This is a genomic window from Paenibacillus sp. alder61 (genome assembly GCF_020179875.1).
In the GTDB taxonomy this organism is placed as follows: Bacteria; Bacillota; Bacilli; order Paenibacillales; family Paenibacillaceae; genus Fontibacillus; species Fontibacillus faecis.
The window spans coordinates 1-100,793 of record NZ_JAIUDG010000023.1; the positions used below are offsets into that span (position 1 = coordinate 1).

Annotated in this window: 93 protein-coding genes and 2 pseudogenes; 28 read left to right on the forward strand and 67 right to left on the reverse strand. The window is 52.3% G+C overall.

Annotation, left to right across the window (positions count from 1 at the left end):
- Nucleotides 1-442: 442 nt before the first annotated feature.
- The 6 genes from LBW89_RS21550 to LBW89_RS21575 form a co-directional block, all read right to left on the reverse strand.
- Nucleotides 443-793: a type II toxin-antitoxin system PemK/MazF family toxin gene (locus LBW89_RS21550; RefSeq protein ID WP_148450793.1), complete on the reverse strand. Its 351-nt coding sequence runs from the start codon at nt 791-793 to the stop codon at nt 443-445.
- A 3-nt stretch (nt 794-796) separates the two neighbouring features.
- Nucleotides 797-1,078 (reverse strand): CopG family ribbon-helix-helix protein, encoded by a 282-nt coding sequence (locus LBW89_RS21555; protein WP_148450794.1) that lies wholly within the window; start codon nt 1,076-1,078, stop codon nt 797-799.
- A gap of 256 nt (nt 1,079-1,334) precedes the next feature.
- Complete coding sequence (gene alr / locus LBW89_RS21560; RefSeq protein WP_148450795.1) at nt 1,335-2,519, reverse strand: alanine racemase; 1,185 nt, start codon at nt 2,517-2,519, stop codon at nt 1,335-1,337.
- A gap of 177 nt (nt 2,520-2,696) precedes the next feature.
- Entirely contained in the window at nt 2,697-3,827 is a 1,131-nt protein-coding gene (locus LBW89_RS21565; RefSeq protein WP_148450796.1) for an outer membrane lipoprotein-sorting protein, read from the reverse strand.
- A gap of 186 nt (nt 3,828-4,013) precedes the next feature.
- A complete protein-coding gene (locus LBW89_RS21570) occupies nt 4,014-4,280 on the reverse strand; it encodes a hypothetical protein (RefSeq protein ID WP_225040327.1) in 267 nt (88 codons plus the stop codon).
- A 79-nt stretch (nt 4,281-4,359) separates the two neighbouring features.
- Nucleotides 4,360-4,953, reverse strand: coding sequence for a TetR/AcrR family transcriptional regulator (locus LBW89_RS21575; RefSeq protein ID WP_148450797.1), 594 nt, complete (start codon nt 4,951-4,953; stop codon nt 4,360-4,362).
- 93 nt (nt 4,954-5,046) lie between these two features.
- Between LBW89_RS21575 and LBW89_RS21580 the strand changes: the two genes are divergently transcribed.
- Nucleotides 5,047-5,589, forward strand: a complete 543-nt coding sequence (locus tag LBW89_RS21580; protein WP_148450798.1) for a hypothetical protein — start codon at nt 5,047-5,049, stop codon at nt 5,587-5,589.
- Between the two features lie 126 nt (nt 5,590-5,715).
- Here the strand turns inward: LBW89_RS21580 and LBW89_RS21585 are convergent, their stop codons facing one another.
- The 7 genes from LBW89_RS21585 to LBW89_RS21615 all read right to left on the reverse strand — a co-directional run bounded on the left by LBW89_RS21585 (nt 5,716) and on the right by LBW89_RS21615 (nt 14,776).
- Entirely contained in the window at nt 5,716-6,927 is a 1,212-nt protein-coding gene (locus LBW89_RS21585; protein WP_148450799.1) for an MDR family MFS transporter, read from the reverse strand.
- Between the two features lie 213 nt (nt 6,928-7,140).
- On the reverse strand, nt 7,141-7,338 hold the full coding sequence (locus tag LBW89_RS21590) for a hypothetical protein (protein ID WP_148450800.1): 198 nt from the start codon (nt 7,336-7,338) through the stop codon (nt 7,141-7,143).
- A gap of 194 nt (nt 7,339-7,532) precedes the next feature.
- Nucleotides 7,533-9,305, reverse strand: a complete 1,773-nt coding sequence (locus LBW89_RS21595; RefSeq protein ID WP_225040329.1) for a sensor histidine kinase — start codon at nt 9,303-9,305, stop codon at nt 7,533-7,535.
- A gap of 17 nt (nt 9,306-9,322) precedes the next feature.
- Nucleotides 9,323-10,900 carry a response regulator gene (locus LBW89_RS21600; RefSeq protein ID WP_225040331.1) on the reverse strand — a complete coding sequence of 526 codons (1,578 nt, stop codon included), beginning with the start codon at nt 10,898-10,900 and terminating at the stop codon, nt 9,323-9,325.
- A 240-nt stretch (nt 10,901-11,140) separates the two neighbouring features.
- Complete coding sequence (locus LBW89_RS21605; RefSeq protein WP_148450802.1) at nt 11,141-12,820, reverse strand: extracellular solute-binding protein; 1,680 nt, start codon at nt 12,818-12,820, stop codon at nt 11,141-11,143.
- A gap of 66 nt (nt 12,821-12,886) precedes the next feature.
- The gene (locus tag LBW89_RS21610) at nt 12,887-13,753 is read right to left on the reverse strand and encodes a carbohydrate ABC transporter permease (RefSeq protein WP_148451209.1); all 867 of its coding nucleotides are present in this window, start codon (nt 13,751-13,753) and stop codon (nt 12,887-12,889) included.
- 57 nt (nt 13,754-13,810) lie between these two features.
- Nucleotides 13,811-14,776, reverse strand: coding sequence for an ABC transporter permease (locus LBW89_RS21615; protein ID WP_148450803.1), 966 nt, complete (start codon nt 14,774-14,776; stop codon nt 13,811-13,813).
- Between the two features lie 148 nt (nt 14,777-14,924).
- Between LBW89_RS21615 and LBW89_RS21620 the strand changes: the two genes are divergently transcribed.
- Nucleotides 14,925-16,304, forward strand: a complete 1,380-nt coding sequence (locus LBW89_RS21620) for an amino acid permease (RefSeq protein ID WP_412067021.1) — start codon at nt 14,925-14,927, stop codon at nt 16,302-16,304.
- 107 nt (nt 16,305-16,411) lie between these two features.
- Nucleotides 16,412-18,685 (forward strand): alpha/beta hydrolase family protein, encoded by a 2,274-nt coding sequence (locus tag LBW89_RS21625; protein WP_225040335.1) that lies wholly within the window; start codon nt 16,412-16,414, stop codon nt 18,683-18,685.
- Nucleotides 18,686-18,811: 126 nt separating this feature from the next.
- Here LBW89_RS21625 and LBW89_RS21630 read toward each other — a convergent pair whose 3' ends face one another.
- The gene (locus tag LBW89_RS21630; protein WP_225040337.1) at nt 18,812-19,369 is read right to left on the reverse strand and encodes a GbsR/MarR family transcriptional regulator; all 558 of its coding nucleotides are present in this window, start codon (nt 19,367-19,369) and stop codon (nt 18,812-18,814) included.
- 372 nt (nt 19,370-19,741) lie between these two features.
- On the opposite strand from LBW89_RS21630, the gene LBW89_RS21635 reads away from it, so the two are divergent.
- The 3 genes and pseudogenes from LBW89_RS21635 (at nt 19,742) to LBW89_RS21645 (ending at nt 22,700) form a co-directional block, all read left to right on the forward strand.
- Nucleotides 19,742-20,956, forward strand: a complete 1,215-nt coding sequence (locus LBW89_RS21635) for a quaternary amine ABC transporter ATP-binding protein (protein WP_213505353.1) — start codon at nt 19,742-19,744, stop codon at nt 20,954-20,956.
- Nucleotides 20,943-21,771: pseudogene (locus LBW89_RS21640) on the forward strand (ABC transporter permease); the annotation flags it as partial. The gene LBW89_RS21635 and the pseudogene LBW89_RS21640, both read left to right, overlap by 14 nt.
- Before the next feature lie 14 nt (nt 21,772-21,785).
- Nucleotides 21,786-22,700, forward strand: a complete 915-nt coding sequence (locus LBW89_RS21645; protein WP_225040341.1) for a glycine betaine ABC transporter substrate-binding protein — start codon at nt 21,786-21,788, stop codon at nt 22,698-22,700.
- Between the two features lie 146 nt (nt 22,701-22,846).
- On the opposite strand, the gene LBW89_RS21650 is transcribed toward LBW89_RS21645, so the two are convergent.
- The gene (locus LBW89_RS21650) at nt 22,847-23,350 is read right to left on the reverse strand and encodes a hypothetical protein (protein WP_225040343.1); all 504 of its coding nucleotides are present in this window, start codon (nt 23,348-23,350) and stop codon (nt 22,847-22,849) included.
- A 224-nt stretch (nt 23,351-23,574) separates the two neighbouring features.
- Here LBW89_RS21650 and LBW89_RS21655 point away from each other — a divergent pair, with 224 nt between their 5' ends.
- Nucleotides 23,575-23,832, forward strand: coding sequence for a hypothetical protein (locus tag LBW89_RS21655; protein ID WP_148450811.1), 258 nt, complete (start codon nt 23,575-23,577; stop codon nt 23,830-23,832).
- A gap of 76 nt (nt 23,833-23,908) precedes the next feature.
- On the opposite strand, the gene LBW89_RS21660 is transcribed toward LBW89_RS21655, so the two are convergent.
- Nucleotides 23,909-24,619, reverse strand: a complete 711-nt coding sequence (locus LBW89_RS21660) for a YceI family protein (RefSeq protein ID WP_225040345.1) — start codon at nt 24,617-24,619, stop codon at nt 23,909-23,911.
- A 185-nt stretch (nt 24,620-24,804) separates the two neighbouring features.
- Between LBW89_RS21660 and LBW89_RS21665 the strand changes: the two genes are divergently transcribed.
- From LBW89_RS21665 to LBW89_RS21675, 3 genes are read left to right on the forward strand one after another with little or no spacing between them, the layout of a single operon-like run.
- Nucleotides 24,805-25,488, forward strand: coding sequence for a response regulator transcription factor (locus LBW89_RS21665; protein WP_213505357.1), 684 nt, complete (start codon nt 24,805-24,807; stop codon nt 25,486-25,488).
- Nucleotides 25,473-26,882: a sensor histidine kinase gene (locus LBW89_RS21670; protein ID WP_225040346.1), complete on the forward strand. Its 1,410-nt coding sequence runs from the start codon at nt 25,473-25,475 to the stop codon at nt 26,880-26,882. Before LBW89_RS21665 ends, LBW89_RS21670 begins: the two co-directional genes overlap by 16 nt.
- 40 nt (nt 26,883-26,922) lie before the next feature.
- Nucleotides 26,923-27,624: a hypothetical protein gene (locus tag LBW89_RS21675; protein ID WP_225040348.1), complete on the forward strand. Its 702-nt coding sequence runs from the start codon at nt 26,923-26,925 to the stop codon at nt 27,622-27,624.
- 66 nt (nt 27,625-27,690) lie between these two features.
- On the opposite strand, the gene LBW89_RS21680 is transcribed toward LBW89_RS21675, so the two are convergent.
- From LBW89_RS21680 to LBW89_RS21705, 6 genes are all read right to left on the reverse strand, one after another.
- A complete protein-coding gene (locus LBW89_RS21680) occupies nt 27,691-28,092 on the reverse strand; it encodes a cytidine deaminase (protein WP_225040350.1) in 402 nt (133 codons plus the stop codon).
- 90 nt (nt 28,093-28,182) lie between these two features.
- A complete protein-coding gene (locus tag LBW89_RS21685) occupies nt 28,183-28,851 on the reverse strand; it encodes a TetR/AcrR family transcriptional regulator (protein WP_318249433.1) in 669 nt (222 codons plus the stop codon).
- A complete protein-coding gene (locus LBW89_RS21690; RefSeq protein ID WP_148450817.1) occupies nt 28,796-30,025 on the reverse strand; it encodes an MFS transporter in 1,230 nt (409 codons plus the stop codon). Before LBW89_RS21690 ends, LBW89_RS21685 begins: the two co-directional genes overlap by 56 nt.
- A 305-nt stretch (nt 30,026-30,330) precedes the next feature.
- Nucleotides 30,331-31,194 carry a glucose-1-phosphate thymidylyltransferase RfbA gene (rfbA, locus tag LBW89_RS21695; RefSeq protein ID WP_213505363.1) on the reverse strand — a complete coding sequence of 288 codons (864 nt, stop codon included), beginning with the start codon at nt 31,192-31,194 and terminating at the stop codon, nt 30,331-30,333.
- A 5-nt stretch (nt 31,195-31,199) separates the two neighbouring features.
- Nucleotides 31,200-32,399, reverse strand: coding sequence for a macrolide family glycosyltransferase (locus LBW89_RS21700; RefSeq protein ID WP_225040354.1), 1,200 nt, complete (start codon nt 32,397-32,399; stop codon nt 31,200-31,202).
- Nucleotides 32,400-32,401: 2 nt separating this feature from the next.
- Nucleotides 32,402-33,868, reverse strand: coding sequence for an MDR family MFS transporter (locus LBW89_RS21705; protein ID WP_225040356.1), 1,467 nt, complete (start codon nt 33,866-33,868; stop codon nt 32,402-32,404).
- Nucleotides 33,869-34,056: 188 nt separating this feature from the next.
- Here LBW89_RS21705 and LBW89_RS21710 point away from each other — a divergent pair, with 188 nt between their 5' ends.
- The 3 genes from LBW89_RS21710 to LBW89_RS21720 all read left to right on the forward strand — a co-directional run bounded on the left by LBW89_RS21710 (nt 34,057) and on the right by LBW89_RS21720 (nt 36,123).
- On the forward strand, nt 34,057-34,542 hold the full coding sequence (locus LBW89_RS21710) for a MarR family winged helix-turn-helix transcriptional regulator (RefSeq protein WP_225040358.1): 486 nt from the start codon (nt 34,057-34,059) through the stop codon (nt 34,540-34,542).
- Nucleotides 34,543-34,663: 121 nt separating this feature from the next.
- Nucleotides 34,664-35,284, forward strand: coding sequence for a DUF4352 domain-containing protein (locus LBW89_RS21715; RefSeq protein ID WP_213505368.1), 621 nt, complete (start codon nt 34,664-34,666; stop codon nt 35,282-35,284).
- A 122-nt stretch (nt 35,285-35,406) separates the two neighbouring features.
- Nucleotides 35,407-36,123 carry a hypothetical protein gene (locus LBW89_RS21720; RefSeq protein WP_225040360.1) on the forward strand — a complete coding sequence of 239 codons (717 nt, stop codon included), beginning with the start codon at nt 35,407-35,409 and terminating at the stop codon, nt 36,121-36,123.
- Between the two features lie 854 nt (nt 36,124-36,977).
- On the opposite strand, the gene groL is transcribed toward LBW89_RS21720, so the two are convergent.
- The 7 genes from groL to LBW89_RS21755 all read right to left on the reverse strand — a co-directional run bounded on the left by groL (nt 36,978) and on the right by LBW89_RS21755 (nt 42,138).
- A complete protein-coding gene (gene groL / locus LBW89_RS21725) occupies nt 36,978-38,597 on the reverse strand; it encodes a chaperonin GroEL (protein ID WP_225040362.1) in 1,620 nt (539 codons plus the stop codon).
- Nucleotides 38,598-38,664: 67 nt separating this feature from the next.
- Nucleotides 38,665-38,946, reverse strand: a complete 282-nt coding sequence (groES, locus tag LBW89_RS21730) for a co-chaperone GroES (protein ID WP_148450824.1) — start codon at nt 38,944-38,946, stop codon at nt 38,665-38,667.
- Nucleotides 38,947-39,240: 294 nt separating this feature from the next.
- On the reverse strand, nt 39,241-39,999 hold the full coding sequence (tatC, locus tag LBW89_RS21735; protein WP_148450825.1) for a twin-arginine translocase subunit TatC: 759 nt from the start codon (nt 39,997-39,999) through the stop codon (nt 39,241-39,243).
- A 93-nt stretch (nt 40,000-40,092) separates the two neighbouring features.
- Entirely contained in the window at nt 40,093-40,314 is a 222-nt protein-coding gene (gene tatA / locus LBW89_RS21740) for a twin-arginine translocase TatA/TatE family subunit (RefSeq protein WP_148450826.1), read from the reverse strand.
- A gap of 109 nt (nt 40,315-40,423) precedes the next feature.
- A complete protein-coding gene (locus tag LBW89_RS21745; RefSeq protein WP_148450827.1) occupies nt 40,424-40,909 on the reverse strand; it encodes a molybdenum cofactor biosynthesis protein B in 486 nt (161 codons plus the stop codon).
- A gap of 81 nt (nt 40,910-40,990) precedes the next feature.
- A complete protein-coding gene (gene moaC / locus LBW89_RS21750; RefSeq protein WP_213505605.1) occupies nt 40,991-41,485 on the reverse strand; it encodes a cyclic pyranopterin monophosphate synthase MoaC in 495 nt (164 codons plus the stop codon).
- A gap of 11 nt (nt 41,486-41,496) precedes the next feature.
- A complete protein-coding gene (locus tag LBW89_RS21755; protein WP_225040364.1) occupies nt 41,497-42,138 on the reverse strand; it encodes a 5-formyltetrahydrofolate cyclo-ligase in 642 nt (213 codons plus the stop codon).
- 186 nt (nt 42,139-42,324) lie between these two features.
- Here LBW89_RS21755 and LBW89_RS21765 point away from each other — a divergent pair, with 186 nt between their 5' ends.
- Nucleotides 42,325-44,274 carry an ABC-F family ATP-binding cassette domain-containing protein gene (locus LBW89_RS21765; protein ID WP_318249434.1) on the forward strand — a complete coding sequence of 650 codons (1,950 nt, stop codon included), beginning with the start codon at nt 42,325-42,327 and terminating at the stop codon, nt 44,272-44,274.
- Nucleotides 44,275-44,569: 295 nt separating this feature from the next.
- On the opposite strand, the gene LBW89_RS21770 is transcribed toward LBW89_RS21765, so the two are convergent.
- On the reverse strand, nt 44,570-44,887 hold the full coding sequence (locus LBW89_RS21770; RefSeq protein WP_225040366.1) for a YciI family protein: 318 nt from the start codon (nt 44,885-44,887) through the stop codon (nt 44,570-44,572).
- A 175-nt stretch (nt 44,888-45,062) separates the two neighbouring features.
- On the opposite strand from LBW89_RS21770, the gene LBW89_RS21775 reads away from it, so the two are divergent.
- Nucleotides 45,063-45,938 carry a hypothetical protein gene (locus LBW89_RS21775; protein ID WP_225040367.1) on the forward strand — a complete coding sequence of 292 codons (876 nt, stop codon included), beginning with the start codon at nt 45,063-45,065 and terminating at the stop codon, nt 45,936-45,938.
- Nucleotides 45,939-45,945: 7 nt separating this feature from the next.
- On the opposite strand, the gene LBW89_RS21780 is transcribed toward LBW89_RS21775, so the two are convergent.
- Nucleotides 45,946-46,410, reverse strand: coding sequence for a hypothetical protein (locus LBW89_RS21780; RefSeq protein WP_225040369.1), 465 nt, complete (start codon nt 46,408-46,410; stop codon nt 45,946-45,948).
- A 236-nt stretch (nt 46,411-46,646) separates the two neighbouring features.
- Here LBW89_RS21780 and cysK point away from each other — a divergent pair, with 236 nt between their 5' ends.
- Nucleotides 46,647-47,570 (forward strand): cysteine synthase A, encoded by a 924-nt coding sequence (cysK, locus tag LBW89_RS21785; protein WP_225040372.1) that lies wholly within the window; start codon nt 46,647-46,649, stop codon nt 47,568-47,570.
- 429 nt (nt 47,571-47,999) lie between these two features.
- Here cysK and LBW89_RS21790 read toward each other — a convergent pair whose 3' ends face one another.
- The 6 genes from LBW89_RS21790 to tsaE all read right to left on the reverse strand — a co-directional run bounded on the left by LBW89_RS21790 (nt 48,000) and on the right by tsaE (nt 52,315).
- Nucleotides 48,000-48,803 (reverse strand): aminoglycoside N(3)-acetyltransferase, encoded by an 804-nt coding sequence (locus LBW89_RS21790; RefSeq protein WP_225040374.1) that lies wholly within the window; start codon nt 48,801-48,803, stop codon nt 48,000-48,002.
- 51 nt (nt 48,804-48,854) lie between these two features.
- Nucleotides 48,855-49,274, reverse strand: coding sequence for a DUF6157 family protein (locus LBW89_RS21795; RefSeq protein WP_225040376.1), 420 nt, complete (start codon nt 49,272-49,274; stop codon nt 48,855-48,857).
- A gap of 140 nt (nt 49,275-49,414) precedes the next feature.
- The gene (tsaD, locus tag LBW89_RS21800) at nt 49,415-50,443 is read right to left on the reverse strand and encodes a tRNA (adenosine(37)-N6)-threonylcarbamoyltransferase complex transferase subunit TsaD (RefSeq protein WP_263639261.1); all 1,029 of its coding nucleotides are present in this window, start codon (nt 50,441-50,443) and stop codon (nt 49,415-49,417) included.
- Between the two features lie 2 nt (nt 50,444-50,445).
- Nucleotides 50,446-50,958: a ribosomal protein S18-alanine N-acetyltransferase gene (gene rimI / locus LBW89_RS21805; protein ID WP_225040378.1), complete on the reverse strand. Its 513-nt coding sequence runs from the start codon at nt 50,956-50,958 to the stop codon at nt 50,446-50,448.
- Between the two features lie 15 nt (nt 50,959-50,973).
- Entirely contained in the window at nt 50,974-51,816 is an 843-nt protein-coding gene (tsaB, locus tag LBW89_RS21810) for a tRNA (adenosine(37)-N6)-threonylcarbamoyltransferase complex dimerization subunit type 1 TsaB (protein WP_225040380.1), read from the reverse strand.
- On the reverse strand, nt 51,800-52,315 hold the full coding sequence (gene tsaE / locus LBW89_RS21815) for a tRNA (adenosine(37)-N6)-threonylcarbamoyltransferase complex ATPase subunit type 1 TsaE (protein ID WP_225040382.1): 516 nt from the start codon (nt 52,313-52,315) through the stop codon (nt 51,800-51,802). Before tsaE ends, tsaB begins: the two co-directional genes overlap by 17 nt.
- Nucleotides 52,316-52,953: 638 nt before the next feature.
- On the opposite strand from tsaE, the gene LBW89_RS21820 reads away from it, so the two are divergent.
- A complete protein-coding gene (locus LBW89_RS21820) occupies nt 52,954-53,913 on the forward strand; it encodes a Ku protein (protein ID WP_148450837.1) in 960 nt (319 codons plus the stop codon).
- Nucleotides 53,914-54,154: 241 nt separating this feature from the next.
- On the opposite strand, the gene LBW89_RS21825 is transcribed toward LBW89_RS21820, so the two are convergent.
- Nucleotides 54,155-55,102 carry a DNA ligase gene (locus LBW89_RS21825; protein WP_225040384.1) on the reverse strand — a complete coding sequence of 316 codons (948 nt, stop codon included), beginning with the start codon at nt 55,100-55,102 and terminating at the stop codon, nt 54,155-54,157.
- 363 nt (nt 55,103-55,465) lie between these two features.
- Between LBW89_RS21825 and ligD the strand changes: the two genes are divergently transcribed.
- Together ligD and LBW89_RS21835 are read left to right on the forward strand one after the other, a co-directional pair.
- Nucleotides 55,466-56,365: a non-homologous end-joining DNA ligase gene (gene ligD / locus LBW89_RS21830; protein WP_225040386.1), complete on the forward strand. Its 900-nt coding sequence runs from the start codon at nt 55,466-55,468 to the stop codon at nt 56,363-56,365.
- A 429-nt stretch (nt 56,366-56,794) separates the two neighbouring features.
- Nucleotides 56,795-57,445 carry a transcriptional regulator gene (locus LBW89_RS21835; RefSeq protein ID WP_148450840.1) on the forward strand — a complete coding sequence of 217 codons (651 nt, stop codon included), beginning with the start codon at nt 56,795-56,797 and terminating at the stop codon, nt 57,443-57,445.
- Nucleotides 57,446-59,042: 1,597 nt separating this feature from the next.
- Here LBW89_RS21835 and cls read toward each other — a convergent pair.
- Entirely contained in the window at nt 59,043-60,473 is a 1,431-nt protein-coding gene (gene cls, locus LBW89_RS21840; RefSeq protein WP_225040416.1) for a cardiolipin synthase, read from the reverse strand.
- A gap of 170 nt (nt 60,474-60,643) precedes the next feature.
- Between cls and LBW89_RS21845 the strand changes: the two genes are divergently transcribed.
- Together LBW89_RS21845 and LBW89_RS21850 are read left to right on the forward strand one after the other, a co-directional pair.
- Nucleotides 60,644-61,630 (forward strand): M23 family metallopeptidase, encoded by a 987-nt coding sequence (locus LBW89_RS21845; protein WP_225040388.1) that lies wholly within the window; start codon nt 60,644-60,646, stop codon nt 61,628-61,630.
- Between the two features lie 53 nt (nt 61,631-61,683).
- Nucleotides 61,684-62,094 carry a bactofilin family protein gene (locus LBW89_RS21850; protein ID WP_225040389.1) on the forward strand — a complete coding sequence of 137 codons (411 nt, stop codon included), beginning with the start codon at nt 61,684-61,686 and terminating at the stop codon, nt 62,092-62,094.
- A gap of 107 nt (nt 62,095-62,201) precedes the next feature.
- Here LBW89_RS21850 and LBW89_RS21855 read toward each other — a convergent pair whose 3' ends face one another.
- Both LBW89_RS21855 and LBW89_RS21860 read right to left on the reverse strand, forming a co-directional pair.
- On the reverse strand, nt 62,202-62,978 hold the full coding sequence (locus tag LBW89_RS21855) for an ABC transporter permease (RefSeq protein WP_225040391.1): 777 nt from the start codon (nt 62,976-62,978) through the stop codon (nt 62,202-62,204).
- Nucleotides 62,971-63,882, reverse strand: coding sequence for an ABC transporter ATP-binding protein (locus LBW89_RS21860; RefSeq protein ID WP_225040393.1), 912 nt, complete (start codon nt 63,880-63,882; stop codon nt 62,971-62,973). Before LBW89_RS21860 ends, LBW89_RS21855 begins: the two co-directional genes overlap by 8 nt.
- A gap of 158 nt (nt 63,883-64,040) precedes the next feature.
- On the opposite strand from LBW89_RS21860, the gene LBW89_RS21865 reads away from it, so the two are divergent.
- Both LBW89_RS21865 and LBW89_RS21870 read left to right on the forward strand, forming a co-directional pair.
- Complete coding sequence (locus tag LBW89_RS21865) at nt 64,041-64,226, forward strand: hypothetical protein (protein ID WP_148450844.1); 186 nt, start codon at nt 64,041-64,043, stop codon at nt 64,224-64,226.
- Nucleotides 64,227-64,246: 20 nt separating this feature from the next.
- Nucleotides 64,247-64,492 (forward strand): spore coat protein, encoded by a 246-nt coding sequence (locus LBW89_RS21870; protein ID WP_225040418.1) that lies wholly within the window; start codon nt 64,247-64,249, stop codon nt 64,490-64,492.
- Nucleotides 64,493-64,558: 66 nt separating this feature from the next.
- On the opposite strand, the gene LBW89_RS21875 is transcribed toward LBW89_RS21870, so the two are convergent.
- The 8 genes and pseudogenes from LBW89_RS21875 to LBW89_RS21910 all read right to left on the reverse strand — a co-directional run bounded on the left by LBW89_RS21875 (nt 64,559) and on the right by LBW89_RS21910 (nt 78,682).
- Nucleotides 64,559-65,227, reverse strand: a complete 669-nt coding sequence (locus LBW89_RS21875) for a Fic family protein (RefSeq protein WP_225040395.1) — start codon at nt 65,225-65,227, stop codon at nt 64,559-64,561.
- Between the two features lie 79 nt (nt 65,228-65,306).
- On the reverse strand, nt 65,307-66,137 hold the full coding sequence (locus LBW89_RS21880; RefSeq protein ID WP_225040397.1) for a phosphoenolpyruvate hydrolase family protein: 831 nt from the start codon (nt 66,135-66,137) through the stop codon (nt 65,307-65,309).
- A gap of 29 nt (nt 66,138-66,166) precedes the next feature.
- Entirely contained in the window at nt 66,167-67,375 is a 1,209-nt protein-coding gene (locus tag LBW89_RS21885) for a Tm-1-like ATP-binding domain-containing protein (RefSeq protein WP_225040399.1), read from the reverse strand.
- Between the two features lie 159 nt (nt 67,376-67,534).
- Entirely contained in the window at nt 67,535-68,734 is a 1,200-nt protein-coding gene (locus tag LBW89_RS21890; RefSeq protein ID WP_148450849.1) for a phosphoenolpyruvate hydrolase family protein, read from the reverse strand.
- A 269-nt stretch (nt 68,735-69,003) separates the two neighbouring features.
- Nucleotides 69,004-70,107 carry a glycerol dehydrogenase gene (locus tag LBW89_RS21895; RefSeq protein ID WP_148450850.1) on the reverse strand — a complete coding sequence of 368 codons (1,104 nt, stop codon included), beginning with the start codon at nt 70,105-70,107 and terminating at the stop codon, nt 69,004-69,006.
- A gap of 386 nt (nt 70,108-70,493) precedes the next feature.
- On the reverse strand, nt 70,494-75,089 hold the full coding sequence (gene gltB, locus LBW89_RS21900) for a glutamate synthase large subunit (protein WP_225040401.1): 4,596 nt from the start codon (nt 75,087-75,089) through the stop codon (nt 70,494-70,496).
- Between the two features lie 768 nt (nt 75,090-75,857).
- Nucleotides 75,858-78,038, reverse strand: a complete 2,181-nt coding sequence (locus LBW89_RS21905; RefSeq protein ID WP_148450852.1) for a YhgE/Pip domain-containing protein — start codon at nt 78,036-78,038, stop codon at nt 75,858-75,860.
- 66 nt (nt 78,039-78,104) lie between these two features.
- Nucleotides 78,105-78,682, reverse strand: a pseudogene (locus tag LBW89_RS21910) (TetR/AcrR family transcriptional regulator).
- Nucleotides 78,683-78,973: 291 nt separating this feature from the next.
- On the opposite strand from LBW89_RS21910, the gene LBW89_RS21915 reads away from it, so the two are divergent.
- Nucleotides 78,974-80,131, forward strand: a complete 1,158-nt coding sequence (locus LBW89_RS21915; RefSeq protein ID WP_148450853.1) for an MGDG synthase family glycosyltransferase — start codon at nt 78,974-78,976, stop codon at nt 80,129-80,131.
- Between the two features lie 36 nt (nt 80,132-80,167).
- On the opposite strand, the gene LBW89_RS21920 is transcribed toward LBW89_RS21915, so the two are convergent.
- Nucleotides 80,168-81,001 (reverse strand): cell wall hydrolase, encoded by an 834-nt coding sequence (locus LBW89_RS21920; RefSeq protein ID WP_225040403.1) that lies wholly within the window; start codon nt 80,999-81,001, stop codon nt 80,168-80,170.
- 191 nt (nt 81,002-81,192) lie between these two features.
- On the reverse strand, nt 81,193-81,765 hold the full coding sequence (thpR, locus tag LBW89_RS21925) for an RNA 2',3'-cyclic phosphodiesterase (RefSeq protein WP_148450854.1): 573 nt from the start codon (nt 81,763-81,765) through the stop codon (nt 81,193-81,195).
- Between the two features lie 157 nt (nt 81,766-81,922).
- Between thpR and LBW89_RS21930 the strand changes: the two genes are divergently transcribed.
- Complete coding sequence (locus tag LBW89_RS21930; RefSeq protein WP_148450855.1) at nt 81,923-83,617, forward strand: methyl-accepting chemotaxis protein; 1,695 nt, start codon at nt 81,923-81,925, stop codon at nt 83,615-83,617.
- Nucleotides 83,618-83,730: 113 nt separating this feature from the next.
- Here the strand turns inward: LBW89_RS21930 and LBW89_RS21935 are convergent, their stop codons facing one another.
- The 15 genes from LBW89_RS21935 to LBW89_RS22005 all read right to left on the reverse strand — a co-directional run bounded on the left by LBW89_RS21935 (nt 83,731) and on the right by LBW89_RS22005 (nt 96,135).
- Nucleotides 83,731-84,066, reverse strand: a complete 336-nt coding sequence (locus tag LBW89_RS21935) for a KGG domain-containing protein (RefSeq protein ID WP_148450856.1) — start codon at nt 84,064-84,066, stop codon at nt 83,731-83,733.
- A 183-nt stretch (nt 84,067-84,249) separates the two neighbouring features.
- Nucleotides 84,250-85,029, reverse strand: coding sequence for a carbohydrate-binding protein (locus tag LBW89_RS21940; RefSeq protein ID WP_170287035.1), 780 nt, complete (start codon nt 85,027-85,029; stop codon nt 84,250-84,252).
- A 335-nt stretch (nt 85,030-85,364) separates the two neighbouring features.
- Complete coding sequence (locus LBW89_RS21945; RefSeq protein WP_148450858.1) at nt 85,365-86,171, reverse strand: SMI1/KNR4 family protein; 807 nt, start codon at nt 86,169-86,171, stop codon at nt 85,365-85,367.
- A 147-nt stretch (nt 86,172-86,318) separates the two neighbouring features.
- Nucleotides 86,319-86,708 carry an ankyrin repeat domain-containing protein gene (locus LBW89_RS21950; RefSeq protein ID WP_170287036.1) on the reverse strand — a complete coding sequence of 130 codons (390 nt, stop codon included), beginning with the start codon at nt 86,706-86,708 and terminating at the stop codon, nt 86,319-86,321.
- 44 nt (nt 86,709-86,752) lie between these two features.
- Nucleotides 86,753-87,343: a hypothetical protein gene (locus LBW89_RS21955; protein WP_148450860.1), complete on the reverse strand. Its 591-nt coding sequence runs from the start codon at nt 87,341-87,343 to the stop codon at nt 86,753-86,755.
- Complete coding sequence (locus LBW89_RS21960; RefSeq protein WP_170287037.1) at nt 87,333-87,557, reverse strand: hypothetical protein; 225 nt, start codon at nt 87,555-87,557, stop codon at nt 87,333-87,335. The genes LBW89_RS21955 and LBW89_RS21960 overlap by 11 nt, the downstream gene beginning before the upstream one ends.
- Nucleotides 87,558-87,814: 257 nt before the next feature.
- Nucleotides 87,815-88,363: a hypothetical protein gene (locus tag LBW89_RS21965; RefSeq protein WP_148450862.1), complete on the reverse strand. Its 549-nt coding sequence runs from the start codon at nt 88,361-88,363 to the stop codon at nt 87,815-87,817.
- Entirely contained in the window at nt 88,363-91,164 is a 2,802-nt protein-coding gene (locus tag LBW89_RS21970) for a contractile injection system protein, VgrG/Pvc8 family (RefSeq protein ID WP_148450863.1), read from the reverse strand. Before LBW89_RS21970 ends, LBW89_RS21965 begins: the two co-directional genes overlap by 1 nt.
- A gap of 69 nt (nt 91,165-91,233) precedes the next feature.
- Entirely contained in the window at nt 91,234-91,629 is a 396-nt protein-coding gene (locus LBW89_RS21975) for a DUF4280 domain-containing protein (RefSeq protein WP_225040404.1), read from the reverse strand.
- Nucleotides 91,630-91,660: 31 nt separating this feature from the next.
- A complete protein-coding gene (locus LBW89_RS21980; RefSeq protein WP_211373263.1) occupies nt 91,661-92,188 on the reverse strand; it encodes an imm11 family protein in 528 nt (175 codons plus the stop codon).
- Nucleotides 92,188-92,826: a hypothetical protein gene (locus tag LBW89_RS21985; RefSeq protein ID WP_170287038.1), complete on the reverse strand. Its 639-nt coding sequence runs from the start codon at nt 92,824-92,826 to the stop codon at nt 92,188-92,190. Before LBW89_RS21985 ends, LBW89_RS21980 begins: the two co-directional genes overlap by 1 nt.
- Nucleotides 92,823-94,232 (reverse strand): phage tail protein, encoded by a 1,410-nt coding sequence (locus LBW89_RS21990; RefSeq protein WP_148450866.1) that lies wholly within the window; start codon nt 94,230-94,232, stop codon nt 92,823-92,825. The genes LBW89_RS21985 and LBW89_RS21990 overlap by 4 nt, the downstream gene beginning before the upstream one ends.
- On the reverse strand, nt 94,229-94,825 hold the full coding sequence (locus LBW89_RS21995; protein WP_148450867.1) for a hypothetical protein: 597 nt from the start codon (nt 94,823-94,825) through the stop codon (nt 94,229-94,231). The genes LBW89_RS21990 and LBW89_RS21995 overlap by 4 nt, the downstream gene beginning before the upstream one ends.
- Nucleotides 94,826-95,048: 223 nt before the next feature.
- Nucleotides 95,049-95,513 carry a Dps family protein gene (locus tag LBW89_RS22000; protein WP_225040406.1) on the reverse strand — a complete coding sequence of 155 codons (465 nt, stop codon included), beginning with the start codon at nt 95,511-95,513 and terminating at the stop codon, nt 95,049-95,051.
- A gap of 238 nt (nt 95,514-95,751) precedes the next feature.
- Nucleotides 95,752-96,135: a DivIVA domain-containing protein gene (locus LBW89_RS22005; RefSeq protein ID WP_148450868.1), complete on the reverse strand. Its 384-nt coding sequence runs from the start codon at nt 96,133-96,135 to the stop codon at nt 95,752-95,754.
- Nucleotides 96,136-96,322: 187 nt separating this feature from the next.
- On the opposite strand from LBW89_RS22005, the gene LBW89_RS22010 reads away from it, so the two are divergent.
- Nucleotides 96,323-97,765: an MFS transporter gene (locus tag LBW89_RS22010; RefSeq protein ID WP_225040408.1), complete on the forward strand. Its 1,443-nt coding sequence runs from the start codon at nt 96,323-96,325 to the stop codon at nt 97,763-97,765.
- A gap of 63 nt (nt 97,766-97,828) precedes the next feature.
- Nucleotides 97,829-98,803, forward strand: a complete 975-nt coding sequence (locus LBW89_RS22015; protein ID WP_263639263.1) for an MraY family glycosyltransferase — start codon at nt 97,829-97,831, stop codon at nt 98,801-98,803.
- A gap of 344 nt (nt 98,804-99,147) precedes the next feature.
- Here the strand turns inward: LBW89_RS22015 and tatA (LBW89_RS22020) are convergent, their stop codons facing one another.
- Entirely contained in the window at nt 99,148-99,354 is a 207-nt protein-coding gene (tatA, locus tag LBW89_RS22020; protein ID WP_148450869.1) for a twin-arginine translocase TatA/TatE family subunit, read from the reverse strand.
- A gap of 181 nt (nt 99,355-99,535) precedes the next feature.
- Here tatA (LBW89_RS22020) and ytaF point away from each other — a divergent pair, with 181 nt between their 5' ends.
- Nucleotides 99,536-100,147, forward strand: coding sequence for a sporulation membrane protein YtaF (gene ytaF / locus LBW89_RS22025; protein ID WP_225040410.1), 612 nt, complete (start codon nt 99,536-99,538; stop codon nt 100,145-100,147).
- Nucleotides 100,148-100,793: the final 646 nt, after the last annotated feature.

Here is a 100,793-nt window from a genome sequence, read left to right on the forward strand (position 1 = left end):
ATCGCTTCTTTCACAACTTTTAAACGTTTTTCTTCATTCAACCTTTTTCCCATACCGATCATCTCCCTTTGTCCTAAGTTTAAATTATTGGGCAGGGAGACTCCAGTTTAATTAGGGGGCCTTAGAGGATTTGCATCTTTTTGGAGTTGGAAGCTTGGAAGCACGCTAGGCGCCTCTTTGTAGGTGACGTATCACTTCGATTAGCCGTTAAACCACCTTTTCCTTTCGTTATACAACATAGTAGCTTGAACACCCCTATGATAACGACCGTATCGGGTTGGTTTGTTGCTATAAGCATCACTACACCACCCGCATAGCAGATGGCTTGCTGTTTCGCACGCTTCGCGAGCTCCACTGGCTAAAGCCACGAACAAAAAACGCCCCGAACGAGTTGTTCGAAGCGTCCGACCCGAGCTTGACGCCGTCTTCTCGGGCGATATGTTTAAAAGTCAATTAAACCAAGACTAATGAGCAAAGCGTCGTTCACCTTTTTCATCGTCTCGTCGTCTAAATGCGTAATTTTGTCGGTTAATCTCTGTTTGTCAATCGTACGGATCTGTTCCAGCAAGATAACGGAATCCCGATCAAACCCATGCGTTGCCGCCTCAATTTCGACATGCGTCGGCAGCTTCGCCTTTTGGATTTGTGCGGTAATGGCAGCAACGATCGCCGTCGGGCTGAATCGGTTGCCGATATCGTTCTGGATAATAAGCACCGGTCTCACCCCGCCTTGCTCAGAACCTACTACAGGGGAGAGGTCTGCAAAAAAAACGTCGCCGCGCTTTACGATCAATAGTTACACCCCGCTTACTAGGCGGTCCAGAGTGCTGTCTGCATCTTCCTCCGCATGGAACGCTTCAGAGGCCATGGACAGATTGATCTTCGCCATCTCCATATAGCCGCGCTGCATCGATTCGCGGATAAACCGCTTCTTCCGCTCGTTCAGATACAGCTTCATAGCCTGCCTGATCAGCTCGCTGCGATTGGAATTCTCCATCGCCACGATTCCATCCACTTCCTGCAAAAGATGATCCGGTAAACTAATCATGATTCTTTTGGTGTTATGCATATTGGCCATCTTTAACTTCCACCCCCAAAACCTTGTCGACCCTGATCCCTTGACCCTGTGATACAGTATAGCATTATCCAAGGAAATATATACAAAGAAAATATATGCCGTGAGTATATCAAGTATGCTGCATATCATTATAAACAAAAATGACATTACCGTACATACCTGAGTCATTTCCATTGTTTACTCATTCGATAGACTAGGCATAAATTCCTTCACCCGGGAAAAAAGTTTTGTAGGTTTTTGTCAACCTGCGTAATGATTAGGTCGATAGAGGGTTGACAAGTATATCAGGCGCCCCCGAACGGGTGTATAAGCGCGGAACCCGATGGGCCAGCATGCATATCAGTTCGTAGTGGATAGTTCCCATGGCGGAGGCCAGTTCATCCGCGGATATTTGTCCCCCGGACTGCTGACCGATGAGTACAACCTCCTCGCCGGCTTGGATTTCTTTGGCTTCATCGGCCAAAGGTTCTAGCGATACCATACATTGGTCCATACAAATTTTTCCAATCACAGGAACGCGGTGTCCGCGTATCAATACTTCCGCCTTGCCGTCGAGCATACGGGAATATCCGTCCGCATAACCGATCGGGAGCGTTCCGATCCGTTCCGCCCGTCTCGTCACATACTTCGCACCGTAACTGACGGCGGAGGCCGGCGGCAGCGTTTTAACCCAAACCACGGCGCTCTTCAGCGACAGGATCGGCTTAAGCTTCACGCTTTGATGGCTGACTTGTTCGGACGGATACAGCCCGTATAGAGCGATGCCGATTCTTACCATTTGGCAGGAAAGGTCCGGCAAATCAATGGCGATGGCGCTGTTGCCCGTATGTATAATCGGGATTTGGACTCCAAGTTCCCCCAGGGCGGACACCACGTCCTGAAACCGCTGATACTGCTCCAATGTATAGCTTTTGTCTTCTTCATCCGCCGTAGCATAGTGAGTAAACAGCCCCTCAACTTCCAGCTGAGGCATTTCGAGCGCTTGACGAATGAAGGCAACCGCTCCTTCCCCGGGAAGCAAACCAAGGCGTCCCATACCGGAGTCGATTTTGATATGGACCTTTAGCTTATGCGGAAAATCGGAAGGGTCGAGCGCCGAGATCGCCTCAAGCACTTCTGCGCTGAAAACATTCAGCGTAATGTCGTGCTCCCACGCAGTTCTAACACCGTGCGGAGGCGTGTATCCAAGTACGAGTATGGGCAGGGTTATCCCCGAACGCCGGAGTAAGAGCGCCTCATCCAAAAACGCGACGCTGAGATAATCCGCCCCGTAACGTTCAAGTTCGCGCGCGATCATAACGGCGCCGTGCCCGTAGGCATTGGCTTTGACGCAGCCCATAAATTTCATGCCGGCCGGCAGATTTCGCCGCAGCTCCGTGTAGTTGGAATACAGTGCATCCAGGTCTATGACTGCTTGGGTTGGCCGATACTTCACTTGCACTTTAAGTCACCTTCTCTAATGATTGAAAGTCCATGCTGAAACAATACACTTATCGTAATGTTCCGGGGAGCGGCTGTCAAATCCGGTGGAAGGTGAGATGAAGAAAGAGGCGAATAGACGGGTCAGGGGAACTTTTCATCTTCTCCCCGACAACCGTTAATCCGCCTGCCGTAATCCTTATTTACCCGTTTGATCCTGCATAGAAGCGGCGATTTTCACCATCTCCGGCACGGGCAAATTGTCGCTCGTAATCCGGAATTCCAAACCGTCCACCGTCCATGTCAAGGTTTGAAGCTCTTCGCCGGTCAGCAGCCCGGCCGTAAACCCGAGATCGATCACTTCGCCCGGGACGAGAGATGTCGTACGATCGGGAGACCGGGATTCGGAAAGCGTAAATTGGTATGTACCGTCATAACGCAGCAGCACCATGCTCCGTTCGCTGTCCTCCACAATCTTATCGTCCTGAGGCACAACACCGTCAGGCAGGTAGGTGGGGATAATGACTCCAAACGGATCGGACAACGCCGGAAGCGCCTTCTCCACCGTTCCGTCTCCCGCTTCCCCCGCGGCCGCATCCGTTGAAGGCTGGTTGTCCTCGGCCTTCTCCTCGGGAGTCTTTTCCACCAACATCCCGTTCTGATCCACTTCCAGCAGCGTTCCTTGAGCGTCCTTAGCCGCCGTATCCAAGTTGTGCTGCATATCGAAAGAGTTGTTGTCGAATTTGGTGTTGAAATCGAACTTGTCAAACTTCACCTCAACGACAACCTTCGCTTGCGCATCGGAGACCTGTACTTGTTTCGGGGCGTAATTGTCCTTTGCCAGCCAGATTTTTTGCCGAACCAGCGAATGCGTGTTGTAGTTGGCGGCCACTTCGAAAACATAGTCGTCCTTATCGGCCACGAATTGACGGGAATTATCGCTCAGGATGCTGCGTACCAGAGTCTGGTACAAATACACCTGCCCCTGATTTTCCGGCCAATCGCTTTGAAAACGGAAGCTCTTGTTCAAACTCGGCGTCAGAACGTACACGCCCTGCTCGTTGCGGAGCACAATTTGAGTTATGTCCTTTTCCGCATTGGTGAGCGCAATCCGGTAAAAGGACGGATTTTGATACCACACCTCGACCTTGTACTCCTGGGGTTTGTCACCGGTAAACAGTGTCATGGTCCCCGAGCCCTGATAACTTTCCAATTTGGTAACCACTTTGTCCAAATCCTTGACGACGCCGGCGGCATCTTTTTTCCCGCATGCGGCCAGTACGATGCTTACTACGATGAATATCGTCAGCATCCTTGCGATCCGACGCATGAGATCATCCCCTCTGCAGTTTGATTTCTTAAACTGATACATGTCTATGTGGGAACTTGGCCGATTATGCAGACGAGTTCCTGCTTGGCCCGCCGCCGGGGACAGGCGTTAAGACAGGCTCTCCCATTTCATCATGGCGAGACGCGAAAACCCGGCCGGATTGTATCCCGGCCGGGTTTCCACTTGTTATAATCTTCTTAATCTCCTGCGTCTCGGTCTTCTGTCTAGCAGAATAATCGCCAGCAAGTCGAACAGCACCAGCGGCAAAATAGCCGGAGCGAATGCGGCATGCGCCTTGCTGCTCCGCGGATGAAGGGATTCTGTCTTTAAGTAGAGCTTGCCGCTCTTCACCTCTTCGACCGTGCCGTACAAAACGGCTCCGGTTTTGGTTTTAATCCGCACCCGTTTTCCGACATAGCGGAGGGCTCGTTTCATCTTGGCCTGCAGCGTCAAGGTTCTTCACCTCCTCCGGATCTTGACACAGTATACGCGCCGGACCGGGAGAACGCTTGGACCCTAGTTTAGCGGATCGCTAAGAAGAGAACAGACAGACGGATGACAGATGGCTTTTCAGGACGGCCTTAATTTGACTCCGGTCAAGTCTGCCGGGCTCCAGCATGGCGTGCAGCGCCAAACCGTCCACCAAGGCGTACAGTTTCTCGACTTCTAAATCCAGATGGATATCCGGCTTAAGTAAATCCAGCTCCTGCAGTTGGTGAATAATGATCCGGATCATATTCCGGATTCCGTCGAAACCGGCGTCAAACCGCTCCCTTTGGTGGCTGTAATGGGCGGTAAATACAAACCACACCTCCATTTCCGCCCGCGTCTGCTCATCGGTAGGCACGATTTCCATCAGCATCCCCAGCACCTTCTCCTTCGGAGGAAGTTCCTGATTGGCAATGGTCAAGATGCGCTCGCCCGCCCTCTCTTTTACCAGAGTCATAGCGTATTGCAGCAAGCTCTCCTGGGAGGGAAAATCGTTCCGGAGCGATCCCGGCGAAATATTGGCCTCCCGGGCGATATTTCTTACGGTCGCGCCACTCATCCCGTCCCTCAAAATCACCCGCCATGTCGCTTCGGCGATTTTTTGTTTTCTTTGGTCATGATCGATTTGTTTCGGCATAGCCTCATTTTATCAAAAAAGTTCCTTGTGGACATTTATTTAGTACAACTGTATTATAAAAATTAAATATTTATATTTTGGAAGGAGTATACAATGAATTTCGTAGCCTGGATGATTGTTGCCTGTGAGATTGCGTTTTGGGTTGTTATCGCAGCCGGGCTCCTTGCCCGCTATGTCTTGAAATTGCCCAAACTCGGACTTATTCTGCTCGCGTTAACCCCTGTCGTGGATCTGGTTCTCCTGATCATCACCGGCCTGGACCTGTATCGCGGCGCCACAGCGACTACGGCCCACGCCATCGCCGCCGTTTACATCGGCGTTTCCGTCGCTTACGGCAAAAGCATGATCCAATGGGCCGACACCCGATTTCGCTACCATATCGCCAAACAGCCGGAGGCCAAACCCGTCAAACGGTACGGCACGGATTTCGCCAAGCATTACCTGAAGGGATTTTTCCGGCATATCCTGGCGTTTCTCATCGGGGCAGGACTCCTTGCCGGTCTAGTCTATTGGATCGACGACCCGACTCGGACGGAAAAATTAATGGACGTTCTGCGAATTTGGGGGGCCGTTCTGGGCATAGACTTCCTGATTACCTGCAGCTACTTTATTTGGCCGAAACCGGCAAAGCCGTAACCAAAGACAAAAAGCCCGCTTCCGGAGAATACATACCGGACGGCGGGCTTTCCTGCGATCGCAGATCATTTCAACTCAAGTCCTCTAAATTTGGAAAAGGGGATTCACTTACATTTTTGGCCCCCCTCACTCCTTTCCTTCAGGCAAATGTTTGCGGGCCAGGAGGAGAAACGGAAGACCGAAGGCCGTAGTCAAGGCTATAACAGCGAATATCGGGATCGCATGGTTCGCTCCAAATCCGTTCAGCAGAAAACCGCCAAGCAACGGAGCCAGTACATTCCCAAGGTTGTTGAAGCCGAACATTCCGAAATAAGTGCCCCGCAGTTCCGGACTGGCGATCCGGTCCACCAGCACATCCGTCATCGTGAACATCAACACTTCCCCGATCGTAAATACGACGACGCCGAGCATCATGGTCCATAGGTAAGGAAAGAGGCCGAACATCAGCAAACTGCAGGCTACGCATAAATTTCCCGCGATTAACGGCACCATCGGCGAGAAACGGCCGGCGAAGCGGACAAGCGGATATTGAACAGTCAGTACGACCACCGCATTCAAGGACAGCATGTAGCCGAACCATTTCGCCCCGTCCGTGAAATGCGGGCTTAACTCCATATATTGGGCCAGCGTCGAGCTGAAATGCCCGTACCCCAGCACGCAAAAGATCATCCCGATCAGCACATAGACGAAAGTACGGTCCTTGCCGGTCACCCGCAGCGCTTCGGTTAAGGTTAAAGGATCCCTGCTTTCCCCGCTGACCCCGCCGATATGTTTGTGTCCCAGAAACTGAAAGACGAGCACCGCCCCATAGCAAAAATATACGAGGCCCGCGATGTAAAAGGCGCCCCCCGAGTGGGAGGAGCCCATCTGCAGCCCTAAAATCGGTCCGGCCACCACCCCCAAATTGATAGCGGCATACCGCAGGTTGAAAACGAGAAGTTTACTTTCCTGAGGAGTAATGTCGGCCAATAACGCCCGGGAGGTCGGTTCAAACATGGCCCGGCAGAGTCCGTTCAGCGCATTGATAATGAAGAACAACCAGATTCGATCGGCCAGCGCAAAACCGACAAAGACGAGCGCCCAGCCGAAGATGGAGATGAACAGCACTTTTTTTCGGCCGATGACATCCGAAATGTAGCCGCCGTAGAAACTGGCAAACACACCGATCAGCGAACTGACCGCAACGACGACGCCGGATTCTAACGGGGTTGCGCCGAGCCTGCCGATCAGATAAATAGAGAGGAAGGGAATGCTCATGGACGTGGCCATTCTGCCGAAAATCGTTCCAATAATAATGGTCCAGGATAGCGGGTGGATCTGTCTCAGGTTCGCGGTCATACACTTGTCGCCTTTCTTGATGCGGATTTACTCATTCTATGTAAAGAAACTATTGGACTATTAAACCCGAGAAGTCATTTTCTGTCAAGGTTGAGGCGAAGACGCTGCGATTCCCGTCCCTCGAACAAAAAAACCAAGACCGGCCGTTTGCTTGGAAACGGCTGTCTTGGGCAGGGGGAACCATGTTAGGAAGGGTAAAACTAAGTTATCCGGTTAGACCGATCTCGGCAGAGACAAGCGTTTTGACTCGGAAGTCTGGCGCTCCCGGTTGCTTTTCATTTTTTCCTGCAATATCTCCTGGAAGCTTAGCGGGGAGTCTTTGCCCTCGCTCTTCTTAGCCTGACTCATCACGGAAGTTCTGGGATATTGGGAATGATAGGGTACCGGGCTATGTACACTGCTGAGATTCATATCGTTAAAACTCCTTTATGAATAAGGTTCGGGTCATCCTCTTTCCGATTCGGATCACTATCGATCGTTTACCCGCTTCTCCGGAGTTATAAACAAGCTTTTCATAAAACAGGAAGATAGTTTCAGTTTTAGGACCCTTGGCCTTTCGGAAAAAGGAGTGCGGTCCTCAGCGTCAAGTCCCTTCCCCTTTGGTCCTAGTCCGTGCGCCTTTGGGCGGGGATCACGATTCGAACGGTTGTGCCGATCCCCGGCCGGCTTCCGATCGTAACGCCGTAGGCGGATCCAAAATGAAGCTGAATCCGGCTGTGTACATTTCGGATGCCAAACCCGGTGTTAAGCCCCTCCACCGGATCAAAAATTTGTGCAATCCGCTCGAGGGACATTCCGACGCCGTCATCGATCACCTTAAAAACGATGCGCTCCCCCTCCAGGCGTCCCGAGATGCGAATATGAATGGAGTTTCCGAACCAGGCATGCTCCAGAACATTTTCGATAAAAGGCTGCAAAATCAGTTTCACGGTAACGTAGTTCAAAATTTTCGGATCGATATCGTAAAAGACATGAACCGCCTCGCCGAACTTGGTTGTCTGAATGTTCATATACGCCTTAACCTGTTCCAATTCGCTGTGAATCGGGATCACGGTCCTCCCCTCATTGAGGGAAAGGCGGTAAAACTTCGCCAAATCCAACACCATCCGCTGGAGCTTGTCGATCTCGCCGAATTGGGCCAACCGGCTGATGGAAGACAATGTATTGTACAAAAAGTGCGGGTTGATTTGGGCCTGCAGCGACTCGAGCTCCGCCTCTTTCTTTTCGATCTGCGTCATGTACACCTGCTCGATCAGATGGTCGATATTTCGGCCCATCTCATTCAACGCGTTGGCGATTTGGGAAAATTCGTCCTTGCCCCGATATCCCATCCGCTTGTGCAATTCCCCTTCGCGAAACGCGTTCAGCACGAACACGATTTTGTTCATCCGGATGGAGAAATACCGCGAGATGAACATCCCCGCAAAGGTAAATACGATCAGGCACAGCAGGCAGATCAGAATGACGAACATGCGCACCTTCGCGGAATCCCGCTCCATGATCGTCAGCGGCACATAGGCCGTCAAGTCCCAGCCTTGTCTGCCGACCGACTCGCGGATCGTCAGAAACTCGCGCTCTCCCCCGTTGGCATCGGCTTCGCGGCCTTCACCGGGAATCGTTCCCGATCGGTGCAGCACCGCCCCGGTTTCGTCATGGATAATCAGGCCGCTCCCGTCCCCGATTTTTTTATAGTCCAGCCCCTGGAACAGCTCTTCCGTACTCACACTGATCCGCATAAAACCGACTTCCTTCAAATCCAGCGGACGTTGACTGTCCACCAGGCGGCGCAGCAGAGAGATCCGGCTGAAGTCCGCATCGCGCTCCACCTTTCTCCACAGCATCGTCTCCCCGTATTTTTCCGGCGGAAAGTCCCGGTGCCAAGCCTTGTTCTCTATACGCTTTAAATGGTAGAGATTATAATTCCGTTCGAGCAGATCCGGATTTTCGCGGTCAAAAGAACCGTAGTACACCTCCGGGAGCGTATCGTTGGCCAGAAACAGGTACATCGCGATATTCAATCCCGTTGCATTCACGGCGATGGCGAATTTCGGCATGATGATCTTCGTCGTCCGCTCGTAGCTGTCCCAGCCTTCTTCATAGCTCCGCAGCTGGATGACCAGGGAGTAATCGTTATACAGCATGGAGGAGATGCGCTCTACGTCGGCCATCTTGAATTCGATATTATCCTTCATCTGTACAAGCGTCCCTTGAATGGAATTTCTCGTCTGGTCCCGGATGGATTCCTGGTACATCGCATTCGAAAAATAGCCGATCGCAAGGACCGGCAAAATAATAAACACCATATATGTGATCATTAACTTGTAGCCGAAAGGAATGTATTTCGGTTGTTTCGGTGCTGCATCCGCGGCCGGTTTCATGTTTCGTTCCCTCCGTCCTACTCGCGCTTTCGGCACTCCATCGGGGTCATGCCGAACGTCTCCTTGAACTGCCGGCTAAAATACGGGATATATCGGTATCCGACCTGATCCGCGACCTCGTAAATTTTCAGGGACGGATTCTTGAGCAGTTCGCGCGCCCGCTCCATCCGCATGCCGATCAGCGTTTCGCTGAAACTTTTGCCGACCTCTTCCTTGAACAGATGCCCCAAATAGTTGGGCGAGAACGAAAACTGCTCGGCAATGTCCTTTAAGGTCAAGTTCTCCTGCATGCGCTCCCGCATCGTTTTCAAAATTTCACGAATCAGCCGGCTGTTTTTGGAGTTCGCTTTGATCCGCATGATTTCGGAAATTTCAAACACCTTGCGGACCAGCCACGAACGGATATCCCCGACCATTTCAAACTGGAGCACCACATCCAGGCTGTGAAGTTCCATGCCGAGCATTTCGAACAGATCCTCATCCAGGGCGTGCAAATAATGGTCCAGCTTAAAAACGATGTACATCGCCAGATTATAAATCGTAAATTTGGATCGAAGCGAAGAGACGGATTTGAACAGATTCTCGATCTCATCGTGGATGAGGACCAGATCGTAATTGGCCATCGCCTTAAACAGCGCATCCAGCCTTAGATCCAGCGTTCGCGCGTCGCTAAGCTCCGGAGCCTGCTGCACATCCTCGTATTTAATGACCTGCCCACGGCCGAAAAACATCTTTCCCTCAAGCGCCTCCAACGCTTGCCTGTAGGATTCATGGATGCGGGAAAGATCCGGTACCTGCTGGCCCAGCCCGATCGTCAAGGAAAGAGACGCCTTGGCGTCCACCGCGCCGCATAGCTCGTCAACGCAGGCTCTGAGCCTTTCGCCATGCAGGAGGATGCCGATCCGCTGCCGGGACAGCTTGCAGCTGTGGGTAAATCCATAGCCAAGCAGCACCTCGTTGATCTGCGTCAAGCTCATTTCCAAGTGATGCAGGGCCGCTTCCGCATTTCCCGGCTGCAGCCACTTCAAATCATCGATTTCCAGTACGGCCGCCTGCAGCGGCGCACTTAAACGATCCATGCCAAAGGAAGCCGCGAGCTCGCCAAACTCCTCAGCCTTGGCAAGGGCCAGCTCCCCTTCCAGCAGCCGGACGAGGAAGTCGTTCTTCGCCATCGGCTTGAGGTGATGGTACTGTTTCTCCGCTGCTTTGCGGCGTTCCTCTTCGGCAAGCTCCTCGGTAATCCGGCGCAGGGAGGAAATCAGCTCGTCATCCTCCATCGGTTTTAACACGTAGCTGCACGCTTTCAAGGAAAGCGCCTGTTTCACATAGTTGAAATCCTGGTAACCGCTTACAAAGATCACTCGGACTTCCGGTTTTTTCTCGATCGCGATCCGGGCCAGTTCCAGCCCTGACATATTCGGCATGTTTACGTCCGTGACCAGAATATCGACCGGCTCCCGCTCCATAACCTCGCAGGCTGCAAAGCCGTTGTTCACGGCACCGACGACCTGGAGCCCCAGGTCGGACCAGGGGATAAACCGCTTCATCCCCTCCAAATCCAACAGTTCGTCATCCGCCAGCAAAACTTTATACATGAGGTAAACTCCTTTTTTCAGAGGGAATCCATCCATAAACGTTATGCCCGAACTTGATCATTAGACACTTTGATTGCAGTGCGCTGCCCTTCCCCAACGCAATTCTTGAATTCAATCTAATATAATACTAAATTCTTCCCTCCCGACAAAAATCCCTCCCTCCCTGTGAGATGGAGGTACCCCGCACCCGCAAAACGGCGAAAAGAGGGTCCCCGGATAACCGGTTTCCCTCGATTCGCATCAGTTCCCGTTAATCTGCTTCAGGTTTTCCTGCCATTTGGCCGCGTAGAAATCCAACACCTTTTGGAAGCCGGCCGCCATCGTGTCTTCGTGAGCCTGGTCAAGAATCGCCAGCGCTTCCTCGTCCGTCTTCGCATACAAGGTTTGGGCCCGGACCTTCAGCCAAATGTCTTTGGCCCGTTGGAACGAGATCCCCTCTTCGCTGTCCGGCATCGGGAAGAGGTTAATAAATTCCGTGGCGTCGCCTTGCGTTTTCCACGTAATCTCATATTGCCAGTATGTCGACCAGTTCCGTTCATTTTCGGGGAGGGTCGCTTCATATTTCCCCTTGATATCGTCGACATATACGGTGTTGCCTACCCACATTAACGGGTCCATCTTCGTCTGATGCTCCGCGAGCGCCTCTTTTTCCGTCGTATACTTCTCGGTGAATTTCGGCGTTTCCCCGTCGGCTTCAAGTCCGTTCCAATATTCGCCTTCCACGCCCCACATTTGCAATCTCATTCCTTCCGGACCGGTATACCAGTCCAGGAAAGCGAAAATCGCTTCCGGGTTTTTGGCGCTCGTGGTGATGACCGCGGCGTTCCATCCCAGCTTGTTGTAAGTCCCCGGATAAATCTTGTTCTTATCCAGCCCTTCCTTATGAATCGGCCAAATCATAAAATAACCGCCGTTCGGATCTTTTTTGGTCAGTTCGGCATGGGCCTGCATCGCATATACGGTCGGGTTGGTCGAGACGTAGACGGCGACTTTGCCGTTCATCAGCTTCTCCTGCACCTGATCGCGCGTCTGTGTCATGGCGTCCTGGGTCATCAGTTTTTCCCGGAACAGCTTGGCGGCGTACACCACCGATTCGCGGAACGGCTCATCTTTATAAATAGAAGTCATTTTATCGCCATCCGGAACGGCGAAATAGCGGGTAAAGCTCAAATTGTTCTCTTTGAAGGCGGAATAGATTTGATCCAGGCCGTGGCCTTCGCTGGCAATGTCCGTTTCCAGCGGAATGACATCCGGATATTTTTCCTTGACCATCTTCAAGTAGGCGTACAGATCATCGGTCGTTTCCAGCTTCGGTTTCCCCAACTCGTCATATATTTTCTTGTTGACGACCCAGCCGGCATTCCCGTTCGGACGGTTCGTGTACCAGTTCGGGAATTGATAAATTTTGCCGTCCGGCGAGCGGAGCATGTTCAGCGCCTTGGGGTCGAGCCATTTTTTCAGATTCGGATATTTCTCGATGTAATCGTCCAGCGGAACGAGCATACCCGCCTCGCGCATTCTTTCCACGTCCGCGCCGCGTTCGCCCCAAATGACGTCCGGCAGTTCGCCCGAAGCGATCATCGTATTCAGCTTCTGGACGTTATTCCCTCCGTTCGGCACTTCCGTCACGGTCACCTTCTTGTTCTCCTGAATCCAGGCTGTCGTTTTGTCCGCTCCCCATTTCGGCATCGTGTACCAGTCGTAATTGCCAAACAGCGTAAATTCAAGCGGTTCCTTCCCCAACTCGTACAAGCCGGACTCTTCGGATTTCGGCGCATTTCCCTGCCCCGTATTGTTCTCACCGGTTTGAGGCGCCTTGTTAGCGGGGGCCTTGCCCGAGCCGCCCGAGCATCCCGCGATCATGGCCATCACCGTCAACAGAGCGATCATGCCGACAAACAGCTTTCTTCTTTTCTTCATTCGCTGTGATCCCCTTTCCCTTCCATAATATATATGTTTAAAGCGAGGGCGCTCTAAACTTCCAGGCTACTCTTTCAACGAGCCTACCAGTACGCCTTTGACGAAATACTTTTGCACAAAAGGATATACCAGAACGATCGGCAACGTCGCGACCATCATCGTCGCCATCGACAGCGACTTGCTTGTGATCGTCTTCGCTTTCTGCAAGTGGGCCAGCGCGGCGGCATCCATACTGGCCGTTTGCTCGGAGACGATGTTCGAGGCCAGGATCTGCTTCAGGATCGTCTGGATCGGCAGCAGCTTCTCATCCGAAATGTAAATGCTGGCCAGGAACCATTCATTCCAGTGTCCAACCGCGGTAAACAGCGCCAGCGTGGCGATGACCGGGCCTGACAACGGAAGCACCACCCGGAAAAGCGTGCCCCAATTGCCGCAGCCGTCGATTTTGGCGGATTCCTCCAAACCGGCCGGAAGCCCTTGAAAAAACGTACGAAAAATGATCATATTCCAGACGCTGATCAGCGAGGGAATAATATAAACCCAAAACGAGTTCATCAGGCCCAGCTCACGGATCAACAGGAAGGTCGGAATTAGCCCCCCGCCAAAGTACATGGTAATAATGCATATGATCATGTAATATTTTCGCCCCATCAGCTCTCTCCGGGACATCCCGTACGAGAAGATCGCGGTGGCCAAAATGGCCGTAACCGTTCCGATGACGGTCCTTAACACGGAGACGAAAAAACCGCTCATCAGCCTTTCATCCTGGAAAACCACGCTGTAGTTCTCCCAGGTAAATTCCCTGGGCCAGAGCGTGATCCCTCCCTTCGAGGTATCCAAGCCTTCGTTCAAGGAAATAACAATAGCGTTTAAAAACGGATACAAGGTTGAAACGGACAGGAGAATGAGAAACATATAAATGAATGTGACCATGATTCGGTCACCCAGACTATCCCGCACCGAGGTTCACCTCCCTGGATGATGTCTTGTTTACCACAAGCTGTTGCCGGATTTCCTGGCCACGTAGTTGGCGATCGTCAGCAGACCGACGCTGATTACCGCTTTAAACAAACCGACCGCGGTCGCATACGAGTAGCGGTAATTGTTAATGCCGACGCGGATGACATACGTATCGAGCACATCGGACACATCGCGCAGCGCCGGATTGACCGCAAGCACCAGAATGTCCTCGAACCCGGCGCTCAGCAGATTGCCGATAGCCAATATCATAAAGATCGAAACGACCGGCATAATCGATGGAAGCGTTATCAAATAAATTTGACGAAACCGGCTGGCGCCATCGATCGAAGCAGCTTCATACGTATTCGGATCTACGCCCGCAATGGCGGCCAGGTAGACGATCGAGCCGAAGCCGATCTCCTTCCATACGTTGGTCGTAATTAAAATGGACCAGAAATATTCCGGAAGCGACAGAAAGTTGATCGGTTCATCGATCAGATTCAGCCGTTCCAGCAGCATATTGACGCTGCCGTTATCCGTGGCCAGCATGGACCCGACGATCCCGCCCAAAATGACCCAGGACATGAAATGGGGCAGATACGTAATCGTCTGCACTACCCTCTTGAACACCATCTTGCGGACCTCGTTGAGCATCAGGGCCAGCAGGATCGGGGCCGGAAACCCGATGAAAAACTTCAGCAGGCTGATCATAATCGTATTCTTCATGACGATCCCGAACTCCGGCGATTGAAAAAAAGTAATGAAATGCTTCATTCCCACCCAGGGGCTGCCCGTAAAGCTGCGCCCGATTTTGTAATCCTGAAACGCGATCAGAATCCCGTACATCGGAATGTAGCTGAACACAAAAATCAGAACGAGCGCCGGGATGACCATCAACTGCAAGTCAAGCTGTCTCACGAATCGCAGGAACCCATTCTTCCTACGGTCCCGGAGTGATGGAGGGTCCACCGATTTATTGACGGAAAGCTGTGCCATATTTTGCTCCTTTCCTATCCGCATTTTTCCGGCTATCCTCATTTTAAAGAGGATCGGACGGGAAGACTATCTGACGGATCAACTAAAAATGATACTTATCAATGTAACGAATATTCATTTCCACACGTCGCAAATTGATGTAATATTAATGTCTATCATCCACGTCGGGAGGCTTTCATTTGTGAATTCGCAATCTTCTCCTTTACAGAAAAAATTACGCCCGCGGCATATCAGCTTTATGGCGATGGGCGGCGTGATCGGGACCGGCATATTCAAGGGGAGCGCCGAGACCGTCAGCCTGGCCGGGCCCGGAGTCGTCCTCTCCTATGCCTTGGCGGGACTGCTGCTCCTGGTCGTCATGGGGGCGATCGCCGAAATGGCCACGGTCTACCCCGGACTTAATATGAAAGACTTTATCCGGCTCGCTTTGGGCGAACGCATTTCGTTTATCATCGGCTGGCTCTATTGCTTCATGTGGCTTACCGTGTGCGTCATCGAGGTGATCGCGGCCGGAAGCTTCCTGCAGTTTTGGCTGCCGGAGGTTCCGCTTTGGCTGCTTAGCCTGGGCTGCGCGGCGCTGATTCTTGCCGTCAATCTGATGAGCGTCGGCGGTCTGGGGGAATTTGAATTTTGGCTGGCGGGCATAAAGATTGCCATGATTCTCGTGTTTATCGTGCTTGGGGGCTGTATTTTGTTCGGGGTGCTGCCCGGTGCGGAAACGCCGGGACTTTCCAACTTCACCGCCCATGGCGGATTCTTTCCGAACGGATGGACGGCGATTTTCTCGGCCCTGCTTGTCGTCATGTTCTCTTACGGGGGATCCGAGCTGATCGGTCTCACGTTGTCGGAAACCCAACAGGCCGAGAAGGTGCTGCCGAAGGTCGTGAAGAGTTTTATTTTGCGGGTGGTGCTGTTCTATACGCTGCCTATCCTGGTGATTTGCGGGTTAATCCCGTGGGACACGCTTAGCGAACAAACCAGCCCGTTCGTTCAGGTGTTGACTTCCGCCGGATTCAAGGGCGCGGCGCATCTGATGAATTTCATTCTGATTACCGCCGTGTTGTCCGCCGCCAATTCCGGGATTTACGGAGCGACGCGAATGCTGCATTCGATGGCGGCGAGCGGCGAAGCCCCCCGGGTCCTGGGGCGGCTCTCCTCCAAAGGGGTGCCCGTTAACAGCCTGAAGCTCAGCGGACTCGTTCTGGTCCTGGGCGCGATGATCGCCTATGTCGCCCAGGACAACCTGTTCCGGCTCTTGATGGCCGTTCCCGGCTTCGTGGTCTTGTTGGTGTGGATCACGATTCTGCTGGCGCAATGGAAATTGCGTAAAAATTATCCCGCGGAACCGTCCTTCAAAATCTGGGGATATCCGTTCATCACCTGGATCGCGGTGATCTGCTTGTCGATCATCGCCCTTCTCTTCCTGTTCGATGCCCAAAACCGGATCAGCATCGGAGTTTGCCTCGGGGTGATGGCCGCGCTGCTCCTCTGCTCTTTCGGGCTCTTCAAACGCGGTTCCCGTTCCTAAAAGCGCCGATATTCTCCTGTTTGTTCCCGCGATTTGGCGTGTTACAATAAATGAAAATATGAAACTACGCCGTTTCAACACCTTGATCTAAAAATCCGGGGGAAACTATGGAACTTCAAGCACAGACCGAACTTGTTGTCGTCCGGCCGCCCAAAAGGCGGCTTCGTCACATCCTGCGGCAGCGCATCCGGCAGACCTACCGGTATGACACCGCTTTTTGGCGCATGAGCCTGGCCGGCCCCTGGGGAGCCGGCATGTTCGCGTTCGCCCTGGCGGCGCTGGGCATGCCGACCGGACTGGGCGCCGCGGTCGACACCTTGAGCTTTGCCGCGGCTGGCACCGCAGCCTTGTTCCTTACGGCGCACCTTGCCGCCTTTTTGCTGGCCTTGACCGGGCTGCCGATCCCCCGCCTCTTCGCGGGCGCTCTGCTGTTCGATTTAGCCGCCATTTTTTTGATCTTTTATCAAGAGGATCAAGCTTTCGCCATCTCGGCTATCGTATCCGTCATCCTCACAGCGGCGGGTGCTCTCGGCGGTCTGCTCCTCGGCTGGTTTGCCGCAGGCAAGGCCTCGCTTCGCCTGAAGGCGGGCATCGCCGGCCTGATGGCCTTAGCTTGCCTGTCGGCCGCCGCCTGGCCGCCCGACGGGTCCGCCGTCCCGGCCGGATCGGCGGAGATCCGGGCCGACTCCGGCCTCCTGCCGCTGGCCGCGGCCGATCCCTCCGAGCCCGGCGGATATCCCGTGGACGCGTTTACCTACGGGAGCGGCCGGGATATCTGGCAGCCGGAATACGGCAGACACGTCGGCCTAAGGTCGGATCCCGTCGACGCCTCCGCTTATCTTGGGAAGTGGTCCCGTTTTCGCACGCTCTACTGGGGCTTTCACGCCGGCGCGCTTCCGCTCAACGGCCGGGTATGGATGCCGCAGGGCGAGGGCCCCTTCCCGCTGGTGCTGATCGTTCACGGAAACCACCTCATGGAGGACTACTCCGATGACGGCTATGCCTACCTCGGGAATCTGCTGGCCAGCCGGGGATACATCGCCGTCTCCATCGACGAAAATTTCCTGAATTACTCCGTTTGGTCCGGAATTCCCGACCATGACATGAAGGTGCGCTCCTGGCTGCTGTTGAAACATCTCCAGCAGATCGGCCGGTTTGCCGACCGCGCGGACACGCCGTTCTCCGGCAAGGTGGATTTCGGGCGGATCGCTTTGGTCGGCCACTCCCGAGGCGGGCAGGCCGTGGCGATGGCCGCCGATTACAAACGCTGGTTCAGCAAGGACGCCACGCTGGGCGGAATGGACCGCTACAACATCCGCGCCGTGGCCGCGATCGCCCCAACGGACAAAAAAGTGGACGATCAGTATGCGAGGCTCACCGATGTCAGCTATTTGACGCTGCAAGGGGCCCGCGACGGCGACGTCACGGACTTTGACGGCGAGCGGCAGTACGTCCGCACGAGCTTCCCGGAAAGAGCAGACGCGTTCAAGGCCTCGCTGTACATCGCTGACGCCAACCACAGCCAATTCAATACCGGCTGGGGCGGACGCGATGTCAGTTACCCGAAAGGCATTCTACTGAGCCGGCAGGGAATGCTGTCTCCGCAGGAACAGCGGACGATCGCAAAGGTATACATCTCCGCCTTTTTGGAAAGTACATTGCGACAAAACGAGGAGTACCTGCCTCTATTCGTCGACTACCGGACGGGACTGTCCTGGCTGCCGGAAACCGCCTATTTCAACCGCTTCGAAAGCGGGGAAATGGTAGCCTGGGCCCGGTTTGACGAAGACTCCAACCGGTTGACTCTTCCGGACGGCGGAACCGCCAAAGGAACGAATTTACTCTGGAAGGAAGAGGAAGCCAAAAACCGGGGCAACTCCGGCAAAGGCACGCGGGGCATTGTCCTGGAGCGGACGGGAGATGCGGACAGCCCATCGGAGGTGTCCGCTTACAGCCTGAACTGGGAAGCATCCGCCCCTTCTCCGGAAAATGGACCGATCGACATGTTGTCGTTCTCTTTGTCGGACCGGAGCTACGAGTTGGAACCGAAGGACGGGGAAGCCTCCCGGGAAGAGCTGGACATCGAAGTGGAGCTGGAGAGCGGCAGCGGGGAGACGGCCCGCGTCCCGCTGTCCAAGTTTATGCCGCTGCCGCGTTTGCCCGAAACGAGTTACACGCTTCACCCCTGGCTCGATCGGCACCTGTCCGGCGGAAAATATAAAGACCCGATCGAAGCCGTCTTTCAGACCTATCGGCTGCCGATCACCGCGTTTACCGCCGAGAACGCGAAGTTCGACGCAAGTACGGGCATCCGGCGGCTTTCCTTCCGCCTGACCGGCGGCCCGGGCCGGGTCATGCTGGATGACATCGGCGCGTATTGACGCTCGGCAGCGTCCGCAGCTTCTTCTAACGGATTTGGCCGCTGACAAATTGGCTCGAGTTTAATGCGACGCAAGCGGCAAAAAAGAGGACGTCCCCGTCAAAACGACTCGGGACGCCCTCTTTTTCTATATTTCCTTGGGAACCAGGTTGTAGATTTCGCCGCTCTCCATCACATCGATCAGCCTGTCCATCCATTCATAATATTTAACGGCTTCCCCCATCTTCAGCCGGTCCTGTTCCAGGATCGACCGAAAAGGTTCTTCCGGGCCGTTCTCCGCGGACAGAGATCTTTGGATTTCATCCATGGCCCGCTTCAATACGAGGAGGTTCGTCTCTACCGCTTTTCTCCATTTAATCGCAAAAAAGTCGGTAAAAGTCTGATACCAGTCGTATTCCACCTCATACAAGTCTTTGCGCGAACCCTTTTCCCAAACTTTATTCACCATTTTCAAGTCGAGCAGCGTACGGACGCCCGTACTCATACTCGTCTTGCTCATCCTCATCTCCATACCCATTTCATCCAACGTCATCGGTTTGTCGGCAAAAAAAAGCAGCCCGTACAAATGGCCCGTTGACAAAGATATTCCATATAAGTCCATATTACGTCCAATCGCTTCTATAACACGCTTACGCACTTTTTGTAACTCGGCTTGTTGTTCCGTTGTGAGCTGGTCCAAGCTCATGTTGTGCGACCTCCATTCATTATGCTGTGCGTTCAATCCGTAAATTGAAAAGAATTGAATTTCAACGAGTGAATTCCGATAAGTCCCGCGTTCAACCCGCGGTACATAAATCCAAGCGCACGGATGCTTATTCTATCTTAAGAAAAGGAGGTTCAAAAGTAAAGAAGCGAACTGGACAGCATTTGGGAGTAATCCGGAGAATACGGAAGTATCCTTCCGTTCAGTTTTTTCTGTACGTTCTTTATGTACGGTTTTGAGCTTTGATTAAAAGCTTGCCATTTTGCTAAACTAAGTTACATGATCGTCACGGCGGCGTCATTCCGTTGTGATGTTATAGAGAAATGAAGTATCGAATCCAAAAGGGGTGAACATATGACTAAAGAAATTTTAAAAGTCAACCAATTATCCAAGTTGTTCGGACCCGGGGCCGATCAAGGCGTCGAACTGCTCGAGAAAGGCTACACCAAAGAGCGGTTGGCCAAGGAGAAGGGCATTATGGTCGGGGTGAACCGCGTCAGCCTGAGCATTCAGGAAGGCGAGATTTTTGTCATTATGGGCCTGTCCGGCAGCGGTAAGTCTACGCTGGTTCGCATGTTAAACCGGCTGATCGAGCCGACATCGGGTCAAGTTCTAATTCATGACAAGGATTTAAGAAAAATGAACAAGGCGCAGCTCCGTGAAGTGCGCCGTAAAACGATCAGCATGGTGTTCCAAAAATTCGGGTTGTTCCCGCACCGGACCGTGCTGGAAAACGTCGAGTACGGGCTGAAGGTGCAGAAAGTGCCGAAGGCGGAACGCCGCGAGAAAGCGCTGCGTGCGCTGGAACTCGTTGGGCTGAAAAGTTGGGAGAATGTGATGCCCGATCAACTTAGCGGCGGGATGCAGCAGCGGGTCGGCCTGGCGCGCGCCTTGGCCAATGACCCGGAAATTCTGCTGATGGATGAGGCGTTCAGCGCCCTCGACCCGCTGATCCGGCGCGATATGCAGGATGAACTGCTCGAGCTGCAGGAAAAAATGAAGAAAACGATCGTCTTCATCACGCATGATTTGGATGAAGCGCTGCGCATCGGCGATCGCATCGCCCTGATGAAAGACGGCGAGCTCGTCCAGATCGGGACGCCGGAGGAAATGCTGACGCAACCGGCCGACCGTTATGTGGAACGTTTCATCGAGGATGTCGACCTGTCCAAGGTACTGACCGCTTCGCATGTCATGCGCCGTCCGGAAACCGTAACCCTGGACCGCGGTCCGCGGGTCGCGCTGCAAGTGATGCGGGAGCGGGGGATTTCCAACCTGTTCGTCATCGACCGGGCCAAACGTCTGCTCGGGGTAATTACGGCGGAGGACGCTTCACAAATTCACAAGGCCGGCGGGACATTGAGCGACATTCTGATCAAGGACGGACCTCGGGTCTCCCCGGATACTCTGCTTAACGAACTGTTTGAGGTCACCAGTTCCGCGAAGGTTCCCCTCGCGGTCGTGGATGACCAGGAACGGCTTCTCGGCGTCATCGTCCGCGGTGCCGTGCTCGGCGCGCTCGCCGGTGAAGTCGAAAATAAGGAGGTGAGCGGACATGAACTTACCTAAACTGCCGCTCGCGGATTGGATTGAACTGTTGGTCGACTGGATGGCCGCTCATCTCGGCGGCTTGTTCGACGGCATTTCAAGTGTTATCGAAGGAATCGTAGGCTTTTTCTCGGGGTTGTTCCTGCTCCCCCACCCGCTTCTATTTATCGCTATCCTCGGCGTACTGGCATTTTTGATCGGCAAGTGGAGACTGACGCTCTTTACGGTGATCGGCTTCCTGCTGATTGAAAATCTCGGGTACTGGCAGGAAACGATGAACACGTTGGGATTGGTGATTACGTCGGGACTGATCTCGATTGTCCTCGGGATTCCGATCGGGATCTGGAGCGCCTACAGCAAAACGGCGCACCGTATCATTTCCCCGTTGCTTGATTTCATGCAAACCATGCCGGCGTTCGTGTACTTGCTGCCGGCGGTCACTTTCTTCAGTCTGGGGGTCGTTCCGGGGGTGATCGCTTCCGTTATCTTTGCGATCCCGCCGACGATTCGCCTGACTTACCTTGGAATCAAGCAGGTTTCCGGCGAACTGGCCGAAGCGGCGGATGCCTTTGGCTCCACCTCCTGGCAAAAACTTGTCCAGGTGGAGCTGCCGTTAGCGATGCCGACCATGATGGCCGGTGTGAACCAGACGATCATGCTGTCCTTGTCGATGGTCGTCATCGCCTCCATGATCGGAGCGCAGGGCATCGGGGCAACCGTGTACCGCGCCGTCACCCAGTTGAAAATCGGGCAAGGCTTTGAAGCCGGGTTAGCTGTGGTCGTACTGGCGATTGTGCTGGACCGGTTCACGCAGAATCTTTTCAAATCAGGCAAAAGGAGAGGATAAAGGATGAAGAAAACGAAGAAGCTATGGATAATGGCAGGCTTAGCCGGGATGCTGGCTTTAACCGCTTGCGGTTCCAATGCCGCCACCGGCGGTGACGGCAAGTCCGGCGCGGGCGCGGAAACCGGCTCTATCGGTGCGCAGGTCAAACATGAAATTATCGGCATCGATCCCGGCGCCGGCATTATGAAGGCAACCGCCGACGCCCTGGAGCAGTATGAGCTGAAAGACTGGACATTAATCGAAGGTTCGGGCGCCGCGATGACGGCCATGCTTGACAAGGCGATCAAAAAAGAAGAGCCGATCATTATCACCGGCTGGACGCCGCATTGGATGTTTTCCAAGTATGATCTGAAATACCTGGAAGACCCCAAGAAAGTATACGGGGAAGCGGAAGAAATCCATACGATCGTTCGTAAAGGATTGAAGGAAGATCACCCGGTCGCCTACGAATTTTTGGACCGGTTTGAGTGGAGTTCCGATGAAATGGGCGAAATCATGACGGCCATTCAGGACGGTACGGATCCGGCGGAAGCCGCCAAGGCATGGGCGGACAGCCACGGCGATCGCGTCGATGCCTGGACGAAGGATTTGCAGCCGGTCAGCGGCGACAAAATCAAGCTGAGCTATGTCGCATGGGATTCGGAAATCGCCAGCACCTATCTGTTGAAATACATTATGGAGAGCAAGCTCGGATACGACGTCACGGCGCTTCAAGTCGAAGCGGGCCCGATGTGGACCGGTGTGGCGAGCGGGGATGTCGACGCTTCCGCGGCGGCCTGGCTTCCGCTCACGCATGCCGATTACTGGACGAAGTTCGGCGACAAGCTGGAGGACCTCGGCCCCAACATGACCGGCGTCAAAACCGGCCTGGTCGTGCCGTCCTATGTCGATGTGAAATCGATCGAGGATTTGAAATAAACATCCTTCAAACTACAAGAAGAAACCATCCCTCTGGCTGGGATGGTTTCTTTGTTTCATCTATATCAATTAAAAAGAGGGAGTACAATTAATATAACAAGCCTTCCTTAAACAAACCTTACGGAAACCTGAAAAACAGATTAATTTCATTTAGCCATGTTGTTTAAAGCCTCCGCCGGAAAAAGCACCAGCTCTTCCCGGGCCGCCAGAAGCCGCTCGATAAACTCGCTTTGGCCTTCTTCACATTCGATAAACAAGACGAAACCGCCGTTTAAAAGACCGCGTTCCATTTCCCGCGCATCCTCCAAAGGAATCCCCGCTCCCGTCAATCCGACGACAAAGTCGTCGCTTCCCTGGCCGATCTCCGCCCCGGCGAGCAAATAGGAAGCGGGCCCGATGACGGCCACGTTCGCCGGCTGTTCTTCCAATATGGCGGCGACTTCAAGCAGCGGATGAAACAGCGCGTGATTGCCGTCCCCCCGTCTCGGCTTGGGTAATCCGGTATCCCTGCTGATGATGCCTAATTCCTCTTCCGTTCTGGCCACCACGGAAATCCGCCCCTTTTTCACACCGGCCCGTTTCAGATCCTCGATCGCCATCGCCGCATCCTGCCTTGTGTGTGTAATCGCAGCCACTAATTTTGCCATCATATCTCCTCCCTGTTGTCGTCCTCTCTGCACTCCACATTATTTCCATACCCGTTTTTCCCGGCAAAACTTCTGTAAACTTCCAAAAACCGAAGACTTAGTCATTAAAATTTTAAAAAAACTATTAGTGAGAAACTTTTGACCTGAAACATTCCGCCTCCCGGCGAACGCCGTTTCCATGCCGCCAGGTCTCACATAGGTTATAAAAAAGGAGGAGGAATGCCCAAGTGGAAGCTTACTATAACTGTATGCGCTTGAAAAACCGCAAGGTGCGGATTTTGACGACGGACAGACGCCATGTCGTAGGAACGATCGTCGACGTGGACCCCCAATATGTCTATTTGCGTCCTGAACGTGGGGGGCCCGTCCAAACATCCGCGTTTTACCCGGGATTTTACGGTCCGGGATATGGCGGTGCCGGCTGGTACGGCAATGATATTCTCACGCTCAGCCTGTTTACGCTGCTCGCTATTGCGCTTATTTAATCTCGGCCTTTCGAAAAAAGGGATGGACCCGATTGGGTCCATCCCTGTCTTTTTTATCCACGTATGAGTAATTCCGTTAACGTTCCAGCACCAGCTCGAGACGAACCGAAATATCGTTCTCCGTTTCCAGGACGACGGAATGCGGATTCTGCATGCCGAAATCGGCGAAAGTCACGGTCGTGACGCCCGAGAGTCTGACTTGGTTGTCCTGATAAAGCGCCTGTGCCTCGAAGATCACGTCTTTATCGACCCCTTTTACGGTTAATGTCCCCGGCATGGTGAAGTCGTATACCGCCCCTTCCTTCCATTCCGCAGGAAGCCCTTCAAATGAAGAAGTGACGAATCTGGCCTGCGGATGCTCAGGCACATTAAAAAACTCTTCATTCTGAATATGCCCGTCCCGCTGTGCGTTTCCCGAGCTGACTTCACTCATTTCAACGGTTCCTTCGGCCTTCATATTTTCGGGTTGATCCAATTGAATCGTCCAACTCCCGCTGACCGCCGCATTCTCAAAATTGACGGTTTCCCTGGAGGTGGTGACGGAAAAATAGACTTTGGACGCAGCGGCAATTTTCCATTCGCCGTTTAACTGTTCAGCGGCTACAACCGCTTGTTCGTCGCTTCCCCCGTCCGCTTTGCCATTTGCCGCCGCCGCGCTTGCCGGAATCGCTTCGGTGATCTCCACGCGATTCCCCAGATAATTATCCATAAATGCATAGCCGCCGGCACCGACCAGTATGACCGCGGCCACTCCTGTTATAATCCAATTTCTGGTTTTCTTGTTCATTTTTTAGGTTACCTCCTATCTCATTTACAGCTAATCTAGCATCCGAATATGTCGGGATGATGTCAGAATCACACTTTTCTGAAAAATTTCCTATTTTTCACTTTGAGCGGCTTGAAAAGCTTGCGGCTATGCCCGGGATATGATAAAGATTTAGAAAAAGCGATCTGCCGAAAGAGGAGAAATTCGTGAAAACGATCTTAATTATCGAGGATGAAGAAGCCATTTCCCGCGTTCTCGCCGCTTATATCCGAAAAGCCGGTCACCGTCCGGTCCGGGCGGCTAACGGCCGGGCTGCGATCGAGCAATTTGAAAGCGAGTCCCCGGACCTCGTCCTGCTCGATCTGATGCTGCCGGACGGGGACGGGATGGATTTGCTCGCGGAGATCCGCAAAACGAGCGCCTGCCCGGTCATCATGTTGACGGCGCGCGACGGAATCTCCGACAGGCTGGCGGGGCTGAACGGCGGAGCTGACGACTACATGGTCAAGCCCTTCGTCCCCGATGAAGTCGTCGCCCGCATCAACGCCGTACTGCGCAGGCCTCCGCACTGGCATGACGGCAGCAGCAAACGGATTTACGGGAACCTGTCGATAGACCTCGCCGCCAAGCAGGTCCTGGTCAACGGCGCCGAAGTCGCTTTGAATCCCCGTGAACTGGCGCTGCTGTTGTTTTTGGCGGAATGGCCCAACCGGACTTTTACGCGTGAACAGCTCATTGAGCAGGTATGGGGAATCGATTATGACGGCAGCGACCGGGCGGTCGATCTGTCCATTAAACGGCTGCGGCAGGCGCTGTCGCATTGGTCGCTGGAAGAAGGAGAAATCCGTACGCTGCGGGGAATGGGGTATCAGTTATGGATCAAAGAGTGAAACGCAAACAAACCTCCATGCTGTCGTATTGGACCGTCCGTTATTTCATTATTCTGTGCCTTGGGCTGGCGATTATCGCCCTCGCTGCCGTGTACTGGATCCGGGAGACGGCGATGGACAGCCGCCTGAAGACGACCGGGCTGCTCGGTCAGGAAATTTCGGAACGGGTCGCTTCACCCACAGGTGAACTCGTGATCCCTCCGAACTTCGAACAGTTGCTGAAAAGCCGGTTCGTCTATTTCAATCTGGACAAGGATGAACTCTGCCTGATTATTACCGACAACAAAGGGGATCTCGTATTTTCCAAACCCCGAATCAGCGATCGGGAGCTTAAACATAAACTCACCGACGATCTGTCGCGTGCGCGGGATGAGCGTTTTTTGGCCGTGACGACGCCGATCCTAAACGGAAAACAACTGCAAGGGCAGGTCTCCCTGCTGCAGTCCAAACGTTCGCTCACCTATAGTCCCAACGAAATTATCCTGATCGCCGTACTGCTGGCGACCCTCATCTTATGCGGTTGGATTACGATTTACTCGCTGTCCCGCAAGCTGTCCCGCCCGATTCGCCGCGTGGCACAGAGCGCCAGACAGATTGCGGCGGGCTCCTACGAGGTCGATCTGGAGATCGCCACCCCGGAAAGGGAGCTTCAGGACCTGGTCGGCTCCTTCAAAGACATGGCGCACCGCCTTAAGCAACTGGAAGAATGGCGGGCCTTGTCGCTGGCCGGGGTGTCCCATGAATTGAAGACCCCCGTCACCTCGATCAAAGGCCTACTCATGGCGGTACGTGAAGGAGTGGTCCATCCGGAGGAGGCCGAGGAGTTTCTTGATATCGCGCTCAAGGAATCGGAGCGGATGGAGGTGATGGTGGCCGACCTGCTCAATTACAATGCCCTATCTTCGGGCAGTCTGGAGGTCCGGCATGATTCGCTGGACGTGAAAGTGCTCGTTGAGGAAATCGCCTATCAGTGGAATTTGCTCCATGAGAACGAGGACATCATCATTACCGTGGAGGCTCCGGAGGAGGAGCTCCTTACGGCAGGGGACGCCCTGCGGATTCAGCAAATCGTGGTGAATCTGCTGAATAATGCGCTGCAGGCCGCTTCCGAAGAACGCCCGCTTCTGATCCATATCTCGCTCCACTCCCACGAGGGGTGCATTGATATCGCGGTGAGCGACAATGGAAGCGGCATTGCGGAGGAGGAGCAGCCGCATATCTTTGAACGCTTCTATCGCGGGGAGGCCAAGAAGCGCAAGGTCCGCGGCCTGGGCCTCGGCTTGACCTACAGCCGGCTGCTGGCCCGCGCCCAAGGCGGCGATCTGAGGCTGGGCAGCAGCTCGCAGGCCGGCAGCACCTTTATTTTGGAGCTGCGCAGGCAGGTGCCCGCTTGATTTTCATATGACTATTCGCTGAAGATGAGGAGTTTGCCGGATGGATGAGGAGATTATCGTGTTTGAATGTACCGTATGTCACAAAAATTACGAAAAGGCGAAGAAGGATCATCCCGATTTTGAGATCACCGGGCTCGATAATGTGATGGATTGGTCGGATTTCCGGCCGGAGGATGATCTCCCTGGCTTAGACGAGAGAATCTGGGCCAGATCCGAGAAAGCGCCTACGGCTGGAGAACGTCGGATCGTACAGGTTCATTCCCATTTTCATATGACGGTCGGGGAGTCGTTTTGGACTTTATTTACCCCTGCCCTTTCGCATTTTAACGGCTGGGACAGCCATCCCGAGGAAATTGAAGCTTCTGCGTTTGTGCGCTGCAAGGTGGAGCGGGTCCTTGACCGGAACGGACAAAGAGCGTGGGTGGAGCTGTATATTGAGGAGGTCACGCTGCTATCCGAGCTTTGTGCCATAGTCCCGCCGCGGGACGGATCGGGGTATGCCGAACACCTGGGCTTATATAGGAACCCTCATATTTTTCAATGGCAGGATTGGTTTCTGGTCACTTCCAGCGCTGAGGGAGACTTGGGCGTATGGGGATTGGTTCGGAAAACGGCGGGCCATTATCACCTCGTTACAATGGGAGATTGGGACTTTCATTTGGACATGGCCTATGGCGGAAATCTGATCCTTCCCGAGCCGGAATGGGACGAGATGTTGAGCAAGTGTACATGGTACGGCTAAAACAAAAACCGGCCTTTCCGGCTAAGCGGAAGGTCGGTTTTATTTCATACTGCTTTAGAATTTTTCTTAATCGGCGTAGGCCTTGGTCCAATGATAGGGCTGCACTTCTTCCAAGGATTTAAACAGAAGTTGATTGTCCGGTGTGGTTACCGCTACCTTTACGTCGCTCCCCCAATAAAACAACCTTTCTTGACACACGCCGCATGGACTCAGAACCTTAAACTCTTCATTTTCGTTATCTCTCGCGATGCATAGGGAATGCGTGATTTTGGTATTCCGTTTATGAGCCTCCAAAATTGCCCCCGTCTCCATGCACAACTCGGTGGAAGCATTGATCACTTCCGGCGCCACGCTTGTCAAAATCTCCCCATCACTGGTATACATGGCCGCCGCCCCTCCCCAACCTGAGGGATATCTTTTCATTACCAATTCCTTTGCCGCTTCAAAAAGTCTCTGTTCAATACTCAATGTGAACCTCCAAAAGTTAGAAATAGATATATTGTCTTGTTTATTTTACAATTATTCATTTTAAAATGCGATAGCATTACCTCATTCGCCCTAATTGTGCGGGCCGTCAGCCAAATATTGAAGAATCATGTCCACGAAGCGCTGAGGAATGGGGTCGTCTTTCGATTCCCCGGCCATCTCCGCTGCCGGGACTAGACTAACTTTCTGAAGCAGTCCCATCATCGCAGTAAAAATAAACTGTCCCGTTTCCAAAGGATGGAGACCTGGTTGCAACGAGCCGTCCCTGAGCCCCGCTTCGAGTGTCTCGGTAAGGAAATGCCGTTCTTTTTTCGTAACGATAAATTGTTCATAGCGGTGTTTCAATTCATGATCCGAATCATAGGCCTCGTAGTAGAGGTCAAAGAGCAGGATGAATTTCAGATAATCGGGATGCTGCCGGGCATAGTCGATCCAAGCCTCAAGAATGAGCCGTAACTTGGCCTTCCCATCGCGAGCTTCGACGCCTATTCCTTCCAAATAACCGGTCATCCCCTCCAACACATCCATTTGAACCTCAAAAATCAATTCGTCCATGGACCGGAAATGCTTGTAAAAGGTGACGCGGCTAACCCCCGCCAACTCGCATACCTCTTTGATGTTCACGTTAAGGAAGCTTTTTTTCATAAATAGGCTCTTACCTGCCGCGATTAAGGCTTCGCGATGTTTATTCTTCAGGTTTTTGTGCCATGACTCCGCCATCGTTGTAGATTCGTCCTTCATTACGCATTTTCCTTTCTATAGTTAAACCGAAGGCCCCCAGCAGAATAAACGCACCCATTATATAAGGCAAATTAAGTTGAATATCAAACAGAACCCCCGCAAAAATCGGCCCGATCATGTTCCCCAAACTGGTATAGGTCGTATTTAGTCCGGAAGCATATCCCTGCCGCCCTTCGGCCATGTTGGCAATTATCGTGCTGGCCGTCGGCCGGAGAAAAGCGTTGAAGGCAAAGAACAGAGCTGATATCACCAAAAGGTAAGCCTGATTGACCCGGACCAACATCAACAAGAGGGTACAAGCCGATAGGATCAAAGAAAGGCGGATGACCCGGATCTCGCCAAATCGCCGGACAATCCGATCAAGCAGCCATACCTGTACGACCACACCAACAATCGCTCCTATTGTTATAATAACGGAAATCTCCCGAGCGTCGAAAGCGTATTTTTGCTCTACGAACAAAGCATACACCGTTTCATAATTGGCTAGCCCGAATGTCATGACCAAAATGAGCAGGAGGTATCGAAAATAGGGAGTTCGAAACGAGTTAACGATTTGCTGCTTTAGCGGTTCACGTTCAGAACGTAATCTTGCGGGTTGCTGAAGTTGCCGCGTTTGGGTTTCGGGGAGCAGCCCTGTAAGCAGAGTGGCCGCAAGTCCCAACCCCGCGGCAAAAAAGTAAGGCATCCGAATGCCAAACTCGGCGATAATACCTCCCAGCCCCGGCCCTAGGACCATGCCTAGATTCATCGCTGCGCTCAGATACCCCATCCCTTTAGCCCTTGTCTTCGTAGTTGTGCAATCGGCTACATAAGCCATAACGGACGGTACCATAAGCCCGAGTCCGATGCCCCCGATAAAACGGGCTGCATATAAAAAAGACAGGCTGTGCGATACGGCGAACATGTAATCGGAGAGAACGGTTAAAAACAGACCGGACATGATCATTTTTTTACGGCCAAATCTATCGGAAAGCTGCCCCCCGATAGGGGAAAACAAAAACTGGGCCGCCCCGAAGGCGGCGACAAGATAGCCGGCTGCCGTGCCTGCGGCGTCAAACAGCTTCAGATAATCCGGAAGAATCGGAATGACCATTCCTTGCCCCAACAGGGCGATGAATAAATTAAACATCAAGATAAAAAGCGGGTATCTGCTTGTAACCGGAATGCGTGACATAAAGACCTCCAAAATAGTTTACATTATGTAAAGGATTACTCTATGTAAACCATTTTAAGAACTTCCGATTTCTTTGTCAAAGACGCACTGATAAAATTAATATCCTATTACTGCTGCAGCCCGATCAAGCAGAAAATGCGGGCCTACCCGGTTTCAAGTTCGGTCGGAAACGTAAGGAACAATTCGCCAGAACTGTTTAAGGAGGTTAAATCATAGAGAGTAAAAGGGGGTCGTCCCGCCGTCATCTAGGATGACTTGGGACACCCTCTTTTACTTTTGATTCTAATTGGCGCCCTTCCGCAAGGTCATTCCGCAATCTGAAGCAGATATTTGCCGTAGTCGATTTTGGTCAGAGGGCCAGCCATTTCCACCAATTGTTCTTTGGAGATATACCCGTTGCGGAAGGCAATCTCTTCAATACAGGCTACGTACAATCCCTGCCTTTTTTGAATGGCTTCAATAAAATTGCCGGCTTCTCTTAATGATTCGATCGTCCCCGTATCCAGCCAGGCCATCCCTCTGCCAAGCAGTTCGACCTTCAGTTTTCCGCTCTTCATATATTCCTCGTTGACCGCGGTAATTTCAATTTCCCCTCTGGCGGAAGGCTTTAGCTTTTTCGCAATTTCGACGACATTATGATCATAAAAATACAATCCCGGTACCGCGTAATTCGATTTCGGTATCTTGGGCTTCTCTTCAATGGAAACGGCATTGCCTTCGCGGTCGAATTCAACCACTCCATAGGCCCTCGGGTCTTTTGTATAATAACCGAAAATCGTGGCCCCTTCCTGTCTTTGAACAACCTTTTTAAGGGTGGCGCCAAAACTCTGTCCAAAGAAAATGTTGTCTCCCAGAATCAAACCAACTGAATCGCGTCCTATAAACGCTTCGCCGACAATAAAGGCATCCGCAAGCCCGCGCGGCTGTGCTTGAACCGCATATTGCAGAGAAAGACCGAGTTTAGAACCATCTCCCAGAAGGTCTTGGAACAGACGGGTATCCCTTGGCGTGGAAATGATTAATATCTCCCTGATCCCCGCCATCATAAGGGTGGATAAAGGGTAATAAATCATAGGTTTGTCATAAACCGGAAGCATTTGTTTTGACACCGATTTGGTTAATGGATAGAGACGAGTTCCCGAACCACCCGCAAGTATAATCCCCTTCATCTAAATCATTCCAATCCATTTTTCTTTTTTAATTTAAAAATTTCATCAACCGCTTTTTTGTACCCGCCGGCTTCTTTAAAGGAATGACTGATTTTTCTCATATTTTCAAGGTAGCCGGGATCCTCCAGAACCTTTTCGAGGGAATGTGTTAGAACCTCGGGAGTAAGGGTTCGGCTATCCAGAGAAATCGCAGCGCCCAGTTCCTCCGCCCGTTTTGCCATTCCGTGCTGATCCGCGCCCATAGGAATCGCGACAAACGGTACCTGGTGATACATCAAATCGCTGATGGTGTTCATGCCGGCATGGGTAATGGCTGCATCCGCATACTTTAAGATTTCAGTCTGCGGGACATAATTTCTGACAATAAAGTTATCAGGGATGGAAAATGGCGATAAATCCACCTTGTACGCGGCCATGACAACAACTGCATCCCAATCGGCAAAACTTTTGAAAAATAGGTCATAGAGCGCGGGGTTATAGTTCCCGAATACGGTACCTAGCGATATATAGATCACTTTTTTCCCTTCCAGTCGATCAAAGGGGAAGTCTAAATTTTCTTTTCGATCATATACGGGAGGGCCGATAAATTGAAAACTATCGTCGAAAATTTCAAGGTCGGATTTCGATATGAAATATTTTGAGGTGTAGACCAGATTTAAATCCCCTCGATTAAACATGAGATGCATCATACGATCCGGCATCTTGACGGAGTACGTTTCCTCTATGGTTCGAGAGACCGCTTTATAGGTATCCAGCACTTCTTGAAACGGGGCGATTTGATCCTCATCCGACTCATGACTGTCATCAAGCATTTCCTTCAAACCGGCAAATACCGGAAAGGTCGAAACGGACGGGATCCGTAAAATCCCGGCGATCACCTCACCAAACGGAAAAGCTGTCGAATAGATCATGTAATCCAATTTCAAATCCGCTGTTTGTTGAAAGATGTCTTCTATAATCGAACCGCTTGCTTTGATGACTCTGTGCAAAGAATCGAGCAGCCCCCCCATGTCATCCGAGCCGAACAGGTTTAAGTCTTCGTTAAAACGTTTAAATACCGCACCGGTTCGTTCGATTTTCTCCTTAAACTCATCGGAAGAAAAATAAATAACCTTCTCCCCTTGTCTTACCAGCTCGCTTACTAACCCTAATGAAGGATTAACATGTCCATGTGACGGAATACTTAAAAAAAGTACATTTGCCATAATTACACTTCCTTACTTTTAAAATGATTGGTTGTTGAATATTTTTCCGATTTCCGTAAAAACAGGCTCAGGATCACACCGCAAACAGCTAAAATCATGGAAATCAGGAAGGTGTCGCAAAATCCTGCCGTCATTGCCCCTGCTTGTGATCCCGGTAAACCCGCCGTGACACTAGCCAAGTGACTTTTAATATTCGAGGTTAGAAAACCGGACATGAGCGCAACGGCAAACGACCCGAAAACTTGCTGGGCGGATGCAGTTAATGGAGTAACCCGACTTATGAGGTGTTCTGGGGCGGATTTCAAAACATAAGTGCTGAGCGGCATCGTCGCTAATCCTTGCCCCAAGCCCATAAAGGCGATAAAGCCGATCAATAGTTCCAATCTGCTGGTTTCCCGAATTCCCGATAATCCCCCCAAAGCACTTGCCAGAAAGACAAGTCCTACAAACACCACGGGCCGTGCACCGTATTTATCAAACAGCCTGCCGCCAAGCTGCATCCCGATAAAAGACATGATCGCTTGCGGGATGACAAGCAAGCCCGACTCAAAGGATGAAAAACCTCTTACCTGCTGCAAAAATAAAGGTATTAATAAAGCCGACCCTGCTAATGCGGTCCAATTCAGACAGGTAAGTATCATACCTTTGCTGAACTCCTTAGAAAGAAAGGAACGTAGTTCAAGCAGCGGTTCTTTCTTTCGAATTTCTACCAAAATAAAGGTGGTCAGAAGAATTACTCCTATGGTGATGGACATCATCGTGGTAATATCTGCCCATCCCTCGCTGCTGCCGCTATGCACACCATAAACCAATGCGGAGAAGGATACGGGAGCTAAAATGGCCCCCCAAATATCCAACTTCACGTCTTTTCCCAAATTGGATTCTGGAAGATGTTTAATCCCCCATATAAAGGAGAACAGACCGATAGGGATATTGATGAGAAAAATCCACCGCCAATGCATATAGTCCAGTAACCAGCCTGACAATACGGGTCCCGCAATGGGAGCAATCAACATGGGTAAACCTAAAATCCCCATCACTGAGCCTCGTTTGTCCGGGGGAGCCAGCTTGAAAGAAAGCGCCATGCTAATCGGGGCAATCATTCCCCCTCCGAGACCCTGCAAAATGCGGAATATAATTAACTGAGCTGGCGTTGTGGCAATAGCGCATAATGCGGAACAGCCTGTAAATAAGAAGACGGAGGTTAAAATCACTTTTTTCGAGGTGAAGCGGTCCGAAAACCAGCCTGCCAAAGGGATTACTGCAGATAGAGCAAGGGTATATCCGGTAATCGCCCACTGGATCGTTTTTAGATCCGTATGAAAGTTTTTTTCAAGTTGTGGAATCGCTACATTCATGACCGTACTATCCAGCATGACTAGGAGCATTCCGGTTAAAACAGGTAATAGTGCGGGTAATATTCTACGAAGCGAAAACGGTTCAGAGCTTGCGATGGATGGGTTTGTCATGATCGACCAAGATCCTCCTTGTGTTAATGAATAAGCTTAAAGTCGCTGCAGGATATATCACCTCCCTGTACATAAACCGCGGAATGAAGTAAAATGATAAATAGAGAGTAAACATATAATGAGTATACTCACCATTTACTTGATAAAGGGAGTATACTCACTAATTTTTGGGATGTCAAGGAGGATTTATGATGAGTTCAGATTCATCTTCCGGCTACGGAGAGCTGTCGGCCCAAGATTTATTGCATCTGTTGTTTAAAATCAATCATCTTCTGCAACGGCAATTTGAAATGGGATTAATATCTTACGGTTTGCCGGAACAATTAACGGGGCCAAGATTACGCGTTCTATTGGAGATTTCCGCAGCCGGTCAAATCAGAATGAATGAGCTGGCGAAAAATTTGGGCATTAAAGCCCGTACGGTCACCCAGTTCGTCGACGCGCTTCAGAAGGATCAATTTATCGTCCGTACCCCTGATACATCCGATCGGCGCGCCACCATTCTGCAGCTTACGGACAGTGCGAAATCCTTAATGGAAAGAGCGGAAGAAGTGATGGGGGAAATATCGAATAAATTGCTTGAGCGTTTAACTTTAGAGCAGCGGAGCCAATTGCTTGAAATTTTATGGCAGCTTGATTCGAATCGAACTGAATTTAGTACAAAAGATGGATAAGTCCACATTCGCTTATTGTGTCGATAGACCTGGTAGAATTTTATTTTTTTATTCTCATCCCCTCCAAATGATGGTAATATTGAATTAGTTCTATTTAACTACATTTAGGGGGATTTTTATTTTGGAAAAGGCTAAAAAGAAATGGTATCAAAAATGGTGGGTGTGGGTTTTAATCATTCTGGCCATCGGCATCATTGGTTCTAACATGAATTCTACGGATACGACCAAAACCGCGAATACCGCCGAACCGGCAAAAGCTGGCGAGGATAAGGCAGCGACAACCGAGCCAAAACAAGAACCATCAAAGGAACCGGAGAAAAAAGAAGAAACCGCCATTACCGCTGTTGGCGAGGGAATTCAAACCAAGAACTTCAAGGTTAGCGTGGAAAGTTTGACCAAACCAAAGAGCGATAATCAATTTATAGCACCGGAAGAAGGCAAAGAGTTCGTTTCTGTCGGTTTGTTAATTGAAAATATTTCCGAGAAGGATTATACCGTTAGTTCTATGTTGATGTTTAATGCCTATCAGGATGGGTTTTCTATAAACGAAGACATCACCGCTCATGCCATTAAGGGCCAGGAGAAAACAATGGATGGGGCTTTAGCCGCCGGTAAAAAGATTAAGGGGAACTTGATTTATCAAGTACCTAAGGATTGGAAAGAGCTTGAAATCGATGTCGATTTAACCGTACTCAGTTTGAGCAACGACGGCGAAGTTAAGATTGTTCTGCAAAACAAATAAAGCAAGATTAGGGCCTCACAAATCGTGGGGCTTTACCTTTAAGATACGGTAATCAAGAATATGGATTGTCAGAATGATTAAGCAAGTACCTCAGCCGATGGGGAAATAAAGGTTGGAAGAATATGAAGAAATTATTGAGCTTATTTCTGGTTATTACTTTAGCGGTTGCCCTTAGCGCTTGTGGCGGGAACAATAAGAGCAACTCGGCGCCTAAGTCAAACGTGGATAGCGGCACAGTTAGTGAAAATCAAGAGGAAATTGAAAAATTAAAAGCCGAAGCTGAAAAGCTTAAACAGGAATTGGCTGAAAAAGAAGAAGCTGAGAAGAAGGAGCAAGAAACAATAGTAGCACAGGAGGCTGCAGCTAAAGAACAAGAAAAGGTAGCAGCAGCAGAAGTAATGAACCAGATCGCCTTATATTACTCAGGAGCTGAATTGGACGAAAAGTCATACAATTACATAGTCGATCACAGTAATTTATTTCCTGCAGGCACCGTTGAATTAAAAAAAGAAGCAGAATCACTAGTCGACTCAAATGTAACATCGCGCCACATTTTCAAAAATATATCTCCATATCTTGAAAAAATGATCAAAGTTAGTGGAGATATCGTTGAGATTGAAGAAGAAGAAACTGATTTTGGAACTGTTTCAGAAATTCATATAATAGATGATAACGATAATTCAGTGATTGGAATTTATTTAGGGTCTACAGGCGATATCCTTGATGGCGATTTTGTAACCATGAGAGGTGTTCCTACTGTGGTCTATTCGTTTGATAATATTGGTGGCGGTACAACAAATGCCGTTCTATTAGCAGCTTCAACAATTCAAAAACAATAAGGAGTCCGCTTACAATTGTAGCTTCTTCCTCTCAAATTGGATATGATTTAGCAAAGTGCTTCCATTGCGAGGTGTCATAATGGAGTTTGGAAGAAGAAAATCGGAAAAAGCCGCTAACTTCATCACTTGGTTATCAGAGGCATTGTTTTATCTCCCCAGACTGATCATTAAGCTATTCACATAAAGATTTTTACCTGATCCGCATCATAACCACCCGTCAAACGGGTGGTTTGCTCTTAGGCTATAAGCCTTTATTACCGGCTCGCGTCTAAATGTGCTAGCTTTGAACTTCGTTCAAACTACTATGCCGTTGCCGCTTATGCCTACCCTGAAGGGGTGCGATTATTACTAGTGCCCCTTCAGACACCTTGATAATATAGAATTCCTGCAGATTTGCATGTTTTTTTGTTGTTCGGGGCCCAAAATTTCAAAATTCCTGCAAATCTGCAGGAATTTTCGGCGAGATAGGCTCGTTTCTCTAAAATCGCTAGAAATTCCTGCAGATTTGCATCTTTTTTCGCATCCCCTCGAGGATCGGCCTAAAATACCTGCAGATTTGCATCTTTTTGGAGTTGGAAGCTTGGAAGCACTCTAGGCGCCTCTTTGTAGGTGACATTTCACTTCGATTAGCCATTAAGCCACCTTTTCCTTTCGCTATACATAGCAGCTTGAACACCTCTATGATAACGAACCCATCAGGTTGTTTTTGCTATAAGCAGCACTACACCACCCGCATAGCAGGTGGTTTTTGTTTCGCACGCTTCGCGTGCTCAACTGGCTAAAGCCACTAAGTAAAAAAGGCTCCCTCTCGGGAGCCTTTTCGTTATGGTATTCCAGGGTTTTCGTACCCTTTATTACATCATTCCGCCCATGCCGCCCATGTCAGGCATAGCCGACTTTTCCGGTTCCGGTTTGTCGGCGATGACAGCTTCGGTAGTCAGGAACAGACCTGCAACGGAAGCGGCATGCTGCAATGCGGAACGGGTAACTTTGGCCGGATCGACGATACCAGCGTCAAACATGTTGACCCATTCGCCGGTAGCCGCGTTGTAGCCGATACCCACTTGTTCTTTCTTCAGGCGGTCAACGATAACCGAACCTTCTTCGCCGGCGTTGGCAGCGATCGTACGAACCGGCTCTTCCAGAGCGCGCAGTACGATTTCCGCACCGGTTTTTTCGTCGCCGACCAGGCTGAGGTTGGCTACCGCGTTGTATACGTTCACGAGCGCTACGCCACCGCCAGATACGATCCCTTCTTCAACCGCAGCGCGAGTTGCGTTCAGGGCGTCTTCGATGCGCAGTTTGCGCTCTTTCAGCTCGGTTTCTGTAGCCGCTCCGACTTTGATAACCGCTACACCGCCGGCCAGTTTAGCCAGACGCTCTTGCAGTTTTTCTTTGTCGAACTCGGAAGTGGTTTCTTCCAGTTGCGCACGGATTTGGTTAACGCGAGCGGTGATGTCGTTCTTGTCGCCGCTGCCGTCAACGATGGTCGTGTTTTCTTTAGTAACGATAACTTGACGAGCGTTACCGAGTTGATCCACGGTCGTGCTCTTCAGATCCAAGCCGAGTTTCTCGGTAATCACTTGACCGCCCGTCAGTGCGGCGATATCTTGCAGCATCGCTTCGCGACGATCGCCGAAGCCAGGAGCCTTAACGGCCACAGCGCTGAATGTACCGCGCAGTTTGTTCACGATCAGCATCGCTTGAGCTTCGCCTTCAATATCTTCGGCGATGATCAGAAGCGGTCTGGATTGTTGTACGATTTTTTCAAGGATCGGCAAAATTTCTTGCGTGCTGCTGATCTTCTTGTCGGTGATCAGGATATACGGGTTGTCAAGCACGGCTTCCATTTTGTCCGTATCCGTAATCATGTACGGGGAGACGTAGCCGCGGTCGAATTGCATACCTTCTACGACTTCCAGTTCGGTTGCGAAGCCGCGGGATTCTTCTACAGTGATAACGCCGTCTTTGCCTACCTTTTCCATAGCTTCGGCAATCAGTTGGCCCACTTCTTCGTCCGCAGCGGAAATCGCCGCAACTTGAGCGATGGACTGCTTGCCTTCGATCGTTTTGGAAATCTTCTTCAGTTCTTCAACCGCTGTGCGAACGGCTTTGTCGATCCCTTTACGCAGTCCGATTGGGCTGGCACCTGCCGTAACATTCTTCAAGCCTTCGCGGATCAGCGCTTGAGCCAATACCGTAGCTGTTGTCGTACCGTCACCGGCCACGTCGTTTGTTTTAGTCGCTACTTCTTTAACGAGCTGAGCGCCCATGTTTTCAAAAGCGTCTTCCAGCTCGATTTCTTTCGCGATCGTCACACCGTCGTTTGTGATCAACGGGCTGCCGAATTTTTTCTCCAGAACGACGTTCCGTCCTTTAGGTCCAAGCGTAACTTTTACTGCGTTAGCCAAAGTGTCAACACCGCGGAGCATTGCACGGCGGGCGTCTTCACTGAATTTGATTTCTTTTGCCATTAGTAAATTACCTCCCTGGTTAATTATAAATGGTTACTGCTGTAATACGGATGTATAACGCACCGTCTTAGCCGACGATGGCGTGAATGTCGCTCTCTTTCATAATCAAATACTCTTTACCTTCGTACTTCACTTCTGTTCCGGCATACTTGGAGAACAAGACGCGATCGCCTTCCTTCACTTCCAGAGGCACACGAACGCCGTCTTTCAGCGCGCCGCTGCCTACAGCGACTACCCGGCCTTCCTGCGGTTTTTCCTTCGCCGTGTCCGGAAGAACGATTCCGAAAGCGGTTGTCTCTTCTTGTTCGATCGGTTCTACCAATACGCGTTCACCTAAAGGTTTGATCATGAAAAAATAGCCTCCTTTAAATATGTTGTGTTGATGGATAGATGTAAACTATGCATTAGCACTCGACATACCCAAGTGCTAATAACCACTTTTATGATACTCAACTTGTTTGCAGATTTCAAGTCCCTGATACAATTTTTGTCTTTAATTTATGAAAATCTTGGACAGCCTCGCCTCACCATTCTATCCTCCGGCGAATAAATATATTCCCCTGCACAGCGTGTGACGACATGTACGCAAAAAGCCCGGCACGGGCATATCTGCCCCGGAGCCGGGTTGCTTTTAACTCTAAAACTATTTATATTTCCGTTCCCGCTCCGCATCCGTCGCGAGCTGTTTCTGATGTACCCGCTTGGACAACACGACGCTCAGTTCGTAGAGAAGAATGAGCGGTACAAGCACCAGAAACGCCGAGAAGAAGTCGGCCGGGGTAATCATGACCGAAATGACCACCAGTATGAAATAGGCCACACGGCGCATTTTTTTCAATCGCACGGGATTGAGCAGCCGCAATTGGGTCAGAAACAGGATCACCAACGGCAGTTCGAACAACAGGGAAATCGGCAGGACGATATTCATCAAAAATTTGAAATAATCCGCCATGCCGTAGGTTTCGATCAGCCCAAGCTGCTTGTTCAGCGAGCCCGTAAACGACATCGCCAGCGGAAAGACGACATAATATCCGAAAGCCACACCCGCCAGAAAACAGACGAACACGTACGGGATGTATTTTAAGGTAGCTTTACGTTCCGCCGGTTTTAACCCCGGGCTGACGAACGCCCAGAGCTGATACAGCGTAAAAGGCAGGGTAACGCCCAGCGCCACCACCATGGCGATTTTCATGTAGACGCCGACACCGTCCCAAAACGAAAAGGCGTTCAGTTCGATCCGGACGCCGGATAACGCATTGATCGTTATATAATGATAGATCGGGTCCACGACGAAAAAGGCGGCCACGAGAACCAGCACAAATACCGATAAGACATAAAACAACCGCCGACGCAGTTCCGCCAAATGAGCGACAATACTTTGCTTATCCTGCTCTTCAGCCAAAATTTTGCCTCCTTACTATCACATGCGACATGAGCAAACAAAATCCCTCCCGTTCAGGGAAGGATTGCTGGAAGCTGTTCTCTCAAGTTAGGCTCACTCCGGCAGGCGACGAGGGTCGCCCTTCTCGGGCTGAACCGCCGCAGCGGCCACCGGTGCCTCGGCTTTCTTCGCCTCGGGCTCGTCCTCGACGATATCCCGGGTCGCCTCCTTGAATTCACGGAATGTCCGTCCAACGGCGCGTCCGAGCTCCGGCAATTTGTTGGGTCCAAACAGCAGCAAAGCCGCAATAATGATTAACAAAATCCCGCCTGTCATCCTGACTCTCCTTCCGCAAACCCTTTCATTATAGATATACCATAACTTATATCACAAAATTAGTCCATATTTTCGACGGATTTCCCCCATGCCCCTTGGGGTTCATCGCTTACAGCCGAAATTGACCGGTAACCATCAGCAGCGCTTCCGGAAGCTGATCCATAATAGCCGCGAGGTTTTCGTGTACCCCTTTCGGCGTGCCGGGCAAATTTACAATCAAGGTGCGGCCGCGAATGCCGACAATTCCCCGGAACAGCATGGCTCCCCGGTTTTTTTTCATCGCCGCATAGCGCATCGCTTCCGCCATACCCGGAACCTCCCGCTCGATGACTCTCCGCGTCGCTTCCGGAGTTACATCCCGAATCGCAAGTTCCGTTCCGCCCGTCGTCAGCACCAAATCCGCGTGAAAATAATCGGTCATTTCGATCAAGGCCGCGATAATTTCGTCCGGTTCATCGGGTACGATCCGATACTCCACAATCTCTCCGCCAAGCTCTTCCTCCACCAGCTCGCGAATTACCTGGGCGCTCGTGTCTTCACGTTCGCCTCTGGCTCCTTTGTCGCTTGCCGTAAGGATCGCTGTTTTCCAAACCATGAGTCACCCTCCTCATCCATCTCGGAACGTCAAATGATATAAGCTTTATATTTCATGCTCCTAACCAGAGCTTAGCTTCGTTTAGTTCTCTCGCACGTAGTCTCCGCTTTTTCCGCCGCTCTTCGAGCGCAACTGCGTCGGGCCGATCACGATATCCTTCTGCAGTGCTTTGCACATGTCGTAAACGGTAAGCGCCGCGGCGGAAACGGCCGTGAGAGCCTCCATTTCCACACCGGTTTTTCCCTCGGTCTTCACCGTGGCTTCCACATAAAGTTCGTCTTTGCCATTATCGGTAAAAACGAGGTTCACCCCGGTCAATGGCAACGGGTGGCACATCGGAATCCAATCGGACGTACGCTTCGCTCCCTGAATTCCGGCGATTTGCGCTACGGCAAGGACGTCTCCCTTTCCGACCCGGCCTTCCTTGATCGCTTGCAGCGTGGACGGATGCATGGTGACCGTCGTTTCCGCAACCGCTACGCGGACCGTAGCTTCCTTACCGGAGACATCCACCATACGTGCCCTGCCCTGCTCGTTAAAATGCGTCAATTTCCCCTGGTCATCTGCCGAAACCATTCTTTTCCTCACTACTTTCCTTCTATATATATTATACCGGACGCCGTAAACAGCATGTCCAGCCTGAAATCATGTTCCTCCATCGGAAGCGGCTCTTCTACGATAAGCTCCCGGTATGTAAGGGCCGCCTTCACAACCCGTGGGCTTTCACCCGGGACCGCACGGTGCGCCCCTTCCAAAACGCTCATGAAACGGTCATAATATCCGCCGCCATAGCCGATGCGGCCGCCGAAACCGTCAAAAGCGAGGCCGGGTACAAGAACAAGGTCCAACTCTCCGTAACGGCTGACAGGCCATACGGGCACCCGTTTACTCGGTTCGGGAATTCCCCATGTTCCTTCGGTCAGGTCCTGTGTCCCGTTCACCAGATGCAGCGTCATCCGTCCATCACGCGCTACACGGGGAACAACGATCCGATCTCCCCGATCTCCGCAGCTCTGCAAAAGAGGGGAGGTGTCCGGTTCATCGCGAAACGACAAATAACTAAAAACCGTAAGAGGAGCGCCCTTTCGGGCCCGCAGCGGACCGAGCACTTCCCGTTCCGCACGCAGGCAGGCAGCCAACGCCTCGGCCTGGCGCACAGCCTCCGGAATACTCGACCGCACCCCGGCCATGTGAGCTCTAAGTTTTTTTTTGCGTTCCTTGATGTCCATCCGTAAACTCCCTCCCGTGAAAATACGGGAACTGCCATCTCCTCCCTTAGTGTATCATTGTTAACGAAAAATGAAAACTGAACCGGCAGGTTTCATCCCTGTTCCGCCGGGAATGAGCGGTGCATTTGCCCCGTATTTCATGTACACTGAATACAGATAGGTGCGATATAGGAGGATCAATACGATATGCTGCTTCAAGCTACGGACATTAAGAAATTGTACGGAGTAACCACCATTCTTGGCGGGATCAACCTCCAGGTTCTGGAACGGGACCGAATCGGTCTCGTCGGTGTAAACGGCGCCGGGAAGTCCACCCTGCTGCAAATTTTAGCGGGTGAATTGACTCCGGACGGCGGACAAATTTTCAAAGCGAAGGAAACGCGGGTCGGATACCTCGCCCAAAATAGCGGTTTGCAATCGGACCGCACCATCTGGGAGGAAATGCTCGCCGTTTTTTCCGATTTGACGGAAACCGAGCGGGAACTCCGGCAGATGGAAATCCAGATCGCCGATCCCGCCGCGGACCATGAGGATAAAGCCTATAAAGAACTGCTTAGCCGATACGCCGCCAAGTCCGATTGGTTCAAGGACCATGGCGGTTATGAAATCGAAACCCGCATCCGCAGCGTGCTGCACGGGATGGGATTCGGCGATTTTTCACCCGACACGGTGATCTCCACGCTAAGCGGAGGGCAAAAAACCAGGCTGGCGCTCGCCCGGATTCTGCTCCAAGCCCCGGATCTGCTGATGCTGGACGAACCTACCAACCATTTGGATATCCAGACGCTGACATGGCTGGAGGACTATTTGAGGAACTATTCGGGCGCCTTGCTCGTCGTTTCCCATGACCGTTATTTTCTGGACCGGCTCGCCAATGTGATCGTCGAGATCGAACGGCACCAGTCGCGCAGGTATACCGGGAATTACAGCCGTTATATCGAATTGAAGGCGGCGGAATACGAAAGCCAAATGAAGCTCTATGAGAAGCAGCAGGATGAAATCGCCCGGATGGAGGCTTTTATCCAGCGTAACATCGTGCGGGCTTCAACGACCAAACGGGCGCAGAGCCGGCGCAAGGCGCTCGAAAAAATGGAGGTCATGGATCGGCCGCTCGGCGATTTGAAGAAAGCGCATTTCTCCTTTGAAGCGGAAATCATGAGCGGCAAGGATGTGCTGCAGGTTGACGGCCTGTCCTATGCCTTCGAGCCCGGCGCCGAACCCTTATTCCGCAACGTTTCCTTCAGTTTAAAACGCGGCGAGACCGTGGCTTTGATCGGGCCCAACGGGATCGGCAAGTCGACCCTGTTAAAAATACTCACCGGAGACCTTTCCCCCGCAAAGGGTGCGATTACCTGGGGAACGAAGGTGAAGATCGGTTATTATGACCAGGAACAGAGTCATTTAAACCCGGACAATACCGTGCTGGAGGAAGTTTGGAGCGCGTTCCCCCATTTGGAGGAAGTTCGAATCCGCAGCGTGCTCGGCAATTTCTTGTTCAGCGGTGAGGATGTGCTTAAGAAAATCGCGGCATTAAGCGGCGGGGAAAAAGCGCGGGTCTCTCTGGCCAAGCTGATGCTGCAAAAAGCCAATGTGCTGATTCTCGACGAACCGACCAACCACTTGGATTTGTTCAGCAAAGAGGTACTGGAGTCGGCGCTCCTGGATTATGACGGAACATTGCTGTTCATCTCGCATGACCGTTACTTTTTGAATAAGATGGCCGAGCGGATCGAGGAGCTGAATCCCGAAGGAATAGAACATTTCCTGGGTAATTATGACGATTATTTGGAGAAAAAACAGGAACTGCGTGAGATGGTTGCCGAGCAGAACATGATCCTTTCCGGGAAAGAGAACCGCAATGCAAATAGTTCTACCGGGGAGAAAGCCGGCGCGACTTCGTACGAGGCGGAAAAGCAGGCGAAACGGCAGGAAAGAGCCCGCGCCCGCAGGTTGGAACAGCTGGAAGAAAGCATCGCCAAATTCGAATCGGACATCGCCGATTTGGAAGCCGAGCTGATGCTGCCCGAAGTCTATCAGGACTATGCTGTGCTGCAGGAGCGGCAGGCCGCGATTGATAAGCTCAAGTCGGAACTGGGGGCCGCTTATGAAGAATGGGAGAAACTGGCGGCCGAATAGTTTGCAAAATAGTCAAAATAGCCCGGATTCCTTTATTCACAACTTTATCCACAAAATCAACAAGGATACCCACAAGAAAAAGCGGCCATCATGGTCGTTTTTTCTTGGATTTTAGGCTGCGACAGGCGAATTCCCTATATTATCCACGGAGTTATACCCATTATCCACAGTTTTTTGAAAATGAATATGGTCTTTTCACAAATAAGCCGGGACCTTTGGCAGGCAAGCTTTCAACGAATTTTCATAATGCAAGCAGGCAAACTGTGGATAATATTGTCCACAGCTTGACTTTTTATCAACCCATTCCCAAATGATTGTTCTCCTCGCAAGATATTTCCCAGGTCCGGATTTCATAGTTCTCCGCTCCCGATTTCACAAACGGGTCCTGTTCGGCCCATTGCATCGCTTCTTCCATGCCTTCGGCCTCAATAATCACCATCCCGCCTTTGTAATTCCCGAAAGGCCCGCACATGACCAATTTCCCCAAACGGTCCAATTTCCGCAAATGACGCACATGCTCCCGGATTAGGGGATCGTCCAACGTTTTCCCGGGATTTAAAGTAAGTAAAATAACGTACCTCGTATAGTTCTTGTCTATCAAATCATTTCCCATTTTCGTTCCCTTCCTTTCTCTATTTATGAGACGAATCTCCCATTTCCTGATATTCCGAATTACGCCTGGAACTCGATCCCAAGTAAACCAAACGAAATACCTATTGCCATTTACATGAAAAAATACAATCATTTTATATATAATTATTACAAAATTGTCATAAAGGAGTTTGATGATGAAGTTAGTTAAAGTCGTCTCTATTGCCGCCTTGGGGGCAAGCCTGATGATAGTCGGCGGTTGCCAATGGTCCGGTGCTTCCGGAAGCTCATCTTCTTCCCTATCCGTCAAGGAGTCTTCTTTGCCCGGCGGCGGTGTCGCTTTTCCCGAAAACGAGCGCATCCATCTGTCGACCAATCAAAAATGGGTCGCCGACGAAGGTCATTTGTCCGACTTGATCCGGCTGCAGTGGACCGCCGATCGAGCGAAACCGGCCATATCTTGGGCCGACCAAAACGGGGATGACAAAACAGCCATCGTGTCCCACGATAAAGCCAACAATCCGGAACAGCACGACCATAAACATCTGTCCATCGAAACGACCATGTCACCCACGGGCCAAAACAAAGGCGAGTTATTTACCCGGTTCGAAATTCCATACGATACCGACGTAGCCGAGATTCGCACGCATTCCTCGAATTTCAACGTGATGGACGGTATTTTGAGAGTGGCCGGAGAAGGCGCCCGGGACGTGCAATTTGCCAAAACCGGCAAAGACAACGCGACCACACCGCTATGGGCGCTGCGGACGAACAGCGGTGAAACCGCGGGGAATAAAGGCGCCGATTTTAACCTGATCCGGTATGACGACCAAGGCCAGCCTATCGACAGCGCCATCGCCGCCAGCCGGGAGAAGGGAAACGTCGGGATCGGGACGTCCTCCCCGGAGAGCAAGCTCGATGTCAACGGAGATGCGATTCGGATCCGTGAATCACGCACGCCCGTTTCGGCGAACTCCCCCGGAAACCAGGGAGATATCGCCTGGGATGAAAATTACATTTACGTCTGCGTAGCCAAGGATACCTGGAAAAGAACGAAACTTGAGTCGTGGTAAGCTGTGTTCACGTCTTCCGGCAGTAATCCTGCGTGCCGGGGAGCAGGGTTACCGTCTGAATGAGCAGGCCCCAAAATAGGTAACCGGCATGGACGACGGATGCTGCTTGAAGCACATACATCTGTACGGTAATCCAAATGATTAAGGCAAAACCGATATACAGCGAGAACGTCCACGACCAGTGAAGCGTTTTGAACACATTTAACGCTTCTCCGAGTTTCCAGCTTTTTTGGCCTGCCAAAGAAAACAGCACTCCCAGCGGGCCGACACCGAGTACAAAAAAGAGAATCAAGCCCGGAATCAGGAAATTCGGAAAAACAGGGGCCCGCATTAGATCCGGAGGCATCCCCAGCAACCGCCCGCTGGGATCCAGCACTAATGTCCCTCCGCCAAAAAGGGCCCCGGCACCCAGCACAAAATGAAGGCTCATTAATAACTTTACGCTGGTTGGCATACTAGCCATTCTATTCATGATCCACCCCTTATTGTGATATAAATCACAAATATTGAATTACTCCTGACCTCTTAACGCACGAAGACGAAACCTCCCGGCTTCGTCTTCGTTGTTAGTTAAACGATATCATACCGGCGGTTTTCGGGGAATCCCCCTTCTTAAGTTTTGCGTTGAAACCGTCACACCGTCATGAGTACAATAGACATAATCGTCATCTTTCCAATGGCGAACCGAAGATACGGAGGCGAAGGGTCATGAAACGGAGAGTAGTGGATTCTATCGTGGATCTGGTAGGCGAAACGCCCGCCGTAAAAATAAATCGTTTGACCGGGGCGCATGACGCGGAGGTTTATGTGAAGCTTGAGTTTTTCAATCCCAGCGGCAGCGTTAAAGACCGGGCCGCTTCCCATATGATGGCGGAGGCGGAGAAGGCCGGACACCTCCGGCCGGGCGGCACGATCATCGAACCGACCAGCGGAAACACCGGCATCGGGCTGGCCATGAATGCGGCCGCCAAGGGATATAAGGCCATTCTCGTTATGCCGGACAATATGACCTCCGAGCGAATTAACCTGTTGAAAGCGTACGGAGCCGACGTCGTGCTCACCCCCGCATCGCGGCGGATGCCGGGCGCTATCGAGAAAGCTTTGGAACTGCAGGCAAGCATACCGGGTAGTTTTATTCCCGGGCAGTTTCAGAATCCGGCTAATCCTTCAATCCACTGCTTGACGACAGGTCCGGAAATTCTGGCTCAATTGGAAGGGCGGCTCGACGCTTTTGTGGCCACCTCCGGCACGGGAGGGACGATTACCGGGACGGGAGAATATTTGCGCGAGCATTTGCCGCATCTTCACATTGCGGTCGTGGAACCCAAAGGCTCCCCCGTTCTATCGGGCGGCGAACCCGGTCCGCATAAACTGGTGGGCACGAGCCCTGGCTTCGTCCCGGCTATCCTCAATACCCATGTTTATGACGAGATCGTTCAGGTCGAGGATGACGACGCGCTGGATACGGTACGGCGGCTTGCCGCCGAGGAAGGCATCCTGGTCGGTCCCTCGTCCGGCGCATCGGTATGGACCGCTCTCCGCCTGGCCCGAATGCTCGGAAAAGGCAAGCGGGTACTCTGCATTGCCCCGGATACCGGAGAACGGTATATGAGCATGGGGATTTTTCAGTAAATTATAACCACCCGTCAAACTACCTTTATTACCGGCTCGCGTCTAAAGGCGCTAGCTTTCACTTCGTTCAAGCCTCTATGCCGTTGCCGCTTTTGCCTCCCCCTGAAGGGGGGGCGATTATTACTAGTCCCCCTTCAGACCACCTTGATAATATAGAATTCCTGCAAATGTGCATCTTTTTTTCTTGTTTGGGGCCCAAAATTTCAAAATTCCTGCAAATCTGCAGGAATTTTTGACGAAACCGGCTCGTTTCTCTAAAATCGCTAGAAATTCCTGCAGATTTGCATCTTTTTTCGCATCCCCTCGGGGATCGGCCTAAAATACCTGCAGATTTGCATCTTTTTGGAGTTGGACGTTTTTTGTTTCGCACGCTTCGCGAGCTCAACTGGCTAAAGCCACTAACAAACCGACCCGCTTTGGCTGGGCCGGTTACTTCCGGTTGCGGGTCATCCAATCTACGGCATAGTCCACCAGCGGCTTTTGCGGCATAAGCAGGCAAGCCGCTCCCGCCAAATTCCCGCGCCGGACCAGCCCCGTGTCCCGTTCGAAATCGTCCCCGATCCGGTCGAAGTCTTCGGCATCGATTTCGACCTCCCGATAGGCTACCCACTTCTTCTGTCCGTCGACCATCATGGGCGCTTTTTGAACGGTCTCCTTCTTGCCGGGGTAATCCGCCCGATATTCCGCCAAATGGATGGAAGTATTGTTGCCGTGCCCGACACCCAGCAGCAGAACCCAGCCCTCCGCCTCGTAAAACCTCGCCAGTGGCGAGGTTTCGCCCAACCCGTAATCAAGACCGTGCCCGCCGGTGATTTCCCGGGCTTTGGCCCCCCTGGCGGCAAAGGAAACATTCGGATGTGCGCTCCGAACCGTCCCCTTTTGTTTCCGGAACAACTCGGGGATAACTCCCATGTACCAAAGCGGAGTTAAATCGGGGTCGTAAGCCGGCATTTGTTCCCTGATCGTTTCCCACCAAGCTTCGGGAACCGGGGGATTCTGCCAGCCGGACGGATCGCTAAGATCCCCGGAATGCGTCGGAACAACCAGCGTTCCCGTCTCGCCCAAGGCTTCTTCCAAGGCCAGAATGACCGCAACCGGTCCGCCGGCAACAAAGCCGCCCAGGGACTTATAAGAGGAATGCACGAGCAGCGTCATTCCCTCTTCAACGCCGAGCGCCCGCAAATCGGCGCATAGCGAATCTTTTGTGATCAGGGGTCCTTGAATCTCGTTCATCTTTGTATCCTTCTCTCCATTAAAATGAATGGCCTCGCCGCATGGAGCGCTCTAAGCTTTCCGGCTGCGCATGGCGTACAGAAGCTGAATGTCCTTGCCCCCGCTTTCCGCAAACGAGCGATATTGCGGCGTGTCCGCCCCGTAAATCGCCATCTTCCCCGCCGCATCATAATGCACGCCCCAGCCGTATCTTTTGGGGAGGGCCGAGGCCCGCATACAGGCATGCTTCTTGGCAAACAAGCTGTCCCAAATTTCTTGCCTGCTGTCCTGCAGCATGGACTCGGAAATGCCTTTATGCCGGATATGCGTTTCAAAAAGCAGTTCATCGTAATCATATTTATACGGATGCGCCGTAAGCAGCTCGTACTGAATGACATGTACGGGCTTGCTCTCCTTCCGGCTGGTCGGTTCAATCCCTTCCCTAACCGGGCAATCGGGTGAGATCAGGATAAATGTGTTTTTGTAGCTCATCGCGAGGATCCTCCTTTCAAAACGACTCTCTTTCTCCCAGTATACTAAGTAAACCGCCCTTTTCGGAAGTAAAAAGAGTCCTCTATCCGCGGACTGATCGGTCGGAATGAGGACTCCTTCGATTGTTTGTTTGCTTGGGTTCAGCGTGCCGACCAGGCTTCCAAGGACAAGGAGGGTTCGGGCTTCAACTCCATCTCCGAAAACTCCCCGCGCTGCCATTTCAGGTAGGCGGCGGCGCCGATCATGGCCGCGTTGTCGGTGCAGTATTTCATCGGCGGGATCGACAGCGGGATCCCTTCCCGTTCGCAGCGCGCGTCCAAAGCCTGTCGGAGCCCGCGATTCGCGGCCACCCCGCCGCAAAGCAGCAGCTGCACGGCGCCGGTCGATTTGACGGCGCGAATCGCTTTTTCCACTACGACCTCGATCACCGATTCCTGGAAGCCGCGGGCGATCGCGGCCTGATAGCCGTCCTCCCCGCGCATGCGATGCTGATTGACCGCGTTCAGGACGGCCGACTTCAGACCGCTGAAGCTGAAATCATAAGAATCGGGCTCCAGCCAGGCCCGGGGAAGTTCTTCCGCCACCGCCGACTTCATCGCCAGCTTGTCGACATGCGGGCCGCCCGGATACGGAAAGCCCAGCGCGCGGGCCACCTTGTCATAGGCTTCGCCGACCGCATCGTCCCTCGTCCGTCCGATTAGTTCAAAATGGCCTTCTTGCCTCATGAACACGAGCTCCGTATGCCCGCCGGATACGACCAAGGCCAGGCACGGGTAGCGGATCTCTCCGATTAGCCGATTGGCATAAATATGGCCCGCAATGTGATGGGTGCCGATCAAAGGCTTGTCCAGCGCAAAAGCGAGGCTCTTCGCCGCCATAATGCCAACCAGCAGCGCCCCGACCAACCCCGGCCCCTCGGTCACCGCTACGGCGGACAGATCTTCCGGAGCGATTCCCGCCTGGTCGATCGCTTTCTCCAGCATGAGCGTGATGCTCTCCACATGCTTACGGGAAGCGACTTCGGGAACAACGCCTCCGAACGCTTTATGCGTCTCGATTTGGCTGGCGATCAAGTTCGACAGAACCTCGGTCCCGTTCTTGACGACCGCCGCCGACGTTTCGTCGCAGCTCGTCTCCACCGCAAGTATATAACAATCCTGATTCCGCAAGTTTATTCGCTTCCTTCCTTCTCGCCGCTTCCGCGCAGCTCCTCGGGCAGCTCGCACCACATGATCACGGCGTCCTCTTGATTATCCGAATAATATCCCTTCCGCACCCCCGCCGGAACAAAGCCGAATTTGGTGTAGAGCGATTGGGCGACCCGGTTGGTGGCCCGCACCTCCAGGGTCATCCGTTCCATGCCGAGCTCCCCGGCCCACTCCATCAAGCGGCGCAGCAGCCGCTCGCCCAAATGCCGTCCGCGAAAAGCGGTCCGGACGGCGATATTCGTAATATGCGCCTCATCGACGATCGTCCACATCCCGGCATACCCTACCGGTTGCCCGTCCATCTCCATGATCAGGTAACGGGCGAAATGGTTCAACGTCAACTCGTTGCGAAAAGCCTCTTCGCTCCAAGGCAGCGAAAAGGACTCATGCTCGATGACCATCACATCGGGGATGTCCCCCAGCTCCATCGTGCGGAACCGGACATGCCCGCCGGTCTCCTCCTGTAATTGTCCCATGTTCGCGCCGGCCCCCTAACGCCGTTCCCGCAGCCGTTTGGCTTCGGCTTCGGCCAGTTGGGTGTAGTTCGGCTCCAGGGCGTGCACCTCGTCGCCGCCGGCCGTCCGCGCCCGGCGGACGGCGGCCAAGCCGACGGCGATTCCCTCCAGTTCGTAGGGAATCACGTGCAGCGCTTCGCCCAACAGGGGCCGAAGCACCTCAGCCACGGGCGCATGCTGCCCCGTTTCGCCCACGAACCATACGCCGGCCGGGCGTTCCGCCGGCGTCAGTTCCCGCAGCCGGGCGCCCAGCTGCTCCGTCCAATCGGCCATGAGCCGGACGGCGTCCGGCTCCATGCGCTCCGGCGACGGCCGGCCGGCTCCGGCGGCAAACAGCGCGGTATAGGCTTGACCGCGCCGCGCGTCCACCAGCGGGATGACCCAGTGGTCCCCGCTGGTTCCGGCTGCCCCGGCGGACGCTGCCGCCGGGGAGGTCGGGACGCCGAGGTTCGCGGCGTCCAGGCCCGCGCCCTGCGCGAACCCGCCCCAGGCGAGCGCCTCCAGGCTCGATAGGCCGTACACCGGCAGGTGCAGGGCCCACGCCAGCGTCTTCGCCGTCGTTACGGCGATCCGGGCTCCCGTATAAGAGCCCGGGCCCACGCCGACGGCGACCCCGTCCAGCGCCGCCTTGGCGATGCCGGCGGCCGCCAGCGCGTCGCCGATGGCGCCGACCAGATACGCCGAATGGTTGCGTTCGGCGCGGATATTCCGCTCCGCCAGCAGTTTGCCGTCTTCCATCACGGCCACCGCCAGGGAGGATGTCGATGTATCGAAAGCCAATAACCGCCGGATTGGCCGTACTTCATGCTCGTTGCTCATTATTCCCGACTCCATTCTCCCGCAAGTGATCGATCCAAGCTTCATAAGGCTGCCCGCAGCCTTTCAAGTAAAATGTCCGCTCTCCGCCCATTCCCGTTTCGATATATATGTACAAAGCCTCCGGCGGCAGGAGTTCTTGGATCAGGCTCGCCCATTCCACCAAAGTTACCCCGGTGCCGAAAAAATACTCATCCAGCCCCAGCTCCTCCGCCTCTTCCAGCGACAACCGGTACACATCCATATGGTAAAAGGGCAATCTGCCCGCATATTCCTTGATCAAAGTAAACGTCGGACTGTTTACAGTGTCCGTGACCTGCAAATGCTTGGCGAACCGCTGGGAGAAGGCGGTCTTTCCCGCCCCCAGGTCCCCGTCCAGCGCGATGACGGTCCCGGGCACGGCCAAATTGGCCAGCCGGCCGGCGAGGCTGTCCGTCCCCTCCAGATTCTCCGCCCGAAACACGAGTCCCGCGGCGGCTTTATCAAACATCCATTCATCCATTCTCCGGTACCTTCTTTCTGTCAGAACCTCCGGCTTGGCCGGTGGCTTCCATCAGCTCTATAAGCATGCTGCGAGCAAGCGCCGCGCTCGCAAACTTATCGTATGTCCTTGGTGAACTCGCCGTGGATAGGGGCCTTTTGCGCCGCTATTTTGTCGAAATCGTCCCTTTGGTGAGAAATAGAGGTCTTTTGAGGCCTTATTTTGGTGAAAAGCAGGTAAAATCCTGATTTTAGGACCCCCACCAGAGTAATAAGGCCTTTTTTGACCGCTATTTTTCCCGCAAATGCGAATCGGGCCGAAATAACGGCCCAAAACGCCGCTAATGCGACGGACGCTAATGATCAGTAGGACGCAGATCCAACTCGCCGCATGGAGGCGAGGAATTCCAAAATATAGTATAACCCTGTCGGGTAGATACAACTTAAACGGCTTAAGCTTAAGCGACATTATCGCATCTTCTTGCGCAAATCCCCACCGCGCATCTAAAGACCCTCAAAAAACGTATGTCCCCATTATATCGGTCTGTCCCAAGCCCCGCAACACGGAATCCACCCCCGTTCGGTTGGAACGGACCCTTATAGAAAACCGGATTTTATCCAATACTAAGAAAAATGCGAATTTCAAGGAGTGATTGATAGATGCATACCGTCTGGAAGGGGGCTATCAGCTTCGGCCTCGTTCATGTACCGGTCAAAATGTTCTCCGCCACCGAGGATAAAGATATTTCGATGAAGTATATCCATAAGGAATGCGGGAGTCCCATCTCGTACGTCAGGCGCTGCCCGACATGTGACGCAGACGTAAATTGGGAAGAAATTGCGCGCGGATACGAGTACGAGAAGGGCAAGTATGTTCTGTTTGAAAAAGAAGAATTGGAACAGCTATCCGCCCGCACCGAAAGAACCATCACAATCCTCGATTTCGTCGATCTGCATGAAATCGATCCGATTTATTTTCAGAAAACCTACTATCTTTCTCCGGATCAAGCCGGATCGAACGCTTATCAATTGCTGCTTGAAGCGATGCGTCAATCGGGTAAAATCGGGATCGCCAAAATCGCCATCCGCTCCAAGAGCAGCCTGGCCGCGATCCGGGTGATGGAGGGCTGTTTGGCGGTCGAGACCATCTTTTTCCCGGATGAAATCCGCCCGATCTCCCAGGTGCCGAATCTTCCCGAGCAAATCAGCACCAACGAAAAGGAGCTTACGATGGCCCGACTGCTGATCGAACAGTTGTCCACCCCGTTTGAGCCGGAAAAATACACGGACGATTACCGGATAAACCTCCTGCAGTTGATCGAAAGCAAAGTGGCCGGAGAAGAAATCAGCCTTGCACCGGCCAGGCCGGAAAGCAATGTGATCGATCTGATGGCCGCGCTCCAGGCGAGCATCGAGGCTGTCAAGCCGATCGCCACCGATCCCGGGCCGGCCAAGTCCAAGCGGGGCCGGACGAAGGCGCCCGCGGCGGAAGGAGCGGCCGCGGGCGGCGGCAAAAGGACCAAAGCGGCAGCGGAGGGTGCAGGTTCCGGCGAGCCGGAAGTCGTGACCAAGCCGAAGCGTAAGAGCGCGGGAAAAACCGCCAAGAAGACGATATCCTGATATAAGCCTGCCTGCCCGCCAGTCTATTGAGTTGCTGGTCCGCCTTGTTGCCTTTCCGCCGTTCGTCTGGTCGTCTGTTCGTCCGTTCGTCCGTTCGTCTGTTCGTCTGTCTGCCTGTCTGCCATGCCTGCCCGACCTGTCCGCCTCTCCGCGATGCCTGCCCGACCCTGTCCGCCATGCCTGGACTGCCGCCTATGCAATGCCATCTATCGGCTGCTCCACGACCTTATGGCTTTAGGCTCTAAACCTGCTGGGAGAGGACGCAGGCTTCGGCAGGCACGCCGGCCCAGCCCTGGATGACCGGGTGACGCATCGTTCCCCCGGGCGTCCACTCCAGAAACTGTACTTTCACGGCCAGTTGGGGCTTCAGCCAGTCCGCCCCCTTGATTCGTTCGGGCGTATTGGCGAACGGCCTTGTTCCCGTTCTGAGCCGAGGCGCCAGCTCCGTGATTTTTTTCCAATCCTCGGCTTTCCATTTGCCCGTACCGGCATGGCCGATATACAGAAACCTTCCTTCATCGTCATACACACCGAGCAGTAGAGCGTTCACCCTGCCGTCGCGGTAGGTGACCCCGCCGATGGCCGCGTAAAGATCATGAGCCAGCTTCAGCTTGGTCCAGCGGGCATCTTTTCCGCCGATCGCATAAGTGCTGTTCAGCCGTTTGGAGACGATCCCCTCCCAGCCCTGCTGCTTCATCACCGTAAAAAGACGGTCCGCGTCCGCCACATTGGGAACCGGCTGCAGCCGTTCATGCGGGATGAGGATATCCCGAAGCAGTTCCTGCCGTTCCGCCAGCGGCCTGTCCGTCACCCAGTCGCCGTTGCAGTACAATATGTCAAAAATCATATAGATCGCCGGAACCCGCGATACGGCCGAGCGGATCTCCTGGTCCCGCCGCAGGCTGTCGCGTTTCATGACCTCGTGGAAGGAGGGCTTCCCGCCGGAAATCGCGATCATCTCCCCGTCCAGAATCACCGAATCCGCGCGGCAGAACCCCGGCACATCGGTGAATTCCGGGTATTGACGGGTACGGTCGTTCCCTTTTCGGTTAATCAGCTTTACTTCTTTACCGTCAAAATAAGTCAGCATCCGCACGCCGTCCCACTTCACCTGGGCGATCCAATCTTCCCCTTGGGGCGCTTCATGCACTCTGACCGGCTCAAACGGGACAACCGGCTTTAACTCCATGTCTTCGTCCTCCTCTTTCCGTTCCATCGCATTTTTTGCTTCCGTTGTCGCGAGCTTTTTTCCAAGTGTGCCCACCTGCCCCTCTCCGCATTCCCGGGTATGGGCTGAACTACTGATTAGCAGAACCAGACGGAATTAGCTGAACTACCGATATCCGCAGAACAAAATAGCATTGCGAACCGCCTACATTGGCGGACCCATCGGTATTCGCTGAACTAGCGGCATTCTCTGCATTCCCTGCATTCGCTGAACTACCGGCATTCTTGCCCGGCGTTAAATGATCCTGCCTCAGTAAGGCGGCTTATAGTTTGCATGAAACAGGCAACGCTATAGAGAGAAGCTGGAAGGGAGAGTGTGAGTGTTATGGCGCGTACGATAAAAGGCAGTATTACGATAGAAGGGGTCGAGGTGCCCGTAAGCAACCCCGATAAGCTGTTATGGCCGGAAGCCGGAATCACGAAGCTGATCTACTTGCAAAAGCTGGCCGAGCTTTCGCCCTACCTGCTCCGTTATTGTCAAAATCGCCTGCTGACAACGATAAGGTACCCCGGAGGAATACACGGCAAGTTTTTCTACCAAAAAAACGCCCCCGATCCGCTCCCTCCCTTTGTCCAAACCGCGGAGCACGAGGAAATCCGGTATGTCGTCATGAACAGCCTTCCCGTTCTTTTGTGGCTCGGCAATCTGGCGGCCATCGAGTTTCATCCCTCCCTGCATTATGTCGGCGAGCAATTGCCCTGCGAATGGATGATCGACCTTGACCCGACCCTGGAGGAAGAACCGCGGATTATGGAAGCCGCTTTTTATGTCGGCGAGATCCTCACCTCGCTTGGCCTGTCCTCGGTGCCCAAAACTTCGGGAGCGACCGGCTTGCAGATTATCGTGCCGATCGAGTACGGCGTCACCTTCGATGAACTGCGGCTCATCGGGCATTTCGTCGCCCGTTATGTGACTGAGAAACATCCGCGCCTGTTTACGATCGAACGCTTAAAAAAAGACCGCGGCGATAAAATCTACTTCGACTATCTCCAGCACTACGGAGGCAAAACGCTGGCCGCCCCCTACACCCCTCGTGCCCGGCAGGCGGCCAGTGTCTCGACGCCTCTAGCGTGGGAGGAAGTGGCTCGGAACCCGTCCCCCGCCGACTTTAACTTGCTCAATATCGGGCAGCGGCTTCGGGAACGGGGGGATCTGCTGGAGCATGTGCCGCCTCAATCGGTGGAGCTGATCCTGCAGCACCTGCGGAAGCCGGGAATCCGTTAGGGAGAGAAAGGAGTGGCGCTTGATTTAACGCGTACGGTGCGGTACATTGGGTGTGTAATTAACAATGTGACCGTTTGCAATGGGTAGACAGGGAATGTATAGACAGCGAATGTGTAGACAGCGAATGTATAGACAGCGAATGTGTAGACAGCGAATGTGTAGACAGCGAATGTGTAGACAGCGAATGTGTAGACAGCGAATGTATAGACAGCGAATGTGTAGACAGCGAATGTGTAGACAGCGAATGTGTAGACAGCGAATGTGTCAATGTGTAAATAGCAACTTGGAAACAGTAACGTGGAAACAGTAATGTGGAAACAATAACCAATCTGCCGGTATGAAGCACATGCCGCCTTGATGCGCAGCCCCCTCTAGGAGCCGCGTATTGGGGCGGTTTTTTTATACTAATGAAAAAGGTGGAGGATGAAAATGAACCTATTCGAAGAGGTGTATGCGAATTGGCTGCAGCGGCAGTTAAAGGAAGAGACGAATGCGAGGAGGCGAGAGCTTTTGGCAAACGGGTTGGGTCATGGCACCGTGGAGTTTCTGCGCGCAATCTGGTTTCCGACCATTGGAAACCTGGATCATTTATATGCAGAGTACGAGGTACGGGATTTAAACAACGGATGCCGCTATCTTGATCTTGCCTACATGCCGGGTGGCGCAAAAGGCTGCATCGAGCTGCATGGTTTTCGCTCCCACGCTCGAGATATCGAGGCCAGCCGGTTTAAGGATTTATGCATGAAGCAAGCCCTGCTGGTTATGGACGACTGGCACTTTCTCCCGATTGCCTACCTCTCCGTCAAAGAGGACCCGGCCGTCTGCAAGCAGTTGGTCCTCGCTTTTGTCGGAAAGTTCCTGTCCGGTGCGGTTCCGTCCGATTTAAACTGGGCCGAGGCTGAAACCGTGCGCTATGCCCGCCGTTTGCTGCGGCCGTTTACACCCTTGGAGCTTTCTCTCCATTTGCGGCTTTCCGAACGACGGACTAGAGACGTGCTGCGCAGTCTTTTGGAGAGGAACCTGCTGAATGTTGCGAGCGGAGACCTGCGCTATCGCACATACAAGCTTGCTCAAAGCTGAGTCCCTAAGGGGGCAGCCGGACTCCCAGGATTTTGTAGCGCACGGTCGCCTCCGGACGCCGGGGCAGGCTCGATCCCATACGGTGCCCACCGGAGCAGGGGCGGCTCCGATCCCATGCGGCGCACACCGGAGCAGTGGCAGCTCCGGGGCCGCTCCATGGCCGTGTCGCCCAGCGCCACTTGCTCCTTGTGCGCACTACACAGCGGGATCTACCTTCGGTGCGCGCGAAGGGGGCCCACCGGGACCGGGACTCTAACGGAAATCATAGCCGCTATTTCGGCCAAAACGGCTCATTCGGAATTCTAACGGACGTAGTAGCGGCTATTTCGGTGTTTTCGGGTTGGAAACCTCCGATTTCTCAGGAATAGCAGCTATTATTTCCGTTAGATTTCCTGTAGACCCGTTTTTCACGATTTAGCGGCTATTACGTCCGTTAGAATTTTGGACCGGTCCTTTTCCGATCGGGCCGTCGCCCCAGGGGCGCCGGATCCGGCTGCTCCGACCGCGTGGTCGCCCATTGGCGGCGAATCACCCCCGTTCCCACCCGGCTCCCACCGGTCCCGGGGCTTCCGAGCGTCCGCGCAGCACCGCCACTTGCCCCAGGTCCGGTTCGCACCCGCCTAGTCCTCTAGCTCTGTGCGCGGAGCGGGGCCCGACGGGACCGGGATTCTAACGGAAATCATAGCCGCTATTTCGGCCAAAACAGCTCATTCAGAATTCTAACGGACGTAGTAGCGGCTATTTCGGTGTTTTCGGGTTGGAAACCTCCGATTTCTCAGGAATAGCTGCTATTATTTCCGTTAGATTTCCGATAGACCCGTTTTTCACGATTTAGCGGCTATTACGTCCGTTAGAATTTTGGACCGGTCCTTTTCCGATCGGGCGGTCGCCCCAGGGGCGCCGGATCCGGCTGCTCCGACCGCGTGAAGCCCTGGTCGCCGGATGGCCCCCGTTCCCACCCGGCTCTCACCGGTCCCGGGGCTTCCGAGCGTCCGCGCAGCACCGCCACTTGCCCCAGGTCCGGTTCGCACCCGCCTAGTCCTCTAGCTCTGTGCGCGGAGCGGGGCCCGACGGGACCGGGATTCTAACGGAAATCATAGCCGCTATTTCGGCCAAAACAGCTCATTCAGAATTCTAACGGACGTAGTAGCGGCTATTTCGGTGATTTCGGGTTGGAAACCTCCGATTTCTCAGGAATAGCAGCTATTATTTCCGTTAGATTTCCGATAGACCCGTTTTTCACGATTTAGCGGCTATTATGTCCGTTAAAATTTTTGGACCGGTTCCTTTTTCGCCGCACGGAGCACCTGAGCGCCGGATCGGCCCCCGCTCCCACCGGTCCCGGGTCGCCCCACGCCCGTGCCGCACAAGCGCTGCTTGCTCGCGACCGCGCGATCGCCCTTGGGCGCCGGGTCACCCCCCGCGTCCGCGCCGCACAGGCGCTACTTGCTCCGACCGCGCGGTCGCCGGATCGGCCCCCGCTCCCGCCCGGGTCGCCCCACGCCCGCGCCGCACAGGCGCCACTTGCCCCACGTCCGCTTCGCGCACAGGCGCCGCTCGCTCCGTTGCGCGAAGCGGCTCTTCCCGCGATCCCGCCCTACAGCAGCGGCGAGAGGAGCCGCGCGACCAGTTCGGCCGCGCGCTGCCTGCGGGAGCGACGGGCGAATTCCCGCGGGTTGATGCGGCGGGAGTCGGCCATGTCCTGCTGGAAGTCCAGGGACAGGCGGGCGATCGCTTTTTCGTCGAACAGCAGGGCCGTCATTTCGAAATTGTAAAAGAAACTGCGCATATCCATGTTCGCGGTTCCCACGGAGGCCAGCAAGTCGTCGACGATCAGCACTTTGGCGTGCATGAAGCCTTTGGTGTATTCGTAAAACTCGACTCCCGCTTGAAGCAGTTCCTCCACATAAGACAGTGAGGCCAGCTTTACAAGGCGGCTGTCGGAATTGTAAGGGATGATGATCTTGACATCGATGCCGCTGACCGCCGCAGTTTTGAGGCCCTCGTAGACGCTCGCGTCCGGGATGAAATACGGGGTCGCGATCCAAATCCGCCGCTTGGCCACGGCGATGGCACCGAAACACATCTCCTGGATGGCGTTCCAGTGCTGGTCCGGGCCGCTGGCCAGAATTTGCACCTGTTCCCTGCCTAGACAATGATGTTCGGGGAACAGATCCGGGTCGTGAACGGGCTGACCTGCGGCCAGTTTCCAATCGCCGAGAAACGTATTTTGCAAAAAATAAACGGCGTCTCCCTTGATCTGCAAATGGGTATCCCGCCAATACCCTACTTTATCGTAGAGCCCGAGATAATCGTCGCCGACATTCAGGCCGCCCACAAATCCGACCGTTCCGTCCACGACGATGATTTTACGATGATTGCGGTAGTTGATGCGGCGGTCCAGCGTGGCGATCAGCGGAGGCAGAAAAAAATAAACCTCCACCCCGGCCTCCCGCAGTTCCCGTACAAAAGAACGCGACAAATGGTAGCTGCCCAACCCGTCGCAAATCAGACGCACCTTTAAGCCCTCCCGGGCTTTTTGGCTCATAACCTCTTTAAATCGCCCGCCCAGACCGTCATCCCGAAAAATATAAAATTCGATATGTATATGATGCCTGGCTTTTCTCATTTCTTCGAGCATGGCCTCAAAAGCTTCTTCCCCGCTGCTGAGCACCCTGGTCTCGTTGCATCCGGTAATCGGGCTCTCCGAGAGATGGGTCAACAGGCCGAAAAGGCGCTCCTGCCCTTCGAAGCCTTTGTTGTTCATCTGGCCGGAACTCTCCACAATGACCGACTGCTGCCACAGCTTGGCCTTCATCTCCTGGAACAGCCGGGTCCCTTGACTGCGCAGCTTTCTGCGCTTTTTATAATCCTGGGCCACGAAATAATAGAGAATAAAGCCGATCAGCGGGACGACGAACAGAATGAACATCCAGGCGATCGCCTTGCTGGGCTTCCGAAACTCCAATACAAGAATCGTAGCGATTTGAAAAATGAATGCGAGTAAAACGGCCACCAGCCACACCATGGTCTTCACCCTTCCCTTCAATCAGCATTAACCATTCTGCGTTCGCTTTATTCAGGTTCCGGTTCGCCTCGTCCCCCGATATATCAGACAAAGCCGGATTTTTGACATGTTTTAAGAGTCATAGGAATAGATAAGTTATAGAAGCTCATTTTGAGAGGAAGGGAGATGCCATGAAAACCGCCAGTTTAGGCCTCGCCCACCCCCAGCGGATGACCTTGCTCGTCCTAAGGGATGCCAACCAGCCTGTAAAACAGCTTCAGGTTTCCAAGCCGCTGGTCATCGCCGTGCCGCTCCTTGCCATACTGTCCATTTCCGGGCTGATCATCAGCCTCCAAGTTCAATCCAGCCAGACGATTTCCCGATTGGAGCACCAGATCCGGAACCAGGAACTGCGATTCGAAGCGGTCGTGACCGACAAGAACGCGGCCATCGAAAGGCTCCAGAATGAAGTAATCGCGTTATCCGGGCAGTCCCGCGAAGTGATGGACCGGATGGAGCGCGTGTCCGAGCTTGAAACCGAGCTGCAGCAATTCATCAAGAAATACGGCGGACAGGAAGGCTTGCGGAACCTCTCTTCCCTGTCCTACGAAGAACCCGAAACCCTCGGGGTGGGAGGCGAGTTCATAGCGGTCCACGAGAACGAAATCGAACGGTTGGCTGCCGTAACCCGTGAACAATTTGCGGAGATGAGCTCGCTCCTGGACGAGATGGAACGCAACATCCCCAATACGCTAAAAAAAGCCCGCCAGACGCAGCACTCGATTTCGGGGACTCCCAGCGAATGGCCCACGTTGTCCAAGCGCCTCACTTCCAATTTCGGTTACAGGAGGGATCCTTTCTCGGGACGGGCCTCTTTTCACGCGGGGATCGACATTGCCGGACGAACCGGCGACCCGGTCTACGCGGCGGGTGCGGGAAAAGTCATTACGACCGCCAAGGACGGATCTCACGGCAAATACATCGTGGTCGAGCATCCGGGAGGACTGCAAACCTGGTACCTGCATCTCAGCCAGATCGGCGTTTCCACAGGCGACAGCGTCAAAAAAGGGCAGGAAATCGGCAGCCTCGGCAGTACCGGCCGCAGTACCGGCCCCCACCTTCATTTCGAGATCGTCAAGCAAGGAGAACCTGTCGACCCGCTGCCTTATCTGAAGTAAGTTACCGTCGTCCAGTCTGATTTTTATATTCCTAAAGGAGGCTAAAAAAAACGATGCTCAAAAAGAACAATACGATTACAGGCGGTACGGACACGCTGATCGGAAAAGGAAGTTCGGCGGAAGGAAAGCTGGAATGTCAAACCAACTTGCGCATCGAGGGGAAGTTTTACGGTGACATCGAGTGCGGCGGGCAGGTCGTGATCGGGGAAACCGGGGAAGCCTTGTCCAATATTAAAGGGAGCGACATTGTCGTGGCCGGTAAAGTGATCGGCGACATCACCAGCCAGGGGCGGCTCACCATTACCGGCAGCGGGCAGGTTGAGGGAAGCGTCAATGTCGCGAAGCTGGTCATCGTCGAAGGAGGGCTCCTGAACGGATCGGCGCAAATGGAGAAGACCTCCCCTTCCGTGCTTTCCGTCAAAGAGAAGTCCTCGAAAAAAGCGGCTCAGCCTGAAGCGGGGTAATCGCGGTGGATCGAAAAAAATAAGTTCCCGGGTGCATAGACGCAAACGGGAACTTTTTTGTTGGGTTTCCTTTTAAGGATTACGCGCTTATGATTACACGCTTATGATTACGCGGCGACATCCCGCTTTTTGAACACGAGCCAGGCGATGACCAGGAAAGCAATCACATAGACGCCCAGAACGGCGGCCGAGAAGCCCAGCGTCATTCCCGCAGGCCCGATTTGACCTCCCCGGTATTTGCTTAAATCCATATTGACGAACAGCATGTACTTTGCCCAAGGGTAGCGTAACGGATGGAACAGCATCGTAAAAAGGCCGCCGGCAAACAAAATGAACATCGACAGACCGATGGCGATTCCCCCCGACCGGAATACGGTGGAAATCATAAACGAAAAGATGGTGATCACCAGAAGATCGATATACCGGTAAAGCAAGTCCTCCATAATCATTCCGAACGCTCCAGGCCCTTCCGGGAAGATCCCGGACGAAATATTCGGGAACAGAAGAAACGAAACCGCGATACAGGCCAGCAGAAACACGGCCGTCATCAAGACGGTAAACAACAATACCGCCAACAGCTTGGACACCAGGATTTTTGTGCGCGTCCAAGGCCGAATGAGCAGCAGCTTGACCGTCCCCCACGTAAACTCTCCCGCGACGATGTCCGAGGCGACGACCACCGAGTAAATCGTGACCAAATAGTAGAGAAAAGATAATTGATCTACCGCTTCCCAGGCTCCGACCATATTTAGCGGGCTCCCGAAATAGAACAAAGCGCTGAATAGCATCGTTAGAAAAACCAGAATGGCCGCCATGACCCAGGTCCGTATCCGACGGTATATTTTCATATTTTCATTTTGAACGAGTCTGAAAAAATCAATCAATTTGCCCGCCCCCCGTCATTTCCAAAAATTGATCCTCCAGCGAACGGGTCAGAACCCGGATGCCGTATACGGAAATCCCGGCCAAAACGAGCTTCGTATTGATTTCGGCGGTTGCGGACCGGTCGGCGGTGACGATCAAATGATTGCCTTCAAGCCGTCCTTCCTTAACGAGCCGGAGCGCCCGCTCCGGAGCGTCCACTTCAAATGCGGTTTCTTGAGGCCGGTCCGCGGCGTCGTTTTCCTTTCCAAGGGTTTTGACATCGATCAGCCGTCCATGCTGAATAACCGCGACCGTATCACACATCAGTTCCATCTCGGACAAAAGATGGCTGGAGACGAACACCGTCGTCCCTTCCTCCTTCGCCAAAACCCGCAAGTAATCCCGCAATTCGCGTATCCCTTGGGGATCGAGGCCGTTCGTCGGCTCGTCCAGAATCAACAGCTTCGGGCGGTGCAGAATCGCTTGAGCCACTCCAAGCCGCTGCCTCATCCCGAGCGAGTAGGTTTTCACTTTATCATGAATCCGGTGCTGCATCCCCACGCGCTCCACCGCTTCCATAATTCGCTCCTTGGTAATCCCCGGAGACATCCGCGCATAATGCAGCAGGTTCTGGTACCCGGTCAGAAATTTGTACATTTCCGGATTTTCCACAATCGCCCCGACCGCCGAAATCGCCCGCTCAAAGTCGCTTTTCACGCTCGCTCCCTGGATGAGTATATCCCCTTTGGTGATCGACATTAGTCCGACCATCATCCGGATGGTCGTCGTCTTGCCGGCTCCGTTCGGCCCCAAAAAACCGAACACCTGGCCCGGCGGTATATCCAGCGTCAAACGGTCGATCAACACCTTGGATCCGATTCTTTTGGTGACGTTCTGAATTCGCACGACTGGTTCTTGCGCCATACGTTCACTCCCTCTCCTGACCAACCCATCGGATTCTTGATTCATGCGCCGGTATTTTACCCTATTTTACCATAAATACCGATAGAATGGGTTCCTGCATATTTACATGCAAAGAAGAGGACAATAACCTGCGAGTCCCCTGAAAGGAGCAGGAAGAAATGGCCCAGATCAATCAGCAGGAGTTACAAAGCCTGCGTCATCTGATCGGCGCGCATGAAACGGCAAACCAAAAGATGCTGACCTACGCGCAGCAGTGTACCGATCCGCAGGTGAAGGCTTATTTCGAAAAATCGGCCCAGGACGCGTTAAACACCAAAGAACAGCTTATGTCATTCTTGAACTAGGGAGGAGGCACGGCGACGTGATGCAGGATAAAGACATGGTCAATGATGCGCTTTCCATGGTCAAAAGCAGCCTGACTACCTATGCCAGCGTGATCTCGGAATGCGCCAACCCCCAACTCAGATCGACCATTCAGCAGATCAGAAACAACTGCGAAACCTCGCAGTACGAACTGTTCAGGCTGGCCCAGTCGAAAGGTTATTACCAGCCGGCGATGATGGCCGATAACCAGGAAATTCAGCAGGTAAAATCGCAGCTTGGCGGCTAATGGAAAAATAGGATGCAAAGAAGACGGCCGGGTACCAGGGCCGTCTTCTTTTATCGTCGTCTTCATTTACTTTATCGTACCGATATATCTCCGCAAGCTCTTCTCTACGCATCCGGCGATCAATTCTACAAACGGCTCCAGCTCACTTTGCACGCTTGCAGCTTCCAGCGTCTCGTAATACCTTAACCGATCCATGGTCTCAGCCTTGACGATGGCCGGAGGATATCCGTATTTCATAAGGATCAAGTTCATCAGGAGCCTTGCCGTTCGCCCGTTCCCATCGTTGAAAGAATGAATATAGACGAAGCGGAAGTGGAATTCCGCAGCTAATCGGACGGGATGAAGCTTATCTTTTTGCTCGTCATACCACTGGAGTAATTGCTCCATTTTCTCGGAAAGTTCGTCGTCGATATTTTTCAGAACAAGATGATGAAGCGACTTGATCACGAATTCGGTTAATTCAATCTTGCGGTCTACGATATCTTGAACATAATCAATAGCTTCGGAATGGTTGACGACTTCAAAATGCTCACTCAGCTTTTTGCCCCCGATGGTCAAACCATCTTCGAGAACAAGTTTCGTTTCCAGAAGGGTCAGCGTGTTTCCTTCCATCGCATTCGAGTGGTAGGTCCATTCGACACGATCGATTTCTTCCAGATTTTTGACTGCTGCTGCCGGCAAGGGCCGGAGGGCATCCAATTCGCTTTTAAGCTGATCTATTGTACCGAAGTCCATATGACCGCTCCTTATCCCGCTATTATCCATCACTTTATCATGAGTGGGTATAATAAAATCCGGATTTCTTCGCCTTTTCTTATTTCGAAATAGCCTTGAACGCGGCCGATTGCTCCCGGATGCCCTTCTCCGCCGCAAAACGCTCGATACTGGAGGCTCCGAAGAAGCCGTCGATGTCGGGGATATGCTGCATGATATAAGCGGCATCCGCCGGTTCGGCGATCGGGCCGCCGTGGCAAATGACCATGATGTCCGGACGGACGGAACGACCCGCGGCAATGATGTCCTTGATTTTCACGACACAATCATCCAGGGTGAGCGCTGTCTTCGCGCCGATCGTACCTTTCGTGGTAAGCCCCATATGAGCCACCAAAATATCCGCACCGGCTTCCGCCATCGCTTTGGCTTGTTCCGGATCAAAGACATATGGGCAGGTCAGCAGGTCCAACCGATGCGCTTTGCGGATCATTTCCACCTCCAGGTCGTAACCCATACCGGTTTCCTCCAGATTTTGCCGGAACACACCGTCGATGAGCCCCACCGTCGGGAAGTTTTGCACGCCGTTGAACCCCATATCCTTTAATTGTTTTAAGTAAATGTCCATGACGCGGAACGGGTCGGTACCGCAAACGCCGGCCAGCACCGGAATGTCGTTTACGACGGGCAGCACCTCGGAAGCCATTTCGACCACGATCGCATTGGCATCGCCATAGGCGAGAAGCCCGGCCAAAGAACCTCTGCCGGCCATACGGTAACGGCCGGAGTTGTATATAATCAGCATATCGGCGCCGCCCGCTTCGCTGCTCTTGGCGGTAATGCCGGTGCCGGCGCCTACGCCCAGAAGGATTTTTCCGCCTTCAACTTCCGCTTTGAATTTGGCCAGAATTTCGTTTCGGGTCATCGTATTCATATTTGATTTCTCCTTTTTCCTGTGAATGATTATTTGCTCTCCATCATAGCGATGAGCTTTTTGGCGGCGGCAAGCGCAAAGGAATCGTCGTTAATGTGCTCATCCAATTCGCAAAGCTCCACCTTGCTGCGATTTAAGTTGGTTCTTAAAGCATCGAACAAAGCTTCGTTCTCCTCAGGGCCATAGAAAGGTTGACCCTCGGCGTCAATCATGGAGACGCCCTTCAACGGCAACATTAAAACGCTTTCACCCTTGGCCAGGTTCAGCTTCTCCGCCAACTTCTCGCCAACGGCTTTGTTCTCCTCCACCGTGGTGCGCATCAGGGTAACCGTCGGGTTATGGCGATAAAGGTTGCGGTGCTTGTAGCGCTCAGGCACGGTATCGATCGGGCCGAAGTTAACCATATCGCAAGCCCCCACGGAAACCACCTGCGGGACGCCGTAAAGTCCGGCGGCTTCGCAGCGATTCGGCCCGGCATTCAGCACGCCGCCGAACAGCTCATCGCACCATTCGGTCGTGGTCAAATCCAGCACACCTTGGAAATATCCGCTGCGTACCAGATCCTCCATCGTGCGGCCACCGGTTCCGGTTGCATGGAAAACCAGCACTTCATAGCCCTGCTCCTCCAAATAGGCCTTCGCCGTTTCTATGCAAGGGGTCGTTACCCCAAACATGGTGGCGGCAACCAATGGTTTTTTCTCCACCTTCGTAACTTCATGCTCCAGCATGCCCGCCATGGCAAAGACCGCATTGCTGAAAATCCTGGTGGAAATGGAATTGAGTCCGGCCACATCGACAATCGAAGGCATCAAAATCACGTCGCTGGTGCCCACATACTGTTCGGTGTTCCCGGAAGCCATGGTGGATACCACAATTTTCGGCACGCCGATGGGAAGAGCCCGCATGGCCGGCGTAATAATCGAGGTGCCTCCCGAGCCGCCCAAAGAGATGATGCCTTGGAACTTGCCTTCCTGATAAAGGCGGAGAACGATTTTTTCGGTTCCCTTGGCCATAGCCGCTGTGGCACACGCCCGGTCTTTGCGGGCTACCAGTTCCCGAAGATTTTCGCCCGCCTCGGCGGCAATTTCTTCGTTGGACACATCGGGAACAAAGGCGGGTTCAAATGTTCCCGTATGCAGGGTCAAGGTGTTAAGGCCGATTTCAGTAAACAGCTCCTTCAAGTAAAGGAACTCCTTCCCCTTGCTGTCGAACGTCCCCACGATCGCTACAGTTTTCATGGATGAACAACACCTCCTGAAATGATCCGTTTCTCACCGCCGTTGAGATTGTAACGGCTTTCAAAACTGATAATTTAATTGTACGGCTCGGCGGAAATATTGATATTGCTTGAAATAAGCCGTTTTTGTGCTTATATTGGATTTTGCTTCGCCGTCCGTTTATTTCGGGGTGTTGCTTTTTCGATAACCTGTAGGCGTCATGCCTTTATATTTCTTGAATATTTTGGTGAATTGAAAATAATCGCCATAGCCCACCAGCTCCGCCACCTTTCCCACGGGCATGTCGGTCTCCCTCAGGAAGTCCCCCGCCTTGTTCATCCGGAAACGGATCAAATATTCCGTAAAGCTGCAACCGACAATCCGTTTGAACTTGGCGCTCAAATAGGAAGGCGTGACATGGGCCGCCAAGGCCAGCTCGCTGAGGAGGATAGGCTCATTATAGTGGTGGGTGATATGCTCTTTGATAAACTCCACATAATCATAGTCCTGGGCCTGTCCGTTCAACACCTTGATCAGGCTGTTCTCTTCCTCGTCGCTTTGCGAAATTTTAAAGGATTTGGTGGTGTTCAAAATCGCTTTTTCCGCCGGAATCCGTTCGAAGGACGATCCGCCTACAAAGCCTTGGCAGGCGGAATTGTCGTAAAAGTAGCGGGCATCGATGGAGGATTTGATCGGGCCGCCGTAGACCATCTTTATCGCCTCGGGACGAATCCGTTCGCATGTATCGAAAATCCGCTGGGCGTCCCCTCGCCCTCTTTCCAACGACTGCACTTTCTTCGCGCCCAAGACGCCGCCGGTCGTCAGCCCCAAATGGGCGCAGATAATATCCGCCCCGGCCTTCAGCATCTGCTCCGCCTGCCAGGCATCAAAGACGAAGGCCAAGGTAAACAGCCCTTGCTCATGGGCAAGGCGGATCGCCTCGATTTCCTGACGATAGGAGATCCCTTCCTCCTCCAGCGCCTCGCGAAACTTCCCGTCGATCAGTCCGATCGTGGGCCAGTTGTTGATTCCGTCAAAGCCGGATTTTTTAATATGCCTTATGTATTCCGGGAGGGAAATACCGGGGTCCGTAGCGTTCAGCCCGAATAAAATCGGAGTATCCTGCAGGAGCGGCATCAACTCGCGCGAGGCAAAATCCATTACGGCTTCATTGCTGTTGGAATAACAAAGATAACATCCCAGAGACGCCCGGCCCATCTGTCGAAAGCGTCCGGCACTGAGGGCCAGAATAAGATCCGCCCCGCCCAAAACACTGTATTTGGTCGTCATCCCGCTGCCCGCAGCGACACCTATAATATGCCCGTTGACTTTGATTTGGGCATTTAGCCGTTTAAGTATCTCTTGTCTGGATATTTGCATGGGCGACACCTCCTTTTATGCCAACGATACCAAAAGAACAAGTTGTTCAACAAATTTCGTTCTTTTCCAACACAATTATACATCCAAATATTGTAAAAATCTATGTTATCCTATCATGATTTTATGTGTTTAAATCTTTTATCGGCTAGAGTATTGGGGATGATTTCTAAAAAGTTACGTCCGATAATGAAAAAAAAGCGAGAGCGCACATCCGGCATGCACTCTCGCTTCTTGTCTTCTTCCGGTATATTTTCAGATAAGCGGTTGATTTAAGCCTCCGCAATCTGTCCGCTTAACACATCCACGGCTAGGATGGCGGACGCTACCTGCTCGGCTGTGACTTCATCCGACAGATTCACCATGGTTTCATTAGGCTGTGTTGCGGCTTGGCCTACCTTAAGCAACTCATCAAAAGTAACCTGCTCCAGGTGCAGCTCTTTCAAGGTTGTCGGAAGACCCAGCTTTCGGTAGAAGCTAATATACTTGAGGATCTCTTCTTCCGGATGGAGTTCAAGCACCAACTGCACCAGCGTCCCATAGGCTACTTTTTCTCCATGGGTTAAGTGGTGGATGTCGCCCGACAACACCGTAAATCCGTTATGAATGGCGTGCGCCGCCGCCAGGCCGCCGCTTTCGAAGCCAAGACCCGACAGAAGGGTGTTGGCTTCGACCACCGCCTCCACATGTCGGGTGACCAGCCCTTTTTGCACGGCTTGATAGGCGGGGATCCCGTACTTGAACAGCGTTTCTTCACAAGCCTTCGCAATGGCTTGGGCGGCAATGCTCGGTTTGCCGCCGGACATCGCGGCACCGTTGCTTTTGACTGTCGCACGCACTTCGATCCAAGTCGCCATCGCATCGGCGATTCCCGAAGCGAACAGGCGGGCCGGCGCTTTGGCCACAATAGCGGTATCCACCAGTACCAGGTCGGGATTTTTATGGTAGAAACGATAGGCCTCAAAGACCCCTTCATCACTGTAAATCACGGACAAAGCGCTTGTGGGCGCGTCGGTCGACGCGGTAGTCGGGACGATTACCACTTTGGACTTCAACTCATCCGAAACCGCCTTGGCCGTATCCAACGTTTTGCCTCCACCGACCCCAATGACGAAGTCCACCGATTGCGCCTTGCCTTCCCGGGCAATGCGGTTGACTTCATTTGAAGAGGCCTCCCCGTTGAACAAAACAAAATGAAAGTCCAGCCGCTCCGAGGACAAACTTTGTTTGATCCGATCCTCCGTAATGTTCCAAACTACTTCATCGGCCATTATGAGCGGTTTGCGTCCCAGTTCTTTGATGTGTTTACCCAGTTCCTGCAAGGCGCCTTGGCCTTGAATGTATTTGCCCGGTGAAATAAAAACAATGTTTGCCACAAGGATCTCCCCCTATGAAGTTTTTGCCTACACTTGATTTTAACATGTACGAATCGCGCCGGTTTATGCTAAAATTCAGTTTCCCTCGCCGCTTCGCCAATAGCTCCTGTGGCGCCTTACACAACTAACGGGAATTTCTCCCGCTAATTGTGTTAGATTTTGCCTAAAGAGTCCATTTACCTGGAATTTTTCCCGCTAATTCGGGCGATTCGGCGCCTTACGGCTAATATCCTCGTTATTAGCGGGACTTCTTCCCGTTATTATTTCTCTGCGGCAGTTTCAGGAGGAATTAAGGGGAGGTTTTCCTGTTAATTCCATGCGAATGTATATGAAAAAACGCCGCCCCGTCATTTTCCTGACGAAGGCGGCGCCTTTTCGTTTGCGGTTTAGTTGCCGGAGCGGGCAAGCTCCCGCGTGTTGGCTTCGAAGGCGGCGAGCAGGGCGGCCTCGCCCTTCAAGCCTTCGTTCTCCACCTTACGGATTTGCTCCAGCATCCGTTTGTAATCTTTCGGAATGACGCGGACGAATTTCGGCAGCAGGTCGTTCCAATTGTCCAGCACGCGGCGGCCGACGATGCTGTCCGTATACAGGACATGGCGGCTGATCAGCGTGCGGAGCTGGTCGGCTTCTTCCGGTTCGGCCACCTGCTCCAGCAGAACCATCTCCAGGTTGCAACGCTTGATGAAATCGCCCGTCACATCGAGGACGTAAGCGATCCCGCCCGACATGCCCGCCGCGAAATTGCGGCCGGTTTCGCCGAGGACGACAACGCGTCCGCCGGTCATATATTCGCAGCCATGGTCGCCTACGCCTTCGACCACGATGTTCGCGCCGGAGTTGCGGACCGCGAAGCGCTCGCCCGCGATGCCGCGCACGTAGGCTTCCCCGCCGGTCGCCCCGTAGAACGACGTGTTTCCGACGATGATGTTCTCCTCGGCGGCAAACGTAGCCTGCGGCGACGGCTTCACGACGACCTTGCCGCCCGACAACCCCTTGCCGGTGTAGTCGTTCGCGTCGCCTTCCACCGTCAGCGTCATGCCCTTCGGCACGAAGGCGCCGAAGCTTTGGCCCGCCGATCCTTCAAACCGGAACGTAATCGTATCCTCCGGCAGTCCAGCCGCGCCGTAAATGCGCGTCACTTCGCTCCCGAGGATCGTCCCCGTCGCCCGGTTCACGTTGCAGATCGGCAGCACCGCGCTGACGGCTTCGCCGCGCTCCAGCGCCGGCGCCGCCAGCTCCAGGAGACGCGTCATATCCAGCGTCTCCTCCAGGCCGTGGTTTTGCCGGCGGGTGCAGTAACGGCTGCCGCCCTCAGGCACCTCCGGCATGTGGAGCAGGGAGGACAGATCGACGCCCTTCTTCTTCCAATGATCGATCGCTTTGAGCGTATCCAGGCAGTCGGTCCGTCCGATCATTTCATCCAGGTTGCGGAAGCCGAGCTCGGACATCCACTCGCGGAGATCTTCGGCCACGAAGGTCATGAAATTGACCACATGCTGCGGATCGCCCGTAAAGTTTTTGCGCAGCTCCGGATTTTGGGTGGCGACGCCGACCGGGCAAGTATCCAGCTGGCAGACGCGCATCATGATGCAGCCGACCGCCACGAGCGGAGCCGTCGAGAAACCGTACTCCTCGGCGCCGAGCAGCGCGGCGACGGCGAGGTCGCGTCCGGTGAGCATTTTGCCGTCCGTCTCCAGAACGACGCGGTCGCGCAAATTGTTCAGCATCAGCGTCTGCTGCGTTTCGGCGAGCCCGAGCTCCCAAGGGAGGCCCGCATGGCGGATCGAGCTTTGCGGCGAAGCTCCGGTCCCGCCGTCATAGCCGCTGACGAGAATGACGTCGGCACGGCCTTTGGCCACGCCCGCGGCGATCGTGCCGACGCCGGCTTCGGATACCAGCTTGACGTTGATCCGCGCCTGCGGATTCGCGTTCTTCAAGTCGTAGATCAGCTCCGCCAAATCCTCAATCGAATAAATATCGTGGTGCGGCGGCGGCGAAATCAGACCCACGCCCGGCGTGGAACCCCGGACTTCGGCGACCCAAGGATACACCTTGCGGCCCGGAAGCTGTCCGCCTTCGCCCGGCTTGGCGCCCTGCGCCATCTTGATCTGAATTTCATCGGCGTTGACCAGGTAATGCGAGGTGACCCCAAAGCGGCCCGAGGCGACCTGCTTGATCGCGCTGCGGCGCAGATCGCCGTTGGCGTCCGGCACATAACGGGCCGGGTCCTCGCCGCCCTCGCCGGTATTGCTCTTGCCGCCGATACGGTTCATGGCGATCGCGATCGACTCGTGCGCCTCTTTGCTGATCGAACCGAACGACATCGCTCCTGTTTTGAAGCGGCGCATAATCGACGCGGCCGACTCAACTTCGTCCAGCGGAACCTTAGGTCCGACCGGTTTCAGATCCAGCAATGAACGAAGCGTAAGATGCTTCTCGTTTTCCCCTTGAACGAGGGACGCGAATTTTTTATAAAGTCCGTAATCGCCGGTACGAACGGATTGCTGAAGCAGATGCACGGTCTGCGGGTTGAAAAGATGCTCCTCTCCGTCATTCCGCCATTGGTATTCCCCTACGGAATCCAGCACCGGATCTTTGCCGTCCTGGCTGGCGAAAGCGCGGAAGTGATGGGACAGCGTCTCCTGCGCCACCTCTTCCAGCCCGATGCCGCCGATCCGGGACGGCGTCCAGGTGAAGTAACGGTCCACGAAGTCTTCTTTCAAGCCCACCGCTTCAAAAATCTGCGCCCCCCGGTAGGACTGAATGGTGGAGATCCCCATTTTGGACAGTGTCTTTATGACGCCTTTGGTCGCGGCCTTGATGAAGTTGCCCACCGCTTTGTAATGGGAAATGCCTTGCAGCAGTCCCTGGGAGATCATATCATCCAACGTTTCGAACGCGAGATAAGGATTCACCGCGTTGACACCATATCCGAGCAGCAGGGCAAAATGATGGACTTCGCGCGGCTCCCCGGATTCCAGCAGGATGCTGACCTTGGTCCGCGTTTCCTGACGGATGAGATGATGATGCAGCGAAGAAACGGCGAGCAGCGCCGGGATGGCGGCGTTCTCGGCGTCCACGCCGCGGTCGGACAGAATCAGGATGTTATGACCCTTCGCGATCACGCGGTCCGCCGCTTCGCAGAGTGTGTCGAGCGCCTGGCGCAGCCCTTCCGCGCCTTGATCCGCCGGGAACAGGATCGGAATCGTCATCGCTTTGAAGCCCGGACGGCGAATGTGGCGCAACTTGGCAAACTCCTCGTTGGACAATATCGGCGTCTCCAGTCGGATTTGGCGGCAGCTCTCCGGTTCCGGCTTGAGCAGATTCCGCTCCGGACCGATCATCGTCGCCGTCGAAGTCACGAGCTCCTCGCGGATGGCGTCGATCGGCGGATTCGTCACCTGGGCGAACATCTGCTTGAAGTAGTTGTACAGACGCTGCGGACGATCCGAAAGCACGGCAAGCGGAGCGTCGTACCCCATCGAAACGATGCCCTCGGCCCCGGTAAGCGCCATCGGTTCAAACACCTTGCGCAAATCCTCAAAGCTGTAGCCGAACGCCATCTGGCGCAGCGTAATGTTCTCGTGGCGGTCCGCCGGCGTTTCCGGCGCTTCGGGCAGATCCTCCAGCAGCACCATGTGCTCATCCAGCCAGACGCGGTAAGGATTTTCCTTGGCGATGGACGCCTTCACTTCCTCGTCGGAAATAATGCGTCCTTCTTTCGTATCCACGAGCAGCATCCGGCCCGGACGCAAACGGTCTTTATAGAGCACTTCTTCCACCGGGATGTCGAGTACTCCCACCTCGGACGAAAGCACGATCAGATCGTTTTTTGTCACGTAATAACGGGAAGGACGGAGGCCGTTGCGGTCCAGGATCGCGCCGATTTGCACGCCGTCCGTAAAGCCCATGGCGGCCGGGCCGTCCCAAGGCTCCATTAATGCGCTGTGGTATTCGTAGAACGCCTTCTTGTCCTCGTCCATATCGGCATGGTTGCTCCAAGGCTCAGGAACCATCATCATGGCGACATGCGGGAGGGAGCGGCCGCTCAGGTACAGAAATTCAAACGTATTGTCAAACATCGCCGTATCGGATCCGTCCGGATTGATCACGGGCTTGACCTTTTCCAGATCGGCGCCGAAGGCTTCCGTTTCGAACAACGATTGACGGGCCCGCATCCAGTTCACGTTTCCGCGCAGGGTGTTGATCTCCCCGTTGTGGATCATGAAGCGGTACGGATGCGCTCTTTCCCAGCTCGGGAAGGTGTTCGTACTGAAGCGGGAGTGCACGAGCGCGATCGCCGACTCAAGACGCTCATCCTGCAGATCGAGGTAGAACTGTCCCACCTGCTCCGTGGTGAGCATCCCTTTGTAGACCACCTTCCGGCAGGACATGCTCGATACGTAAAAAGCGTCTCCCTCCGCCTCGCCGCTATAGCGAATGGCCAGCTCGGCCCGGCGGCGGATCACGTACAACTTGCGTTCAAAATCCAGGTCGGTCGTCAATCCCGCGCCGCGGGAAATGAAAATTTGACGCACGAACGGCTTCGCCTCTTTTGCCGATTTGCCCAGCATGTCGTCACGGGTAGGCACGGTCCGGAACCCGATCACCTGTTGGCCTTCTTCCTCGATGATCCGGGTCAACTCCGCCTCCTGACGGCCGCGGACCTTCTCGTCATGCGGCAGGAACAGCATGCCTACCCCGTATTGACCGGCCTCGGGAAGGCGGTAGCCCAGCTTCTCGGCCTCCGCCGCAAAAAAGCGGTGCGGGATTTGCAGTAAAATACCTGCGCCGTCCCCCGAATTCGGCTCGCTCCCCTGGCCTCCGCGGTGCTCCATATTCGTCAGCATCGTCAAAGCCTGACTAACGATGTCATGGGAGGCCTTGCCTTTGATATGGGCCACAAACCCCATGCCGCAGGCGTCTTTTTCAAACGTCGGATCGTACAGTCCCTGCTTTGGTGGTATAACCGTATGTTTCATGTTCAGCGTCAACCTTTCTATAAATAAACTAAACCTTACTGTTAACGACATGTTTTATTTAGTATTTTTATTCTAACGGAAAACGCCGCTACTGTTTTTGCACTATCTTCTCTTTCTTTTGCACTAAAGCTAAGAAATTTTAGAAGGAAAATCATCCATCCGCCAAGTTTTTGGTCGCTTCCGCTTCATTTACTAAAAAAAGGCATGGTCGGGCCTGTCCGTTCGCCACATTAGCTGCCCTTGCCGTGTACCAAAATCAAACCACCCGTCAGACAACCTTAATAACATAGAATTCCTGCAGATTTGCATGTTTTTTCTTGTTTGGGGCCAAGAATTTCAAAATTCCTGCGAATCTGCAGGAATTTTCGGCGAAATCGGCTCGTTTCTCTAAAATCGCTGGAAATGCCTGCAGATTTGCATCTTTTCTCGCATTCCCTCGGGAATCGGCTTAAATACCTGCAGATTTGCATCCTTTTTGGAGTTGGAAGTTTAGAAGCACATTAGGCGCGCCTCTTTGTAGGTGAAGTATATATCCCTTCGATTAGCCATTAAGCCACCTTTTCCTTTCGTTATACATCGTAGCTTGAACACTCCTAGCTAACGCCCCCATCAGATGGTTTTTTCCTATAAGCATCACTACACTACCCGCATAGCAGGTGGTTTTTGTTTCGCACGCTTCGCTAATTCAACCGGCTAAAGCCCAAAAAGAGAACCCGAACAAAAAGTTCGGGTTCTCTCTTTTCGGGCTTGCCGATATGATGAAGATAATTAAGCCTTCAGGCTCGCTTCCACGCTCACATCTTCACTGTGTTTATGCGTGACGAAGTAGAGCAGCGTCAACGCCAGGAAAACGACGCCGAAGCCGGCCAGCACGGCCAGTTGATTCCAAGCGTGGCTGAAATCGCCCGTGGAGACGACCGCTTTGTAGCCGCTGACGCTGTAAGTCATCGGAAGAAGCGGGTTGAATGCCTTCATCCAGTTCGGAATCAATTCCAGCGGGAAGGTACCGGCACTCGTGGTCAATTGGAAAATGAGCATCAGGATCGCCAGGAAGCGGCCCGGATTTTCCAGCCAGGTCACGAGCGCCTGAATGATAAACATGAAACATAAGCTTGTGACGAAGCTAAAGAGGAAGAACAGCGGAACGCTCTTCACTTCCAGCCCCAGTCCGTACAGGACCAGCAGCGACGCCATGAGGGATTGGGCAAGACCCATACCGGTAAAGGCGAGCGCACGGCTCACAAACCGGTTCCACGCGCTGGCGTCCGCCACGGACGATCCGCGGAGCGGCACGACCAGTGTGGAGATCAGAGCCCCCACGAACAGGCCGAGCGACAGGAAGTAAGGAGAGAAGCCGGTTCCGTAGTTCGGCACTTCGCTAATCTTTTGTTCCTTGACTTGTACGGGTTCGGCGTACATGCTGACCAGCTTGTCGTTTTTCTTCACGCCGGACGTTTTTTCGGCCGCTTCATTCAGTTTCGAAGCCAGCTCGCCGGAGCCTTCGGTCAGCTTATCCATGCCGTTCTTCAGCTCGCCCGCACCGGCGCCAAGCTGCTTGGAACCGCTGGCCAGCGTTTCGACCCCGCCGGACAGTTGGCCCATGCCGTCGCCGAGCTTCCGGGCTCCGGCACTCAGCTTGCCCGCCCCTTGGGCAAGTTCATGGCCGCCCGCCGCGGCCTCGGACAATTTGCCGCCGAACAGTTTCAGCCCGTCGGTCAACTGCTTCTGACCGGACGTAAGTTGGCCGGCACCTTGTGCGAGCTGCTGCTGGCCTTGTGCCAACTGTTCACCGCCTTGCAGGAGCTGCCCGTGGGCGCTATGCAGTTCCCGGCTACCCTGCAGCAGTTGGGCTTGGGCCTGCTGTACTTGCTCGCTGCCTTGGGCCACCGCCTTGCTGGCGCCCAGCAGCTGTTGAACGGCCGGGCTTTGGGCCAGTTCCGGATTGCTCTTGGCCAGTTGCTCCAAGCCTTGGGCTACGCTCTTCGCTCCCTCGGCCACTTTGGCGCTGCCTTCAGAGGAAGATTCCAGCCCGGCCACGAGCTTGCCGCTGCCTTCTTGCGCCGAAGCCAGACCGGCTTTCAGCTTGTTCGAGCCTTCGACGGAGGACTCCAGCCCGCTTAGCAGCTTCACGCCGCCATCATAAGCCTGGGTCGCCCCGCTCTCCAACTTCTGTTCGGCCGCTTTCAACTGATTAAGCCCGCCGGACAGCTTCGCCGCGCCGGTTTGCAAATCCGCGGCCCCTTTGCTCAGGTCGCCGACGCCTTTCTTAAGCGGAGTAATGCCGTCGTTCAGCTTATTCGTCCCGGCGACCAGCTTCGACAGGTTTTCTTTCAATTTTTCCGCGCCCTCATCCAGCTTCACGGCCCCCTCATTCAGGGTGCTTGCGCCGGACCCCGCGTCGTTTAATCCGCCGGACACTTTCTCCACCTGTTCCAGCAGCGTTTCGGTATAAGCTTCCGTTACTTTGGCGGAGACTTTGGATTTAATCTCCTTCACGGCCGTACCGCCGATTTGCGCCGCCAGGAAGTTATAGCCCTCGTTCGGCTCGAACACGAGCTCGGCCGGCTGCGGGTTTTCGTCCATAACCGTCGTGGCCTGGGACGAGAAGTTTTCCGGGATAACGATCGTCATATAATACTCGTTCGCCTTCATCCCTTTGTCCGCCTCTTCACGCGAGACGAATTTCCATGAGAAATCATTGCCCTTCTTCAGTTCTTCGATCAGGTCCTTGCCGACCTGGAGCGAGTTCCCTTCATATTCCGCCCCGGTGTCTTCATTGACGACCGCAACCGGAATCTCGTTCATTTTCCCGTAGGGATCCCAAAACGCCGCCAAAAACATCCCGCTGTACAACACCGGTATGAACAAGACGACGATAATCGGGATAATGACTTTCGGCTTCTTAAAAGAAGTAACCAGGTCTTGGAAAAACACCGATATTGATTTCATGATAGTCCCCTCTCCTTGCATCCAATCTTATTTTCTCTTTATAGTCGGTCCCGGGTTAACCCGGACCTATACCGGTGATAGTCCGCCCGATAAAAAACGGCGGATAAATTCCTTGATCTGTTCTTTGCTCAAAGGATCGTACATTTTGTTCCAATCCGAAGTCAGCGCGATGTAAAGCTTCAAGAGAACGAAAGAAACCACCTTGGCATCCAGTCCCCCGATTTCACCCCGTTGCGCCGCCCGGTCCACCTGTTTTTCCAGGTAATCCAGAATCGCCCGTTCGATCTTCTCCAAGCCTTCCCGGACCTGGGGCGTGCCGAAGTCGCGAACCTCCTGAAACAGCTTGATCAAAAGCTCATGCTCCCCCGGTACTCCAAAAGCGCGTCCATGCTTTGATACAGGTTTTCGAAGAACGGCCGGTCTTCACGGACTTCGCGCTCCGCAATCCGTTTCATGTCGGAAATGACGGAACGGAGGATTTCGTCAAACAGCTCCTCTTTATTGGTAAAAAACGTGTAGATCGTCCCTTTCGCCACATTCGCGATCTTCGCCACATGATCCATCGTCGTCGCTTTATACCCAAACAGCGCAAAGGACTTCTCCGCCGCTTCGACCACCTGTTTCCTTCGATCCACCACAGCCATTTGTGTCCACCTCCTTTGGGATTGAGATAGTTTAAACATTAAAAATGACCAAAAATCAATTTAGGTCATTTAGTCATTGACTACTTTATCACTTCCCCTGGGGCAATGCAACATTTTTTCAGTAATTTTCACAGAGCATTTCCACAATATTCCGCGGTCCTGTTCGCTCCCCGACCTAAGTCCAGCCGGAGACCAGTCCCCGGCCTCTTTTTAAAATGGCCGAAAAAAAATAAACTGAAATTGCGAGCGCCGTTCTGCCGCGCAAACCAGTTTATTGAAGAGGTGAAACTTATGCCGTTTAAAAGAGTGCTGATCCTATCCGAAGGCTTCGGCAGCGGTCATACTCAAGCGGCCTACGCCGTCGCCGCGGGGTTAAAGAAAATAGATCCCACCATCCGCGCCAAAGTGCTGGAATTGGGCTCGATCCTTCATCCTGTCCTGGCTCCCTGGATTCAAGGGGCCTATCGTCTGACCATCAACACGAGCCCCGCGCTTGTCGGGATGGTTTACCGCAAACAATACGAGAAGCCCGTAGGGCGCTTAGCCCGACTCGCGCTCCATAAATTATTTTATAATCATGCCTCGCGTTTTATTGAACAGATGAAGCCCGAGCTGATCATCTGCACGCATCCGATTCCGAGCGCGGTTATCTCCAGGCTCAAAGCGTCCGGCCTGAAGGTTCCGCTCTATACGCTGATCACCGACTATGACGCCCACGGCTCCTGGATCAGTCCGGAGGTCGACCGGTATTTCGTCTCCACCCCCGAGGTCAGAAATCTGTTGATCCGCCGGGGAGTCAGTTCGTCCGCCATTCAGGTATCCGGCATCCCGGTCCATCCCGAATTCTGGATTCGGCAGGATAAAATCTCGGCACGGCGGGAACTGGGCCTCCGCCACCTTCCTACCGTCCTCGTCATGGGCGGCGGCTGGGGCATGATGAAGGACGAATTGGTCGCCAAAATGGCCGATTGGAAAGATCGCGTTCAGATCGTCTGCTGCATGGGCAGTAACGAGAAGCAAGCGGCCAAACTGCGAAACCATCCGGACCTGCAGCATCCGAATATCAAAATTCTGGGCTATACCCGGAATATCAGCCAATGGATGGACGCTTCGGACCTGCTGATCACGAAACCGGGCGGTATGACCTGTACCGAAGGGCTGGCAAAAGGCATCCCGATGCTGTTTTACGAGTCCTTGCCGGGTCAGGAGGAGAAGAACCGCGAATATTTCATGAAAATCGGATGCGGAACGGAACTGACCTCCGAAGACATGCTCGATTTTTGGCTGCATAAGATTACCCTGGAATTTACCGAAAAAACACGCACGCTTACCCCGCTGAAACAAAAGGATTCCCGGAGTGCGTATCAACCGGATCGCTGCGCAAGAACGATCGCCGAGCTGCTGTGCTCCCCTTATGGCGCCGTGAACCTTCAGGGCCGCCGGGCATAGTGAACCAAGCCGGATGCTCAGACGTACCACCGGAGTTTATTTATAAAAGGTATGGTTCCCGATCACCTTCGCTTTATCCTTGGTCCGGGCGATGGTCAGATCGGTGGCCAGCTTTAACGACAAAAAGTAATAGGTGTCGTCCGACACTTCCTTGCGGCCATTCAGGGCTTCATTCACGGCTCTAATGGTCTCCTTATTGGGTTTGACCCGGTTTAGCCGGCCGTTTTGCACCGGGCTGAACTGTGACTTTTGATAAATAACTTCCTTGATCGTATCGGGATAATTGGCGGACCGCAGCCGGTTTAAGACAACGTTGGTGACAGCCACCTTGCCTTCGTACGGTTCGCCCTCTGCTTCTGCCATGACGATTTTTTGAAGAAGAAGCAGTTCTTCCCCGCTCAAAGCGTAGCTCCAGGTCGCCTGCTCTTTGTCCTCCTGGCTTAACAGCTTTGTTCGAGTGAAGAATAATTGGTCGGGGGGATGTAATGGGTCCGGAGCCTGCTTCTTGCTTTGGACTGCCGCCGCCTGGGCGCGCAGCCAAGCCCGTTCCGCCGCCAATTCCTTGAGCAGCGGCGCATGGCTTACTCCGTTTTCTTTTATGGAACGCTTGATCTCTAGTGTTGTTAGAGGCGGGAGTATCGGCTGAAATGGCCTCTTTCCCGAAATCGCGTTAGCCGTAAGTTTTTTTCCGACAGGTACCATAACCGCGCGGCCTGTCCGCGAAGGTTCCGCTGCGCCGGTCAGCTCCCTCAGCTCCCGGTGACTTACCCTCTCGCCCATATGGGGCGCTAGCAAAAAAATAACTCCCAAACTTACAAGAATCGCTCCGATCAGAAGCGCGACGTAACGGCTTTGCCGAAAAATATACATAGAAAGACCTCCTGCCCGACAGTTCTCCCGAATGAAGGAATGCGCTTCTTCCGGAAGATAACATCCGCCTGTAATGACACATTCTTTCATCTATGTAACCGAAAAAAGGAGGTTTGAATACATAATCGATTTTTTTCCAACAAAAAAAGCCCTCCGTCCGACCGGAAGGCCAATCTGCTGCTTTGCCTCGCTTAACCTTGAAAAGAAATCCTTGCCACTTCCTCATACATCGGAGTCATACGCATGCGTGTCCGGTAAATCACCATAGCCTCAACGGTCCAGGCTCCAAATTCCGGAGCTTGGTCCTTGAGGATCGCCGGGTCGAACCGACTACCTTCCTTGTACTTTCTCGCTAACGTAATATGCGGATGGTAGGGTCGGTCCTCGGGAATATAACCAAGCTTCTCGTTGGCGGCGACGACGCGCTGCTGCAGCTCCCGCAGCGGTGCCATAGCCCCCTCGACTCCCGCCCACAGTACCCTGGGGGCCGCGGGACGGCCGAAATGCCCGCAGGTCCGGGCCTCGAGAGAGAACGGACGGATTCCCGCCGCCGCTTCCGAGAGCCCTGCGCCGATCTCCCCGACTCGATCCGGGCGCGTGTCGCCAAGAAACTGCACGGTAATATGATAGTCCTCGGGATCAACCCATTTTGCAAAGGCCAGCCGGTTCTTGTGCTCCCCACACCAAGCGGACAAGGCTTCCTTAATCGGGACCGGAAGCGGAATCGCCACGAATATTCTCCACATCTCGTCTTTTTCTGCCACGGCTTGTCACCTCTTGTGAATTATAGTACATAATTCGTTTTTTTGACACATAACGACAACTTTAATTAATATACGCCAATTTATTTCTCATTATAATTTGATGTAGACCTTGCACCCAGAATAACTGCAAACCAATGTAAGTGGGGTAGGAAAATTTATGGGATTTGCTAAAAAAATAACCGCCGGGATCATCGCCCTTCTGCTGTTGGTCGGGGCGCTTATCGGGATGACCAGCTATCAAACGGCGTACCGTCAGGTCGAAGAGGCCGTGGGCGTCGAGACCGTGGGCTGCGCCAATATCACGACGGGGCTGGTTGATCCGGGGGTTATCGAGCGGTTGAATCAGGGGGATTCCACGGGGCTCGACGCGCTGGAACAGCGCCTAAACTGGACGGTGGACCACAAGCCGCTTTTTAAGGAGGTTTTCATCCTTTCCTTGGACGGTAAAATCCTGGCCGCCGACCAAAATATCAAGAAGCGCGGTTATGAGGCCGGTGATCCGTTTTATTTTGACGCCTCCAGTAAAGACATGCTGATGAAGCACAAGCACTCCGTCTATACCAAAATATATACCTATGACGGTGTCGACCTTCTTACCGGATATGGCCCGATCTTCAAAGATCATGATCCCACCAAGGAAATCGTGGGGCTCATGGCCATCAATTTCGACGCTTCCATTATAAATGAACGAGTCTGGGACATCCTCGGACTCCCTTTTGCGATCGGCGGCGGGGTATTCCTGTTCGCCATCCTGCTCGTTTATTGGTTTATCCATCGCATGGTGCGTCCGCTGGAACAGCTCTCCCGCCAGGTTAACCGCGTCGCCCAGGGGGATCTATCCGTCGCTCCGGTCGCCTTGTCAAGTAAAGACGAGGTCGGAACGCTGTCCCGCGATATCGGAAATATGACCTCCAACCTGCGGCAGCTGATTGCCGAAGTGAACCAGACTTCCATGCAAGTCGCCTCAGCAGCGCAAGAGCTTTCCGCCAGCAGCGAGGAAACCGGCAAAGCCAGCGAACAGACCGTCGAGATTACGCAAGCTCTCGCGGACGGAGCGGAAAGACAATTGCGGAGCCTGGAGCAGAGCTCGGCCGCGCTGCTGAACATGTCCGAGTCCCTCATCCTGGTTGCGGATAACGCCGACGGGGTTTCCCGGGAAACCCGGCTTTCGGCCTCCGCCGCCAAAGAAGGAACTGCTTCCATTCAACAAGGCGTACGGCAGATGAATACGATCGAGGAGAATATCGATACCCTTTCCGCCCGTATCGACCTGCTCAGCGGGCAATCCAAGGAAATTCGGAACATTCTGGATATCATTACGGGGATCGCCGCCGAAACCAACCTGCTGGCGATCAACGCGGCCATCGAGGCCGCCCGGGCGGGAGATCAAGGCAGCGGCTTCGCCGTAGTCGCCTCTTCCGTGCGCAAGCTGGCCGAACGCAGCGCCGATTCCGCTCAGCAAATCGCCGAGTTGATCGCTTTTATCATCAAGCAAATGGAAGACACGGCAAGCACGATGGAAGCAGCCTCCCGCGAAGTGAAGCTCGGCGCGGAGCTTGTCGGTCACGCGGGCGAATCCTTCCGCGATATCCAAAGGTCGACCGCTTCCGCGGCGGAGGCGGTCGACCACGTCCGCGATACCGTTCGCCAGCTGTCGGACAAGTCCGGTGAACTTGTCAAGGCGATGGAGCAGCTTGTGGCGATCGCCGACGAGACGGTGGAGGGAAGTCAGACGATGTCGGCCGCTTCCGAACAACAGCTGGCCGCCATGGAAGAGGTCGATGCTTCGGCCACGTTCCTCTCCAACCTGTCGGAGAAGCTGCATTCGCTGATCGACCGGTTTAAACTATAGCCGCCGACGCGCGACAAGGCAAAGCGCCCTCATCCGGATAAGATGAGGGCGCTCTTTTTATAAAATCATAACGCTATTGGTTCGGTGAATCTTTAAAAACGAGAGGTTTTAAATTAGTCCCGTTGACGAGCGCGGGCTTCGCCGCCTTTACGGCCGGCTTCCTCACGGCTCATCTTGCCGTCATTGCCATCGGAATCATTGCGAGCTTCGCCGCCCTTTTGTCCGATTTCCTGATAGAACTCTTTGCCATGCGAGCGAGATGTGGCTTCCCCGCCTTTTTGTCCGATTTCTTGATAGAACTCTTTATCATGATTGCGGGAAGTCGCTTCTCCGCCCTTTTTACCAATTTCTTGGTAAAACTCTTTATCATGATTTTTAGCTGTTGCTTCTCCTCCCATACGACCGGCTTCCTCACGGCTCATTTTACCATCACGATTGTTATTTGCCATTTGAAATCACTCCTTATCGTTGTTTGGAAGGTACCGCTGTCCGGTACGTTATTGTATTACCCCCTCTCGGCAAAATAAAACAGGAACCGTGATTCCAACCCGAATCAATATCACGGTGTTAATAGAAAAAAGGACCACAGAGCGGAATGGTGACCCGCCTGTGATCCTGCTTTGATTTTTTTATTAAAGTGAATTAGAAACTACCTCGTAATTATGACCATAGTTATTATCCCAGTACGTTTGGCCGGCGGTTGTGTACGAAATCGCATATTTAACATTAGTAGCTCCCGGAACATTGATGCTATAGTTCCAGTTTTCAACACTGTTGAAATTATTCAAGGGACCAGTATAAATGGCGTAAGCCTCACGCGTCGTCGCCCAATCATCCGTGGTGTACAGAATTTTCACTTTTTTCTCTGGATTCAGGTTTTTCACGTAGATATTTCCGCTAAATTCACCGTTGCTAAGTGTACTGTTAGCGTTAAGCACATTAGGCGCTCCCAAAATCACAGATCTAAGCGGATAATTTCTATTCACTTCATTGTAATAATTCGCCGACCCGTTGTTATCCCAATAAGTTTGGTTATTGACTTCGTATTTGATCGCAAACTTTATGGATCTCAGATCCTTCAACTCGGCATGATCTGTTGTAGAACCATTCGTGGAAATACTAAAATGCCATTTCTCATGGCTTCCGTCCGTCGGGCCTACATAATTCGCACTCGTATCATACCAAGTCGTGTCATCCGTGGTGTAATGGACCGTCACATTCTTCTCGGGTCCCAGATTGGCAACTTCAATATCGCCGCTGAATCCGACATATCCAGGTTTATAAATAACGCTGACTTCCGAGTCAATCAGCTTGACCTCATCTCCGCTCGCAAACGCCGATCCAGCAAAAGACACACCCAAAACCAGAGTAAACACCATCAATCCAGCAAATAATTTTTTTATTGCTTTCACAGTTGTTCCTCCTCTAATTTTAATTTTCATCCCTGAGCCTGAACCGACAGAAAGACGCACACTTGTAGGGTTTATTGTTTCTCTCACCCCTCCCTTATAACACTTCGAAATCGTTTTGTATGTTTCGGAATGTAAATCATTTCCTGTACAAAGGATAACTCTGGTAGATTCATATGTAAATGGTAATAAAGTAACATATTTTGTAAATTTATATTGCCGTCTTTTGGCATACAACGTCTAAAATTAGAGGAATCATGATAAAAAGTAACTAAAAACAGGTCAATTACGGTGGTATTTCCCCATAATCAACCTGTCATATACGCAGGGTGAACGCTTTAATTGTTTTTACTAACGTGTAATTCAGCCAGTAAGGTTTCACTAATATTGTCGATTTGATTATCTAAATCACCTGCTATAAACCCACACAAAGCATTGTTCCTAACTTTAATGTAAAAGCTACTGCCGTCTTTAAAACCTATGTAATGGGTCCGGTCACTAAACCATGCTTTTTGAAAATCATATGTATTTGAAAATTTATCAATAATGCCGAAAACATCCTCTGCATTATGCTTCTTTATTGCTTCTTTTAGCATGTTAGGTAATCCAGTCAACATGATACACTTATCATAATTTAAACGTTCATATTTACTAAATGCACATTGAAATAACAATTTTTCAAAGTTATCTGCAAAATAACTTACAAACTGGCTGTCCTCATTAGTCACAACAATCTGAGGATGATCGGTTTGGGTAAAATCAAATGATAGTTGACCGTCAAATAATTCTTTTTGAAAAAAATGTACATATTTATCACTTAAAGTATCCGGTTGTTCCTCATGAATCCCTTCATAAGAGTCAATTATCTCAGAAATTGAAGCATATCCGGGGAGTTGAGTTTTTAGTAATCCCTTATCATCCTGCCCCATATAATTCAAATAAATCTCATATTCAATAGGAAAATGATAGTTATATTGATTAATTTGAGTTAGATTTTTCAGCTTTTCTATGTCCTCTTTTTTTGCTGGTTCTATTACATTTACCCATTTTTCATCAAACCTTGAGATATACTTTGATAATCGATCAAAAAGGTTTGTACAATCCCCTTCGGGTGGGATGTGGTTACTTTTTATGGGCATTTGCATAATTCATGCACTCCTTCAGTCTGGTATACCTCATAGGGGGATTCCCACGCGCGGACACAACCCTACTTCTTGAATCCCTTAATATCTTGGAAGCTCACCGATAAGGCTTTTATCATCGTCATACGAAATATGTTGCTGCTTTTGGATTTATATATATCCGGCAATCAATCGAGCAATACTTTCTTGGTTATAGTGTTTCGCCAGAGTAATTGCATCCATATTCTTCATAAATTCATTTGTATATTTCACATTTACGTCTATTCCATTTTCCAACAATAGATAAGAAGCTTCATAATTCCCTTTACGAATAGCAGTAAAAAGGGGATTTCGTTTTGGACTGCTCACATCAATCATAATATTTTTTGATAACAACAATTTAACGAATTGATTTCCCGATTCAAATACTGCATTGTTCAATTTTTCGTTTGTTACATTCCCCTTATCATAATTCTTTGTTCCATAAATCCATCCTATATTTTGGGCATTTTCAAAATGGTGAAGAGAATAAAAGGTGCCGTCTCTGTAATATTCCGCCAAGTAGATCTCTCCGTTCATTCGAAGAAATTAATAAAATACGTCCATTAAAAAGTCATAAGCAGTCCCTTTTTGTAATCATTGGCCTCTTTGTAAAGTTGAGTCAGTTCATCATATGCTTCAATTAACTCTGGAAAAGTATACTCATATAAAGAATTATCCATTTCTGAAAATTCACTTTCTATAAATTGACTCCTCAACTCAATAAGGTTTCTAAAAATAATTGGAACATCTTCTACCCGGACGATTCCGGTACCCATTCCCCCTGGATCAAGTCTGAATTTTTCCGATTCTACTGGATGACCAAGAACCCAATACTCTGGATTAATTGTTGTTGGTAATTGTTTCAGTGCTTCCAACAAAGAATCCCATGAATAAGAAAGTCCAAATTCTTCTTCTGGAGAGTAAAACTTAGTCAAAGCAAAATCTGCGAGTTCTTGGACACTTCCCAGTTCCAATTCATCTTCCCAATCCTCATCTAGAAATTCCCCAGTGTACGGGGATCGGATTTTTCCGATATTATTCACAATGTATTGTATTAATAACCTAGGTTCATCTTTATCACCAGAAGCGATTACGATTTCGCAAAGTTCTAGTTCAAAACCTTTTGTATCGAAGAGAAAGGATTTATGCTCCATGATTTTTCTCCATTTCATGTTCTTTTTGGCGAAGCACTTCAATTGTTTGTTCTAGCTCTTTACGAATGTCCCCTCTCACATGCCCGGTGTAGAGGGAAATATTATCGACCGCGTTGAGCGTTAGCTTCCGATGGCTGGTCAGGATTATGCCTTTTCCATCATCGATGCTGATCTTTAGCGGCTCGACACGAGTGGCATCAGGCAAGTTGCTCATAAGCCTCTTGTGTCTGGCATTTAATCTGCCTACCTAACCATCTATTCAAGTTTTCTCATGCATTCAGCTCTTTCTTTTATTTTCTACATAAAAAAGCTCAATCCTACTCATAAAAACAAGTTGGAAAGAGCATTGAAAGTTTATCAAGTGTTTAACTTATTTAGTGTTTGGTTTGTTGGATGTATTGTACGAACTTGTTGTTGATGTTGTAAGTGAGCGTACACAAAAATATTGACAGACCCATGTAGACTGCTCAATTAATAACTTATAGTGATATTTTCAAAAATTTTAATCTTTCGGTCCGAATTTCTGTTTTTTACATTTATTTTATATATATGCGGTTTATAGTACTTATATTGCATATTCTCTTCATCATAAGTAGCTTCTTCCTCAATTATTTCAACTTTTTCTGCACCAATAAAGCATGAAATAAAATCTGCAAATAAAGACAGTATCTCGGCATGTGAGAGTTTGCGTAGATCCCCCTCATATACAACATTTCCAAAAGTATCACTTGTTGTATAAATACCTTTTGTATTTTCATCGATAAACATTATCTCTTCATCATAAACAAAAATTGATGTTTGATTTCCATTGAAACTAATAAATAAATCTTGTTTCTCTCCATCAAAACATATAAATTGAATGGGTGTACTTGAGGTTATTTCAATCTCTCTATCATCATCAGACAATGCTCTTATAGCTACAGCTGGGTTATTTTCAAATCTAGTTATAAGATACTTCCAAAGTTCTTCATTAGAAAACTTCATACACGCCTTTGAACCATAATTCACTTCTTCTTGCATTAATCAAACACCGTCCCTTTTATAAACTGATTTACTGGAAACTTTGTCTGGCATCTAGTACATACTGCAATAACTTGTCCTGTCCTTGGTCTAATTGCAGAAGTCATTATAATATTCGCGTTACTAGGCGGAATAAACTTACTAATTACTAAATCCTCTGCACAGATAGCCTGCCCTTTATATATTATACTATTTTTAGAACCTACTATTACTTCGCCTGTTCTTATATCTACACCTGCAACTACTGTTGTATACTTACTTTGCTGGGTTTTACTTAATGCTTGTATTCTTGCTACCTCAGCATCTCTAGCCGCTGTAGCTTTAGCAAGATAATCATCAATTTTTTGATAGTACTCATCTGGTAAAAACGGCTCTTTAGCAAAATCATCGATTTTGCCCGTCCCCCCAGTCTTCCCTGCAGCTGCCGCCGCCCGCTCCGCCTCAATTTCCTCCATCGTCCTTCGGTAATTGAGCTGGACGTCGGTCGGTTCCAGGTTGTCGTAGTCGATTCGATGGACGTTCGGCACATCCAGGTTGAAGTTCCCTACATTGGTGGCTGGTTTTAAGCCGTTCGTAAACTTGGCCCCTAGGGCACTGCCCGCTTCTTTAAGCTGATCAGCAAATGCCTTGAATTTGGTATCGGCTGCCGCCATTCCATCCTTCAGGAATTGTTTGGTTTTCTTTCCGAACGCGTCGTACGTTTCGGTGAGTTGCTTGGCGTAATCCTTGGTTTTCTTTCCAAGCGCCGCGCCGACTTCGGCCAGATGATCGACGTATTGATCGAATTTCTTCCCTACCGCTGCGGCCCCGTCCTTAACGAATTGCGAGGCGGAACCCATTCCTTTGTTCAGCCCCTGCCCGATCAGATTCCCGGCTTTCTTCGCGATTTTTGAATCCAGGGCTCCGGCCGTCAGTGTCCCGACGCCCGTATCGACCAGCAGCGTTTTAAAGCTGAAGCTGCCTTCCATTAATTGGCTCATGACGCTCTCTGCCGCGCTCTCCGCCGCATTAAATGCCGTTTTGCCGACAAAACCCGCCGCTCCTCCAAACGGGCCGAATACCGCTCCGGTCACAGCCCCGATCGACGAGTCCTTAAAGGCGGCCCACATATAATCGCCCGTGTCCGAGACTTCTCCCCGGGCAATATCCGAGATGGCCATCGTCGCCACGGCTGCCGTCCCCGCCATTGCAGCTCCCGCGACCACCGCCCCGACCACGACTGCCCCCGCGCCCATGGTCGCTACCGTAAATGCCGCTGCCACCGTCACCAAGGCCACGACCGCCAACCCTGCCATGACATTCCCAAACAATTTTCCCCAACTGAATTTCTTCTTCTCTTCTTTCGGCGGTGTCCAGGTTGCCGGCTCGTCATCAAATTTCGGATAGGTGGTCCGATCGCTTCCGTACTGCAGAACCTGATCCCCCAAAATTTGATACTCGTTTTCGATCGTAAATCCGCTCTGCTTGCTTAACTTTTTTGCCAGGATCAAGTTCGTCGTCCGGATCACGATGCGTTTCGGCGTGTACAGCGAAATATCCTCCGCCGCCTGGAAGGTCAGCTTCCGGTGGCTTGTCAAAGTGACCCCTATGGCGTCGTCAAAGCTGATTTTCAGCGGTTCCTTCGACCCGCTCATCACGTTGATCGCCGTCGGCGTGATCTCCAGCTCGCTTCCATGCTCGGTACCGAAATAGCGGTTGTTCGGATTGCCGGTTTTGGCACAGCCCTCACCGTTGGTCCGCACACACCCGATGACCCGCGCGTTGCCACCCTGATCATCCGGGAAATAAAGACTGGCCTCCGTCCCCACCACGGGCATGCTGTACATCGCGTTTCCCGTAGGCGGAGCAAAGGGGAACCAATATGCGGCCCCTTTTGGCTGCTTCCCGTCGATCTCCAGATGCAGCTTGACCCGCTCGCCTTGGACCTCAAGCACTTTTCCCTGAATAGAAACGCCTGTCATTTGCTGATTATGTATGATAGTTTGGCGTAGGCCTTCTCTTCGCGCCAAGCGATAAGTATACCGAAAAACCCCTTTGGTAATCGAAGCATTTACTTCGCCGACCACTAACGATTTACCGCGAAAATCTGCCGCATCCCCCAAGCTCAAGCGCTGGTCGCTTTCAATGTCGTAACGAAAAAAATCCGTATGGTGAAGCCCCGCACCGCTTCCGCTCGCCTGGGTATAGGCCAGCAGATCCTTGCTCGCCCGATAGGGAATGTCGGAGGGAATCGTCAGGGGATTCCGTTTGGGGACACCTACATATATTCTTGGCTTTGCTTCCAATATATCACTGATAATAACGCTTTGAAAATGACTGGCTATTCGCTTAAGGAACTCCCAATCCGTTTCATCATACTGGACGATCGGCTCCCCGATTCGCTTTTCGTTCCCCTCAACCTGAATCACATCATGTCCGGGATAGTCCGCCATCACCGTTTTGATCAGCGTCTCATAAGTCATCTCTTTATTCTGAAAAGAGCGGCGTTTCTTTCGAATATCCATGAAGGCTGTCGCCGACATCGCCTCGAGTTCAAGCAGAAATGTCCCGTTGCGATGCACCGTTTGCGCCTTGGAAATCACCCCATGAAATATTTTGTGTTCCCCGGCCTCATCGTTGATTAAGACCTGAATCGTCTCTTCCATGGAAGCCTTAAGGACCGCGGTGATTTGAGCCGTTTCGTCCACGAACCCTCGAACCGTCAGCTTCCCATGTTCATTGGGCTTCCATTCGAGCGAGATGTCTTCAAGGACTTTGATCGGATAAGGCGACACGATCCTTACTTGTTCGTAACCGACCACATTTGTCAAGCCTCCATTCGCATAACTGTCATGCTGTCCATTACCTCCGCCTATGCTTATATTTTTTATTTATTCGCTTTGCTGCCCATTGCTGGCAAACTTAATGATTCCGCCCAACTTGCAATACAGCTCGGAATCCGTGGTCAACGCGCTTTCGCCGTCCACTTTCACTTTGGATTTGGTTTTCGTCCAGGTGTCCCCCAGCAGTTCCGGACAACAAGGCTTGCCTTGAATCTGCTGATTGTCCATAGAAATCAAATAGATGGTTTCGCCGCTTTGATTTTTCTCGCTGTAGCAAATGCCAAAACTCGAGATATTCTCTTCTACCTTGCAGTCCCGTTCGTGCATCATAGGCTTGTCGCCAACAAAACTTCCATGACTTACAGGTAAATTCAGCTTCCTCACGTGAGATCCGCAATCACAGAAGATTTCGGCCCCCCGGACGACGTAATAATATTTGTCCACAACAACCCCTCCCTCCATAGTTAGGTTATCATCACGAATCCACCTCGACCCGCTTGAGGGAAATCCCGACCAGATCCCGGCGCAAGATGCTTTCGGCCACTTCCAACCGCACGACGATTAGCGGCTTTACACTTTCGGCGACTCTGAAAATGCGTTTCCCCTGCAGCTTGTCCTCCTGAAGAACCAGCCTCTTAATGACGCTCCGATCTACAGTGAATTCACTCCGCGGGCTTAATGCTTCAATCTCTTGAAAAATCGGCAGATAGTAGATCGCTTGCTTGTTGTGAATCATATCGATTAAAGGAATCAGCTTGAACAAACAATCCGGCTCATACATTTCAATCAAGGGCTTAAGTCGTTCCGACACCAAAAAGAGCTGCGTACTCAGAACGTCCAGATCATCCGCCTCCGCTTCCGCCTGCACATGAAACAAGGTTGTGTCCGGAAGATGATGCGGCTGAATCCGGTTGATATGCCGAAAATCGATTTTCTTATGCAATTCCTTTAGGATAGGAAAGCTGGTATAACGTTCGTCCTGCTGCAGCGTAAAATACTCCATCACATTCCCCCCGCTTCACTCCGGTCCGAATCGTGATCCGGCTCTAGTAGACCGAACAAAACCTCACTTTGATCCTGATATTCCCCTGCCAACACAAGAAAATCAGGTCTTTTCCGCATGACGCCCCAACCTTCGCTCTGCAAAAGATCCGGCACCAGGGTACGTATGAATTCCACCGCAAAGGAATGGTAGTACACCGCGACAATTTGGAGAATTCGATCCAAGTCCATGGCCGAGATTTTGCGGGCATATCCGAGCCGTGCCGATTCCAGTTCATCCATGCGACGAAATAACGGATCAAATATAAAATCCGCCTCCCACCGTGCCGAGCACTCCACCCGATCCAAATACCAGCGATGGTCATAGACATCGATCCGGTAACATGCCTTTCGTTCCAGTAAACTCGTTCTTAAAAAAGTAAAGTAGAGATACTGACTGTCCCCTTTAAGATGTTGTTCCTGCAGCAAGGCCGCTTTTCTGCATACTCCATCCACGGCGTTTAAAAGGCCGGCCTCAATTTCAGCCTGATTTTTCTCGTAAGCCTGACCGATGAGAGGAATATCTTCTTCCCAACGACCGAACACGTATTTTTCCAAAAAGTCGTCGATAGCCGCCTCGCGTTCCATATAAGGTTTCATTCGATATTCACCCGGCCCCCGCTCATGGTGATCTGGTCTTCTATTTTCATGGAAGCATTGGCCTGGTTAAGTTCAATTCCCGCCTCGCCCTGAAGAAGGATCTTGGCCCCGCCGATAATTTCGATATCCTCCTGGGCATTCAGGGAAATCTTCTTGTCGCTGTTAATTTCAATGCCGCCGTCATCCGTCAAACGCATCAGCAATTGGCCGCTTCCTATGATTTCTACCGCTCCTGGCTTGAAGACAATTTGCTTTCCGTATTTCGTAGAGATGCTTTTGACCGCCGGATCGCTTCTTTTTTGCGGGTCGGAGGACTCCACATCCACGGAGCTTGCGGCAAACGCATTTTTCTCTTCCTTATCCGGAAAATAAAGCCGCACTTCGTCGCCAACCTCGGGCATACAGTACCATCCGCTTCCGTCCGGCGAAGAGTAAACCGTTGAATAGGGGAACCACATCGCTGCCCCCGATTGGCCTCGGTCGATATGAAGGCTTAATTTCACTTTGTCCTTGGCTACATCCGTGATCTTCCCAAACAGTGAAGTCCCGGCCAGGGCGGGATTGTATTCCATGGGATAGCGCAATCCGGTCTCGCTTTTGAGTTCGTAAGTATGCGTCAGCACATCGTGTTCCAGCCTAGTCTCCACTTTGCTCACAAACAGCTTGTTTCGGTGAAATTGAACGCTGGTGCCGAGTTCAAGCCATTTATGGCTGACAACGGAATAGCTGATACTGCTTTGCTCGTTGATCCCGTCTATCCCGTTTTCGGATTTGATCTTGTATTCTCTCAGATCTTTTTGAATGGCATAATTGAACTCTTGCAGCTCCTTAGGATCGCCCGAATCAGGCACCCCAATATAAACTTTGGTCCCTTCGCTGGAGCTTACGGGGATTAACGGAGCGTGAAAATGAGAGGCCAGACGCCTCATAAATACCCAATCCGTTTCCTGGTACTGAACGAGCAGGCTGCCGATCGCCTTTCCGCCCGTTGCTTCATCGATCAGGTCGGATGCCGGGTAGGCCTTGAGCATATTTCTGAACAGTTGATTGTAAGTCATGTGTTCGTCTTGATAGGATCGGCTCTCTTTGCGAATGTCCATCTTGACTGAAGCACTATGGGCTTCAATCGTGATGCTCCGGACATCCCGGATCGCTTGGACCGACATATTCGTAATGACGCCTTGGAAGAGAGGGATCGTTCTGTCCTTCTCCTTCACCGTAACCTGGAGGACCTCGTCAGCTTCAACTTGTTCCACATACTTGTCCAGCACATCTTCGGACATAATGCCGGTAACCGTAAGCTTGGCATGATCATTCACTTGTTTGACCATCCGAAGATCGGTAATCCGATCGAAAGGATACTGGGAAACCGAAATATCCGCCGACGAAAAGATCGTATGACTCATGTTTCATCCTCCTCTTCTTCCTTTGCGACAGTGATCGTCCGTATGGCCTGATACGCTACATCCCTCCAGTCCGAATACGCCTTATAGTCACAGCAGAACGTTCCCATCAGTACCTGTCCTTCGAATTCCAAGAAGTACATGATGTTAAATAAGTAGCCTTCAATGACGGTACTTTTAAATTCAAAAAAGCCTACGGTCTTCCCGCCAATCTCTTCAATGCCGCTCTCATAAAATACGTGGGTTGGGTTAACCCTCTGGATCATGGCTTTCATACCGGTGGTCAGTTCCTCTACCAACGCGTCTTCGAGCTCGTGATCGATTAGCTTAAATGTAAAGTCGACGCTGCCCGCTTCATCGCTTCGAATGATTTCCGGCCGCTGCTCGTAAGGATATTTAATTGAACTGAACTTTAGCGGCATATCCTCAAACTCTTTTGGCAAATACATGGATAACTTGTCATCGAAGAACGATTGCTGTGTAAATTCGAAAATGCGTTGACCAATCCTGACGGGGCCCGAAAGAATGGAGCGGGGGGTTAGGGACTGCTCCGCCTCATTGATCATTCGTGCAATTTTCTCGTCCATAAAAGACATAGTAAGCCTCCTTCCGCCTTGGTTTTCATCTTAACTGTGAAATTAACCCATCTATCCCTATATTTCGGATACAAAATCGGATAAATTAACCCACTTTCATACAAATCATCCCATTTCTCCAAAAAAACACCCTGACCTCGGAGTTTCCTCTGAGTCAGGGTCTAGACGTCCCAACAAACTAAAAAAGGTCGCCCGTTAAAGGGCGGCCTCTTGTGACTCTCGCTTATTTCCCCAGATAGGCGTTCAGCATCCAGGAATGTTTCTCCAGCGCCGACAGAATGCCGAGCAGCAAATCCGAAGTCGCTTCGTCCCCGGCTTCCTCGGCCGCTTGCATGCCTTGTTTCAGCTCGTCCGAAACTACGGCAAAGTCGCTCACGATCGCCGACACCATGGCTTCCGGCGTTTCGCCGCCCTTGGCTTCGGACAAAGTGGCCAGTTCCAGCGATTCACGCAAGGTCGCCACCGGTTTGCCGCCAATGGCCAACAGGCGTTCGGCCAATTCGTCGATATACCCGGCCGCTTCGTTGTACAATTCTTCGAATTTTTCATGAAGGGTGAAGAAGTTCGGCCCCTTCACATACCAGTGAAAATTGTGCAGCTTGGTGTACAGCAGCGTCCAGTTGGCGATTTGCAGGTTCAATTGTTTCTCCAGGGCCAGTTCATTTTGCGTCATACTTTGTTGAGTCATGATCATTTCCTCCATTCAAATATAGTGATAAAGTAAAAGAAGCAGCTAACTTAAGTATCTTAAATTTAGACTAATTCTAAATCTAAATCCTGTATTTATCTTACCACTGTCCTCCAATTTCCGCAAGCTTTTTATACATGAATTTCCCGTGAAAAACGGCTCACTCTACAGTCTTTGTTGTTCACCCGCCGGTTATGCAAAAAAAGAAGCCGCCCCCTCCGGGTCTGCGGCTCCTTGTCTATTCCCGAATATGCAGTTTAAGCTGTTCCAGGGTTCGCTCCAACTGGCGAATGCCATCCTCAACCACCCGCCGGTCCACCGAGTTGGCGGTATCGATCTGCGGCTGCTTCCGCAGCGCGGCAAAGGTTTTCTTCTCCTCTTCCCAGTACGCTTGACGGCGCTGGATCTCTTTATATTTATCCAGCAAGTCCGTAATAATATCGTAAAAACGTTCGTAATCCACGATAATGTCGTCGAGAAAGCGGTCGACCTCCTCTTTTTCATAACCGCGCATTTTCACATCAAAATCCTTCTCATGAATGGCGAGCGCATTCAGCTTAATACCAAGCTGCTTGAACAGGCCCTTCTGATCCTCCAGCTTGCGTGAGTAATCATCCTGCATTCGGTATCCCTCCGTACCTTAACTTGCAAAATTTTCGAAATTCATACTATATAATGTACCATAATTGCTGTCATTTTTCGACGCGGTGCCCGCCGAGTAATCCTCCCCACCTCATGATATAATACAGAAAGCAAGGATATTCCAATTATTCAACATTCCCATTACATAAGCGAAAAGAGGTTCAACCTTGTCTAAACAATCCAACCCGATGAACCAAGCCGCCCGCCGATGGAACAATCCCTGGTTGATCCTCGGCAATGTTTCTGTCGGAACGTTCATGTCGACGCTGGACGGCAGTATCGCCAATGTGGCGCTGCCCACGATCGCCGGCTCATTGCATGCCGAGCTCCATGTCGTCCAGTGGGTACTTACCGCCTATCTGCTGACCATTTGCGCCACCCTGCCCGTAATGGGCAAAATCTCCGACATGTTCGGACGCAGCCGGATTTACAATATCGGCTTTTTGATTTTTGCCGTCGGCTCCGCCCTCTGCGGTCTCTCCGATACTTTGGGCCTGCTGATCGGTTCCCGGATTTTGCAAGCGCTGGGAGCCGCGTGCCTCATGTCCAACAGCCAGGCGATCATCGCCGAGGTGTTCTCCAGCAAGGGGCGGGGACGAGCCATGGGCATCACGGGCACCATGGTCTCGCTCGGTTCACTCACCGGCCCCGGGATCGGAGGGATTCTCGTCGAGCACCTGGGCTGGACTTCGATTTTCTGGATCAACGTCCCGATCGGGGTGCTCGGCTTTATCGCCGGCTGGTTCATCCTGCCGAAAGACCGGGATCGCAAAGCCGCCCAGCCCTTTGATTATACGGGATCCGTTCTCTTCATGTTGGGGATGGTGGCGTTTCTGTTCGTCATTTCGGGCGGTCAGGACTGGGGCTGGATGTCCCCGGCCGTGCTGCTGGGCGGCGGCCTTTCTCTGGCCGTGCTCGTATTGTTCTACGTATGGGAACAACGCTCCCGCCATCCGATGCTCGATTTCAGCCTTTACCGGATTCCGGCCTTTGCCATCGGCAATCTGACGGCGCTCCTGTCGTTCGTGGCCCTGTTCTTTACCAATGTGCTGATGCCTTTTTACATGCAGGACGTGCTCGGTTTCACCCCGGCGAAGACCGGATATACCATGATGGTCTATCCGCTCGTCATGGCTGTCGTCGCTCCCGTCTCCGGATGGTTGTCCGACCGGATCGGGTCCTTCACCCTGACGACGGCCGGTCTGCTCATCAACGCGCTGGCGTTCGGGCTGCTGAACACCTTGTCGACGGATGAAGCGGCCTGGATGGTCGGCCTGCATCTCGGGTTGTTCGGCCTGGGCGGGGGCTTGTTCCAATCCCCGAACAATTCCAGCGTCATGGGCTCCGTCCTCCGGGACCGGCTCGGCACCGCGGGAGGGTTGAACGCGCTGGTCCGGAATATCGGGATGGTGCTCGGCACCTCTTTGTCCATCTCCTTGTATTCGTCGCGCCTTGGCGCGGTGCGCCCCTATGCTCCGGGTGAGCGGGAAGCCGCTTTGAGCGCGCTGCATACCGTATTTTGGACGGCCATGGCCATCTGTCTGCTGGCTCTGCTCGTTTCGGTCCAACGTCGGCGGACTAAACCAAGAAAAGATAGCATGCCCGCGTAATTTTTACATTCGACAGAAATCACGTTTCTTTTTATAATAGGATTTAGCCTTGCAAAAAATGGTTTGGTGGTGAGTAAGATTTTATATATCTATACTTTGGTGCTCTCGTTTTTGATCGTATACGTTCTGATTCCGCCCCTCGGCAAACTCGCCTTCCGGCTGGACTTCGTGGATAAGCCACGGGAGGATGTCGAGCGCAAAATACACCGGAACCCGATTCCGCTGACCGCCAGCTACGCGATCTTCATCGGTTTCTTTACGTCTTATCTTCTGTTTACCAGGGAGTTCACTTGGGAAACCGGCGCTCTTTTTCTGGGCGGTATCCTGCTGCTGGCTATCGGCACGGTTGACGATTGGTTCAAAACGAAGGGCAAGGATTTTCCAGCGCTTCCCAAGCTGATCGTCCAGGTATCCGCAGCTATACTGGTGTTCTTCTCCGGTATCGCTTTCAGCGGATTCGTCAACCCGTTTAACGGCGAATACGTCCTGCTGCCTACTTGGCTGCAATTTATTCTGACCATCCTGTGGATTTTTGGAGTAACCACGGTCATTAATTTTTCGGACGGGCTTGACGGTCTGGCGGGCGGTTTGGCCGCCATTTCCGCCGGAACGCTGTTCGTTGTCGCCCTTTCCAAAGGGCAGACCTCTTCGGCCATGCTGTCGATGACGCTGATCGGTGTGACCCTGGCCTATCTGCGGTACAACAAACCGCCGGCCAGAGTATTCATGGGCGATGCGGGCGCAACGTTCCTGGGCTTTATTCTCGCCGTCATCGCGCTGGACGGGGCTTTCAAACAAGCGACCGTACTCTCGCTGTTCATCCCTGTGCTGGCTTTGGGCGTCCCGATTTTCGACAACCTGTTTGTGGTCATCAAACGATTCCTCCAAGGGAAATCGATCTATCAGGCCGATGCGAGCCAGGTTCACTACCGTCTGCTCCGGGCCGGAATGAATCATAAGCAAGCCGTGATGTTCCTTTATCTGATCAGCACCTGTCTGGGCTTGTCTTCCATCATCCTCCTGCTGCTGCAGGGGTAACCAAACGGACCTCATCCGATGATGAGGTCCGTTTGTTCACTTCCGGGAAGATTTCTTATAAGATTGCTCCACCATAAACTGTCCTTCCCGGTTCCGTTCGTTTCGGCGTTCCCGGTGCGCACGCTATCGGAAGCTCAAGCATCTACAGCCGGCTGCAGGATCGCCTTCCAGGCATCCGAAGCAATGTGCTTGGAAACTCGCGAGAAACCCGAATTTTTCAATCCCTCTCTATTCAAAATCACCATAAAAACAATTCATTGCCATGCCCGATTTCTCAAGACAATAGGAAGCAGGAAAAAAGGCAAAGAAAAAAGGCACCGAATCAGTGCCTGTATATCAAGAGGTTATGGTGTTTTGTTCGTTTCTCCGGCGGCGGCTCCGACTTCCTTCGGTTTCTCTTCTTCAAAGTCCCCGCGGGCGCCCTTCTTGAACTCCTTGAGCATCGTTCCGAAGCTGCGGCCCAATTCCGGCAGTTTGCTCGGTCCGAATAATATTAACGCAGCGATAACCAGCAACAGCAAATGGGTCGGCCGCAACAAATTTTCAAGCACAAATATCACCTCTTTAGGCTATCTTTTTTAAAATTATACTACTTTATACAGGATAAAGGAAAACTATTTCTGCGAAAACGCCGATTAAATTTCCCGCCTTTCCTAGAAAAGCTCCGAAAGAAACCAAAATCCGCTGACGGGCATATGCTGAGACATCAATGTATGCAAAGGAGCGAGCACCATGAACATGTACAGTCTGTGGGCTGTCATCGCCATCGGATTGGCCTCCAATCTGGACAATGCGGGCGTAGGAATCGCCTACGGCGTCCGAAAAATCCATATTCCCTGGTATTCCAATCTCACCATCGCGGTCATTTCTTTTCTCGCCACCCTCTTATCAGGATTGTTCGGAAACTGGATGACCCTGTGGGTTCACCCCGCGATCGGCCAATGGGTCGGTACGATCGTAATCGTCACCGTCGGAGTCTGGGTCCTGCTTCAACCTTTTGTGGAAAAGAAAACCGTGCCCCGGGACGAGGAGCCCTCGATTCTGACCCGGCTGCTTCGCAATCCCGAAGAGGCGGACCGCGACAGCTCGAAATCGCTCAGCATCGGAGAATCCTTGCTGCTCGGTGTGGCGCTCGCCATGAACGCGCTGGCCGGGGGCTTTAACGCGGGCATCACCCATCTGAACGTGTTCTACACCTCGCTGTCGGTCGGCCTTTTCAGCTTTATCCTGCTGGCCCTATGTGCCGGATTCGGAGAGAAATACGCCGCCGAGAAGCTCGGTAATCGGGCGACGATCATCTCCGGGCTGCTCCTGATTTTTATTGGAATTCGTCAAATCTTCTAGTTCCTCCAGACATTAACTCAGCAGACATAATAGCCGAAGAATATAGCGGTCAAGGTGCTTGGCACACCTCCAATCCTTCCTCCAACTCCAAAAAAGATGCAAATCTGCAGGCATTTAGGCCAGTTCACGAGCGTAATGCGAAAAAGGATGCAAATCTGCAGGCATTTCTAGCGATTTTGGAGATACGAACCGGTTTCGTCGAAAATTCCTGCAGATTTGCAGGGATTCTCAAATTTTGGCTCCAAACCAGAAAAAAACATGCACATATGCAGGAATTTTAAGTAATCCAGGTTGCCTGACGGGACACTAAATTCCCGGATTGGGCACCCGCCTGCTTGCTCCGCGTCGCCTTTAGCGGCCGGGCGGTCGAATGAGACGGTGCAGCCTCGGCGGCAGACCGGAACCATGGCCGTTAACGGAAGCCATAGCGGCTAATTGCGTTAATCGGAGACGATTTGGAAATGTAACGGACACAGCGGCCGCTATTTGCGCCAAACACAGCCATTGAACTGGGAATGTGCAGCAATCTTGCAAAAAAAATGACATAACAAGTAAGAAGAATAATTTACAAAAAAAGGAGACCCCAGTTATCGTAGAATTGTACAGATACATACGAAAGGAGGTCTCCTTGAATACAAAGATACCT

What these genes read in the sequence shown, in the direction of transcription:
- LBW89_RS21555 (WP_148450794.1), bottom strand. Translation starts at nt 1,078, where the DNA reads ATGGCCAATATGCATAACACCAAAAGAATCATGATTAGTTTACCGGAT.
- LBW89_RS21565 (WP_148450796.1), bottom strand. Translation starts at nt 3,827, where the DNA reads ATGCGTCGGATCGCAAGGATGCTGACGATATTCATCGTAGTAAGCATC.
- LBW89_RS21575 (WP_148450797.1), bottom strand. Translation starts at nt 4,953, where the DNA reads ATGCCGAAACAAATCGATCATGACCAAAGAAAACAAAAAATCGCCGAA.
- LBW89_RS21580 (WP_148450798.1), top strand. Translation starts at nt 5,047, where the DNA reads ATGAATTTCGTAGCCTGGATGATTGTTGCCTGTGAGATTGCGTTTTGG.
- LBW89_RS21585 (WP_148450799.1), bottom strand. Translation starts at nt 6,927, where the DNA reads ATGACCGCGAACCTGAGACAGATCCACCCGCTATCCTGGACCATTATT.
- LBW89_RS21590 (WP_148450800.1), bottom strand. Translation starts at nt 7,338, where the DNA reads ATGAATCTCAGCAGTGTACATAGCCCGGTACCCTATCATTCCCAATAT.
- LBW89_RS21595 (WP_225040329.1), bottom strand. Translation starts at nt 9,305, where the DNA reads ATGAAACCGGCCGCGGATGCAGCACCGAAACAACCGAAATACATTCCT.
- LBW89_RS21600 (WP_225040331.1), bottom strand. Translation starts at nt 10,900, where the DNA reads ATGTATAAAGTTTTGCTGGCGGATGACGAACTGTTGGATTTGGAGGGG.
- LBW89_RS21605 (WP_148450802.1), bottom strand. Translation starts at nt 12,820, where the DNA reads ATGAAGAAAAGAAGAAAGCTGTTTGTCGGCATGATCGCTCTGTTGACG.
- LBW89_RS21610 (WP_148451209.1), bottom strand. Translation starts at nt 13,753, where the DNA reads ATGGTCACATTCATTTATATGTTTCTCATTCTCCTGTCCGTTTCAACC.
- LBW89_RS21615 (WP_148450803.1), bottom strand. Translation starts at nt 14,776, where the DNA reads ATGGCACAGCTTTCCGTCAATAAATCGGTGGACCCTCCATCACTCCGG.
- LBW89_RS21620 (WP_412067021.1), top strand. Translation starts at nt 14,925, where the DNA reads ATGTCTATCATCCACGTCGGGAGGCTTTCATTTGTGAATTCGCAATCT.
- LBW89_RS21625 (WP_225040335.1), top strand. Translation starts at nt 16,412, where the DNA reads ATGGAACTTCAAGCACAGACCGAACTTGTTGTCGTCCGGCCGCCCAAA.
- LBW89_RS21630 (WP_225040337.1), bottom strand. Translation starts at nt 19,369, where the DNA reads ATGAGCTTGGACCAGCTCACAACGGAACAACAAGCCGAGTTACAAAAA.
- LBW89_RS21635 (WP_213505353.1), top strand. Translation starts at nt 19,742, where the DNA reads ATGACTAAAGAAATTTTAAAAGTCAACCAATTATCCAAGTTGTTCGGA.
- LBW89_RS21645 (WP_225040341.1), top strand. Translation starts at nt 21,786, where the DNA reads ATGAAGAAAACGAAGAAGCTATGGATAATGGCAGGCTTAGCCGGGATG.
- LBW89_RS21650 (WP_225040343.1), bottom strand. Translation starts at nt 23,350, where the DNA reads ATGATGGCAAAATTAGTGGCTGCGATTACACACACAAGGCAGGATGCG.
- LBW89_RS21660 (WP_225040345.1), bottom strand. Translation starts at nt 24,619, where the DNA reads ATGAACAAGAAAACCAGAAATTGGATTATAACAGGAGTGGCCGCGGTC.
- LBW89_RS21670 (WP_225040346.1), top strand. Translation starts at nt 25,473, where the DNA reads ATGGATCAAAGAGTGAAACGCAAACAAACCTCCATGCTGTCGTATTGG.
- LBW89_RS21675 (WP_225040348.1), top strand. Translation starts at nt 26,923, where the DNA reads ATGGATGAGGAGATTATCGTGTTTGAATGTACCGTATGTCACAAAAAT.
- LBW89_RS21685 (WP_318249433.1), bottom strand. Translation starts at nt 28,851, where the DNA reads ATGAAGGACGAATCTACAACGATGGCGGAGTCATGGCACAAAAACCTG.
- LBW89_RS21690 (WP_148450817.1), bottom strand. Translation starts at nt 30,025, where the DNA reads ATGTCACGCATTCCGGTTACAAGCAGATACCCGCTTTTTATCTTGATG.
- rfbA (WP_213505363.1), bottom strand. Translation starts at nt 31,194, where the DNA reads ATGAAGGGGATTATACTTGCGGGTGGTTCGGGAACTCGTCTCTATCCA.
- LBW89_RS21700 (WP_225040354.1), bottom strand. Translation starts at nt 32,399, where the DNA reads ATGGCAAATGTACTTTTTTTAAGTATTCCGTCACATGGACATGTTAAT.
- LBW89_RS21705 (WP_225040356.1), bottom strand. Translation starts at nt 33,868, where the DNA reads ATGACAAACCCATCCATCGCAAGCTCTGAACCGTTTTCGCTTCGTAGA.
- LBW89_RS21710 (WP_225040358.1), top strand. Translation starts at nt 34,057, where the DNA reads ATGATGAGTTCAGATTCATCTTCCGGCTACGGAGAGCTGTCGGCCCAA.
- LBW89_RS21720 (WP_225040360.1), top strand. Translation starts at nt 35,407, where the DNA reads ATGAAGAAATTATTGAGCTTATTTCTGGTTATTACTTTAGCGGTTGCC.
- groL (WP_225040362.1), bottom strand. Translation starts at nt 38,597, where the DNA reads ATGGCAAAAGAAATCAAATTCAGTGAAGACGCCCGCCGTGCAATGCTC.
- groES (WP_148450824.1), bottom strand. Translation starts at nt 38,946, where the DNA reads ATGATCAAACCTTTAGGTGAACGCGTATTGGTAGAACCGATCGAACAA.
- tatA (WP_148450826.1), bottom strand. Translation starts at nt 40,314, where the DNA reads ATGACAGGCGGGATTTTGTTAATCATTATTGCGGCTTTGCTGCTGTTT.
- LBW89_RS21745 (WP_148450827.1), bottom strand. Translation starts at nt 40,909, where the DNA reads ATGGTTTGGAAAACAGCGATCCTTACGGCAAGCGACAAAGGAGCCAGA.
- moaC (WP_213505605.1), bottom strand. Translation starts at nt 41,485, where the DNA reads ATGGTTTCGGCAGATGACCAGGGGAAATTGACGCATTTTAACGAGCAG.
- LBW89_RS21755 (WP_225040364.1), bottom strand. Translation starts at nt 42,138, where the DNA reads ATGGACATCAAGGAACGCAAAAAAAAACTTAGAGCTCACATGGCCGGG.
- LBW89_RS21765 (WP_318249434.1), top strand. Translation starts at nt 42,325, where the DNA reads ATGCTGCTTCAAGCTACGGACATTAAGAAATTGTACGGAGTAACCACC.
- LBW89_RS21770 (WP_225040366.1), bottom strand. Translation starts at nt 44,887, where the DNA reads ATGGGAAATGATTTGATAGACAAGAACTATACGAGGTACGTTATTTTA.
- LBW89_RS21775 (WP_225040367.1), top strand. Translation starts at nt 45,063, where the DNA reads ATGAAGTTAGTTAAAGTCGTCTCTATTGCCGCCTTGGGGGCAAGCCTG.
- LBW89_RS21780 (WP_225040369.1), bottom strand. Translation starts at nt 46,410, where the DNA reads ATGAATAGAATGGCTAGTATGCCAACCAGCGTAAAGTTATTAATGAGC.
- cysK (WP_225040372.1), top strand. Translation starts at nt 46,647, where the DNA reads ATGAAACGGAGAGTAGTGGATTCTATCGTGGATCTGGTAGGCGAAACG.
- LBW89_RS21790 (WP_225040374.1), bottom strand. Translation starts at nt 48,803, where the DNA reads ATGAACGAGATTCAAGGACCCCTGATCACAAAAGATTCGCTATGCGCC.
- LBW89_RS21795 (WP_225040376.1), bottom strand. Translation starts at nt 49,274, where the DNA reads ATGAGCTACAAAAACACATTTATCCTGATCTCACCCGATTGCCCGGTT.
- rimI (WP_225040378.1), bottom strand. Translation starts at nt 50,958, where the DNA reads ATGGGACAATTACAGGAGGAGACCGGCGGGCATGTCCGGTTCCGCACG.
- tsaB (WP_225040380.1), bottom strand. Translation starts at nt 51,816, where the DNA reads ATGAGCAACGAGCATGAAGTACGGCCAATCCGGCGGTTATTGGCTTTC.
- tsaE (WP_225040382.1), bottom strand. Translation starts at nt 52,315, where the DNA reads ATGGATGAATGGATGTTTGATAAAGCCGCCGCGGGACTCGTGTTTCGG.
- LBW89_RS21820 (WP_148450837.1), top strand. Translation starts at nt 52,954, where the DNA reads ATGCATACCGTCTGGAAGGGGGCTATCAGCTTCGGCCTCGTTCATGTA.
- LBW89_RS21825 (WP_225040384.1), bottom strand. Translation starts at nt 55,102, where the DNA reads ATGGAGTTAAAGCCGGTTGTCCCGTTTGAGCCGGTCAGAGTGCATGAA.
- ligD (WP_225040386.1), top strand. Translation starts at nt 55,466, where the DNA reads ATGGCGCGTACGATAAAAGGCAGTATTACGATAGAAGGGGTCGAGGTG.
- LBW89_RS21835 (WP_148450840.1), top strand. Translation starts at nt 56,795, where the DNA reads ATGAACCTATTCGAAGAGGTGTATGCGAATTGGCTGCAGCGGCAGTTA.
- cls (WP_225040416.1), bottom strand. Translation starts at nt 60,473, where the DNA reads ATGGTGTGGCTGGTGGCCGTTTTACTCGCATTCATTTTTCAAATCGCT.
- LBW89_RS21845 (WP_225040388.1), top strand. Translation starts at nt 60,644, where the DNA reads ATGAAAACCGCCAGTTTAGGCCTCGCCCACCCCCAGCGGATGACCTTG.
- LBW89_RS21850 (WP_225040389.1), top strand. Translation starts at nt 61,684, where the DNA reads ATGCTCAAAAAGAACAATACGATTACAGGCGGTACGGACACGCTGATC.
- LBW89_RS21860 (WP_225040393.1), bottom strand. Translation starts at nt 63,882, where the DNA reads ATGGCGCAAGAACCAGTCGTGCGAATTCAGAACGTCACCAAAAGAATC.
- LBW89_RS21865 (WP_148450844.1), top strand. Translation starts at nt 64,041, where the DNA reads ATGGCCCAGATCAATCAGCAGGAGTTACAAAGCCTGCGTCATCTGATC.
- LBW89_RS21870 (WP_225040418.1), top strand. Translation starts at nt 64,247, where the DNA reads ATGCAGGATAAAGACATGGTCAATGATGCGCTTTCCATGGTCAAAAGC.
- LBW89_RS21875 (WP_225040395.1), bottom strand. Translation starts at nt 65,227, where the DNA reads ATGGACTTCGGTACAATAGATCAGCTTAAAAGCGAATTGGATGCCCTC.
- LBW89_RS21880 (WP_225040397.1), bottom strand. Translation starts at nt 66,137, where the DNA reads ATGAATACGATGACCCGAAACGAAATTCTGGCCAAATTCAAAGCGGAA.
- LBW89_RS21885 (WP_225040399.1), bottom strand. Translation starts at nt 67,375, where the DNA reads ATGAAAACTGTAGCGATCGTGGGGACGTTCGACAGCAAGGGGAAGGAG.
- LBW89_RS21890 (WP_148450849.1), bottom strand. Translation starts at nt 68,734, where the DNA reads ATGCAAATATCCAGACAAGAGATACTTAAACGGCTAAATGCCCAAATC.
- gltB (WP_225040401.1), bottom strand. Translation starts at nt 75,089, where the DNA reads ATGAAACATACGGTTATACCACCAAAGCAGGGACTGTACGATCCGACG.
- LBW89_RS21905 (WP_148450852.1), bottom strand. Translation starts at nt 78,038, where the DNA reads ATGAAATCAATATCGGTGTTTTTCCAAGACCTGGTTACTTCTTTTAAG.
- LBW89_RS21915 (WP_148450853.1), top strand. Translation starts at nt 78,974, where the DNA reads ATGCCGTTTAAAAGAGTGCTGATCCTATCCGAAGGCTTCGGCAGCGGT.
- LBW89_RS21920 (WP_225040403.1), bottom strand. Translation starts at nt 81,001, where the DNA reads ATGTATATTTTTCGGCAAAGCCGTTACGTCGCGCTTCTGATCGGAGCG.
- LBW89_RS21930 (WP_148450855.1), top strand. Translation starts at nt 81,923, where the DNA reads ATGGGATTTGCTAAAAAAATAACCGCCGGGATCATCGCCCTTCTGCTG.
- LBW89_RS21935 (WP_148450856.1), bottom strand. Translation starts at nt 84,066, where the DNA reads ATGGCAAATAACAATCGTGATGGTAAAATGAGCCGTGAGGAAGCCGGT.
- LBW89_RS21945 (WP_148450858.1), bottom strand. Translation starts at nt 86,171, where the DNA reads ATGCAAATGCCCATAAAAAGTAACCACATCCCACCCGAAGGGGATTGT.
- LBW89_RS21955 (WP_148450860.1), bottom strand. Translation starts at nt 87,343, where the DNA reads ATGGAGCATAAATCCTTTCTCTTCGATACAAAAGGTTTTGAACTAGAA.
- LBW89_RS21960 (WP_170287037.1), bottom strand. Translation starts at nt 87,557, where the DNA reads ATGAGCAACTTGCCTGATGCCACTCGTGTCGAGCCGCTAAAGATCAGC.
- LBW89_RS21965 (WP_148450862.1), bottom strand. Translation starts at nt 88,363, where the DNA reads ATGCAAGAAGAAGTGAATTATGGTTCAAAGGCGTGTATGAAGTTTTCT.
- LBW89_RS21980 (WP_211373263.1), bottom strand. Translation starts at nt 92,188, where the DNA reads ATGGAGTATTTTACGCTGCAGCAGGACGAACGTTATACCAGCTTTCCT.
- LBW89_RS21985 (WP_170287038.1), bottom strand. Translation starts at nt 92,826, where the DNA reads ATGAAACCTTATATGGAACGCGAGGCGGCTATCGACGACTTTTTGGAA.
- LBW89_RS21990 (WP_148450866.1), bottom strand. Translation starts at nt 94,232, where the DNA reads ATGAGTCATACGATCTTTTCGTCGGCGGATATTTCGGTTTCCCAGTAT.
- LBW89_RS21995 (WP_148450867.1), bottom strand. Translation starts at nt 94,825, where the DNA reads ATGTCTTTTATGGACGAGAAAATTGCACGAATGATCAATGAGGCGGAG.
- LBW89_RS22000 (WP_225040406.1), bottom strand. Translation starts at nt 95,513, where the DNA reads ATGACTCAACAAAGTATGACGCAAAATGAACTGGCCCTGGAGAAACAA.
- LBW89_RS22005 (WP_148450868.1), bottom strand. Translation starts at nt 96,135, where the DNA reads ATGCAGGATGATTACTCACGCAAGCTGGAGGATCAGAAGGGCCTGTTC.
- ytaF (WP_225040410.1), top strand. Translation starts at nt 99,536, where the DNA reads ATGAACATGTACAGTCTGTGGGCTGTCATCGCCATCGGATTGGCCTCC.